The organism is Methanolobus zinderi, from assembly GCF_013388255.1.
GTDB classification, from domain to species: Archaea; Halobacteriota; Methanosarcinia; order Methanosarcinales; family Methanosarcinaceae; genus Methanolobus; species Methanolobus zinderi.
The window spans coordinates 1,325,996-1,441,338 of record NZ_CP058215.1 but is presented as its reverse complement, the minus strand read 5'-3'; the positions used below and the strand labels follow the sequence as shown (position 1 = coordinate 1,441,338).

Below are 115,343 nucleotides of genomic sequence, written 5' to 3'. Positions count from 1 at the left end.
AAAACTTTAAGTTTTCCCGGTTTTAACTTTTACCGGGTGAATTTATGCCGACTATAGTACACTTTGATGTCCCTGCAGATGATCTTGAGCGCGCCAAGGAATTCTATTCCGGACTTTTTGGCTGGAACTTCGAACACCCTCCCGGAATGGAGGACTACTATCTCATTGAAACCACAGGTCTTGATGGTGAAGAGGGTGTAAGGGGCGGTATGGGTCACAGAGGATCTCCTGAACAGAGAATGGCCGGCTACATCGGAGTACCTTCTGTGGACGAATATGCAGAAAAGGTCACTGATGCGGGAGGAAAGATCTTGAACAGGATGCCTGTGCCGGGCTGGGGATATCTTGCGATCTGTCTTGATACGGAAAACAATATTTTCGGGCTGTGGGAGGAGAACAGCGACGCAAAATAAGAAATCAAGGATATTTGCGAATACTTCTTCCTTATATTTTTTTTTCAATATGAATTTTAGTTATATTTTCGGTAGGAATGGCGCATTTATAAGTTATTCCAAATTGTTTTGAAATTATATAGACTTCCGGGAGATAAAAGTATATACTAGGACATTTGAATAACAGCGCAAGTATTACGACAAGGGATTCAAACCAATATGTTTAAAACGGTGACATTATGATTGATATCGATCCATCTTCTATCCTGGTCAGATACAACGTCAAGCTTGAAAGTGAAAGATCTCCTGATGATGTTGCCAGAGAGATGTTTCCCGAAGATGAGCTGATCCGCAATATCGTGGAAGCTGTTTTTGAAGGTGACGAGGACGAGGTGATTATGACACTGCAGAAGGCCGTGGATCAGGGGAAGGATGCAATTGACCTGATAGATGATGCGCTCATAGTCGGAATGGATATAGTTTCCCAGTTATATGAAGAGGGGATGCTTTTCCTGCCCGATGTTATGATATCTTCACAAGCAATGACAGACGGGATAGAGTATTGTAAGAAAATATCCGGCCGAAACCATGAGTATAAAGGAAAGGTTGTCTCCTTTGTTGTCGAAGGTGATGTGCATGACATCGGCAAGAAGATACTCACGGTCTTTTTGAGATCCAATGGCTATGAAGTGATAGATCTCGGGAGTGATGTTCCTGTAGATGAGGTAGTAGGCTCTGTTATTGAAAATAAACCCATAATGCTTACCGGTACTGCACTGATGACCACAACAATGTACTCTTTCAAGGAGATCAGGGACCGGCTTTTCGATAATGGGGTCAATATCCCTTTTATCTGTGGCGGAGGTGCTGTCACCCAGGACTTTGTAGATCGCTATGACCTTGGCATTTACTGTGATGATGCGGCGATTGTTCCGAAAATAGCCGATGAAGTGTTAAAAAATGCTACAATTGATGATCTGCGGACAAAATTCCACAGCAAATGAAGCTTAAAAAAGACGTGGTGTGTTGCTCCTGCTATGTTTCTGGTTGCTCACACCCAAGACAGATCCTTTTGTGTAGATTGGATTGAAGGAAGCGTCTGATCGGTGTGAGCAAATAGTATCTGTTTAACTTGTATTTAACCTCTTTTTTTCTTTTAAAAAGGAGTATAAATATTATATAAAACCAAATTCAAGGTGTAAAAGCATGGAAACTGATGTATCCTGTAAAGATCCGACATATGCTCTGGATGGATTAGGAGTATCCAGCGACGATCCTGTTCTCAGGGAATGCGATCGTTTCAGAACGATACTGGATTCCATTGATGAGTCCTTTGTTGTGCTGGACAGGGAATTCAGGATCATCTATGCTAATCACTCGTTTTGTAGCAATTTTGCAGTCAGCTCTGATGAAGTAAGGGGAACTTTGCTCTTTGACCTTAAGAACATCCAGTGGGATGAAGATAAATTAGAGCATCTTCTTTCCCGTATTTTCAGTCGGGGTAGTTCAATAGATAAGTTCAGAGCTACACATATCACCAGTAACAGCAGGACAGAGCTACGCGTGCGGGCCCGTGGGCTGGATACAGGCACAGGATACAATACACATATTCTGCTGACATTCAAAGAACTCGATGGTCCGCAGAAAGAAGAAGAAATCTTCAGTATGCCGGATGACAGTTATTTTACGCTTGTCGAAAACATTAATGACGGGATAGTCATCCTGCAGAATGGTAAGCTGAGATTTGCCAATAAGAAGTTCTCGGAACTTACCGGCTATTCTAGAAAGGAATTGATGAACACTGACTTTTCAAACTACGTTCCTGAAACCTATCGACGTATGATGTCCAAGAGGTTCAAAAAGGTTCTCAAGGACATGCGTGGCCCACACCGCAACAATGAGCTGGAGCTTCTGACCTCATCCGGGGCGCTTATACCCACGGAAGTAAGTTTTTCCTATATAGTACACAATTCCAGACCCTCGATAATGCTCAACATCAGGGATATTACCGAGCGCAAAGAAGCAGAGTTGCAGCTTGAGGCATCAAAGGAGAAATATTCCACACTGGTTGAAAAGAGCAACGACGGAATTGTGATCATACAGGACGGGATACTGAATTTTATTAACTCGAAATTCACAGAACTAACCGGCTACTCAAAGGATGATCTGCTGGGCAGTGAAGTTCTGGACTATGTCCCCGAGGAATACAGGCGGATGGTGTCCAAGAGGTTCAAGAAAGTACTCAAGGACAGGCGAAGTCTTCGACGCAGCAATGAAATCGAGTTCCATACCAAAAAGGGAGATCTTCTGCCGGCGGAGATCGGGCTTTCTTTCATCCATCATGAGGACAGACCTTCAATTATGATGAATGTCAGGGATATCTCTGAGCGAAAGCAGGCAGAGAAGGAATTGCGAGATTCCGAAAAGAAATATTCAACCCTTGTCGAGAAAAGTAATGACGGTATCATTATAGTTCGCAACGGAATCCTTGTCTTCGCAAATATGAAGTTCTGCGAGATAACCGGTTTTTCCAAGGATGAAATACTCAGAAGGCCGTTCGAGAATTTCCTGCCACTGGAATACAGACAGGTCATCCTGAGGCGTTTCAGGAGAAGCCTGGAAAAGAACCGCGAGACTCCGTTGAAGTATGAGATCGAACTGCTTTCAAAAGAAGGGGTCAATACCCCGGCGGAAATAAACTCCTCGATAATCGAACACGAAGGCGAACCTGCCATAATGGCAATTCTCAGGGATATCACAGACCAGAAGAATAAGGAGAAAAAACTTCTTGAACTCATTGAGGTTCAGAAGGTAATGGAAACTGTGATCAAAAGCAGCCCTGCGGTTGTATTCTTCTGGAGACCTGAAGAGGACTGGAGGGTGGATTTTGTTTCCGAGAATATCTCACAGTTCGGATACGATGCCGATGATCTGATCTCCGGAAATATCCTCTACGGGGATATAGTGCATCCTTCTGACCTGGAACGTTTTACCACCGAACCTGAAGTGTGGGCAAAGGGAGAAGAGAATCTTTCCTTCGAGTATCGTATTCTTACAAAATCCGGTGAGATCAGATGGGTGGATGAGAGGTCTGTGGTAAAGCGAGATGCTGAAGGTCATATTCTGTATATCCAGGGTATCATAGTCGATATTACCGAACGTAAGAACGTGCAAAACTTCATGCACCTTGTTTCCGATCCAGGCACCTTCTTCAGTCCGGTCGGAGATCCCGGTGATATTTTCTACCAGTTACTTGAATTCACCACGGGAATGGAAAACCTGGATTGCGGGGCATTGTATCTGATAGACGAGTCCACGGGAGACATGAACATTGTAGCTCACAGGGGCTTTTCCTCACGATTTGTGAAGAGCACTCGTCATTATGCTGCCAATTCTGTCAATGCAAGGGTCCTGATGACGGATTATCCGCTATATACGCGATATTATGAGCTCAATTCCATGATACCTGGAAACAACCTGAGCTATGAGGGACTTGAGGCTACAGCCATCATCCCGATAAAGCACAGTGAGGAAACTGTGGCCGTACTGATGCTTGCTTCTCACAGTGCATATGAAATACCCTTTGGTATACGCAATTCCCTTGAAACGGTGACTGCACAGATAGGTCCGGTTATAGGTCGTATGAGAGAGCAGGCGGATTCTGTAAAGGATCTTCATGGATTGCAGGTGATTTTTGATTCCATCGAGGACCTTGTATTCATGGTCGATGATGACGGCTGTATTCTCTACGTTAATCCATTTGCCTGCGATCTCCTGGGCTATTCCGTTGATGAGCTAAAGGGTATGAATATACTGAACCTGCATCCGCAGAAAAAATTACTTGAAGCAGCTTCCGTACTTGGCGATGTAATTGCGGGTCAGATGCCATTTTATGATATTCCCTTTGAGGCCCGGGACAAGACAATTGTCCCTGTGGGAACAAAATGTACCAGGGGACAACTTGACGGGATGGAAGTTGTTATACTCCTGTCCAGGACATCACAATAAAAATAATTTATCGGATCCTGTTGTAGCATACTCGAATCCTTTATTTCTTCTATTGTTTTTATTCAGCCTTCCTATTAAGATCTTTACCTAGTCTTAAAATCAGGATTGAATATACTATATAAAACTATCTCCTTAAAACAGATGTTGCTGGATATGCTATTTGTGTAATTATTATAAGCTTGCTACTGAAGCTGTTTTATTTGATAAGTATTTTATAGTATATATTTTGTCAACTATATCTATTTATATTGTTTTAGAAAATACACATGCCAGCTGATGATATATAAGTTTTTATGCAAACTACAATATGTATTTCTTGGATTAAACATAAAAAGTTATAAAAATAAAAAGCAATAGGCTTTATTTTATATGTAACTGTAAATCTTATTTTTGATGTATTTGACAGATATACTTATATATGAGTATACTATATCCGCCATACTTATATATGATTACTATCTCTTCCTGATAGAGGTTCACAAGAACCTTTTGTGTAGATTGGATTGAGCCTTCCAGGCTCAACTGATAGATAAAACCTATTGAAGGAGGTTTAGAATGCTTATAGTAGACAAAGAAGGCATACTAATAAGGTATAACGTAAAAATGGAACAATCAATGACCCCTGAGGACGCAGCAGCTGAACTCTACCCAGAGGATGAGCTCATCCGTCCGATCGCAGAAGCGATTTTCGAGGGTGAAGAAGACGACGTTGTTGAAGGTCTTGAGGCAGCGATCGAAGCAGGAAAGGACCCAATCACTCTTATCGACGATGCTCTTATGGTCGGTATGAAAGTTGTAACAGACTTATACGACCAGGGTGTCATCTTCCTTCCAAACGTTATGATGTCCGCAGATGCAATGCTCGACGGTATCGAGTACTGTAAGGACCAGGGTGCAGCACCAAAGGTAAAAGGAAAGGTCGTTGTCCACGTCGCAGAAGGTGACGTACACGACATCGGAAAGTCAATCGTTGCAGCACTTCTCAGAGCAAACGGCTATGAAGTAGTAGACCTTGGCCGTGACGTACCAGCTGATGAAGTTATCGCAGCTGTCAAAGAAGAGAAGCCAATGATGCTTACCGGAACAGCACTGATGACAACCACAATGTACGCATTCAAGGAAGTAAACGACAGGCTCATTGAAGCAGGACTCGAACTTCCATTCCAGTGCGGTGGCGGAGCTGTAAACCAGGATTTCGTATCAACCTATGCACTTGGTGTATACGGTGAAGAGGCAGCAGACGCACCAAAGATGGCTGATGCAATCCTCGCAGGAAAGGATCTGGAAGCACTGAAAGCAGAATTCCACAAACACTAAGAAGGTGATAATAATGGCAGTAAACAGATTCACAGAAATGGCATATGCAGATGCTGATGAGATGGTCTTCGGTAACGCAAAGAAACCTGTAAAAGCAGGTCTCGGTCTTGAGATCGGTGCAGGTTACACAACCGCAGAAGTCAACTACGCACCAAGGCCAGAAGCAGGAGAGACAAAGGAGAAGCTCGTAAACGAGTACCAGAGGATCACAAAAGACATCATGTCAAGAATGGTCCAGGTCGGTTTCCCGTCCGTAGTACTCGAGACAGAGCACGTCCAGCAGATGACCAACCATCCTGAGTGGGGAGCAGCTGTCGCACACGCACAGAAGACCATCATGGAAGAATACTATGAAGAATATGGTATCAAATGTGCACTCAGACACACTCCTGGTGACATCAGGGAAAACAAGGAGTTCATGGAACTCAGAGGCGACAAGCTTAACGTCGTTGTAGAGTCCTTCGAGCAGGTCGCAGAAAGCGGCGCAGACCTCCTGTCCATCGAATCAATGGGCGGAAAGGAGATCTTCGACTATGCAGTACTCAGGAACGATATTGCAGGTATGCTCTACGCAATCGGCTGTCTCGGTACCATGGACATGGAGTTCCTCTGGCAGGAGATCGCAGGTATCGCACAGAAGAAGGGAGTAACCGCTGCTGGTGACACAGACTGTGCACAGGCAAACACTGCAATGTTCATTGCAGGGGGTCTCCTTGACAAGAACCTCGCACACACCCTCGCAATCATCGCAAGGGCAATCTCCGCTCCAAGATCACTCGCAGCATACGAAGCTGGCGCAGTAGGTCCAGGTAAGGACTGTGGTTACGAGAACATCATCGTAAAGGCAATCTCAGGTATGCCAATGTCCTTCGAAGGTAAGACATCCACCTGTGCTCACTCAGATGTCATGGGTAACCTTATCATGCAGTGCTGTGACCTTTGGTCAAACGAGTCCGTTGAATACCACGGTGAATTCGGTGGTACAACCGTACAGTGCTGGGCAGAGTCCCTCAACTACGACTGTGCACTCATGAACACTGCACTTAAGTCAGGAAACGAGAAGATGCTCAGAGACCTCCTCATGGCTTCCGACAGGTTCAGAGATCCACAGTCATACATCCTTGCATACGACAACGCATACAAGGTAGGAGAGGCAATCGTAAAGGACGGAGACGACATCTACCTCCGTGCAAAGAACGCTGCTGTAGAATGCTGCAACCTCCTGAACGACTCCGAGGGTCTTGATATGACCAAGTTCGAGATCGCTGCACTCGAGAAGGCAACATCCGAACTCAATGCACTCACATCAGAGTCCGAAACCTTCATGAGCGACAACCTCGAGAAGTTCAAGGCAGAAGTTCCAGTCTTCAAGCCAGAAAACTACGCACTCTAAGTGTAAAACACAGGACAGAAGTTTTCCCTGGAAAACTTCTTCCTTTTAATTTAATTGAAGCAAATCCATATCAAAACCATTTCCACTTCCAATTCACATTCACGGGCCTGGTAAAAGAAAGGGTCACATGGCCATCATTCTACCTCCAACTCCACACTTATTTTTATGGCATGTGAGATTGCAGATCTTTTGCCAGGCTCTGAACTTTACTTAATGTGCAGGACGATATATCCTGAATTCAAGATCTTCTTTTACTCTCATTCCGTGTTCGTGAATGCATAGGCTATGACATCGTCTATGTTTTCCACATATTCTACATCGATGCCAACTTCTTCTTCGATATAGCTCTCTGCTTCAAAGGTTTCCGAGTTCTGGTTACTGATGACTATATCACCTATTCTCTGTTCATTAATATCATCAATAGTGAGCATCCGGTTCTCTTCAGGTATCAGGAACAGTTCCTTACCACTATTACTTGCAGCCTGTGCCTTCTCGACAAGTCCGCCAACAGATCCGATATTGCCTTCATCATCAATGGTACCTGTTACAGTGATGTCAGGATTGAGCGGTTCACCCTCAATTGCTGATATTGTTATAAGTGTCATCAGTGCACCGGCACTGGGGCCGTCAACACCGGGTATTTCCTGCTCGGCTGTGATGCTGAAAATTGTATCACTTCCAGCAAGGCTCGTACCTGTTACGTCCTGGGCAACAAAGGAGGCCGTGTTGGCAGCATCCTGGAACACAACTCCCATCAGGGGGACGGTCTGGACCAGAACTCTGCCCTTTCCAGAATTGATTTCAACTGAAACATCTATCATGGTTCCTTCTTCTGTAACAACCCTCCTGAAGAAAGGTCCCTCATCGACCACCTCTATCTGCTGGATAACAGCAGGGGCCTGCAGAGTAGCAGCGCCTTCTATGCCGGTCATATTGCCGGATTCCGATTCAAGTTCGAATATACGTTCCCTGTAAAAATCAAGCTGTGCTGTGCAGGACTGCAGAGACTGGTTATTTGTCATTGCCTGCATCCTCAGTTCATCGTTTCGTTCCTGCAGTGATTCGATTTCTGCTTCCATCTGTCTGAACTCAGAATCTTCCGCAGGCTGGGCATATACCCAGAGATATCCGTTGAGTGCAAGCGAAGCTATCAATAATAAAACAATTACCCGATTCCCCATTAAACAAAGTATGTATATTCTCGTATATACCGTTTCTTAATTGTGCCGAAGAAAACCCAATATATCAGTTCAGATTGAAAAAAACTTATCCAATAATTTTTTTCCTACCCCGACATAAAAACCATTCCCGAAACCGAAAAAGTAATCGAGTCCACAGGCTACAGGGTAATCTCCAGCTTCAAACTACCTGCATCCGCTTGGTGGGACGATTATTACAACTACTTTGACAGAATGCTCGCATCAGCCGAAGCAAAGTTCAAAGGCAATAAAGACGCCGAAATGATAATAGAGTTCTCCAGAAAGGAAAAGGAAGTTTTCAGAGAACATTCGGATGAGTACGGGTATACGTTCTTCGTGTTGCAGAAAGTGGTGAAATGATTCTTTCTTTCTATTTTCCCTGGCATACGCTCTCATACTGGTCTTAACCGGGGAATGAATTTATAGTATACTGAACTATACTATGGTATATGTCTGCAGTTACCACTATAAAGATAGATCCTGAATTGAAAGATAGCCTGGACAAACTGAAATTATTTCCACGGGAAACCTATAATGAAGTAGTTTCCCGTCTGGTGAATATGGCATATGATCAGGAGCCATTGAGCGATGAGACCATATCCCGGATTGAAGAGGCTCTGGCAGATCTAAAGCGTGGAAAGTATTATACACAGGAAGAGGTGGAGGCTGAACTGGGGCTTCTGTAATGTACTCAATACTTTATTCATCCGCTGCACTCAAAGACCTTAAAAAGCTCCCCTCTGATGTTGCAAAGCGAGTAGTTACTTCTATCAAAGATATCAGTGATGATCCGAAGACACATCTTAAAAAACTCAAAGGATTTCCTGATACTCCACTTTATTCACTGAGGGTGGGAGAATATCGTGTTATTATGAGCATTGAAGGTGAAAAACTTGTAATTTTCGTAATTGAAGTGGGACATAGAAGTAAAGTTTACAGAAAATACTGACCTCAAAACTGAATATGTTGAACTAAATAAAATCAAAACAGTAGTAACGCCTGTAGCGTTACTGATCCGGTTTAAAACCTGACATCAACATCGGCTATCATCTGCTGACTGTTAACATCCAGAATCCTGAGCTGAAGTGTATCACCGCTTCCGGCTATGTCTGTGTGGTCTGCATTTGGAAGGGTGTTGTTAGCGATACAGATATTCCCACCTGACATATACAGGTAGATCGAATCCCCAGTTATGAATCTTCGATCATCTTCAGTATTCAGATTTGTGAAAGATACTTCACCATTATTACCCGAAGTTCCGGAAATCAATATCTTTGTCCGTGACTCGCTAAGCAGTAATTCCTCACCACCCTGATGTATCATTTTGATTACAGAATCCGTACCAATACTGTCACTGACAGCCCTTATGTCTGCCTGCGGGGCTTTTTTTATCGTATCCAGGCCAAATGCCGAAACTGCAATAGATGCAAAGATGACTGCAACGGCAATCATTACAATGGTACCAACCACAGGAGCAACAGCTTTTGAATTTTTAATAATGCGGCTCATTGTTCACCTCAAATTTGGTATGGGAGGGATAGCAGGGTCCAATCACTCCAGTATTTATTTATATATTTTTAGAATATAAATATATTCCAATAAATACCTGCCTATATATTTTGCTTCAGAAATAATTATGTCAGCACCTGGTCTGATAATAAGTTCCGGTATGTCCGTAAACAGAATAAACTAAAAGAACAGATTCCTATTGTGAACATTTACCTGATATTTGCATGGATATGGGGTGCAATGATAGCCACGGCATTCTGGGAGGCATATGTCGAGGGCAGGAATGCAGGTAACCGGGGAAAATTCGGCTGGAAGATACAGTTCAGCAAGAGCATAACTCTCACTGCCTATCATTTTTATTTATTCTTCGTCATGTGGCCTCTCCTGATAACCCTGCCTCTGGTTGTTCATGGCTGGGATAGCCGTCTTTTTGGAATACTTATGAGTGCCTACTTCACAGGACTTGTCATCGAGGACTTCACATGGTTCATAGTCAATCCTGTGGTCAAATTTTCCGAATGGAATCCCGGATTCGTTAATTACTATCCCTGGGTCAGGATTGGTAAGGGTTACTTTCCTCTTATTTATCTCACCCATCTGGCCGCTGCAGTGCTCTCGTGGATGTTTTTCTGGGCAGACTGAACTGCTTTGAAAGAATATTAATGATTTCTGACCTTCAGATAAGTATCTCTATTTTCCCATCATTTTCCTTTGTTTCAAAGGTCTCGACCCGTGGATCTTCCATGTCCACGTATTCCCCCGTATCAACGTTCTCGCCTGTCCTGATATCAAAACCCCAGTTGTGGCAGGCGCATTTTAGCACATAACCATCAAGTGTTCCGCTTTTGAGCGGACAACCCTCATGGGGACATTCATTCAAAAGTGCATAAACCCGATCGGCTTTTCTGATCAATGCTATCTGTTTGTCCTGTCCTTTGTATACCTTTATTTTATCTTCGCTTAGCGTATCCTTTTCAAATGCTGTGACCCATTCTGACATATCTGTTACCCCCGCTGCAAATTTTGATCAGGATCCTTTTGGATTTTTCTGATCTTGCAGGCCCATTTATTTATCGACCTCATTTGTTTAAATATGATGCGCTGATATGCATACTTTATACCGGTTATTTAATTTCAAGGTCTGTCTGGATGCGCTATGTTTTTCTATACTTACCGATAGGCTTAACTGACTTGTTGTACTAGAAGGAGGAGCATTGATCTTTTTTGCTTTGATAACAGGGCAAGCTGGAACATTGTAAGCTGATATTTGAATTTTCATCGAAACTCGGGGATAGACACCGAATCATATCTTTCGTTCATGATTTTCAAACTAATCAATCTATATTTAAAGGAATTTATAACATGGAATCAATAACTTTTAAGGATCTTCAACTCTCAGGCAATATGGAAAAAGGAATAGAGGAAATTGGATTTGAAGAACCCACACCCATCCAGTCTCAGGCAATACCATTTATAATGGAAGGCAGAGACGTTATCGGCCAGGCCCAGACAGGTACTGGCAAGACGGCAGCTTTTGGTATACCTGCCCTTGAAATGATCGAGCCGGATGTCAGGAGGGTACAGGTCCTTGTGCTTTGTCCCACTAGAGAACTTGCGAACCAGGTTGCTGACGAGCTGAACAAGCTTTCCAAATATAAGGATATCAAGATCCTTCCGGTATATGGCGGACAGAGCATAAACAGGCAGATCAGGGCTCTGAAAAAAGGTGTCCAGATAGTAATAGGTACTCCTGGCAGGATACTCGACCACATCGAACGCAAAACACTGAGGATTGATAATGTGTCCATGGTCGTACTGGACGAAGCGGATGAGATGCTGGACATGGGTTTCAGGGAGGATATTGAAATAATCCTCAATAATGTTCCTACCACAAGGCAGACCATACTCTTCTCGGCTACAATGCCTCGTGCCATAATGAAACTGACCAAGCGCTATCAGAAAGATCCGCAGGTCGTAAAGACCATCCACAAAAAACTTACAGTACCCAATGTGGAACAGGCCTATTTTGAAGTAAAGCCTCATGCAAGACCCGAAGTTCTCTGCAGACTCATAGATATCTATGATGCAAAATCCTCATTAGTATTCTGTAACACAAAAAAGGGTGTGGATCAACTTGTTGAGACACTCAAATCAAGAGGCTATCTGGCTGACGGTCTCCATGGGGATATGAAGCAACAGCAACGGGAACGGGTAATGGCCAATTTCAGGAAGGGGGATATAGAGACACTTGTTGCAACAGATGTGGCTGCCAGGGGAATAGATGTGGAGAATATAGAACTTGTATTCAATTACAATGTGCCCCAGGACGAAGAGTCATATGTACATCGCATAGGAAGAACCGGAAGAGCAGGAAGACAGGGAGTTGCCTTTACTTTTGTATCAGGCAAGGAGATGTACAAGTTAAAGAATATCCAGAAATATACCAAGGTAAAGATCTCCCGTAAGAAAGTGCCTTCAAGAAGCGATGCTGAGGACATCAGGGCCAATCTGCTCTCACAAAAGGTAAAGGATACCATTGATGAGGGTCATCTCGGAAAATATGTGCATTGGGTGGAAACTTTACTTGAAGAAGACTATACATCTCTTGATGTAGCGGCAGGTCTTGTAAAACTTATGCTTGCCGAGGATAACAAGTAAGTTTCCTGAAAAAGGAATGACTTTTGATGCTTTACCGGAAAAATTTCCGGTATTTACTCACTTTTTCAATTCAACTTATATAGGGTGAGTATTATAGGTATGCACATAGGTGATCTGCATACGGTAGTAGAATTCAGTCCGGTTTTTAATAATTGCAGATATCAACTTTAATTAATAACGGATATTTTTATGGTTTGAACCTGGTTCCATATCAGTTCTCCAGGCCCATGAAATATTCTTTTGATAATAATAGACTAAATAATCTGATATAAATAGAGGTATTAATCTGGCGAACTATAACAGCAGGAAAAGGAAAAGTAACGCAGGCAGTAAATCCGATGGTGCACCCCAGGTAGTACGTGTAAGGATTCCACGTAAGGAAAAGAACGAAGTTCTTGCAACAGTCTCAAGGCTTCTTGGAGCAAACAGGGTAAGACTGCAGTGTATGGACGGAAATGTCCGTATGGGCAGGATCCCCGGGTCAAAAAAGAAGAGAATGTGGGTTCATGAAGGGGACATCGTAATTGCTACTCCGTGGTCATTCCAGGATGAAAAAGCAGACGTCATTTGGAAGTATACAAGGCCGCAGGCAAACTGGCTCGAAAACAGGGGATACCTGAAATAATGAGCTTTAAGCTCATTTTATCTTCTTCTTAATTTTGCATCAAATAGATGCTAAAAATGTTTTTCGTTTTATCCGGAAACTATTGCTGAATTCCGGGTTAGGGTTTTACTAAGAAAAGAAAAAGATTGAAGGAAAGATCCTTCAAATTGATATTAAAAAGGTCAGTGCAGTTATTCTGCAATCTGTCCGAAAGCGAACTTGCGCATTACTTTTGTTACTTCGATTGTAACTTCATCGCCGACTTGGGTTTCAGGTACGAAGATGACAAAGCCGCTTACTCTTGCGATTCCGTCGCCTTCTCTTGCGATATCTTCAATTGTTACGTCGTACTTCTCACCGGCTTCGACCGGAGCTGTAGATTCATTTCTGTTAAACAAATATTTCACATCCATTTTAGTGGAGCTTAAAAAAATCTAACCAAGCGCTTGAAAACATAACGGTAAAGGAAATGTACTTAATGAATACAATCTAATGCCATACGTTTAACAAAATAGTTCAGTTATTATCTTAAGCAGCTCTACTAGGTCTTTCCAGTATATATTCTTATTCCTGCTTGATATCTGGTATTTTTGAATTTATTCTATAATAAATTTATATAGGTTATGAATAACCTACACAAAATAGCAACAATAATATATATTAGCTGAACAATTATGCCCATCTGCGATTATCATCTTACTCTCGTATAAAAAGTGTTGTTCCAATGCTGAAAATATCTGATACTGAAGATGATCCTTCATTAGTTCCTCCGGAAGGAATAAACTACAGGGATATGATATATGAGCTACCTGTAGGTGTAATACATCTTGATATCAACGGTGATATACTCTTTGTGAACCGGACAATACTGGAATTGCTTGGTTCCAGGTCCGAAGAGGTTACAAAATCTTTCAATATCTTCACTTTCAAACCCCTTCAGGATGCAGGTATAGCGGATATCGTTGAAAATAGTATCAGAAATAATAAGAACCTGACAGCTGAAGTTCCCTACACGACGATATGGGGAAAAGAGCTCTATTTGCGAATAAAAGTTAAACCCTTCAGGGATAAAAACGGAAATATCACAGGCTGTGTATGTACCGCAGAGGATATCTCCAGGCGGAAACAGGCTGAACTTCTCCTGGAGCATCGTGTTAGAATGGAATCCCTTATAGCCGATGTTTCTGCAGCTTTTATAGGCAGCAAATCCGTTGATATGGACCGGACAATAAGCATGGCTCTCCAATCCATATCAGAAGCAATTGAAGCTGAAAGTGCCTGCCTGCTGGAGTTACATGGAGAGCACTTTATTGTAACACATGAATGGCATGAGATCAATTCGCAACATCAGGGTTTTGGATTTCAGGAATTACCTGTAAAGGAAATTGAATGGCTGATCAACAGCCTGAAAAAGCAAAGCACCATTTTTCTGTCAGATAGCCCTGATGCGGCTGAAGGAAAAGAAGAAAGAAAACTTCTAAAGCAGCTTGGCATCAATTCATTTCTGGCCATACCAATGCTGAACAAAGGTAAACTGCTGGGCTTCATAGCTTTTACTCCCCTGAAAAAAGAAAACAAATGGATCCTTGAATATCTGCAGTTGTTCGGAATGTTGGGTGAGATCTTTGTAAACAGTATTGAGCGAAAGCGAGCTTCCTGGAAGCTAAGGCAGAGTGAAGAAAAGTATCGCCGGATATTCCATGAATTCCATGACATATATTTTGAAGTTGACCTTGAGGGCAGGATACTGACCACCAGTCCTTCTGTATACAGGCATCTTGGTTATGAACCCTGGGAGCTTATCGGATGTCATGTGGATACTGTATATAAGTATCCGGAAGATCGTGATTTTTTGCGTTCGATACTCGACGCCAATGGTTATGTTAATGATTTTGAGATGGATATGCTGAAAAAGGACGGTGAAACGATAAATGTTTCCACCAGTGCCCATTATGTATGTGATGATGTCTATCAGCCTATTGTTGCAGGTGTTATACGTAATATCACTGGACGGAAAAGTATTATCTCAGAAATACAGCAACAAAAAAAGCTTCTTGCAAGTACGTTCGATTCAATACCAGATTTCCTTGCGGTAATAGATAAAGACCTGCGTGTCATGCTGAGTAACTGGAAGGATCGCGGATACATAAGTGAAGAAGAAAAGCTCAGCAACCCCTTATGTTATAATTGTTTCATGCATCGCGATAAACCGTGTGAGCCATGTCATGCTGTGGAAGTATTCCGGACAGGAGAGGTCAAAACAGTTGAAAGGACAAATCCTATCGACGGTAAGACACGTGAGATCCGCGTAATACCGATCTTTGATGAAAATGGTGATGTTTCCCTTGTGATCGAACATATAAGGGATATGACCGAGCGGAAAAAAGCCGAACAGCTTGTCATTGATGCAAAGAATTCCGCGGAAGAAGCAAACCGGACAAAGAGTGAATTCCTAGCCAGCATGAGCCATGAGCTGCGTACTCCCCTGAATTCAGTAATAGGATTTTCGGAAATACTGCTTGCAGAAAGTTATGGTAACTTGAATGAAAGGCAGACAAGGCACGTTCAGAATATATCCACAAGCGGGAAGCATTTACTTAACCTTATAAACGATATCCTTGATCTTTCAAAAGTTGAAGCAGGCAAAATGGAACTGGATCCGGAAGTGTTCTGTCTGTCAGAAACTATGGGAGATGTTCTCAATATTTTAAGTCCTCTGGCACAAAAAAAGCAGATAACTCTTAATAATGAGGTCCCTGTCCCTTCAATGGTCAATTCTGATAAGGGAAAGATCAGACAGATACTCTTCAATCTTATCAGCAATGCCATAAAGTTCACACCTGAAGAAGGCTGTATTACTGTGGGAGCAGAAAATTGTGATGGTATGTTCCTGGTTTTTGTGGAGGATACAGGCGTAGGAATTTCAGAGGAAGACATGGGCAAGTTGTTCCAGCCATTCAAACAGATCGACTCATCCTACACACGTAAGTACGATGGAACGGGTCTGGGTCTTGCACTTGTTAAAAAACTGGTTGAGATGCAGGGCGGTACTATCAGTGTTGAAAGTGAACCTGGAAAGGGAAGTAAGTTCTTCTTTACCATACCTGATGCAACTGAGCCAGAGAACAATAATTGAAGAATGGAAACTGTTTCTGTTTTGTTTACTGTATTCTGCTTTTTAACTATTTTATTTCATCATGATGATTAGAATGATATATTTCAGTATAGAAATATTTATATTATAGATAGTCATGAATTTGTTTGCAGTTAAAAAAACTATACTTTTCAGTATGGTTAAAACAAGCGTAAAGTAGAATGTGGAACAGACAATGTCACCCCCCCCACATAATTTTAGACATAAATCGTCCCAAATCCCACAAAGTTTCCACATTCTACTTAAAGATTTAGTGGTGGTACACTATGAGTAATAACTCCGGATTCGGAACCAAGATCCTTTATGTAATATTCCTGTATCTTGTGCTTCTTTTACTTGCTGGAACGCTTACATTTTCTTACAACGGTTTTTAAAGCCGATAGAACTAACATTTCAATTTCATATCGGATCAATTAGGTAAAACTTATCATATAGAGAATCTTACTGCTTTTATTGTATAATAACAAGGTGATGGTTTGTTAAAGAAAATACTGATCTTAATGTTGATATGTACGCTGGTTACAGTTACAGTCCTGTCTTCCGGATGCACCGATACTGAAGAAACTCCTGAAGCGGAGCAAGAGAATCCTGCTGAAGTCTCTGCAGAAACTGAGGCCGAAGATACTGAAAGTGTTGATGACAGTACCTATACAAACTCTATTGGCATGGAATTTGTTAAGGTCCCAGCCGGTGAATTTGTGATGGGTTCCCCTGATGATGAGGCTTACCGTGACCGTGATGAAGAACCTCAGCATCTGGTAACCATCTCTGATGAGTTCTACATGGGTAGCTATGAGGTTACACAGGAACAATGGAAGGCGATTATGGATTCTGAACCCTTCTATTTCGAAGGTGACGACCTTCCTGCCGAGAAGATCTCATGGACCAATGCTAACAAGTTCATAGAAGAGCTCAACAGGATCGAGGATACGGATAAATACAGATTGCCAACAGAAGCCGAATGGGAGTATGCTGCCCGTGCCGGGACAACTACAGCCTATTTCTTCGGCGATGACCCGGAAGAGCTGCCAGACTATGCATGGTACGATGAGAATTCAGAGGACAGGACACGTGCCGTAGGTCTCAAGGAACCCAGTCCCTGGGGACTTTACGATATATACGGTAATGTCGCAGAATGGGTCCAGGACGAATATCACAGCAACTACAACAAAGCTCCCACCGATGGCAGTGAATGGACCGGTGGTGTGGACAGGCGTGTGTTCAGAGGTGGAAGCTGGGCAAGCGATGATGTGAACTGCCGTTCCGCAGACAGGGATGAGATCAGTCCAGGCAGCAGAAAGGAAGAGATCGGTTTCCGTATTGTGATGGAAGTCTGATCTTCTTTTACCTACTTTTTCTTTTTTGAATTATTCTGATATATATCACTGTTTTTCAGCGGGTATCGGAGAGACAAATCCATTCCTTAAAAATCCTGATGCAATACGTTTAAATTAAATATTGCAGTAGGAGTATCCAGACTGAAATTGAGCAAGGAGAACCCTTACAATGATAGAGGAGATTACCAATAAGTATGACCCGGTGAAACTGGAGAGTAAGATCCACGATCTCTGGGAAAAAACTGATGCGTACTCAAAGGTACGCGAGCGCAGAAAAGGTGGCAAAAGGTTCTTTTTCGTAGACGGGCCACCATATACCACAGGACACATTCACCTTGGTACCGCATGGAACAAGATCATCAAGGATTCCATACTGCGTTATCGTTCAATGAATGGTTACGATATACTTGATCGTGCAGGATGGGACATGCACGGTCTGCCAATCGAGGTAAAAGTGGAAGGAGTACTTGGTTTTACCTCAAAGAAAGACATCGAGAAGTATGGTGTCGGCAATTTCATCGAGAAATGCAAGGAATTCGCCCTCACTCAGAAGGATGATATGACAGACCAGTTCCGCATGCTGGGTGCATGGCTTGACTGGAAGGATCCCTACATGACACTCCGTGATGAATATATCGAGGCTGCATGGTGGACACTCAAGCAGGCACAGGAAAAGAAGCTGCTTGAGCAGGGTAAACGTGTTGTCAACTGGTGTCCGAGATGTGAAACAGCAATCGCCGACTCAGAAGTGGAGTACGAGGACCGGACGGACCCTTCGATCTTTGTGAAATTCAAGGTAAAGGGTGAGGAGAATACATCCGTTGTTATATGGACCACTACTCCGTGGACCATTCCTTCAAATGTTGCAGTGGCGGTACATCCATCCTTTGAGTATTCTAAGGTCAAAGCTATATCCTCTGATGGAAAAGAAGAGATCCTTATTATGGCTTCCCAGCTTGTGGAGGATGTTCTCAGGAAGGGAAGATATGCAGATTATGAGGTACTTGACACAATGCTTGGCGAGGACCTGACCTCCCTTTCATATGAAAGCCCTCTCATAGACCTGGTACCCGAGCAGGCAGCTATGGAACATGGCATCTACCTGGCTGACTTTGTGACCGCTGAGAACACGGGCTGTGTGCACATCGCTCCTGGTCACGGTATGGATGACTTTGAAGTAGGCAAGAAGCATGGGCTTCCAATTTTCTGTCCGGTAGGTCCGGATGGACGCTACACGGAAGCTGCAGGTGAGTACACCGGAATGCACATCCGTGAGGCTAACAAGGTGGTTGTGGAAGATCTGCTTGAGCGTGAAAGACTGCTCGCTGAGGATTCAATTACTCACAGGTACGGACACTGCTGGCGCTGTAAGACACCTATAATCTACCTTGCAACCGAACAATGGTTCATCAAGATTGGAGAGCTCAAGGATCAGATGCTCTCGGAGATCGAGAAGGTTGACTGGTATCCTGACTGGGCGGGTTCTGCAAGGTTTAAGGACTGGGTCGAGGGTGCACGTGACTGGTGTGTATCCCGTCAGAGATACTGGGGCATCCCGATACCCGTATGGAAGTGTGATAGCTGCGACAGGATGCATGTTGTCGGAACCAAGGAAGAGCTCTTTGAGATGTCTGGCAATGCAGAGGACGTTGAACTGCACAGGCCATACGTGGATGAGATCCTGCTGGACTGTGAATGCGGTGGCAAGATGAAGCGTGTGGAAGACGTATTTGACGTCTGGTTCGATTCAGCCGTGGCTTCCTGGGCAACCCTGCGTTTCCCGCAACAAAAGGAAGAGTTTGATAAATGGTGGCCAGCTGACTTTATCACCGAAGGACAGGACCAGACACGCGGATGGTTCTATTCGCAGCTTGGTGCCAGTATGGTTGCCTTCGGAAAAGCGCCTTACAAGAGTGTGCTAATGCACGGTTTCACCCTTGACAGTGAGAGCAAGAAAATGTCAAAGAGTCTCGGGAACGTCGTGGCACCCGGAGATGTTATCGAACAGTTTGGTGCCGATACCCTGAGAAGCTTTGTTCTTTCATCAAGTGCCCCATGGGAAGACCTGAAGTTTGTGAGCGGTGAGCTTGGCAACATCAACAGGACACTGAACATTCTCTGGAATGTATATCGCTTCCCGCTACCATATATGGTACTTGATGAGTTCGACCCCTCAAAGGTATCCCTTGAATCTGTCAAAGCTGACATGCGTAAAGAGGACAGGTGGATACTCTCAAGGTCACAGTCGCTTATCAGCGACGTGGATAAGGCAATGGACAGATATACCCTTCACAGGGCCATCCGTGCCATTAACGAGTTCGTACTCGAGGACCTGTCAAGGTGGTATATCCAGCTAATCAGACCAAGGACATGGGTAGAGGCAGATGATCCTGATAAGATCGCAGTATACAGGGTACTGTATGAGGTATTCATCACACTTTCAAAGGTGATTGCACCGTTCATGCCACACCTGGCTGAGGAGATGTACCAGAACCTTGTGAGAAATGTTGATGCTGATGCACCTGAGTCAGTACACATGAACGACTGGCCGACTGTTGACGAATCCCTTGTGGACAAGGAACTTGAAGTACACATGGACCTTGCAAGGTCCATTGTGGAATCTTCATCCAACGCACGCCAGAAGGTCAAAAGGAAGCTCAGATGGCCTGTATCCCGCATAATAGTATCCCCTAACAAGGAATCAGCTGCCGATGCGGTTGTGAACCTCAAATCCGTACTCATGGATCAGACCAACTCCAAGGACATCGTTATCACAGGCGTTGATGAATCATGGGATGAGCTTGGTTTTGAAGCAAATCCTGACCCGAGTGCCATTGGTCCTGCGTTCAAGGGAGATGCAGGTAAGGTCATAGCTGCCATCAAGCAGACCGATGCGATGGCACTGAAAAAAGCCCTGGCGACTTCAGGGGAATTCGAACTTGAGATTGCCGGGGGTACGAAAGTAACTGTGACACCGGATATGGTCAATTTCGAGGAGAGCCTTCCGGAAATGACCGCCAGTGCCGAATTTGATGCCGGTACAATCTATGTGGATGCAAAACTGACACGTGAGATCGAATCCGAAGGTTTTGCCAGGGAAGTCATACGCAGGGTACAGGATATGCGTAAGGAACTTGACCTTGCGGTCGATGAACCCATCAAAGCCCATATCAGGGTAGAGGACGAAAGGGTTGTGGACCTCATACTCGATTTTGAGCAGTACATTGCAAAAGAGATCAGGGCTGATGTGCAGGTCATAGGACTTGATGTGGACTCCGCAGGTGAGCTTTCCAAGGACTGGGAAGTTGAAGGCATATCCATAAGTATCGGAATCTCCCCATCCAACGGAGATTAAAAAGACAATGGAATTTAAGCAATGGGAACCCATTTATCTTGATATACTCGAGGATATGGGTTTTAGCAGGGAAGAGGATGAGCAAGCAGCTATCATCCTCTCCCGGATGCTTGATAAGGATAACACTGCGGATCTATCCGTACTTAGAAAACTGATAGCCGGAAAAAGTGTTATTGTATGCGGTAATGCTCCTTGCCTCAAAGACCAGCTTGAAGTCACGGATATTTCAGGAAAAACTATAATTGCCGCCGACGGTGCTACTGCAGTTCTTGTTGACAGAGGTATAATACCTGATATAATCGTAACCGATCTTGACGGAGATTTGGAAAAGGAGATCCTTGCAAATAAACGCGGGTCTGTTGTTGTGGTGCATGCACATGGGGATAATATTGACAAATTAGAGAGATATGTACCGTTGATGAAAGACATAATAGGAAGTACCCAGTCAGTTCCCCTCGTAAACGTCTATAATTTCGGAGGATTCAGTGACGGGGACAGGTGTGTTTTTCTGGCAGATGAGTTCCATGCGTCTGAAATAAAACTACTGGGTTTTGATCTTGATGATGTTAATGTCACTGACATAAAGAAAAAGAAACTGATATGGGCAAAAAAGCTGATTGGAGATTTACTCTGAAAACTTTATTTTTATATTACCTGTCTATTTTATTAAGTCTTTCAGAGTTACGATTTTATGAGAATCTATTTATATTTCCCTACTAAATAGGAAATGGAATTATATGCAAACACTGATTCTTTGTATAGACAGAGATAACGATCTGGGTGAAAAAGCCGATATAAGGGGGCCTCTGATTGGCAGGGAGGCGAATATCGAGGCTGCAGTAAAGCTCGGTACCGCAGACCCCGAGGATTCTGATACGAATACCATATTTGGCGGTATCAGGGTACTTGACGATATGCTTGCAAAGGGTATTGATGCTGAAATTGTGACCCTTGCAGGTGATCGGAACATCGGCATAATCTCGGATCAGAAAATAGCGAACCAACTTGATCTCATACTTAAGAAATTCAATGCCGAATCCGCAATTTTCATATCAGACGGTGCAGAGGATGAGACACTGCTACCGATCGTGCAGTCCAGGATAAAGATTGACTCTGTCAGACGTATAGTTGTTATGCAGAGTGCCAATCTCGAAAGTACTTACTACATCATAAAACACGCATTCAATGACCCGAAGATATCCCAGACCTTCTTTGTACCGCTGGGTCTGGCTTCATTGATATATGCGTTCTTCCTTATGATCGACTATCCCCAGGGAGCTGTTATAGGAATACTTGCAGCGATAGGTCTTTACATGCTCTACCGTGGTTTCGGTGATTCGATATCCATACTCTGGGGACATATGAACGATTCCTTTTACTCAGGCAGGATGACGTTTGTAACTTATGCCATAGCAGGTGTGATATTCGCACTTGCAACAATTGTGGGTCTGGTAAATGTATGGAACCTCTATACTAGCGAAGGTGTCTGGTATTACGGAATAGTGCCTCTGGTGACGGTATTTATAAACTCCACTGTGTGGTTCTACACAGGATCGATTCTGTTTGCTGATCTGGGTAAGATAATAGATTGTAAGAAAAGCGGAAGGTCCGTTTTCCGGTACATCATACCTGCCTTCTTTGCGATCTCGATGGGTTTGCTATTCTGGGGTGCAAGTACCTACCTGATGTCCATAAACCCGGTAATAGGCAGTGAATCCCTTGATTCTCAGGCCGGAGTGCAGTACTTTGTATATTCCATAGTGGCTGCGATCATCATAGCATTGCTCGGGATCAAGATATCCACGAATATCAAAATGGAAGAAAAAAAAGGTCTGGTGGGATCAGCCGATGCAGATACCTGAGGCACGAGCTCTTCACGGAAAATCACCGGATCTGGCAATAATAGGAGGTGTTAATGCTTTTCTGCCTGAAAAGGTTGAAAGCTGCCCCCTTGAAACACCTTTTGGCAATATTAATGTTCATTTCTTAAACACAGCTAAAGGAAGAGTTGTGATAATCCCGAGACATGCTGACGGAACAAAACACGTTCCGCCTCACAGGATCAATTACAGGGCAATCGTGATGGGCATCAAGCAGCTTGGGGTTGAGAGGATCATTTCCCTGAATTCCGTGGGTACGATGAAAGAACATCCCATAGGCAGCATTGTCCTGGCCGAGGATTTCATTGACTTTACCAGGAACAGGGTTTCCACTTTTCATGATGACAGGACAGTGCACGTTGATGTGACCGAGCCCTACTGTCCGGAAATAAGGGACAGTATCAAAAAAGTGCTGAAAAGCAAAAACGCAGGCTTCTCGGAAGGAGTCTATGCCTGTACCGAGGGTCCGAGATTTGAAACAAGGGCAGAGATAAGGATGATGAGCCAGTTTGCTGATGTTGTGGGTATGACGGGTGTACCCGAGGTCGTACTTGCTAAGGAGCTGAATCTCTGCTATGCCTCTGTGTGTACGGTCACAAATAACGCCTGTGGACTGGATGATACGAAGATCACGGCATCCGAGGTCGTGGATATACTGCAGGAGAAAAAGGAAACTCTTTTCGATATAGTCATCGAGGCTATCGAAGGGATACCGAAAAAGAGAAACTGCAGTTGCAGGCATGCTATGATAGATGCCTGCCTCTAACTGGAATTAAAAAATTAAAATAAAAAAGTTTGAGCCTGAATAAACTTAAACTTCGATTTTACCGATTCAGGCTATGTCCTTTGAAGTGTCGATCTGGACTCCTTCTCCGATCTTGAACTTAATGATATCATTATTTGGTATGAGTCCTCGTATCTTCGGAATGGAGAGTTTGCTCACAAGTTTATCAGATTCCTTATCAAGGGAGGAGTCGAATATAACATCAACTGCTGCAAAGGTCTCATTGTCCATTTTTACAGGAGTACTTCCCTTCTGACCGTAAAGATATGTGAGACACTGTATCTCCTTTGTTATCTCGTATATTACATTTGTAAGCTGGCGTATAATTCCCGGACTTACCTGGAGGTTCATGAAGAACGAGAACGAATCTATGATAATGTTGATTATCTCATCGCCTGCGTCGTTTGCAATGTTCTGGAGATTATATTCAGCAAACTCTATTATTCGTGAGTCCATGTACTCATTACCCACACTTTCGACCATTTCCCCGCAGGAACTGAAGTAGTATTCACTGTAGATATCAACAAAGATGATATTTCCCGGATCGAAACCAAGATTGATGATATCATTGAGAACATATTTCGGTTTTCGTCCTGTGGTGAAATAGAAAGTCTTGCGCGACTGGGTGAACTGATAGAGAAACACTTCTGACATGGACCTCGGATCGGCTGAGAAATAAGACAGCGAACCAGCGGGTAAACCTCCACCAAGGCTTCTGTCAAGTACGCTGATGCCTGATGGAAGCAGTATCATTCCATCCTGCGATATTGCGTCAGAAGCCGGTTTTTTAAGGCTGTCATAAAGTGACGGTGTTTCTCCGTATTCTTCAGTCTGTTCTTCTGAAGTGACGGTGTCTGCTGTGATAGAATTATTTATCAAGATATTCCAAGCCCCTATAAGCAAGAATAATATATACTTAATTATATTTTTAGCTTATGGCTTTTATAAATCCAATACTATTTATAGCCACTGTACAATGAAAGAACACCAATGACTCTCTGGATATTATTTATAGCCGAAAGATCAAAAATAACAGTCCTTGCAATAAGGGACAAGAAGAAAAAACCTCTTTTTGTCGGAGAGGTGGTGCTAAGGAACACTTCCGGTGGTCCGAGGCCTCACAAGTTCAAAGTAAAAACCGATAAAGGTGAAGAGCTGCATCCGCCATCGGAGATCACGGACCTGCTGCGAAAGGCCAATCGTATCATGATAGCAAAGGATGGGGATCAGGAGCAGACCTCAGATCTTGTTGCTATGCTGCAGGGCTTTCAGTTAAGTGCAGATGTCGTAAATGTCTGCAGGTTCTGTGTCCTGAAAGACATGTTCAATTTCCTGAACAGAAGGTCAATCAAATACCACAGGGAAAAGATATGCGAAGATTGTGCAAGGGAAGAACTATACAGGGTCCTGGCAAGCTCGCAGACCTTCTACAGTGACGAAGCATGTGAGAGGCTGGAATCGATTCTCCTGAAAACCCGGGATCTTGACCGAACCCTGCTGATGCTGAGTCCCGAAGACCTTGATCACGAACTCACGCGGTTTGATTCAATAGCCGCAAGCAAGGAGATTTCCGGAACCAGGATTAAAGAGCTCCCGATCCGCCGCAAATTCAAGGATCTTCTTCTGAAGAAGTCCGATACCCTGCTGCCGGTACAGTCACTTTCGGTCGAAAGCGGCCTGCTCAAGGGACAGAACCAGCTTGTGACTTCCGTTACCGCAACCGGTAAGACGCTTATCGGAGAGCTTGCAGGTGTCGAGAACATCCTGAGAAATAAGGGAAAACTGCTCTATCTGGTCCCCCTTGTGGCACTTGCGAACCAGAAATATGACCAGTTCACAAAGAGATACTCAAATCTTGGCATACAGACATCCATCAGGGTTGGTAGTGCCCGTATCAAGGCATCGAAAAACGATAAATCAAAAAGGACACTTGATTCGGATATCATTATCGGTACATACGAAGGTATAGATTATATACTTCGGACCGGGGGTGCCGATATGCTTGGTCAGGTCGGTACGATCGTTGTGGATGAGGTCCACACCATAGAGGATGAGGAGCGTGGCCACAGGCTGGATGGTGTTATCGGGAGGCTAAAGTATGTGGCACCCAGTGCACAGTTCATATATCTCTCAGCCACCGTTGCAAAACCGCAGCTTATGGCAAAACAGCTCGGTGCAAAGCTTATAGAGTACGAGTACCGTCCTGTGCCCATAGAGAGACATCTGGTGCTCTGTCCGGAACATTCAAAGATCAAAATTATGACCCGGCTTGTCAGGGACGAGTTCAACAAGGTCTCATCAAAGGGGCACAAGGGTCAGACCATTGTTTTCACAAACTCAAGACGTAATTGCCATCGTATAGCCGAAGCACTGCCAATGTATGCAGCTCCGTATCATGCGGGTCTTACAAGTGAGGAACGCAAGAAGGTTGAGGTGAGTTTTGGTAAGGGCAAGCTTCCGGTGGTAGTGACAACGGCAGCCCTGGCAGCAGGAGTGGATTTCCCTGCCTCGCAGGTAATATTTGAGTCCCTTGCCATGGGAATTGAATGGCTCAATATGCAGGAGTTTTTGCAGATGCTGGGACGTGCGGGCAGGCCTGATTACCATGACAGGGGTGAGGTTGTGCTGCTTGCGGTGCCGAATAAGAAATATACCAGTAACCAGGGTGATACCGAGGATGCTGTTGCCATAAAGCTGCTTAAGGGAGAGATGCAGCATATAGGTGTGGACTACGGGGAAGAGGAGAAGACAGAGGAGATCCTTGCTACGGCTGCTGTGACGCATTCTGTGAAAGACCTGAAGAGAATACATGCGAACATGCTTGCCGATTATAGTGTGGATTTCCTGATCAAAAGACTTGAGAGGTCAAAGTTCCTTCATAGAAAAGGTGACAGTATAAAGCTGACCCGTTTTGGTAAGATCGCTTCAGGCCATTTCCTGTCGGTCTCAAAGGCGTTTCTGATACGTGATGCCGTGATGATGGAGCAGAGTCCCCTGACAACCGTTTCCAATCTGGAGTTCTTTGATTCCGTGTATTTCAAATACGCTGCCAGAATATCTGCTGCCCTGAACATAAACCTGCCATCCAGGGTTTTCCAGGGTGCATCTCTTGATATACTCTTTGAGGGAGAGAACATGCAGAAACTGGATATCAGTCTACGGGACCAGGTGTTCGAGTTCGCTTCGGACTTTTTGACCTGCAGTTGCAAGGATTCTCCCTATTGCGGATGCGCTGAGCACAAGTTCTCTGAGAAGATCATATCCATACGTGCTGAAGGATATGATCCCGTGGGAATTGTCAGGAAACTGGAGAATCTCTATGGTGTTACTGCCTATCCTGGCGATGTGCTGGGTTATCTGGACAATGTTGTACGTAATCTGGAGGCCGTGGAGATGATTGCCAGGGCATATTCCAAAAAGGATATAGCCTCAGAGGCACGCAGGCTGAGAAAACAGGTCGAAGGATAATTTTTGCGGGAATTATCACAAGCCTTTAAAGTGATGCTTGCTCTTATTAGGTAAATAGTTTACAAAGGAAACGTTAACATGAGTGAACAAGCGGATGAGAAGAAGGCAAAAAGGAAAGTCAGGATCGAGCTGTATAAACCTGAGGATTTCAAACAGGTATACTCCATAGGCGCCATAGGAGGTCACAGCCCGTATGACTTCAGGATCGGTTTTTACAATGACATGCCTTTGCCTGCTGCCAAGGCAGGGGAAGAGCAGGTAATACAGAGAAGGCTTGAAAGCGAGGTTATCCTGTCTCCACTGGCCGCTCTTGAACTCTCAAAATGGCTGAACCAGCACCTCAAGGATTATGAGGCCAAGTTCGGTCCTATCAGAAGACCGGTGAAGCCGAAAAAAGAATCCGAGACTCCGGTACAGGACAGCACGGAACTCCAGGGTTATACATAAATCCTGTATTTTTCCCTATGTATTTCAAAGACTGATGAAAAATTGCTTTCCATGAAAAATTGGAATGGATAAAGGTTATATCGCTAGTGATAAATATTAGGTTGTATTATTGTTAGAGCCTATACTTTGAATTTTAAATCCAGATTTTAGAAATGATGTGAGGATTAATTTTGTTCCCTAATAAGAAAGTCCAGAAATTGATTGGATCAAAAGTCCAGGTTGAGATGAAAGGCGACCTTCACCTTCTCGAAGGAACTCTTAACAGTGCAGACGATTACATGAACCTCCATCTCCTTGATACTGTTGAGATTGCAGACGGTGAAAAGTTAAGATCACTTGGTTCTGTGGTCCTGCGTGGAAATAATATTATTCTTGTCATCCCGATGGAAGATTAATTTCGACGCGTAGTGGGAAGATATGAGTATTGAAGAAACTGCTCTGAAAGTTATTAGTGATCAGGAAGAAGGCGTCTACCAGAACCAGCTCTGGAAATTGCTCGAGATCGACAGCCGTAAGTGCTCCAGGATCGTTTCAAAGCTCCTGGATGAGGATCTGATCACCCGTGAGCCTGCGGTATCCAACGGTGCCAGGACGTACCTGTTAAAGGTCAAGGAAGAGGAGAAGCCCGCCTTTGAGTTACTCATGGCAGGGGAAGTTTTCTCTCCGTGTGCAGGATGCAGGGATGCATGCCAGCCCGAGATGTGCGATAAACTCACTTATTGGGTCATGCACCTGAGGGATGGGGAAGAGGAATCGGCTGAAATGCAGTGATCAGGCGAAACCTTTAATAATGATATCTACTATGTTGGAGTCGCTTGTCTAAAGCGAAATCGACGTGCTCCGATAGTGTAGTCCGGCCAATCATTCCGGCCTTTCGAGCCGAAGACTCGGGTTCGAATCCCGGTCGGAGCACCATTCTACTATTTTCTAACTGTTTTAATAATAAATTTTTACAACTAGATTGCTGTATTGTAATTTTATTTAGAAATATTGATTTTTCTTGGAAACTTATAAAATAAATAGCCAACAGTTTTATGTACCATCTGAAAAACGGTAGCTGGCATACGAGAGGCTCCCTTACTTTGTGGAGTTAGTTAGGCTTCCATGCAGCAAGTTCTTTAATGGCCTTCCTGGCTTCGGGATCCTTTGCACAGCATCAAGCATGTTATCGAAGATCTCCGGCTTGATTACACCTTACGGTCTACGATGCTGCTTACATTGACTTTAGGACCGTATTTCACAACCTCGCCGGGAGCCTTAATGTCAAAAGAGTCTCCAATAAAAACAACTGTCTTTACTTATTTTTCTTTCATGATGTTACTCTCCTTCGGATAAACAGCATTATGAAAAATTTAGTATATATAGTAAATAAAATATAGAGAATAGTTATACACACAAAAGATGTGCAGTCAGTTCACAACCCTCCGATCTATTACTGGATGAGAAAGGGGATGTTGTTCTGTTTTTAGATAAATCCATCTAACATGTCGTGCAGTCACTGGCTTTACTGCCCCCACTCATTGTATGGATAGAAAGATTCTATTTTTTTTCCAAATAGTCATCATAATCGGAAGTTTTATTCCAAAGTTTTTCCTTTATTCATCAAATTTTGATTCGATGGATTTTAGAACTATATTCATGAGTGATATCATTGTCCTGTATGAATCAGCCGATGCCTCATGTGTTTTTTTACATTTAAGACACCATAATTTTTTATCTGGTGTTGGTATCATCAATTTTTTGCAATCAGGACATTCAATGCAGATGGATACTGTTTTCATTCTCAACCCTTCTTTTATTGACGATTTCGGATTATGCCAGTGAATAATCAATCACATTTTTCTCTGCACATCACTTTAATACATACATTGCTTCAATTACTTTATATCAGATCGATAGGATGGATTAGCTTTATACTATTGTAATTCCTCTTTTTAGGTTGTAGAATTCTAGTGATACTAATACCCAAATGCTTTTCATAATCATCTTTTTTGGCAGCGTAACTAATTTTCTGTAAAATATAACAGTCCCGTACCTCTTAGAATTAGTGAACACAACTAAGAAGGTACAGGACCATGAATCTATATGACCTGTTAGAAGATTACTTTGTCGATAGAGAAGATGCTATAAGAGCCCTTATAACCTGGTTCTTGAACCAGGTTATGGAAGTTGAGGCCTTTCAGCAATCAGGCGCAGAGAAGTATGAACGTAACGAGAACAGAAAAGCTCAGCGTAATGGTTACAAAAAGCGATCCTTTACAACCAGGCATGGCAAACTGGAATTACTGAAACCTCAGTTACGTGATGTTCCGTTTACGACACAAGTCTTTGACAGATACTCCAGAACAGAGAAAGCATTGGAAAATGCGATTGTTGAATCATATCTCCAGGGAGTATCGACACGAAAAATAAAGCACATCATCTCTGAGCTTGGAGTTGAGAACGTTTCTGCATCGAAGGTATCCAGGATATCCCAGGAACTGGATGAGAAGGTGAACGAATTCCTATGTAGACCTATTGAGCAGGAGATCAAGTACCTGTTCGTTGATGCTACTTACTTCAAGATAAGGGATAGTACCCAGTACAGTAACAAAGCTTTGTTTGTTGTCGCTGGTGTGAGGAAAGATGGATATAGAGAGATCCTGGGAGCAAGGATTGCAGATGGAGAAGATGCAATGTTCTGGGAAGATCTCTTTAGTGATCTTAAGGAAAGAGGACTAAGAGGAGTTGAACTGATCATCTCAGATGGTCATAAAGGAATCCAGAAAGCAGTAACAACTTCATTTCCAGGATCAAGCTGGCAGATGTGTCAGGTTCATTTGATCCGAGCTGTATTGAAAACTATACCCAAAAAGCACCAGAAAGAAGTGGCGGAGAAAGTAAAAAAGTCTATAGAGGATCCAGAACAGGTAGCTGAAGTGATTGAATTCCTTGAGGAAAGAAGGTTTCACAAGGCCATTGATACACTTGAAAGATTCTACTTTGATATTCATAATTATCAAGCATTCCCAAAAGAACATTGGAGAAAGATAAGAAATACGAATATCTTAGAAAGAATCAACAAGGAACTCAAAAGAAGAAGTAAGGTTGTTGGGGCATTCCCCAATGAAGAGTCTCTATTGAGACTTGCAGTCTCAATATTGATAGACATCAATGAAGAGTGGATCACAGGAAACAAATATTTATCTATGGAAGACTAAGAACAAATAGAGGTACAGGGAATTTACAGCAAATGTGGGACACTGCCTCTTTTTTTCCTCATCCGATACATTTGCGGAATCAAATTTATAGAAATCTTCCTTTTTAGAGAAAGATTCCAGCATACTTCCATCAGGAACTTTTTTTATTTCATTTAAACCAATTTCAATTCTTTTTTTATCATCATTTGAAATTAATTTAAGTAAAAACAAATATCCATTTTCTCTTCCATGAAGAACAAATCCAGCTCCATTAAGTCTCGCACTTCTATTTTTAAGACTACTAATTAAAGCATCTATTCCAGTTATTTTTGTCTCCAAGTTTCCACTTAAAAGATTCATCTCAAAAAGATCTTTTGTGTTGCCGTCATCTGCCTTTTTTCTTGAAAAGTTTGTAATTCCAATTACTTCAAAAAGAGGATTAATTTTGGAAATAGATTCTTTAAAAAAAGCATGAATTTTATCTGTATTTCCAAGTACAGGCAGATTTTCTTCAATTATCCTAAAACGAATATTACTATCAGTATTGATAATTTCATTAATCACCCCATAAACAATACTATAGTCGATTGCTTGTTCTAAAAAGGTGAAAATAATGCAAACATTTCCTTCATTAATAATTTCAAATCTGATATTTCGGGTAACAACCTCAAAAAGGGAATATGTCTTAGAAGAAGTGGTGCTGTATTCAATTTCACCAACTAATACACCATGCTTTACTCCCACATAAAGAAGCTTACTGTCACTTATGTTTTCAAAAGTCCTTAATACATTTGCATTAAAATATCGGTTTAGCTCTTCAAAAGTAATACTAGTTTCAGGTTCTAGAATAAAGCCCGATACAGTTGGAAAAGCTTTGGTCCCAATATACCTTTTTATTTTTTCTTGAGAATCAACACCATATATGAATTTGGACACAACTGTTGCCAAGGGTCTTCTAGTATTTGAAAATAGAAATACACCTCTCGATTTAAAATATTCTTCTAAATTATGAACTCTAATATCATTACCATTAAAAAAAAGCATCAATTCATCTTGACGTTTGTATGTTTTTTCCTTATTAAGAGTCATTTAAACACCGTTTTTAAATTAATACTACAATTCATGTCAAAACCCAAATATATAGGAGAGATATTTTCAAAGCCCTCTATTTCAGATTTGTATTGATTGTAAATCGGTTCATCATTATAATTACAGTTTGCAAATATAATAGTGGACAAATTCATATTATAATACGATTCAAAATCTTTAATAAATAGAAATGATTCAACGGATGGCTTGTCAAAAGTAAGAATGCCATCTCCATCTTTGCTTTTAAAGGGTACGATGTCGGAAAATAAATGGAATAGAGGCAATTTATCTGACTCTTGTAATGTGTTTGTTGATCTTAATTGACGAGAATAAAACTTCAAATCTTTGGTGTAATTTTTCAATTCTACAAAAGCTTTAAGCCTGTCATTTGAAAGAATAAAAATAGTTGGAAAATTCATATCACGTATAGTTTCCTCAAGTTTACACATTTCAAGTGTTTGTAGGTATTTATCATAATCAAAACTCGAAAACCGATAACATAATATGGCATACCTAAATGATTTGACATTACATGCTTTTATTTTCGTATCCTCATATAACTCTTGATAGTTCATTACTTGCTTCACTTTATGTTTGAGTATCCCAATATGTTTTGCTAACATTGAAGGAGTAAAGTTTGAAATGTCAGATATTTTTTTAGATTCAATAATTACTCCTTGGTTAATATTCTCAAGTGGTTCAAAAAGTTCATATATAAAATCATAACCTCTATTTTCAGATTTCTCTTCATCAGAGACTTTTGGTACTGCAATATCAACATTATAATAAATTGAATTCCATCCAGCAAAATTTGAAAAAAATGCCTCGATTTCATCTTCTGCAAATTCTCCAGTTATGTTTTTGCCCTCTGGTCCTCGCAAATTAATAATTGGCGTATTCATAAAAATACCTCATAATAAATTAGACAACACATATGTTAAAATTTTAGAATTGTTTTCAGAATAAGATCTAAATAAAAAAGAACTGTCTTTGCCAATAGTAAGAGTGATTGTATCACCCTGGTAACTTTCAAACGACAATGTAACTTTTAACAAGTTATTGCAATATTTTTCAATTATATCTTTGAATAATTCGTAATCATAGACATTAGGTATATATCTTCCTACCAATGAACTGTTACATTGAAAGTTTTTAAGTTCAACTTGCTCCATTCTACTAATAAATGTAGATTTTTTCATGATTTCTAGAATTTTAGCAAATTCTATTTCAACCGAGATGAAAGAGTTACCGCAAATATTCTCTAGTTTTCTAACTAAAAAATCGCTTTGTGATTTTCCAGCATATATAATTAACAACATACTGTCTAAATTAATTTCGAAAATATGGTCTTTAATAGTTTCTCCTTTCCTCTGTATAAGCTCTCCTTGAAAATCCCCATACGTATAGTTAATTTTTCTAAGGTACTGAAAAAGAAAAACATCATTTGAAGATTCTAGAAGAACAAAACCATCTTTGCTATCTGATGGAGAAAAAGAGTGTTTTTTAATTTCATCTATAAGTTCTGAACTAAATGATTTTGTCAATTTCCTGATACATGCAGAACGGAACTTATAATCCATTTATTTACACCTTAACAGCAGTCATTGTACTAATAAATAAATGAATCGTTTTTATAAATAATTTTTTCACAACGTTATATGTAACAATAGATATAAATCCAAAACTATGAAGTTTACTTCACTATAATGATTCACATATTTCTTTACTTAAGGTTATTAGAAGTACGTCTATTCTGACCACTGGTAAAATGAAACAGAGTAAGTTCATTCGCAGGTTTTAACGTATCCCAAGGTTTACGATCCTCAGAACACATTAAGTTTAAGCGATTAATTGAACTCATTAAATCACCTAAGTTTTACACCAAGTACAGCAAGATATTTTTCATAGCATAGGTCACATCTGTAAACTTTCTTACCAAATGTTTCACTTACATTCCTGGCAACATTGCCACATTCACAAATCTTCTGTTTTTCTTTCATATGCCAACCTCACACGTCTAAATTCGTGATCTTGAAACTATCAGGCGGATCCTGGAGATCTACAAGGAAAAGCCGCGTAGTTTTTGCGGTACCGTATCATCTTTCAAAATTAGAGAGTATTCACTAAGCAGTTATTCAACATAGACACGGTTGTCTTGATCTCTTATAGAGCTTAACCTATAGGCACATTCACCCAGGTATTCATCATCTGCAATAAAGTCACGAACCTTACGATATCCCCTTTCGTGATAGGTAATTTCGGGAATCCATTCACCTCAGAATAAGATAAACAGAGTAGACTATAAGAAGTACGAAAAGACCTATCAGTACTATAGCAAAAGTGTAATTGTCAGTTACGGCTGCGTACAGGGCACCCCATCCTAAAAGTGCAATTAAAATCCTTATGGTTTTGAAATCCATCTCTATTTACTTTTCACCTTCAATACATTAAATTAGTTATGAATATTGAGTATGAAGTATTTTTTCAAAACACGTTCAACAGGCGATAGTTATCCACTGATTTTTATAACACAGCTAAATATTCTCCCTCTTTAATATGGCATCTTAAAATTTAACGGCGTTAAAAGATAATTCCTGATAACAAGGAAATACCATGAATAATATTAATATCCGTTTTAGTTATATGTGAAAAAGAACTATTAGGGTTTGTTGTGCAACGGTGCACAATAAACTATTGAGAGTGGAGTTAAAGAGAGATATTGGGGAATATCTCGGACACGCAAGGAAAGAAGCACCATAAGCGTGGTGGTTTATCAGGTGCTTCATTTACCTTCCCAACCAGCGGGTTGGGGAGTGGGGTTTAAGAGATGTTGGGGAACATCTCGGATTCACAAGGAAAGAGGCACCTTAAAGCGTGGTGGTTTTATCAGGTGTCTCATTCTACCTTCTTTTAATTTACAACTGCGTTTCTGATATAAACCATTCTCGTAAGTTAATAATTTTTCAGAGCAGCAATATTTTAACTGAAGTTTTGTGTGTTATTTAATCACGATGAGACTTAGATTACAACGTTTGTATGGTGGTTTAAAATGATAATGAAATAGGTTGTTTATGTTCTTCTTTTTGAAGTGTGCCGGCTTCGCCGGGACCCTACGGGATAATCTACGAAATTCTTTCACTATTATTTGTGAGTTAGAAAAGGACAGGCAACAAACCAGAAACGATCTGATGCACTTTCATTTATTGCCCGCTCCTGAAAAAAAATTAAAACCCAAACAGGGATGAAACCTGCATCACTACATTTGCGACTGTGTATTTGACAGTGTTTATAAGGCCCACGGGTTCAATTACGATCTCACCGTTGTCTTTTGCTGCGATGAATTCATTCAATGGGTCTGAAGAGCTGAGAATGGTTCTTGCTGTGGCTTCATTCAGTCCTACGACCATGCTAGCATCGAATTCCGTGTCCTCATCGACCTCTTCAAATGTGGTGATGTATGAATCTTCGGTAACTGCCTTAATGTATCGTTCATCTCCCTCATCAGTGACAATTACCAGTTTGATCACTTCGTTTCCCAGAAGGGATTGCAGGTAGGAAGGTACATATTCGGCGTTCTCGTTGTATTCATCTACCCTGTTGTCAAGATCACTGACAATATCAGCACTTGCCATGGGCATGGAAATCATCAGGAATAAAGCTAGAATTGTGATTATCTTTTTCATAGTATCCTCCTTTTGAGTATCTTTTAGTTACACTGTTATGCAAGAATTTTACAGTGTAGGTATATAGTATCCGGTACACCCCTTACACTGAGATATATGTCTGATTCTTATTAAATTTTTTGTTAGCTAAATAAAAAATTAATCTATGTGGACTTGGTGATATCAAAAAGTCAAATATTTATTTATATATTTACTTAGTTCTGATATTTATGAAATCCTCATTGCGATTTACATATCTTTTACTTTGTATAGCTCTCACAGCTGCTATGGTCATAACCGCAGGGTGTCTCTCCGATGGAGAAAAGGCTACCGAAACTGCAGATCCAGGCAGTGACATGGAAATAAGTGATCTGACCTTCTACACCGAAGAACTCCCTCCTTATAACTATGAGGAAGACAGAATGTTGAAAGGCCTGTCTGTTGACCTGCTGGAAGCAACTACAGAAAAGATGGGAACTGAAGTATCCCGGGAAGAAGTAAACCTTGTGCCCTGGACCGAAGGCTATCAGGCTGTTCTGAACGAGAATGCCACAGTGCTTTTCAGCATGGCAAGAACTCCCGAGCGTGAGGATCTGTTCAAGTGGGCCGGACCTATCTATACCAACCGCAAGGTCTTGTTTGCTAAACCAGATCAGGGAATCAGTATTGAGAATTCGGAAGACCTGCAGGATTATGCAATAGGTGTGATCACCGATGATGTTGCGATCCAGTATCTCCGGGACATTGGTGTTAACCAGAGCCAGATCGTGACCAGAGATAACGTATCTGCACTCATTGGTGCACTGGACAGCGGTGAGATCGATCTCTGGGCATATCCTGAAGCCTCTGGAAGATATTTCGCCGAACAGGTGACAGGGAACTCTGACAGCTACAAGGCCGTGTACGAACTGCATACACAGGATACGTATTATGCTTTTAGCAAAGACGTTCCGGACTCGGTTGTTCAGTCCTTCCAGCAGGCTCTTGATAAAGTACGTGATCAGAAGGATGAGCAGGGGGTCAGCGAATACGAGCGTATCGTATATCGGAATCTCGGCGTAAGCCATGCGCAGCAGACGATCACAGATGAAGAAATTATTGCACTGGTGGATACCACTGCCGCTGCCATAGAGAACAACGCCAGCGATACCTTCCGGCGTATTAATGCCGGAGAAGCGTCGTATCTGGACAGTGAGAACCCGGCCCTCTATACCTTTGTTTATAATGCGAATGTGACACTCGTCGCCCATGCAGACAATAATCAGCTTGTAGGCACTAATTTCAAAGGAAAGACAGATGTCACAGGCAAGGCCTTCAGGGATGAGATCGTTGCCGGTGCCTTTGAGAATGGAACAGGGGGGGTTGAATATGTATACACGAATCCCACACATGCAAACCTGTACTACAAGACCACATACTACCGTCTGACCAACGGAAGCGACGGGAACTCCTATATCGTATGCAGTGGCAATTTTAAGAATTAAAACAAATTGACAAGATGAATTGAAGTGTTCAATAAGTTAAAAAATTGACAGGATTCCCATTCTCTTTTGAGGATGGGTGATTCATTCTTTTATTAGAGAAACAGGGAAAGATATCAGACTATTGTAACTAGCTTTTAACAAGATCAACGAAGCTGCAATTCACTGGCGATTTCCTTGTACTCCCGTCCTTTGTCAGTTGTCCTGAAAATTCTGTCTCTTTGTTCAATTAATTCCTTTTCTTTTAACATGGAAATATATCCGTTCGCAATTGTGCTGTTTATGTTTGCTCCGTAGACGATTTGTGTCTTCTTTGCACCATGCATGGCTATATTCAGTATCTCAATTGTGATATCCAATCGACTGCGTCTAATGATAATGCCCCCAATTCAATCAAACTGCATTGTATGATAGTGATAATTTTAAAATTATATATTAGATATAACTAATGCAGCATTCATCTGTATTTTTACTCCGAATCAATAATATAGATTAAAACTTAATTTAATCTAATTTTGTATTCAGAGTATTCAGAAAATTGGAAAAAAGGAGTTGGTGTAGCCTTTAACTACTCTTATTAATCAGGTTGAAAGGTACCATAAGAGTCCAACTGTAATTCCGATCAGTATCCACAAACCTATTCCGAAGTTGCTGCCAAAAGCACCGCAGCAGCATTTGCTACTGGAGCTACAATGGCCAGCATTATCGTTGTGTTGTGTTTTAGTGGAATTTTTCTTAACTTCACTATATTTTTCATGATCTTCCATTTTAGTCCCCTGATAGCATGGATTTCTTCTGTTATTCTCAGATTACCGTCTGTTCCATTGGTTCGTGTTTTTCAGAATAGATTTTTATGGTACCTGACTTCAGTTCTGCTATCTCATTCATCCTGTTGTCGTCAATACTGATCTCAGGTATGTTATGCAGTCCATAGAGGCTCTGCCTGGCATCCTTGAAGTAAAATCTCTCCTGCAGAAAACCCTCATCCTTTAGTCTGCCAAGTGCATATCGGATGGTTCGTGGAGGAAGATAACTCTCTTCGGCAATTTCCTTCTGTGTAAGAAGACCGCCGTACTCGAGAACTTTAAAAACAAGCTTGGCTGAAGGTGGCAGTCCTTCGATTACTTTTCTGAAATTTTCGTCTGTCAATTCTGTACTGTTTTCAGTTGTTTCTGATTCTTTGCTATAAGCGCCAACAAAAACGATCCCTCATTTTCATTTCTCCTTTTAGTATATTATTTATAGTTATACCCTCACAGGTATATGTGAGTTCACGATTGTGAAATCACAATTGTGAACACGATATTATTGTATATAAATGTGTTGGATATGCCGCCCTTATTTGCCTGTATCTCTGTTCTTATATGTCCATGGGTAGAGATGCTTTTGTTCCTATAATAAAGATCAAAGGTTAAATCATGACAGAAAAATCAGTTGAATTGGATCTAAGAGGGGAAGTCTGTCCCTATACTTTCGTAAAGACCAAACTACAACTCGAAGAGCTGGAAAGTGGTGAGCACCTGACAGTCATCTTCGATCATGCTCTGGCGGTGTCAAATGTCCCAAAAAGTGTTAAGAACGAAGGTCATGCAGTACTTGGTATAGTACAAAAAGACAATATATGGAAGGTTCGGATTAAAAAGGCCTGATACTCCAGATTTCAAGTTTTGATCACAACGACATAAAAAGACGATTGATTTAAACCGAATAAGAATCCATGTTAAAACATGGACAAAATCGAAATGCTAAAAGATAAAGGATTCTCAAAGGACCTTAATGAACTCATGCAATTCCCTTCAGAGGGAATATTCAGTACCGTACTTGCAAAGTCTGATACCTACAACTATACTCTGATGTGCCTTGCAAAAGGAACCGATATAGACACCCATACATCTGCAAAGAACGGAGTTGTCCAGGTACTCCAGGGAAAGGGCACCTTTAAACTGTTTGACCGTGACATTGAGATGAAGCCCGGCATGTTCATATTCATGCCTGCGGACGCACCTCATTCACTCCAGGCTGAGGAAGACACGGCAATACTCCTGTGCCTGACTCTCTGAAAAAGGCTTTAAAAGCCGGAACCATGTATTATCCTGATTCCCTTGTTTCTGAAAACTTTTCTTATCTCTATACTTCCCTTTCAGGATAATGCCGGACTCTTATCAGGCAACAGTCATGGCAGCATACGCAATTGCACCTGCCAGAAGTGGTGACATTACCCACATGATTACAATGCGTCGCACGGTTTTGTTCTTCATCGTGGCAGAAGTGTTCTCGGCACAGCCGATACCGATAACAGCCGCAGGTATGATCTGGCCCAATGCCACTGGTATGCCTGATATGGAAGCACCGTGGACAATGATCGCAGCGATAGCCTCGATGAAGACTGCACGGATAGTACAGAGTTCCACGATCTCAGTTCCAACTGTCTGGAGTATTCTTCCTCCAATGAGTAACGCCCCCAGTCCGAGTGTCAGTCCACCGACAATAGCTCCGGTTGAGGTGTCTATGAACCCTGTTCCTACCAGAGGTCCGACGGCGTTGGCCGCATTGTTGGCACCTGCGGAAAAAGCCACATAACAGCCTGTAACTGTCAGAAGCTTTCCGATGGTACTTCTTATCTGTGCCTCCGATTCATGTTCAACAAGCCACACCACAAGTCTGGGATGAATATACTTGCCGGAAAGGTAAGCAAGTACGAATGCAAGTATCGGGGTTGTTATCCACCAGCCTGCGATCTGTGTGAGCAGTTCTGTATCAAGTACGCCATAGAAAATACCTATGCCTACGATTGCTCCAACTGCTGACTGGCTGGCTGATATGGGAACCCTGAGTACGTTGCCTATAAAAAGGCTCAGTGCAGCTGAACTTATTGCAATAATGGCTGCTGAAAGTGTTATTATATTACCGGGGATTATTCCCTCACCCAGTGTATTGATCACATCCTCACCGCTGAGCACCGCACCAAGGAACGAGAACACGGCTATCAGGATCACTGCCTGCTCTTTAGTACGGGCCTTTGCACCGTAAGCTGCTCCCATGGAGGCTGCGGCATTGTTTCCGCCTATGTTTATTCCCATGAAGACTGCAGATGCAATCGCAGCCAGTGTTATGATCATCGTTGCTGTTTCCTTTATCAGATATTGTTCTTCGGTTCAGGTGAGAATTATACGAGACCTGAAAGTTAAGCAGTTATATAGTGATGGAGAATGAGGCCAAATTTACCACCGAAAAAGTTGCAACATTTGCCTTCTTGTTCACTTATATATCTTAAACTGCTGAACTCTGGATGATAATACATGGGTGAAAAGACGATCAACTATGACAGACTCAAACAGGGAGGTTTCCTCCGGCAGAGACAAAAAGAGGACCTATTCTCAATGCGTCTTCGCGTTGTAGGAGGCCAGCTTACTGCCGATCAGCTTCGTGCACTTGCCTATGCTTCTGAAAAGTACGGCAGGGGCGAGGTTCACATAACCTCACGACAGGGCCTGGAGATCTCGTATATCCCCTTTGAGCAAACAGAAGAGTTGCTTGATGAACTTGAAAAAAGTGATGTTCATCAGGGTACATGTGGTCCCAGGGTCCGCGGGGTAGTGGCATGTCAGGGAAACCTTATCTGCCCGCGTGGCCTGATTGATGCGGAAGACATTGCACAGAAGATTGATAAAAACTACTTTGCTATGGAGCTGCCAGGCAAGTTCAAATTTGCTGTCACGGGCTGTCCGTCATCATGTATGAAAGTACAGGAGAATGACCTTGGTGTGATGGGAGGACTTGAACCCGCGTGGGAAGAGGATAAGTGTACCCATTGTGGTCTCTGTGAGACAGTCTGTCCCGTGGAGGCTATTAAGGTCAAGGACAAAGAACTGTACTTTGACAGGGATAAATGTAATCTCTGTGGCCAGTGTACCGAAATATGCCCGACAGATGCCTGGACCAAGGCACGTGAAGGTTATACGATATATGTCGGTGGCAAGGTAGGCAAACACCCCAGATTCGGTGTCAAGCTGACCGAACTTGTGGACGAGGCTACATCGTTTAAGATAATTGATAAGTCTCTGGAGTTCTTCAGGACAGAAGCAAGCTCCGGAGAGCGCTTTGGAGATACCATTCAGCGCGTGGGTCTTGACAATTTCAAGACCTTTGTGATGGAATAATTAAAGTTGCCGGGTAAACAGATCAGTAGCAATCACCCGGAACTTTATGTCTTCCGGGCACTTATTTTTTATTTCATACGATCAAGTTTACCGATGACCAGGTCATTACTATGCCAGAAAAGAATCAGAAACTAATTGAAGAAACAGAAAAGTTGGCCGAGGAGTACAGGGACAGATCTCCACAGGAGATACTTGAGTATGCTCTTAACAGGTTTGGAGAAGAAATAGCCATTGCATTCAGTGGTGCCGAGGATGTAGTACTGGTTGATATGGCAAAAAAGATCAGGCCTGACATTAGTATCTTCTCCCTGGATACGGGCCGACTGCATCCTGAAACCTATAGATTCTTCGATGTAGTACGGGACCATTATAGTGTTAACCTGGAAGTCTTCTTTGCCAACAGGGACAGGACCGAGGAGCTTGTGCGCAAGAAAGGTATGTTCTCCTTTTACAGGGACGGACATCAGGAATGCTGTGGCGTCAGAAAGATCGATCCCCTGAGACGTGCTCTCAGTATAAGGGCTGCATGGATCACAGGTCAGCGTAAGGACCAGAGTCCAAATACACGTGCAACAATTCCCGTAATAGAAGTAGATCCCTCTTTCGGTGACGGCAGCCTTATAAAGTTCAATCCGCTGGCAAACTGGACCTCGAAACAGGTTTGGGACTACATCAGGGAAAATGACGTCCCGTACAATGAGCTTCATGAAAAAGGATATGTCAGTATCGGATGCGAACCGTGTACCAGGCCAGTATTGCCTGGACAGCACGAGCGTGAAGGACGCTGGTGGTGGGAAGAAGCGACCAGGAAGGAATGTGGTCTGCACTCGGGAAATGCAAGATCCGAATTATGAATATCAAAATTCAAGACTAGAAATTAAGGACAAATTAAATGTTATCAATTTTCAGAAAAACTGCAGGAGGGACAACATGGCCGTAAAGGAAGAATCCTACAGACTTTCGAACTTAAAGACACTTGAAGCCGAAAGCATAGGGATAATCAGGGAAGTTGCTGCGGAATTCGAAAACCCGGTCATGCTTTATTCCGTAGGAAAGGATTCATCGGTGATGGCACATCTTGCTATCAAGGCTTTCTATCCGAAAAAAGTGCCTTTCCCTCTACTGCATGTTGATACCGGATACAAGTTCCCTGAAATGTATGAATTCAGGGACTACTATACAAAAAAGCACAATCTTGACCTGAAGGTCCATAGGAATGAGGACGCTCTCAAAAGAGGAGTCAATCCACTGTCTGTGGGTACGGTCAAATGCTGTGCCGAGCTTAAGACAAAAGCACTGCTTGATGCTCTGAATGAAGGCGGCTATGATGCAGCTTTCGGAGGTGCCCGCAGGGATGAGGAGAAATCGAGGGCAAAGGAGAGGATCTTCTCGTTCCGTGACAGGCACGGACAGTGGAATCCCAAGGATCAGAAACCTGAGCTGTGGAACCTTTTCAATTCAAAGATCGATCCCGGCGAATCCATCAGGGTTTTCCCGCTCTCGAACTGGACAGAACTTGATGTCTGGTCGTATATCTACCATGAGAACATCGAGATCGTGCCTCTTTATTTTGCAAAGAAAAGACCTGTCATAGAGAAGAACGGCCAGTTGATCCCTGTTTATACGGATGAGCATAAGGAAGAGACAAAAGAGGTCATGAGCCGCTTCAGAACCCTCGGATGCCATTATTGTACAGGTGCGGTACGTTCGGAGGCAGACACCCTGCCAAAGATCATCGAGGAGATGATGGTAGCCAGACATTCCGAGCGTATAACAAGGGTGATCGATCACGATCAGGACAGTTCCATGGAACAAAAGAAAAGGGAGGGATACTTCTGAAAGGCCCTGATTCTTTAATAGAGCAGAACCAGAATATTGACCTGTTAAGGTTTGCCACCGCAGGAAGCGTGGATGATGGCAAATCAACCCTTATCGGCAGATTACTCTACGATTCAAAATCAATATTCGAGGATCAACTGAATTCAATTAAGACATTCTCGAAAACCCACAGGAACCAGGAGATTGATTATTCCCTGGTGACCGATGGTCTGAAATCGGAAAGAGAGCAGGGAATCACAATCGATGTCGCATACAGGTTCTTTTCGACCCCGAAAAGGCGCTTTATTATCGCCGATACCCCCGGGCATGAGCAATATACAAAGAATATGGCTACAGGTGCATCAAATGCATCTCTCGCCCTGATCCTCATTGATGCCAGGAACGGAGTTGTAACACAGACAAAAAGGCATTCATTCATCTCGTCCCTGCTGGGTATCCGCAACTTTGTAGTTGCAGTCAACAAGATGGATCTGGTAGACTATTCAGAAGAAGTTTTCGAGAATATTGTGAGCGAGTTCAATGCCTTTGCTGACAAGTTGTCGGAAGAATCGATCTACTACATACCCATAAGCGCTCTCAAAGGTGACAATGTCATCGAGAGAAGTGAGAATATGCCCTGGTATAAGGGATCCACACTACTTGATTACCTGGAGAATGTAAATGTATCCGGTGGCCGCAACCTGACTGATTTCAGGTTCCCGGTCCAGTATGTCAACTGGGGTGGAGGCGATGATTTCAGGGGCTATTGTGGCACAATAGCTTCAGGCGTGGTCCACAAAGGAGACAAGGTAAGAGTTCTTCCTTCCGGGAAAACGAGTCATATCTCAAGGATCGTCACTTATGACGGGGACCTCGATTATGCCTTTGCTCCCATGGCAGTGACCCTTTGCCTTGAGGATGATATTGACATTAGCCGTGGTGACCTGATCGCAAAGGTTGATGACCTTCCTGCGATTGCCGGAAGCCTTGAAGCAAATATAGTATGGATGGATAGCGCCCCCATGGAGATCGGGAAAGATTATCTGATCAAGCATACTACCAGCATGGTGAAAGGAAACTTTGGAGAAGTACTTCATGAATTCGATCCTGACGATATCAGCATGAGATCTTCGAAATTCTTGAGCTTGAATGAGATCGGAAAAGTTAAGGTCGAACTAAAAAAACCGATATTTCCCGACATTTATTCCGAGAACAAGTTCACGGGTTCATTCATCGTGATAGATCCCCTCACCAACCAGACTGCTGCCGCCGGTATGATCTCGAAATACCATCAGGTATCCCCTGACAAAGCATGCAAAGCTGTAAAGGCAAGAGTTATCAGATATCCTGGAGACAAAAAGGAAGAGGCACAGGCCGATTATGACCGCCTTTCCATGCACGGCACACATTGCATCTACGTGGATGATGATCTCCTACAGGAAACCCTTTGTAAGGGAATCCCTGCTGACAGCGAACAATATTCCGAAGCAATTGAGGATCTGTGTAAGATCGTTACGAGATCAGGCGTGTCGGTTGTTGTGTGCTCTGATCACCTGAACAGTTGAATTAAATTTCCTGTCTTCTGTCAAAGCTGGCAGGTTTTTCATCTTTTTCAAAATAAAAGATTTACTCATTCTTTTTTGTATTGCTCATACATTTCAAATTAAGTATTGTAAACTAAAAATTTGCTAGCAGATGCTGTAAACCAGAACGGTTAAATAATTGTAAACAATATTCTTTGGCAAGAGTTTACAATCATTAAAGGTTTACAATTGGGCGACTTGTACCATTTTCATCAAAACTTGGCAATTTTCACAAAAGTGGCCCATGCCCCGGAGAGGATTCAATTTCATGAGCAAGAATAGCGATTACCCAAAAGTAATGTGCACTCAGCACCCGGACGCTGCATCAAAGTATATCTCTACGCAGGAAGAGCCCGAAGAAGCTCTGGAAGCTGCGACTACATTCGGCTGTGATGAATACATGCCGGATTATGAAGGGAAGGCAACACCTTATCACCAGAATGTCCAGATAGTATCAAAATTCATAGAAGAAACGGATCTTGTTCCGGGTAAGGACTTTTTTATCACTCCCAGAGCACCGAGTGCAGTTCAGGAAAACCGATTCAGACAGCTTATGGTCATGATGTCCATTGCCGAGGCCAACCAGGTGGCGCTCGAATATTCGGATGTTCAGGCGATCAATGAATTCGTACATCCAATGACAGGAACCGTCAGGGAGATCATTGAAGCTCAGCAGCACATGGTCGACGTAAGTGAGCTTGCAAAAAAAGAGTTCGGATTCTCAATGGATGTTCCGCGCATTGTTCCTCTCATAGAGGATGCTCCTGCACTCCTGCACGCAAAGGAACTTGCAGAAAATACAATCCTTTCCTGGAAAGAACATTTTGGCATAGCTCCCGAAAAGTTCAGGGTCTTTCTGGGAAAATCCGACTCAGCTTTATCTTTCGGCCATGTTGTAAGTGCGCTTTCATGCAAATATGCTATAAACGGAATTACGGAGCTGAACGCCGAGCTCGATATAAAGACAGGCGTTATCTTAGGAGCAGGGTCCCTTCCTTTCAGAGGACACCTGGATCTGAAAAACGCAGAAAATTTCTTTACGGAATATAAGGGCATAGGAACTATCACTCTTCAGTCAGCCGTCAGATTCGATCATGAAAAAGGGGATGCCAAAGCCCTGGTAAAGCTTGCAAAAGCCAGGCTTCCGGAAACACCCGATATCTATTCAGTTGAAGAGAAAGAAGAGCTGGTCAATATCATGGGAATTTTCGGGGCCAGATACAGCAGGATCCTCAAAGAACTTGGTCCAGCGATAAACGGGATAGCTGAACTTCTTCCACAGCAGCGAGATCGCTTGATGAACAAAGGCAGAAATGGTTATTCAAGAACTGCTCCGGATATTTCTGGCTTGACGTCTCTCTGTTGCAGCGACATTGGAAAAGAGCTTGAGAATAGCATGCCTGCTGAAGACCTGCGCCTGCCAAGGGCTATCAAATTTACAGGCGCCCTTTATTCCATTGGCCTGCCACCGGAATTCATAGGTACAGGCCTTGCTCTAGAAGATACCAGAAAGAGACTCGGAGAAACAGCCTGCGAAAACTTACTTACAAAATACTATCCCTCTCTAAAAAGTGATCTTGATTTCGCATCAAAGTATCTGAACCTTAATGTTGCATCCCGCTTCCTTTCAGGAACCTGCCTAAAAGAAGTCAGTAAGGATATCGGAATTCTGTGTGATATCCTGAACCTTGAAACAAGGCCAGAGCCTTCATATAACATCTTGCTGGAAATGATGCAGCCTGAGCTTCTCCAGACAGGGAACATGGATGAAGAGGTATCGCAACTGGTATGCTCGACCATTACTAAAATGGGGAAAATAAGAAAAGCTCTGGGATAATCGGAAAAAAGAAGTTCAGGGTAAGATCAAGAAAGAAGATAAGAAAGCTGCAGGCTTTCCCTTTTTAGATAAAAAGATCTAAAGCTGCAGCTCCTTCACAAAATAAAGGTCGAAGATATCCTCCTGACGGAGTTTACCTGAAACGTACCCAAGTTCATGCAACACGTCCACAAAGCGCATGGTGGATGCTATATAATTCTCCGAGATACCCGCCGAGTATTTGGGTGATACTTCATACACGTCACGTACGAAATCCGCGTCAACAACTCCTACCGTATCGGCAACCAGCCTTGAGGCTTCTTCGATGTTTTCAGAAATATAGTCACAGGCTTTTGCGTGCAGTTTTATGAAATTCGGGAGAGTGCCGGATGAATTCTCTATCAAGTCCACGGTTGCAATTATCCCGTAGCTTGGATTATCCGGCCATAGTTTTTCAGGCTGGATGACCAGTTTCGTATTACAACATCTCTTTGCTACGATTGCCAGCGGTGGTGTTCCCACAGCGATTTTAATTTCCCCGTCCGCGATCGCTTCAGGTATCATGTCAGCCCATTCGTAGTTGATGACATCGATATCGTTCTCAAATCCAGCTTCTTTGATAAAGTTCCTGATGATCACATCATGGATGGAGCCAGCCGGCGGACAGGCAATTTTGAGTCCTTTGAACTGGTTTAAAAAAAGTGTGGCATCGTTCTTCGATTCCTCAAGTGTCAGGAATTCAGGGGTGGCTATCATCACCGTCCCTTCGACATGACCGCCTGCTACACATTTTATCTGCATGCCACGGTCAATTCCTATCATTGTGGGAGGAAGTCCTATATATCCGATATCAAGTTCACCGCTCTCAAGTGCACGGACAATTGCAGGCCCTCCACCGAAGAGTCTCCATTCGGGCTCTATTCCCGCTTTTTCAAGCCAATCCGTCCCCATCAGAATAAATGAGGTATGGTACATGGTGGAAAGGTGTCCGATCCTTAATTTCATTTTTTCACCCTTTAAAGAAGAGTCGGTCTCTCTGAAGTGTTCAACTTCCGGAACCGGCTCTTCCTCATCAGTTCCAGGATCAACCTCCGCTTACCGCAGGTAATATTGAGATCTCATCACTGTCGGTTATCCTGGTGCCAAGACCTGAAAGATGTCTTATATCCTCACCATTGACATAGACATTGACGAACCTTCGCACCTGACCGTCCTGAAAAAGGCGCTTTTCGAACTCTTCGCCGTATTCCTCGATAAGCCTGTCAAAAAGGGTCTTGACTTCAGTTTCGCCCAGTTCGATGTTTGTTGATCTTGTTCCCGTTACATTGTTCAAAGCCGATGAAAATCTTACTGATACCATTCATGTTCACCTCGTTACATACTGATTCTTGATTTCAGTTAGCGATATTGTTAAATCTCTTTGTGAATTCCGAATATACAGGCTTTATCGGTTCGGGTATTCCGGTCACCTTCGCGATAGTATCCTGTGTTTTTAAACCATTACCGGTTACATATACAACTGTCCTCTCATCAGGGTCAATATGGCCGCTTTCCACAAGGTTTTTAAGACCTGCTATCGTCGTCCCGCCTGCGGGTTCCGTGAAGATGCCCTCATTCCTTGCAAGCAGGAGTATGGCTTCAAGTATCTCTTCGTCCGTTACGGATGCCGCATGGCCGCCTGAACTTCGGACGATCTCCTTTGCATAATAACCGTCAGCAGGATTACCTATGGCAAGACTGTGAGCTATTGTGTCGATCTCCCTTATCGGAACGACTTCAGTATTGTTTCTGACAGCGGTTGAAATGGGAGAGCAACCTGCCGGTTGTGAACCCGATATACTGATGTCACTGCCGGAGTCCACGAAACCTATGTTTTCCAGTTCCCTGTAACCCCTGGTAAGGGCACACAGTAATGCTCCGCTTCCGAGTGGCACTACAATGTGGTCCGGCGTGTTCCACCCAAGCTGTTCGGCTGTCTCAAATGCCAAAGTCCTGGAGCCTTCCGTGTAGTACGGCCGGATGTTTATGTTTACAAACGCCCAATTCTCTTTCTGGTCCGCTACCTCACTTGCCAGACGGTTCGCATCGTCATAGGTTCCGTCAACTGAGATGATGTTGGGGTCGTATGCAAGCATCTGTGTTATCTTTCCGGCTTCTATGGAAGAAGGGATGAATATGTAAGCCGGTATTCCTGCCTTTGCCGCGTGAGCTCCCACAGACGATGCAAGATTTCCGGTGGAGGCACAGCCAACGGCAGTGGCCCCCAGTTCCAGAGCCTTGCTTACTGCAACCGATGTTACCCTGTCCTTGAAAGAGTTGGTCGGATTGACAGAATCATCCAGTATATACAATTCCTGAAGTCCCAGCTCTTTTCCGAGGTTCTTTGCATGATGCAGCCTGTTATAGCCTGCACCAAGATCCACATAGTTAGTACCATCCAACGGAAGCAGGTCAGCATACCTCCAGATAGACGATGGTCCGGAAGCGATTTTTTCCTTGCTGGCAATGTCCTGTACCTTATCCCAGTCGTAGTGCACTTCAAGCGGTCCGAAACATTCATAACATGTATTCTGTATCCCGGCAGGATATTCTGTACCACATTCCCTGCATTTTAAACCAATTACTTTACTCATATTACTGTTTTCCTGTAGCTTAAATTATTATTAAAGCTACATAATTTGTATTAATATTATTACTATTGGTTATTGGCAATACTTGCCTGTATTACAGCTTATAATTTGAGCAAACACATTTCAGACATCGATTCTTGCTGTGTAAATTTGCCGCTTTCTATACCTATTTATCAAAACATTGCACTTTTTTCAAAATGCAGACAGGAAAATGAATCCGGTAATCGCAGAGATTGTTTTTCCTGTAAACGACAGATAATTACAGCTTTTATATTCATGGAGATCAAGATGTTAGGCGATTTTACTGAAGAACAGATAAGGCGTTATTCGAGACATATCATACTGCAGGAAGTAGGTGGAAAGGGACAGAAGGAACTGCTGGATTCAAGGGTACTCTGTATAGGTGCCGGAGGACTTGGCTCTCCTATTATCCAGTACCTTGCAGCGGCCGGGGTCGGGACCATAGGAATTGTTGACGATGATGTTGTGGATCTCAGCAACCTTCAGCGGCAGGTCATACACGGTGGAAATGTCGGTATGTCAAAGGTAGAATCCGCAAAACAGTTTGTTGAAAAACTCAACCCGGATGTGAATGTGGTTACGTATGAGCAAAGGATAGGCCCGGAGAACATACTGGATATCATAAGTGATTACGATATTGTTGTAGACGGCTCCGACAACTTCGCTACCCGCTACCTGGTAAATGATGCCTGCGTACTTGCAAAGATTCCTCTCTCACATGGCAGTATTTTCAGGTTCGAGGGACAGGCAACGACCATCATTCCGGGTGAGAGTCCGTGTTACAGGTGTCTTTTCGAGCACGCACCACCAGCTGGCATGGTCCCAAGCTGCCAGGAGGCCGGGGTAATCGGAGTATTGCCCGGGATAATCGGTGTGATACAGGCAACAGAAGTAATCAAATACCTGCTGGGACTGGGTGATCTGCTGACAGGTCGACTTATTTTCTACGATGCTTTCAACATGTCCTTTGATGAGATCAAGATCCGCAAGAACCCTGAATGTCCTGTTTGCGGTGAAAAGTCATCGATTGTATCAATTGAGAATGAGAATTACGAGGAAGCAGGTGGAGTCTGCAGTATCGGATAAAACGTGTATCAGGCTTTACGGATGTATATGTTGAAGATACCTCCGTTTTCTTCAACTGCAATCATCATGTTTCCTGTTTTTTTTGCCCAGGTTGTAATATTCTGAGGCGTCATGTTCTCATTCGCTATAACTAACAATATCTCTTCAGATTCCATGTCATCCATGGCCTCTTTCGTCCTGATAAGAGGATAAGGGCAGCACTGGCCTCTTACATCAAGTTCAAAATCTGCTATTATTCCCATTTCGGATCATCACGACTATGATCTGGTTTATATTGTAAGTATCCAATGAGGCAATATTTACTATCCCTTGAACGAAATTTATCTTTTCTTTTTATGTTTGAGAGCAGTTCTTACCGCAAAGCATGCTATTAAATACACAGAAACAAATTCAAATGAAATAATAACTGCCGGAATTTTTGGGAGGATATAATACATGAAAATGCTGATGTTTGACACGGAGCACTTCTGGTTTGATACTTTCGACAAAGGCCTTGAAAATGTAGATGATATCCAAAAGGAGGAAGAAATAGAAAATACGGCAGTTGCTTTCATTCATGTTGAAAAGGAAGACGAGGAAAAGGAGCGCAAAGTAGCCAAAAGTGCCGTGGCAAACCTGAAATGGTATTTGAATAAAGTAAACAAGGAAAAAATAGTCCTGCACTCATTTGCCCATCTGTCCTCAAGTAAATCCTCACCTGAATTCGCTGCAGATATTATCTCGGCTGTTGGTGAAAAGCTGGAGAACAAGGGAATCACAGTCCATACAACTCCTTTCGGGTATTTCTCTGAGTTCTCTATCCATGTGCGGGGTGAATCCCTGGCAAAAGTTTTCAAGGAGATCTGAGTTTTCAGTTTTTTTATTTGTACCCAGACTGAAAACTATAGTTAAGAGTTGCAGGTTGAGTCACTGACATTTATATGATTGCAGTATATATTATTATAATAACATGCCTGGAAAACTGCAACGATATCTGACTATAATAAGGGTATTCTTGAAATACAATCTTTTTTCCCTTATCTACAAGGATATACATCGGGACTATATCTCCTATAAAAAATGTACATGCTTCACAGATAACAGAGGTAGTGACAATGCCACAAAGCTCAGGCTTGCTTTTGAAGAACTCGGCCCTTCATTCATAAAACTCGGGCAGACACTGAGCAAACGCTCAGACCTGCTCCCTCCGGTTTATGTGGCGGAACTTGAGAAGTTGCAGGACAGGGTCAAAGCCCTTGATTTTGATGAGATGCGTGCTTCTTTCAGCACAGAATGTATCTGTGAGATGTCAGCATGCAAACACGAACATAATCCATCATGTTATCACTGCAATGATATACTGGATATTTTTGATAAATTCGATACCAGGCCAATTGCGAGTGCATCCATAGGGCAGGTCTACAGAGCGGTTCTGGACGGAAGGGATGTTGCAGTTAAAATAGCCCGTCCAGGTTTGACAGATACCATTGAAACCGACCTCTCGATCCTGGATGATATGAAACCTCTTATGGCCAGGTTTCTTGGACTAGGGAAAAATTTCAATATCGATGCTTTTATGCATGAATTCAGGGAAATGCTAAGCCGGGAGCTCGATTACAGGTATGAGGCTGTAAATATCAAACGTCTGCGGGATAATTTCAAAGATGTGGATAATGTGATAATTCCTGATGTCTACATGAGTTACTGCCGCGAAAGTATCCTTGTAATGGACTATATAGAAGGAGTTCCTGTAAGCAATCTGGCTGAGGCTGACCAGCCCCTGAAATCTCATTATGCAAGACTTATATCATCAAGTTATCTCAAACAGGTATATCTTGACGGTTTCTATCATGCCGACCCTCATAGCGGTAATATCATAGTTAATGACGGCACTATCGCTTTTATCGACCTTGGAGCCATGGGCACGGTAAATGAAGAGCTGAAGCGGAACATGATGAACTTCTTCTATGCCATATACAAGAAGAGAACAGATATGGCGACTGAGATGTTCCTCAGGATAGCAGGTCTTGAAGAAGAGGATGTTGATGTACACGGTCTCGAAAAAGATATGGATGATCTCATAGCTGACCAGCACTACGGACCCGGAGGAAGGAAAAGTGACAGCTATGCGGTTCTTGCCCTGAAATATGATTTCTCTCTTCCCGCTGAGTTCTCAACCCTGGAGCGTGCGGTCCTGCTCATAGAAGGTGTATGCCTGCAGCTTGATCCTGACTACAATATAATGTCCGAAGCCGAGGAGCTAATCGGCAAAGTTTTAAGGGAACGTTACTCTCCTCGTAAAGCGGTTGAAGGCATCCAGTTCGAAGCGGATGAATATCTGGAAATCCTGAAAGATATACCCAAAGGCTTTGCCGATGTGGTAAAGACCGTTCGTGGCTACAGGATCGAGAAACTGGAAGGTAAAACAAGTATTGTGAAAAAATACGGCCTTGCAAGAGAGCTTCTTAGGTCTCTTTTTTTAATAGTGCTGATAACAGTTTCTGCATATTTAATCCTGAACGGAAATGGCAATGCTTTTCTGATAGGGATTGTAGGTTTTTTAGCTGGAGCCATAACAGGAGTTTATTTCATTCTACGCTTGTAGAATTGAAAAAATTGATCAAAGGATGATGTAAAAATTCAATTGATTATTGGTCAAGTTTGAGAGAAAGAAAAACAAAAAAACATTTACTTGCTGCAATACCTTTCCCATCCTCCTTGCGGAAGGAGTAGTTCTCAACTGTGAACTCTATTTTCAACTACAATTGGGACAATACTTAAGGGCTTTAACAAAATAATATTTCTATTAATGGGAGACCATTAAAAAGGGCACTTAAAAGGGGGTAATTTAATGGTTACTATTGATCCGAAGGCAACGGCAGTCGAAGACCCTGTATGTCACATGAAACTTGACGAACGTACTGTAAACTTCAAAAGTGAATACAAAGGTGAGACATATAATTTTTGTTCTCTCGCATGTAAGAAAAAGTTCGACGAGAATCCGGAGAAATATCTTGAGTTCTATACTTGAGAAGGTAGACATATGAAGATAGTTGTTGCTGATTCCATATACTTACCTGAGGAATACAGGAAGAAACTGGAGTCTCTCGGTGAACTAAATGTCTTTGATACAATGCCGGACTCAATGGACAAATTTATAGAAAGGATACGTGATGCAGAAATTGTAATCGTTGGAAGATTTGGATTTCCAAAAGAAGCCTTTCAGGCAGCTTCCAATCTCAAGATGATATCTGTCTGGCAAACAGGATATGATCACATCGATATCGAAGCCGCAAATGAGGCGGGCGTGATTGTAAGCAATGTGCCTGGCTATGCATTTGATGCTGTGGCAGAGCTAGTATTTGCATTTGTCTTGAGTCTACTTAGAAAAGTACATGTGGCGGACAGGAAGATACGCGAGGGGAAGTTCGACTGGAAAGACTATGTAGGAAACGAGTTGATGGGTAAAACAATAGGAGTTCTCGGTACAGGAAACATAGGTATACGAGTGATACAGATCGCTCATGGTTTCAACATGAATATCCTATCTGTTACAAGACATCCGAACTCATCAAAGGAAACAAGGCTAGGAATTAAATTTGTGGATATGGACACTCTGCTTAAAGAATCTGATATTGTAACTCTTCACGTACCTCTTACTCCGGAAACTGAAAAGATGATAGGTGAAGCAGAACTTGAAAAAATGAAATCGTCTGCTATCCTGATAAATACAGCAAGAGGTAAAGTAGTTGATGAAGATGCATTGATCGAGGCCCTCAGGGAAAGAAAAATTAGAGGAGCCGGGCTGGATGTATTTGAAAAAGAACCTCTTCCAATGGACAGCCCGCTGATGGAACTGGAGAATGTGATGTTGACCCCGCATATTGCATTCCTTTCTGAGGAGTCACTTGAAGAATGCACATACATATGTGTTGAGAATGTGAAGATGTTTGTTAAAGGAAAAGTCCAGAACGTTGTGAATCCGGGGATACTGCAAAGCAAATAAAGATGTTTTACAAAACAGACCTTGTTAAATAATTGAATAGAATGTAGGTCAGGTCAAAGCTGTCAGAAGTTCCTTGATAAGGTAAGTGACTGTGAATATTATCAGTCCCATAGCCGCATACAGCATTATATTCCTGTACACTACATCTTTTTCCGAACCGGCTTTAATTCCAAAGCCACCGCAACATCCACCTTTTCCACATTGTCCGCAGTCGGAATCGTTATTATTGGAACTATCTGATCTGTTGTTCAGAACCGGGATTGTAATTGTTTCTGACATCTTCTGATCGTCCTCATGATTCATTTCTTTACTGTCTGATCTGTTATGTTCATTCAAGTTTCTGAAGTATCTTGTTGAGCGTTTCTCTGTTCTCTTCCTGGGATCTTTCAATCCTTGAAATTCGTGCATCATAGTCATCTCTGCTATTGTTCTTATTGATACCTGAAGAAACAAGCCAGATTATTGCTATGACTAGAAGTATGATAAATATCATGCCAAATCCTCCGAAAAGTCCTAGGCTTCCGTACATCATGGTTTTACCTCAATTCTGGAAAAAGGATTCAAATGTATGGTTCAGTATCCATACATCATACCGTGACCCATTCCACCTCTGTAAGTACCTGGCTGGTAGTTGTCAGAGTCATAGTTGCCCTGATTGTAGTATTCATTGCAGGCCTCAGGTCCGTACCCATAGCTTCCCATGTGACCATAACCATAATCTCCCATATGGTCGTATCCGTAGCCCCTCATATGTTCATCCATCCAGTTGTACATTTGTCCGTACCATGCGTCATTTCTTTCTTCCGTCTGTGCGCTAACAGCACTGATTCCACCAACAAGCAGGACAAGTGCCCCGATTGACAGCAGCATTATTGTTCTTTTCATATTCTCTGCCTCCAGTTTATGCCTACACATGGGTTATTAAAAACACATATGTAGTCTAATTGCTACATATGCAGTCCTGGTTTAAAAATGTTACGCATATACCTTTAGAGAAGAAATCTTGATAAAAATAATAAGTCAGCAAAAGTTCTGATTTTTCGCAATCGTCACAATGTCCTTTCATTTTATTATTGAAAAATATCTCTATTCTGCAATAAATAGGAGTTAATACTGACATTTCTTGCCGCGTAAATTCATTATAAGTAATCTGGTGCTGAAAGGTTCTTGCTCCAATATTACTTCCAGCGAATCAGATAAACCGGTCATGCTTAACTTTGAATGGCCGTTTACTGGTCAAAATCCATGTAATCAACAGATCAGGTGCATTTATGCAATCCGAGTTAAGTTCTGATATCAAAGCATATCTTTTAAGCAGAGGGAGTGTGAAAGTCGAAGATCCTTCTATCCTTTCCGATTCCCTTAAGACTACAGCCACAGCAGGTCCCGGTGCAGGTGGCTCTTCTCTCTTTTTCAGATCAGGTGATAGAAGGGTACGTTTATCTATTAATGACAGATCCCCTCTTAGCGTTGTACGGGAAGATGAAGACACAATTGTCATCAAAAAAAATCATGAGATAATTGTAAGTGGAGATCTTGAAAGTCCACTGTGTCACTGTCCGAGACAGGCATATATTACCGTATCTGAAAAATGCATATATGACTGTAAGTTCTGTCCTGTTCCAAAAATCAAAGGTGAAATAAAGGACAATGAACAGATTAGCAGGATGGTGTCCGACGCCTATGCAACCGGTTCTCTTGATGCTATATCCCTCACCAGCGGAGTTTCAGAAACTCCTGAAGCAGAGGTAGAGCGTATGGTGGGAATTATCAAGAAGCTGACACGGGAATATGATGTTCCCATAGGGGTTTCCGTATATCCCACAGATGATTCTTCCGCAAGGCTGTATGCTGCCGGTGCCTCAGAAATAAAGTACAATGTCGAGACCATGGATGAGAGGATATTCAGCCAGGTCTGTCCCGAACTTTCGCTGCAGGGTGTACTTGATTCACTGGAAAATGCGGTGGATGTCTTCGGCAGGAACAATGTCTGCTCCAACATCATGCTTGGTCTCGGAGAAAGTGATGAGGTTGTGGCAAAAGGTGCCGGGAAGCTCACCGGGATTGGTGTGATACCGATACTTCGTCCCATATCACCGCATCCGCTTAGAAGAGGCGAGGTAGAGGTCCGTCGTCCTGATGCCGAAAGGCTGGTCCGGTTAGGGAAAACTGTGAGGGACCTGCTTGACAGCAATTCTCTCCGGGCGGACAGAGCACGTACAATGTGCCTTCCATGTACGGGTTGTGACCTTACACCTCACAGGGACATCTGATACTTATCTTAAGTATCAGTCCAATTACATTTTCTTTTTTCCTGAACACTATAACTTCAGGCATATTTTACCTTTAAAACCGAATTTAAGTATCAATAATGAGTTTAGTACTCTGCCAGGCTGCATAAGTAGAATACAAATTGCTAAGATGGCGGAACGGCTACGCAATCGCCTGCAGAGCGATTTTATCCCGGTTCGAATCCGGGTCTTAGCTTTTACTTATTTTTACTTTCTTTATAAATCAAGAATTGTCAGATTACCACAACTATTTTATTGCATTTGCTACTTTAAGAGAGAAAACTTGGTTTCAAGTGTTTCTTACGATTCTGATTCTTGAAAATCCCACTTACCAACAGAGGTTTTACGTGTTATTTGATGATCTTAGTTTAATAGACCCGCTTCAGCGGGCACTATCCGAGGAAGGGTATACCACTCCGACTCCGATACAGGAACGATCCATCCCTCATCTTTTGAAGGGAAAGGACATGATAGGTATTGCCCAGACAGGCACGGGCAAGACCGCTGCATTCATATTGCCGATATTACAGGATATGTCTGCAGTCAATAAAGGCCCACGCCCGGGAAAACCCCGTGTGCTTGTGCTTGCACCAACCAGGGAGCTGGCAGCACAGATAGGCGATAGTTTTGCCACGTATGGCAAATATACACGGTTCAAGCACACAGTCATTTTTGGTGGTGTCAGCCAGAGACCACAGGTAAAAGCTCTCTCAAAGGGCGTGGATATCCTCGTGGCAACGCCAGGCAGGCTGCTGGACCTCATCGACCAGGGACATGTTCAACTTTCAGGTGTCGAATATTTTGTCCTTGATGAAGCAGACAGGATGCTTGACATGGGTTTTGTCAATGATGTCAACAGGGTCGTTGCCATGCTGCCAAAGAAACGCCAGTCACTTTTCTTTTCAGCTACAATGTCCCCGGATATAGACAAACTTGCAAGGACCATGCTCAAGAGTCCTGCACATGTCGAGGTAACACCCCAGGCGACAACGGTGGAGCTAATAGAGCAGTTTGTCTTCTTTGTGGACCATGAGAATAAGAATAATCTTTTACTTAATCTGCTAAGGGGCAGGCATCTGGAATGTGTACTGGTGTTCACCCGTACAAAACGCCGTGCCAACAAAGTGACTGAGATGCTCAATAAGAATAAGATCCCCGCAGGTGCCATACACGGAAATAAATCACAGAACCAGCGCACTAAGGCATTGCAGGATTTCAAGACCGGTGGTCTACGCGTTCTGGTTGCTACAGATATCGCAGCACGTGGAATTGATGTTGAAGATATATCTCACGTGATCAATTATGACCTGCCCAATGAATCCGAAAGCTATGTACACAGAATAGGTCGAACGGCAAGAGCAGGTGCTGAAGGTACAGCGTATTCATTCTGTGCAGCAGACGAAAGGGATTTCCTGAGAGACATTGAGAAACTGACACGAACAAGTATTGAGGCTGCTGACCATAATTATCATTCGGATAAAGCTAAATACGCTACAGGCGATTCAGCAAAGCCTGCTCCAAAGGTACAAAAGGGGCAGAAAAGGAAAAACGGGAAGAAAAAAGGTCGTGCTACCAGGTCAAAAGCTAATAAAGGTTCACGCAAAACCTTAAATAAATCCATTTGAATCCAAAGATCAGATACCCTTTTATACTTTGGTTGCTGATATATTGTTGCACAGGTAGGGTATAGGAACGGATACAAAGATTGTTACAAATTCAAAATTACAATTACAGGAAAATGCACATCTCAAAACCACCACGCTTTTGATGTTTCTTTCCTTGCGAAAAATGGATTCTAAAACAGAATATTTGTCCGAAATGAAGGTAAGATGAGGCACCTTTCAAACCACCACGCTTCTGGTGCCTCTCTCCTTGCTGTTGCGAGATATCCCCGTATCTCTTAAGTTGCTTTTAACCCGCGGTCACTCCGACGACCCACATATTAATATGTAAACCTCATTATATTTAACTTAATTTCGGCTTAATTAAGTCTAAGCCTGAAAATTATAGTCTCATTATAATTTCAGCTCTTATCATAAACTAAGTTTATTTTTACAATATGTGTTGATTTAAAAAAATGTGTACGTGAAACTATTATAGCACGAAGTTCAAAATACACTGGTCATGATCTATACGTTGTATATATCTCACAGTGAAGAGGATGAGTTTCTTGCAGGTGAAATTTCACAGACTTTGTGGGCCGTGAATCTGGAAAGTCTTAGCTCTTACAACAAAGGGGGCTATATCACAGCCGGGCAAAAGATACATTTCGGAATCAACCGGTGTGACTGCATGGTGGTTCTGCTAACTAAAAAAGGTGCATCCTCCGCGCAGGTAAATCAGGAGATAGGTCTTGCATCCGGACATAACTGTCTGCTTATACCGCTGGCTGAGGAAGGCGTTGAGTTGCCTGTACTTATACGTCATATGAATCCTATCAGGTTCTCGCAGGGAAACATTGACGATGCTATCGGAAAAATGGTCTATACTATAAGGGAATTAACAAAACTGGAATGGCTTAAGATAAAGTGTCCTCATTGCAGAGAAGAGATGACCCAGTATATGACACCTCAGGAACAGATAGATACTGCAATACTGGCTAACGCTGATCTGGAAACCATGTGTAGTTATTGCGAAAGCAAGATCTTCCTGAATCCAAGAACATTAAAACCCGAAAAATAATTATATATTCCACTTATCTAAATATGTCTCTCATTGCTGTGACGGAAAGAATATGACTGAAGATTCGATAGATGAAGTACCGAAATGGATCGTAAGTGTGGACCGCCGACTTATATTAGTTGAATATCTGAAGACTAATAAGATTGCAAAGGCTTCTGATATTGCCCAGAAGACAAACAGGTCTGTACAGAATATCAGCAGGGCGCTTAAGGAGTTTGAAAGCAGAGGCCTGCTTGAATGTCTTACTCCTGAAAAAAGCACATGGAAGAGGTATGTACTAACTGATTCCGGCAGGCAGGTTCTCAAAAAAATGGATGGTAAGTATTTTTGATTACTTACCCATCCCTGAAATCTCAGTTATCTTTTGAAAGTTTAGTGTATCCATCAACCAGATGCAGGTTTGCTTTAATAACCGACTTTTTGAAATCAAGCTGTTCCGAATCTATGTCCTTAAGCTGAATTACCTCTTCCTGCTCCGTTACAGTCGCACCATCGGGTATCACTTTTCCTTCTGGGATATTCACCTTGCGTACGGTTGAGTTGTGCAGTATCAGGTTGTTATCACCTATAGTACAATCAAATACCACTGCTCCGAAACCCACAAATGATTTTTCCCCTATGACACAGGGCCCGTGTATGATACAGGCATGTGCAAGGGATGTATTCTTTCCTATTGTGACCCTGGAATTTGAAAGACCATGGATTATTACGTTATCCTGTACATTGCAATTGTCTTCTATCACAATCGATGAACCCGGTTCATCAGCCCGGATTACCGCGTTGTGTGCAACGTAAACATTGTCACCTATTGTCACATCCCCGATAATTATCGCGGTCTCGGATATCCATGCACTGTCACTTATTTTTGGTTCTTGTTCATCTGGATTTTGAAGTATCATACAGATCACCGGTTATTCAGAGACTTATTCAGAAAAGTATGTTGCATTGATCCACAATAGCAGATCTTGATTTTTATTCCTGATGAATATGAAAGAATATGACAATTTATTTAAGCTTATTGATGTCGTTCCTGACTACATGTATAGAAAACCCCATAGAAACCAATCGAAGAACCATAAGCATGGTTTAAGTAGAAGGAATATAGATTATTGATAAAGGGGGCATCCGTAGTTTACAATAAATACATGAAATACGACCGGCCAGATCTTGCTGATGGTCATCCCAATGCAGGTATCAGCAAAGAGGGTTATGATTCCGGGGGTCATATCATCGACAGCTCCCGTCCCGGGGACAGGGATACCGGAAATCACCATGGGTCAGCTTATGATATCTCCGATATTAAAGAAAAGATGCTTGAAAGCGGATATGAAATAGCAACCTTTGCAGCAGGCAGTTTCTGGAGAGCAGAGGCAATATTCAGGAAAGTGCAGGGTGTAATTGCCACTGCTGTAGGATTTATGGGAGGATCGGTGAAGTTTCCCACGTATGAGCAGGTAAGTGAAGGAAATACCGGACATGTTGAAGCCGTTCAGGTGGTGTTTGATCCTCAAAAGGTAAGATATGAAAAACTCCTGGAACTTTTCTGGGTACTACACAATCCCACAGTCTCCGGTGAAGAGGGGCCGGAGGTACAGAGTCAGTACAGGTCCGTTATTTTCTACCATAATGAAAGACAGCGGGATCTCGCTGTAAGTTCAAAGAAAAAGCAGGAAAGTTCGGGAAAATTCAAACGGAGCATAGCCACCGAGATAGTTCCTGCAACACGATTCTATAAAGCAAGGGAGTATCATCAGCAGTACTATGAGAAGATGGACGGTGGCAAGAAACTGCGTTGATATTAGCTTAGCTCAGGCCCGGCTTAAGGTTTGTTTGATTATATGTGTTCATTCAAGCAGCAATATCCCCACACATTTGACGTGTTTTGGATCACAGAACCTGATGTCTAATCCAAGCTTTTCAGTTAGTTTAATCAGGTTAATTCCCACAGCCTCCGGTGGAAAACGTCTGACTTCGGGCTTTATACACTTATCCGCACAGGTATCACACTCATTGCATGCACCAGGCCGCAGCAGTTGTGCATAGGTGAAACCCTTTCTGAAAGCCTCATATTCCAGTTCAAGCATTTTATGGAAACTCGGTTTTCTTAGCCTTGACCAGGCTTTGAGAATATCTTCTTCATCAGACATATCGAATTCTTCGATCAGTAAAATAGCAGTGCTGTATTCTTGTAATATGCGTCTGAACTCATTAATAGAAATAGTATGGGGAGGGCAACTGAGTCGTTTGCCATATCCCCTGCATCCGTAGGCGCATTTCAGTCTGCCCCTGTCCTCGACAGGGATATCAGAAGCATCCAGAATGTAAGTTTCAAGGCCGAGCTTTTCGGCCCTGTCAATTATTTCCTGCGAACTACGGATCTTTTTCGCTTCCTGTATGGAAATATCCTGTTTCACTCTGTAAAGACTACCTTTACTTCTTTAACATCCCACAGTGATTCGATCTTTTCAAGGATATCCTCTTTGATGGCCGCAGCAAACTGATGGTTTGAAGGCAGATCAAGGAGGATGCGGACATTACCGTCCTCAACATCGATCTTGGTCACCAGTTCGGTCCGGACAATATCAAGTCCGGCCATGGGGTTCATAACATGCTTGAGGCGGCTTCGGACAACATTTTCCGTTGTCGGTTCCTTGGCACTTACAAGACCGTGCTTTTCCTCATAATCCCTTATGGCGGCCCTTAAGCCTTCGACAGCAAGCACTGAACAGTGGGCTTTTACAGGTGGAAGGCCACCAAGCTCTTCTGTGGCCTGTTTCCATGATATGTTCTTGGCTTCTTCCAGAGTCTTGCCCTTGGCAAGTTCTGTTATTATCGAAGCGGTTGCAATGTTGGAAGCACATCCATAGGATTCGAATTTCACATCCTCGATGACCTTTGTATCTTCATTTACTTTCAGGTACACTGCCACCATGTCACCACAGGCCGGGCTGCCTTCCAGCCCTTTTCCATCTGCATCTTCCATTTTTCCTACGTTTCTCGGATTCTGGAAATGTTCAAGAACCTTTTTGCTGTATGGAAACTTCATTTTATCATCTCGATGTTTATATTATTACAATTTTATTTCTTTTCATATAACGGGCTGATTGCCCTGAGCTGTTCCACGATTTCACCGACAGCATCGATTATCGCATCGACGTCCTCTTTAGTGTTGTACCTTCCAAAGGTAAAGCGCAGTGATCCATGTGCCCTTTCGTGATCTCCTCCGATACCGAGTATCACATGGCTTGCTTCAAGGGAGCGGCTAAAACATGCAGAACCGGTACTTACAGCAAATCCACGCATATCAAGGTGGAGTGTCATGGATTCCCCTTCCACGTAATGGAATGTTATATTGGCATTGTGCGGTACTCTCTGGCTACGACTGCCGTTCAGTGTAACATCAGGGATCTCTTCCTCGGCTCTCTTTATGATATGATCTCTGAGGGATTTCAGGAACTCATTTTCCTCAGGTGTAACAAGTTCGACCGCTTTGGCAAAACCTACCGCACCCGGGATATTCTCAAGACCCGCACGACGGTTGGATTCCTGGAAACCACCATCCATCCATTTGTTTATGGGTGTGCCCTCTCTGATATATAGTGCTCCGACCCCTCTGGGACCGTGTATGGTGTGAGCTGACATGGTCAGAAGATCAACAGGAACTTTACTGACGTCTATGGGAACCCTTGTGTAACTATGGGTGGCATCCGAATGCAGAAGTACTCCTTTTTCCTTGCAGATATTTGCTATGGCCTCAATATCTTGCAAGGTGCCTATCTCCTGGTTAGCATGTTGTATGGATACCAGGGCCGTGTTCTCTGTAATAGCATTTTTGAGCTCTTCAAGATCAAGGATACCCTCGGAATCAACACTGATATAATCTACTTTATACCCGTTTTTCTCGAAAGCCTTGGCGGTGTTGAGTACCGGAAAATCCTCGAGCTTTGAAACAATTATATGCTTATCCTTCTTGTTCAGGAGTGCTGCAGCAACACCTTTGATGGCCATATTACTGGATTCCGTATCACCTGATGTGAAAACTATCTCTTCGGCGGAAGCTCCGATGGAAGAAGCTATTGTCTGCCTGGATTCCTGGAGGGCTTCTTTGGCATCGATTCCCATAGAGTATCCGAATTCGGAAGTTGCTACTGCATATATATCAAAATAATAGGGCTTCATGGCTTCAAGCACTTTCTCGTCAAGACGTGTGCTTGCTGCATTGTCCAGATAAATCATCTTGTCTAACATATTACCTCCTATGTTGAATATTAAAAAATTTATATGAAAAGCGTGATACTGGCATCTTTTGCCTCATTTACGTACGTACCTACCGCACCGTATTCATCGATCCAGTCCTGGCGCAGCTCTTCTTTTTTAACGCCCATGATCTCCATTGTCATCTCACAGGCCAGTATTCTGCCACCAAGTTCCTTGTAGTCCTCCATAAGCCTATCAAGGGAGGCTACATTGGCTTTTTTCATTCTGCTGTTAATCATCCATTTGCCAAGACCGAACATATTCATCTTTGACAGAGGACCTTTATCGAGTCCGTTCTTTTTCAGTCGCTGCAGGCCCCAGAACGTAAAGTACATGGATGCTTCCATTCCCATGGCAAGAGCACCGTTTCCAATGATCAGAGCGCTGTATATCTTGTCAAGATCACCGCTATGTACTATAATTACTGCCTTTTCGGGCATTTGATCACCGTTCATCGTTTAATCCTTATCTTCCACTCATCGCCTTTGTCTTCGATGTCGAGCACTTCAAGACCCATTGACTTACATGCCATGGGGATTTCCTTTTTTGAGGCCGGATGTGTACCCGTTACAATAACCTCATCCCCTGGTGAGGCTTTTCTCAGTGCTTTGCGACATTCTACCAGAGGGACAGGACAAGTCTGTCCCCGAACGTCAACTTCTACTTCTGTCATATGTTCCTCCCGATAAAACCGGTCATTCCGGTTGGTTAACAGCGTTAACAACGGTCTTCTGCTACATTTGTTCCGTTGTTAACGACTTACAAATATTATATAAATTGCAAATACTGCTGTTTAATACTATGATCTTACACTATTTAATAATGTTACCATTCCGGTAATTCATTCAAATTTGATAGCAGGGAGTATTGCTCGTTATAAGTGGAAGGGCCGAACGTATGAATGTCTATCTCATCTTTCCTTAAAGTTGCAAATGCACCTTTGTTGTGATACCCACAATACTTCGGCGTGGAGAAAAGAGACAGCAGATCCTTTCCAAACCACCATTTGTATCCTTGTTTAAGGGCACTGTGGCCTCTGATCATAAGAGAAAGTCCGTTCTTTTGCAAAAATCCCGAAAGGATATCCCTGCCAAAACACCTTGGCCGGATTCCCCTGATAGATTGTGACATTCCGGCTTTCATTGACGGATCATTCCAGAGGTATTCAAAAGAATCCTTCTTACTGATCTCATTTATAGCTACAGTCCCCGGTATTCCTCCATGGACGCAGAAGATGTTTTTATTCACAATCGCAGCTACCGGTAATTGCTCAAAGACGATGTTTACGGCTTCAAGAAGCTCGTCACTGAGATCAAGCTCCTGATAGAATCCGTACCTGAGATTCATCTCCTGTGATTCGTGGTTTCCTCTCAGCAAGACAATGTTCTCAGGCTCTACAATCTTGAGCTCAAACAGAGTTGAGAGAACAGCGATTGAATTACGTCCCCTGTCTACATAATCTCCAAGAAGAACAACGGTCTCGAACCCGGAACTTTCTTTGAATTCAAGCAGGAGATCGAGTGCTTTCAGATTACCGTGAATATCTCCGATGAACATCACATCAGGATCATTCAGATATACTACTGCCTCTTCCCGGTTAAATAACTCATATGCTGTATCCAGGAGTTCTGTGAACCGTCTGAGATCAGGCATCTGCTACCCCTATTCTTTCAGTATTCTCCTTATAATAGCAAGCCCTGTGATATTGACTATACCTATTAAGGCACCCCCTATCAAATGACGTGGGTTCTGAAGGGATATATCAGTTTCGGGAACATCTGCAGCAGGTACGAGATCGATGGTCTCACTTTTTATCAGACTTACATCTTTTTCAAGTGATTGGCCATTATTGTCTGCCGGAATAAAGCTGATAGTATAATCATCACCAATCTCAAGACCTCTGAAAATACAGTCACCGGTATGATCAAGTTCAGCAAGTACCGAATCTTCATTTTTCAGTATAACAGTTCCCTCATCTGGAGTTATAACCCGGATATTGGCATGCTCTTTGAGTCTTATGGCTTCCCCATCGGATAATCTCAGCTCCCCGGGAAGATCAAGTATTTCCAGGATTGTGGGTGCGATGTCTTCCTGGCCGTATTCCTCTTTAATTAAAGAGGGTGCAACATTAACCGCAGATATAACAAAAGGCACTCTTTGAGCTTCATCGGTGCGTGCGTATTTATCTGACTGGTGTCCTCCTCTGGCATCGGTGCCTGCAAAGGCCATGCCATGGTCTGCGGTGAAGATGAATGCTATATTGTTCTCCGTGCATTTTTCGTATAGGGACATGCAGGCAGCATCGATTCCTTCTATTGTGGCAATATAGCCGCTGTCTTTTTTATAATGGCCGGCCGTGTCAACAGCACCGACATTGATTGTGAGAATATAGGGCTGATCCGGATACTCACTTTCCATCAGATCCATCACATCGATCCCGGATTCAATTGCCCAGTTATCATAGCTGTCATATCGCTGCTGTGATCCTTCGTCGTATTTCTCCAGTTCTGGCTGCAATGACAGTATATTTTCCTGCATAAGGGCTGCAACGTCGATTGATGCGCTTTTAGCGTCTGCAACAGCTATGTTTGTCTCGATGACCATTTCCGGCTCGTTCACAGAGTTTGATGCATCATGCACTATTACATCCTGTTTATCGCACAGTGACCAGAAATCACCTTTCTGCATGATGCCGAAAGTGAGGTAATCATATTCATGAGCTACATCATAGATGGTCGTACCACTCAGTTGCACCGAGTCTGAAAGGGCTTTTGAATAACCTGTAACAAGAACAGAGTGTCCGGCTTCGGTATAGGTCTGGGGGGCACGCACATCAAGTACTCTGCAGTTTTCATTGAACAAAAGGGACATGTTGGATGCATTGACTTTGCCAATTACGCTTCCGTCAAGCGCATATGGAGTGAATTCCGGGTAGGCATATGATGACCCCAGCCCATCCACAATAAGGATAACTGCTCCGTGTGGAGTGTCCACAGGGTTCACTTCGACGACAGAGTACGCTGTCGCAGGTTGCATTACAAAACCTGACAAAAACAGGAATACAAGCATGTTTGAAAAGAGCCTGTAAATATTCGTTTTTGTAAGATGCATGGATTCACAGATGCAAAATCTACATAATAATCTTTCGATTTGAGATCATTTTCCATAAAATGAATCGGAACCAAAATCAATTTTCGGGATTAATGCCTGTCTAATCCTCACTTTTCAGGCTATCCCGCAGGAAGAATGACATGAACAGGAGTATTGCACTGACAACGAATATTGCTTCAAATCCCAGAATTCCAAGGAATGTTCCTGCAAACAGCGGCATCAGACCCAGACCTGCATATGTATAGGTGTTGAAGATTCCCATTGCAAGTCCTCTCTCGATATTCATATGTGATACTGCCACAGGAAGACCTATTATGCCTGTACCGGAACCAATGCCGATCAGTGTAAAACCAAGTACCGGATGGTGAATGGCTACCAGTGTACCTGCAACAGCAATCAATATACCTGCCCGGATCATATAATTATAGTTCAGGTTCATGCGTCCTACAACAATATTGCTTACCATTGCACTCAGATAAAGCGCAGCTATGGATAGTCCCAATGCGGTTTTACTCAGGAAGTCCTGACTGTAATCCGGATAGAAGGCAATGATAACTCCTGTCAGACCAAGCAGAAGGAAAGTGATTATCCATATGCGAAGGTAGTTCAGGTTTGTGAAATGACTGGCTATCCTGTTCAGATCCGGTTTGCTGATTGTATCATTAACTCTCACTTTTTCGGACCTGCTGCGTCCTGCAAGCAGGGATATCCCTGCAACAGATAGTATGGATGCAATGCCGGTGAATAGTATAATCCCACCTTTGATGTACCATCCTGCCAGATAGCCTGCCAGGGCCACTCCCACTGCAAGGCCAGCATTCAGAAGAAAGTTGAACTCGCCGATGTATCTGGTCCTGGCCTCATACTCTGACAGCAATGCATAGGCTACAGGAAAAAATGCTCCGCATGCACTTCCTTCAACAAGTCTGGCGATTACAAGGATATACAGGTTCTCTGTTAACAAAAGTGTAATTCCGGAGATTAGCGTCAGGAAGATGGCCAGGACTACGAATTTAAGCCGGTCATATCTGTCAGATAAAAAACCGAAGGGCAGCATAGTGATCAGTGCCCCAATAAAGTAACCTGAGAACAAAAGGCTTGATGCAAAGGCTCCATATGTACTATGGTTGCCTGCTACAATTTCCGGCAGTACCGGAATAACTGCATTGGATAGGCCCATTATCAGAAAGACGGTGGAGTAAAGCAAAAACCTGTTTTTGTCCATTTCTTCTCCCCTTTGTTTTAGATTTTAATGGTCCTAAAGTTAATAGTTTTATCGTGGTTTTAAGCAGGTCTATGAATTTTTATCTCTCATTTTTTGAGGGATTCTGACCATACATAATCAAAAATTTATATCTTTATACATAATTAATAATTTTACAAATAACTATATTTTTACTATACTTTCGACCCTATATATAATATTGTTCAGTAATATAGTATTGTTACTTTGTTAATTTAAGTATACAGATATTTTAGTATATATTTAACAATGAAATAAATTAACATTGAAATTAATCCAGTAAACTTTATTGATTTAACTGTTATTTCTGACCTGTATTTCAATTTGAAAGTACCATATTAAGAAGATTAACGTGACTATATGTCTTCAATATCGAGTTTGATATTACATTGTTAATATAAGATTTATAAATTAGAAACATTACTTTATTTAATTTACTATCTGTAATTTTATAGAATAATGCAAAGTATCTATTTGGCGCGACATAGTAAAAAATTAAAGTATTCACTAAAGTATGTATATATGGCTCTTGCTCAAAAAAGTTTGTACAGTATATTATATTAGATTATTTTTATAATAATAATTTATGGGCATATAGCCTATCAGTTCCCAACAAGAAATATTTTTATAAAAATACTATTATTTAGTATATACAGTCATAAAAAATATACTTTTCCTCCATTGTTTTGGATGAGGTTCTGAATATTTTTTTGAATCAGGTTATATGTAGAAATAAATTATACATTCCAAACAAAATTCAGGATCTATTTTTCATTATACATAGGAGTAATTATATGAGGAAACAAAGGTTCAAAAATGATATATGCATTCTGTGAAAGATAATATAATGGTGCCCTTATCAATGACAGCTCTTAAAGAACCCAACCAACAATAAAAATGTGGTTTAATCCACCAGTAGTCAGACGCTAGCTACTGTTTTATCTAAGTATGGAACAAGGGCACCTTGAAAAAATTTACTCTTCTATTATGTTGGCGAAAATTGGATTAAAATCAGATATTCCACTATAATTTAGAGTAATTTAGGTAATAATATATACTACTTAAGTAAATTACTGTAAATAGGCGCCCTAAATTCTAAGGCACTTTTTTAAAACAAGTCTTTAAATCATATTTAAAGACCCGCTCCCCCACTTATAAAAGGGCGCCATGAACACTTTATTTTCAGAACTGTAACTCTAGTTTTTCTGTTACTGATATCGTGAAATTAAACTACTTTTCAAAAAACCGGCTTAGTTTTTAGGTATACATAATATATCTTTTGCTGCATACTGCTATATATCAGTGGCACACAAGTTATATTTGTGAGCAATCATTTTTAAAATAAGCCAACCCATAACCCCACTCTCCATTCCTCACAGGAAGGCATCAATAGATCCTATCGATGCCCTTTTTCTCTAATATCTGCTATTTGTTTAGAGAAGAATAAATATCTCCTTCCTGAAAACTTTTATTTCACCACACACATGAGCGATCGTGCGGATTGAGTGGTAGAATAATCTTGCGTCGCCAGTAACGAATTTGTTCGTAAATAAATAGCTGTAAATAGAAGCCCTGCCTGACCATATCGATGAGCTGAACTACTTTAACAGCATATCAGGTTAGCTACCGGGTACGTTCCCTGGATGCCAACACAGCTTAATATTGGTTTAGTAACGCTTGCGCATTATCTTATATTCTTCAGACTCACTGGCCAAAATGATTATCGCACATGGAATCTATCAGCGGGCTTAGGAGCTGCAGTCAGAGCGCTTGAAGATTATCATTATGTTCTGGTAGATCAAAAGAGGTACTTTAAAACCTGTTCCACTGGTGCGGATATAGGCAAACTCTGTTATTATAATATGATAGTTCAAATACGTATTTATGGTAAGAAACTAAATTACTATTTAGCGCCCTTTCAAACTCTTTTATTTAATCTTTAGAACCCCCCGTTTTAAAGACCCCCCACTCCCCATTGAAAGGGCGCTATTTTCAGTTTTTGTTATGAACTAACTTTAATTTCTGTATAATAACATTTTCTAACTCTTTATCCTAAAAAAACACAGAGAATTTTCACATGAGTAATGCTTTTAAGCTACCTAAAAAATGTATTCGGGCAGCTCTAGCGATCTCCTTAACAGGTGCGAGTATTGCTTTTACTGCCCTGCAAATTCCATCATCGGAGATCCTAACACTTACCGGATCAGTGGTAGCTTACTACTTCGCAACAGGAGAGGAGGATAATGCAGGAAATTGAAACAGCTATTTTATCCATTGGGATAGTTGTAAACACTGCTATTAATGCTTCTGTCTGGTATAAGTTAGGAAGTATTCAGGGTAGAGTAGAAGAATGCGAGAATTACAAAGTGTCTCCAAAATAAGCGAGTGTAACAAATTAACGTTACACTCAAAAGTTTATCAAAGCATACACTCTAGTATATAGAAAATTTGCAGATTTAACAATAATAAATTATTGCATATAGTTTGTAAAAAAACATAAATAATTCAATAAGTATGTAAAATCAATAATTGTTTAGTAAGTATATTTAGAAATTTTGTTACGAAGTAGTATTAATTAAGACTATTTTTATAATATTATTTTTAGTTCATTTAGTCTATAGGTTGTGAGTCAAAAATACAATTATAACATTAGTGCAATAATTATATTGTTATGCCTTGGAAAATCCATGTGAAATTTACCTAAAATCTGTGATCTTTAGATTTTCCTGACAAAACGAGGGATTTTGTAATATTATTGATGCTCAGCATAACTTAAAGTAATAATGACTATTTTTTGTTCAGATCTTGACTGAAACCAGTACAAATAAAATTTTAACTGTTTTTCTTGCATTCATTTTTGAAAAATAGGCTATTTTTCGGCAAAAATCGGCATTTCAAAAATAGCTTATTCCTATAGTATATAGTATGAATTTACAAAGTTAAGTGAAAGGGTATGTTTTTCTGAACTCGATCGTTACAAAGACTATAAGAATTGATATGTTGTCACCTTCAACCCCGTGATTATCTGCAAAAAAATAGTGAGATTCGTATATTCATAGTTTTATCGCATTTCATGCATATAGTCTTTTGAATAAGTAAAAACCTGTTATAATTTTCATCCAAATCATAGGAAGGCAGATCAAAAAATACAATTAACTATGTAAAATAATATTAACTCTTGGGATATATCAACTTATAGGTTTATAGTTTGTTTAGGCTATACTATGCATGCCAAGTTTGTATATATAAAAATAGTATTAATAAAATGTCGCAGATGTATAGAATTTTAGTAAGAGCACACATGTAATAACCAATAGTAATTATATATGACGCATTTATTACACAGCTCTCATTTTCTGAACATAGCTGAAAATGCATCTTTGTTTGGTTGATAACGAACAAATAAAATTATTTTAAATTATATTATAATATTAACTTAATATTTTAGTTATTATAATTACAGTATTATTGATTGTAACTGTTTTTTGTTACACTCCAACCAATTGTTTAACATATACATTAGACTATTATAGTAATTACTTATGGTGCTTTTTTTGTAAGTTCTCTGGCTATGATATATTATATTTTCAGGTAAATATCAAATAATTCATTGAAATCATCAAACTTTTTTCTGGCCCTGTATAGATATTGTCGGACGTGTTTCTTGCCAGCTGCTTTGGCAAACAGAGTATCAATTTCTGCAGGAGTGAAAACTGTTTCAAGTTTCTTTTTAGGAATTGACTGTAAAGTCTTTAGCTCTTCATTTGTGCACTCATAATATTCGTTTTCAGTAGCATGTGAGCTTTCTTTCTCTGGGTTAGCAGAATTGGGACAATTATACCTGATCATGTGTTCACCGGTCCAGTTCCACAACGCATCATATAAAATAGCATACATCTGGCCGCAGTTTGTACATTTTGCGGCAACTGCATTCTGATCATGATATGTGTGATAACTTATGCTAAAGACATCGGCATTACACTTACTGCATGCGCCGATGAAGTTCTTTTCAAGGCCGTCCAGGGGTAGTTCCGTTTTTTTATGGAACAGCGTGTTGTTTTTTGGATCATATGTGTAAGACATAGAATCACCGGGAAAACTGAGGAATTGGTCTTATGTCAATATCCTATAAGTTTTTTAGGATATCATGGTATAAAAATTTAAAAACCTATTTATAGATAGAAGTTCATATAAAAAATGCTATATGCAAATAGCATGAGGTGTGACTGTGGATTCAATTCGATCAAAAATAAAACGGAGACTACAACGGTTTATCGAACTTGATGTAAATGGTCTTCGCAGCTATATTCTATCAAAATTCCTTGATGTAAAAGAAACCACTGTGGATGAGCTACATACGTCCATTACTCAGAAGTATGACATATCACGCAGCGCGGTTGCATCAATGGTAGGATACATTTACTCTAAACTCGGTGTTTTGAGGTCCCACAAGGAATCGTATAAGACTCCGATAGTCTATTCTCTAAAAGAGGAATACGTTGACCTTATTAAAAGTACTCTCGAATCAAAAGAATCGACTCCTGCTACCTGATTTTATTAGATTACTATGTCAATAGTCAAAAACGCACCAAGAACTTCCACGACAATAGTGATACGCTCCGATGCAAATGCCCGCATCACTCACTCAAGGGATCCTTACTACAACCTTATGCGGCGCCTTTTCCAGGAAGAAGAAACTGCTGTAAGAGGGCAGAAATTTCTGATAATGGTAGAGGAGCGTCAGAAAAGTGGCAATCCTATCAAAACGAATGAATGGCAGAAACTGCTTGAGGAGCTTGATATCGGCCGAGCGTCATTCTATTCCATGCGCAATAAATTACTTGGAGCGGGCCTGATATCCAACCGTAACGGTGAGTACAGGCTTTCAGGTCAGTTCAGCAAAGACCTTATAGACATGGCCAGATGGTGGTGGACTGCAGTACTCGATGAGGGACCAGAGAGTCTATAACAATTCCGACCGATATCTTAATATGTGACTATTGCAATGTAGGAGTGCTTTCAGAGAAGCCCGGTAGTGTAGTGGTCAATCATGCAGGACTCTGGATCCCGCAACTTCGGTTCGAATCCGTGCCGGGCTACTAAACTTTTTTAATTAACAATTATTTGTTTTTCCCGATGCATATCCATCCTTCTCTCCAGGAGATTCGAAGCATTACAAGTGTAAGTACCATGTAGCTTAGCATCCAGGCATATCCAAAGCCAACGACCCCATATTCTCCAAGCAGTACATATGAAAGACCCAGCAATAGTGAAAAACGGATGAAATTTACTTTCATCAGCTCTTTTACCTTCATTTGTATATTCAATACAGGAACGAAAAAATTATGCAGTACTACAAAGAAGCTTGACAGCACAAGAATGTGAAGCAAAGATAGAGCCTCTACATAATCTTCTCCAAATATCTGCAATATAGTGCTGCCAAAAATGTACACTATTAATATACTCGGTATAAGCAGAATAAAAACCACAACCCCTGATCTTATCAGGTTCCTCTTGATCCCTTCCCCGTAGCTACCCTCCACAAAAAGAGAGGTGCTTATTGCCATGGGTGCTATCCATATCAGGTTACTTACCGAATATGCAATGTAATACAGAGCCGCTTCCTCTTCTCCGAGAAGGCTCAGTATTATTGTAGGCATCATTAGTGCGGGACTTTCATACAGCAGGTTTGAAACGTAGTTTCCAGAAGAGAAAGTGAATGATTCTTTCAGATATTCTTTGTCAATTTTGGGGATTATATTGGCCCTTTTGAGCAATAGATGTAAACTAAAAACAGTTGAAATCATGTAAGTCACACCTATTGCTCCGAATATCCCAAAGTTTCCCATGAAGACAAATGGAAGGAGTAGCGGGACCCTGATAGCAAGAGCAAGGTTCTGCAGGAAGAAATCCCTTGTATCCCTCAGAGCCTTAAAAGCCTCTCCACTCATAAAAAAGACAGAATTTACTACCACTGTTATAAAAAAGAACAGGGCATATCCTGTTTTCTGGAGAATGGATATACTGTGTAATACGTTATTGACGATCACCAGATATGCTATCGCTACAATAGCAGCTGCTACAGTAGTAATTATAATAGAAGTGCTCAGCACATTCTCTTTAACATTTATATTGATATAACGAATGAGAGAGAAATTGAATCCCAGACTGGAAATAAACACTATTAATCCAAGGGATGTGATCAGCGCAGTTGCAATACCAACCTCCCCTGTAGGATAGAGCCTGGCGGCTATCAACCAGAATAGAAATCCCATCCCGACATTCAGTAACCTTCCAAGCAGAAGAAAGAGGGAGTTCCTATAAAGCGGGTCCTTAAGACTCAAAAATAATCGATCAATACTGATTTTACGTTTCTCCTTCACGAAGCCTGGAATAAACGATTCTTTCATATATGTATCACACAACAGACAGACCCGATCCACAAATACCTGACAAATCGTTTTTACATACTAAACAGTTCTACGATGTACTTATAGCCCACCACTATTTACCAACCCGATATTTACACTATATAGGATGTAACTTTACAATAATAAATGCTATTGTTAATGAGCCATAATTTTGTATTTATTTAAAAGCAATAGATATTTATTCGTTTATTCCAGATTTAAATTACATGAAGCATAAATTACTCTATCGTGCATCAACACTGGTTTTAGGTTTAAGTTTGGGAGTAATAGGTGTTCACGGTTTGCTCACACAGGGTTTTAGCATCAGTTTAGCATTATTTGCTCTTGCTGGTGTGGGTTATCTGCTTCACGCCGGTTATTTCACATTGCATTCTGATGCATCCGAAGTAAAAACAGAGAGTTTATGGGTCATTGTCATTGCCGCTGTGCTGGGACTTTCAGGAGTAATATTGCTTCTTCTTGAACTTTGATGCTCTTTTACATTTTACTCTCATATTGACAATGAAAAGTGAGGGTTAAAATCAGCAGATTTATATTGAAGAGAACTACTATCTTAAGTGGGGAGATATATTTGACATCAGTTAAAGGTGTAAAGTTCTGCGAGTCTGCAGTGGATGTGAACAGGTGGATTAGTGAAAATACTGATAAAAAGGTTATAGATGTAAAATTTTCCAGTGCGTATGATTCCCGCTATGAGGAAATACGTTACTCCTGCCTGATCCTGTACAAAAATAAATAATTCACTCTTATTTTCTCTATTATGGAACTGATATCAATATGAAAAACTCCAGTTGCTTCGTTCTTTCCATATTCCTGATCGTAATCATTTCACTTGTAACTTTAATGGGTTCCGGGTGTCTTGATTCACAGGATCAAACGGAACTTCCTGAAGCCGGTAATCTCTCATCAGATTCCGGCAACAGTAGTGAACAGCCTGTTGCCGTAGTGTTAGCCGAAGAGCTTGAAGTTCCCTGGAGTCTTGATTTCTTACCTGATGGCAGTATTATTTTTACAGAAAGACCCGGAAATGTTCGCCTGATAGATGCAGGACAGGGTCTATCTGAAGAACCTTTGCTAAGCATAGATGAAGTAAGTGCTACAGGAGAAGGTGGACTGCTTGGGATAGCGGTCCATCCTGATTATGAAAATAACAGCTTCATCTATCTGTATTATACCTACAGTGAAGAAGGAGCTCTGTCTAATAAAGTGGTCAGGTATACGCATCGGAGCAACGAGCTAACAGAGGATCAGCTTATTATTGATGGCATACCTGCAAGCGGAATACACAACGGAGGCAGAATCAAGTTCGGACCTGATGGTATGCTCTACATCACAACAGGAGATGCTGGACAGTCCTCCCTTGCCCAGGACCCGGATTCCCTTGCCGGAAAGATATTGAGACTGAATGATAATGGGGATGTACCGGAAGATAATCCCTTCGGGAATTCTCCTGTCTACACCCTTGGACATCGAAATCCCCAGGGACTTGCATGGGATGAGCAGGGAAGACTGTGGGCCACAGAACATGGTTCCAGTGCCCATGACGAACTGAACCTGATAGGAGCCGGGAATAACTACGGATGGCCGCAGATTATAGGAGATGAGACTGCAGAAGACATGGTATCACCTGTAATCCATAGTGGTGAAGATACCTGGGCTCCCTCGGGTGCTGCCTATCTAAACGGTTCTGTATTTTTTGCCGGCCTCAGGGGAGAGAGTCTGTATGAGGCTTCCATTGATCAAGATGCAGAAGCCGTATCTGTCGGTCTGCAGAGCCATTTTACCGGAGAATTCGGCAGGTTAAGAGATGTTGTGGCAGGACCTGAAGGAAACCTCTATCTGCTTACAAGCAACCGTGACGGAAGAGGAGATCCTGTCAGTACTGATGATAGAATAATACGGATCAATGTCAGTAAATTGTAAGATCGATTGTGTTTCCTCTCAATCATTTAGAATGATTCTGGCTTCACCGATCACTGGAACCACCAGTACTTCTACCGGATGATCGACCGCCTGTGGAATCCCTATCATAGTAACCCGGGAAAAAGGCTTCAGGGGCTTTGATACCATGTTCTGAAAAGGCCTTCCAGCTTCGTCGGGTTATATCAGACCTGAACTTGAACTCGTATCTGAGATCGTTTACATATGCTTTTACACGTACCCTGAGATGAGACGGGAACTCGTTCAACAGTACTGTTATCCGGTGATCCTCATCAAGTAAAATGTACTTGGATGTAAAGGCAGCTTCTTCTGCTATCCTCATGGCAAGGTATGCATCGGACTTAGGGTCCATGAACATGTCAGTAACGATCATCATCTCGGCACTTCCGTAGTTGCCACTGGCCACACTTTCCGTAAATATGAGACTATTGGGGGCGGAAACCATATTGTCGTCAGGTGTCTGGAGTACGGTTGACCTGAGACCAATATCAACCACCTCTCCGTAATAATCTCCCATCTCAATCTGGTCGCCTACATGATAGGGGTGTTCCAGTATGATCACTATGCCTCCCACAAGATCCGAGAACAGGTCCTTAAGTCCAAAACCGATGATCGCACCGGCAACAGCACTAAAAGCCACCAGCTGACTGGTTGAAATAGCCAGTATAGAAGAAGCTATGAGGTACAGAACAAGCACATATACTGTAATCTTGATGATCGGTGAGATCATACGTATCTGTACCCTGTATTTATCAAATCTTTCAGACAGGCGCAGGATAAAGAAGATCATTATCCTTACAAACACATAAGAGAACACCAACAGAAAAATGATCTGCAGAATGACTTCAATGTTGAATAGAGAAAGCAGTGTTTCAGCAGCATTGGATGACGGGTTTGCCATCAGAGCAACCTCCTGTTTCTGGCCAGAGATCCGATGTGGTGCATTGCTTCAGGTCTTATAGAGCAAATCCCGTCTTTGATCCTTATTATTTTGTGCTCAAGCAGTAATGATAATGATCTCGTAATGTCTATTTCATCGCCTATAGTGGATCCGAGTCTTTTTTTGGATATATTACCCATTGAAAGTATCAAAAATCCAATAAACAAGGTATCATATTCGAGTTTTACCTCATAAGAAGGAGAATATATATCAGTTACTCTGATAGTGGAACCCTGCAGGCTCTTCTCCCATATTATTTTCGACAGCAGTATGTTCCCTGAGGAGTTCTCCTTTATTTTAGTAAATGCCACTTCATCCGGTGTTGCCTTCTTTTTAAAACTGAGTTTCTCTTTTAACAGATTATAATGAAAATTCGGATAAGGTATATTGATCTTCTTATCCATCCGCTTTAAATTCAGGGTATAGCTCTTAAATTCAAGAACATGTTCTATGCCGTTTTTCTCTCCTGACTCAAACAGAATGTCTCCTGATATGTATGGAGCCAGAAGGACAGATCTTATTTGTTCCACTTCAAATTCCGGAAGTTCTATCCGGCAGGGAAAGTGTTTTTCGATATGATGTGTCTTATTCAGGTAGTTCCATGAGAATATGTTCCAGCTCGTGATGAAGATCTTTTCAGTACTTTCCCCGATGAAATCCAGAAGGTCTTTAAGTTCTTCAAAACCGTCCACTTTTCTGTCATATAACAGGTGACAATCATCAATGAAAAGAATGTTCTCCCGGATACCCTTTAAATGCTCTTTCAGGTAGCTGATATCATCTGAATGTGAAATACTGATTCTTGCGGCCCTGCCTCTGAATCTGGCATATATGTGATTTAAGAAAGTTGTTTTACCTGCAAAGGGCTCGGAAAATATAGCTATATTAACCGGCTCGATGCCAGATTTACGGATAGCATCCACTACTTTTTCAGTCTCTTCAGTATACCCCGCTACGAAGTCCCCGGGCATTTTGTATACACCTATCCCACTAAACCCTTTTACTTTATTGGTGAATGAACATAAGTAATCATCTGTCACATGTATTCATTAGTAACATTTCCTGCTGAAAAGTGAGATTTTTTCTGAAATAAATATTGAATTAGTGTCTACAATCACAAAATGAATTTCAATATCTGCAAAATAAATCTCTGGCTAATAGATTCAATTAGAATTAGATTAAGTAGTGTAACACCATAGTATGACTGGATTTAGGGGGTAAGTGTTCGTGAGGATTATTTTACGAACCCTTAGCAGAGAGATATCACAGCTGATTATACTTACAAGTATCCGGATCTTTGAATAATCGTCCGGGACTGAAACGTGGTTTTGTATATGCCTGTAATTTCCATAGTTATGCCTTCAATGAATGAAGAAAAAACTATCAGGACCTGTATAGAAAAATCAAAGAAAATATTTGGTCACTACGGAGTCGAGGGTGAGGTTATAGTTGTTGACAACTCAAGTGACTCCACCGCAGAAATTGCCCGGTCAATGGGATCAAGGGTCATTGAATCGGTGACAGGCTACGGTAATGCCTACATAACCGGTCTTGCGAACGCACAGGGGGACTATATAGCAATAGCTGATGCAGATAACACATATGACCTCGAGGAGTTGCCACGCTTTCTGGATTACCTGATGAAAGGGGAAGCCGATTTTGTTATAGGTACAAGGCTTAAAGGCGATATTCAGGAAGGATCTATGCCCTGGCTCCATCAGTATATAGGTAATCCGTTTCTTACCTGGCTGCTGGACAGGCTCTTTACTATGAATATATCGGATGCACATTGCGGGATGAGGGCCTTCACAAGAGACGCACTTGACAGGCTTGCCCTCAAGGCCCGGGGCATGGAATTTGCTTCAGAGATGGTAATCGAAGCAGCCTATAAGGGACTGAGGATAAAAGAGGTTCCAATCACATATTACAGAAGGGATGCACCCTCAAAACTGAGATCTTTTCATGATGGCTGGCGACACGTTCGTTTCATGATGCTTTACCGTCCCGTTCCTTTCCTTTTTGTACCGGGTGCCATTGTCATGCTGATCGGCACGCTGATGACAACCGCACTGCTGCTCAGGGGTTCGGTTATCAGCCTTGGTTTGCATTCATTCATACTTGGCAGTATGCTGCTGATCATAGGAGCGCAGATCCTTTCCACTGGCAGTTATGTGAAGACATACGGGTCCATTCACGGCCTGTATGAAAAAAAGAATGATAATAACAAACTCCTGTCGTATCGTTCATTGGAGAGGGAGTTGCTGCTTGGTTCCGTTATTCTCGTGGCAGGTATATCTTTCGGGCTGTATATCGTATACCAGTGGATATCTGCAGGTTATGGCACTATTTCCGAGATACAGTATGCTATTATCTCAATGGTATTCGTTGCCGTAGGTATCCAGGTGATCTTCGGTGCTATTTTCACAAGTATGATGCTCCTTGATACGGATGCGGAAGAATGATCCGTACAGGAATAGCTGGAATTAAGTGATGATGAATGAAGATCGCCTTTGTCTATGATGCCGTGTACCCCTGGGTGAAGGGGGGTGCTGAAAAACGGATCTATGAGCTTGGCAGACGTCTGGTCTGTGAAGGTGATGAGGTCCATCTCTTTGGGGTCAAGTGGTGGAAGGGAGAGAATGTGATCGAAAACGAAGGTATGGTATTACATGGTGTTTGTAAGGCAAGGGATCTTTATAACGGTGACAAGAGATCCATCCGGGAAGCACTTGTATTTGCAGTGAGTCTGTATCCGCATCTGAAAAGTGAGAGTTTTGACCTTATTGATGTGAGTGTGTTCCCGTATTTTTCATGCTTTACGGTAAAGGCTGTATCCGGACTTAGAAAAACAAAAACCCCTGTACGCTATACATGGCATGAGGTATGGGATGATTACTGGTATGATTATATGGGAAGAGCTGGCTTTTTCGGCAAAGTGGTTGAAAGAGTTGTTTCAAAAATAGCTGATAACAATATCGCTGTTTCGAAACTTACAGAAAAGAGACTTGAAGATCTGGGCGTGCCGGAGACAGATGTTTGTGTCATACCGAATGGTATCGACATAAGCAGTATTGCAGAGCCAGATAAAAGGGCAGAATTTACTCCACATGACCCTGAAAAAAAGAGATACGATATTGTATTTGCAGGAAGGCTCATCCGTGAGAAAAATGTGGATATGCTCATCAGGGCGGCATCCCTGCTTAAAAGGGATATTCCGGATATCAGATGTTGCATAATAGGCGAAGGTCCCCGGAAGGAGGAGCTAACGGATCTGGCATTTAGACTGGATCTAAGTGACAACGTAGAATTCACGGATTTTCTTGATTATGGCTCATTAATAGAAAAACTGAGAGTTTCAAAGATATTCATTCTTCCGTCAAGTCGGGAAGGTTTTGGCATAAGTGTCATAGAAGCCCATGCATGCGGACTTCCGGTAATCACTGTAAAAGCAGAGTATAATGCCTCTCAATACCTGGTAAGTGACGGAATTGACGGCTTTGTTGTAAAACCGGATGAGAAGGAGATGGCTGAAAAGACTAAAAAACTACTTATCGGGGATAACTACAGGAATTTTTCAGATGCAGCAAGAAAAAAGGCTGAAAACTATGATTGGGATATAGTGCTCCGGCAATTCAGGGAAAATATAACTTCCTGAGCATGATCTGAAAATATGAAAAAGTTACATCTTATGAAAAAAGATGTGGCAGGTAGAACCTTGTTCTGTTGTTTTCCGAAAATGTTTTGAACCTGTGATGTATCAGGTCGAGGAAAAAATGGAACAGTATCCCCAGACCCAGCCATCTGTAGCGGGTAAATACAATGGCCAGGGAGACAATGGAAAGAGCTAACCAATTCCGATGGATTATATGTGTCCCGAAGGAGTTTCTGGACGGATCGTTTACAGGAAAGGTCAGCAGGTGATCGAGATCTATCAGGTTTGCATAGACAAAGAAACGTGTATCCCTGATTCCAAGGTTTTTAAGAATACTGATGGACATGGACAGAAATATATGATGCAAAAGATCCAAACATTTCACCAATGAACTATTGGATTCTGCCGGCATAAATATTCATGACATTTTAGTGAACATTTAATGACAAATTCCTGTGAAGATTATTTTATAAATTCTGATTTCACACCAATTCCCTGTAAACCTTGCAGGTTTTATCGGCCATATTCTCTATGGAGAAGACATCTTCCACTGATTTTCTTCCCTGCATACCCATTCTGCTTCTGAGTTCATGGTCCTCGAGTGAAATTATACGCTCGGCAAGCTCGCTGGCATTTTCCGGGGTAATGACAAAACCTGTCTGCCCGTCCTCGATCACTTCGGGGATGCCTCCTGCGTTACAACCGATGACAGGTTTTCCCCATGCCATTGCCTCAATATATATCTGGCCAAATGACTCATAGATCGAGGGTGCAATGAAAATATCGCAGTTCCTGTAATGCTCCTGCAGTTTTTCCGAGCTTACAAAGTCAGTGAAAGAAATGAATTTATGATACTTTTTATCAGTGTTCTTCAACAGATACTTCCTGAAAGAGCCACCATCCGGAGCCATGTCTGTGTCCCTTCCTACGATTGTGAATCTGGCATCGGGTATTTTTTCCACTACCTCCGGAATGGCTTTGAACAGGGTGTGGATTCCCTTTCTTTTTTCCAGCCTGCCGACGTAGAGTATATTTAGTTCATCACCGTTAGATTCGTTTTTGAGCAATCCTCTGTCAGGAGCTTCTATGCCAAGGGGCCCGTAGTCTATTTTACCATTTCCAACTCCGTGGTGCTCGCTTATGAGTGCGCCGATATTGTTACTGATGGCAATAAGTCTGTCAGCCCGTCGGAGGGTTTCGCCTTCAAGCCAGTTTGCAAGACGCAGGTCCTTTGTACTGTCCATTTCCTGTATTTCCATGAATTTACATAATGGAGTCACCAATCTGATTACAAGAGGCACCGGGGATATCAAGGCAGGTACGAAACCCTGTGCATCCCATAAAGGTGCTTCTGCAATCTGTACACCAAACCTGTTTTTAAGTTCCATGAGTTTCAGTGCTGCAGCATAGCTGAAAGCGATATTCTTTTTCGAAACTGGCATATCATCCGTAAGGTCCAAGTTAAGATATTTTACAGGATATGGCTTTATTTTATGCACATTGACATTGCCGTCCATATAACTGTGATTACGGCCATTATCTGAGAGTGCGATAACATGCACTTCATGACCCATTTCCGTAAATCCACGGGCAAGATTGCGGGTATGGAAACAATTCCCACCACCACAGTCCCTGGAATATTCCTGGCTGATATATGCGATATTAAGTTTATCGGAAACAGGATCAGTTGGTTTACTATCCTGCCTGACATGATATACGGATGCATTCTCAAGTGCTTCTCTTATCTCGAACATTTCCGCCGGAATCTCACTTATATAATCACGACCTTGCTCCTCCTTTGCAGAAGCAAAATTGAAGTTCAGGCCGTCCCTGTAACCCTTCAGAGTGCCTCCAAGTATTTTTTTGTAAATACCCATGAGCTCCCCGAAGGACATCTGTCTGGCAAAGTAATCATCTTTAAAATGACTGAGCCACCAGTAACATGAATATGCAGGACGTGCTGAATAGGAAAGTGGCTCGTTGCCAAAATTCTTCATCGTATAATAGATCACATTCTTCACTATCTCGGACCAGTTCTGATCATAGGGAGACCTGCGGTTATGCCCTTCCACCATATAGTGCACGACAATGGCAGCCCTCTGATAGACTATTCTGTAACCTGCTTTTGTTATTCTCACACAGAGCTCACTTTCGTCGTGATAGTAGCGAAAATAGGGATCAAAACCTCCAACCTCCAGTAACGCGGACCTGCGGAACGAACAATTGGTTCCCATGAGTATGGTAAACTCACCTTTTTTTGCAACAGCTTCAGGCTCCCTGATGGGCTCGGGTATTCCGCATTTACCTATGATACCGTTGTCAAAATGATAGTGAGTTCTTTTAGGGCCGTAAACAAGACCACCCACACCACCTATATCAGAATCTGTATAACCGACAGCCAGCCTCTCCAGCCATTTTGCATCGGCTACGGCATCGTCGTCAATGAAGGCAACTATCTCACCTTTTGCAGCACGGATTCCCAGATTCCGTGCAAAGGAGAGGCCATCTAGTTCCTTCTGCAGGATTACCTTTATGCCGGGATATTTTTTCAGGACCCTGGCCGTTCCGTCGGTGGAAGGACCGTTCACAACGATTATCTCGTAATCCGCAAAGGATTGCCTTTGCAGTGAAAGCAGGCATACATCAAGATATTCTGCCCTGTTATAGGTGCAGACCACAACCGATATTTCAGGGCTGTCCTTCATTCAGACCTCCGAAGATACCGGCTTTGATAGATCTGAGTTTTCCTGAGAGTTTGCAATCGTTTCAATAATCCGGTTTATCTTCTCCCTTACATGGGCCCTGTCAAAGTCCTCCAGGCGTCGGTCCTGCTTTGTTATTATTCTTTGTTTAAACTTCTGATCCTGTAGCAGGACATTGATCAGCTCTGCTATTTTTACGTAATTCTTTTCAGCCACAAGCAGACCTGAATCGCCCAGTGTATAGGGAACACCTGTTGCCCTGTAGGCTACTATTGGAACATGGAAATGCATGGCTTCAAGTAAAGGTACACAGAATCCCTCATGTTCGCTCATGCACAGGAAGACATCGGCATTCCGGTAATGTTCCGCCAGTTCTTCATCCTTTACCTTTCCTGTAAAAATTATCGAATCTTCTATTTCGAGTCCTTTAATAAGGTTCTCAAGATGAGAGACATAAGCCTTTATGTGTGTACTTCCGACGAGATAGAGTCTTGAATTTGTGTTTATGTATCTGTTATAGCAGTAGAATGATTTTATGATATCCTCATAACATTTATTGGGTGCAACTCGCCCTACGAACAGAAAGTTCACAACACCGTTATCCTCTGCTGAATCCACTTTCAACTTTTTTCCCGCAGAATTGAACTTCCCGAAATCAGAGAATATCGGAAGAACCCCGGTATTCCTGAAACCAAAATTCACAAGATCCTGCCGGTTAAATTCCGAAACGCCCAGCGCCAGTTCAAAATCATCTGTCAGACCCTTAACCTCTTTCAGACCATCCGAACACTGAAGTGCACTAAGCTTATCGTACTTAAAATAGAACTCAGGCGGAGTGATGTTATGATACATCAGGATCTTTCTGTCAGGCAGGTCTTTCACAAAGTCGGTAATCTCACCACCTGCAAGGGGAAAATGATAGAACAGGATATTGGACTCATCGCCTTTGTACTTGTTCAGGGGTTTGGCGTGATCCGATACCTCCGGATCGATCCATTTGGAGTATATCTGGGATTTATATCCCATGCTTCTGAATGTATCCCTGAGGGCAATGACATTGTTACTTACAGCGTCCCCGTATATCAAAGCCGGAGCAACCTGATTAATTTCCATCGAAATCACTCACTTTTTGGCTATCACACAGTAGTCACGAAAACCGAAAAGAAGATTGTTCAGCCTGTCTGTATTGGAATTGAATACATCAACCAGTTCTTCACACCCGTTGCCAGATCTTTTCTCGGATGACATCTCACCGGTTTCGATTCTCCTGAGTTTGATATTTTCAGCAACAGGCTGATAGTACCGTTCCCTTATCTCCCGGAAACCACATGAGCGAAGCATGAATGTAAGGACATCCGGATGAACATGGGACCTGTGTGTCGGGTCCATGTAAAAGAGATTTGTTGACACCAGCATACTCCTGATATTGGGTGTGCTTATAACAATGTGGGATTCGTACTGCATCCTTTCATAGCACAACCCCAGTATCTCCAGTAGCTGTTCACTTGAAAGGTGTTCAACAAGCTGGCTTATGAAAACACCGTCAAGAGACTTTAGTTCAAGTGACTTTAGATGAGAGATCGCATCATCACGTACAACATCGAGACCAAGCCTCTCACAAAGCATCACATAGTCCTCGTTGAGGTCTATACCATAACCCCCGATCCCGGCTTCCTTCAGTACTTTGAGGAATGTACCTGTGCCACAGCCAATATCGAGTACATTTTTGCTGTCTTTGAAAAGTACCTTTGAATCCTCGAAAACATTGGGTTCGTTAACACACGGACCTCCCCCTTTTATCCATGCTTTGCCCATCTCTTCACTGAAAAGAAAATAGTTCATAGGAGCCTGACTTTTTACAGTATCAGCGCGGTTCTCATCGCCTGATAAAGAAATATTCCCTGTTTCTAGCTCAGATTCTCCAACTGCTTCACCACTAATAACAGTCAAATCCTTTTTTGAATATTTATCAGAATGGTCCTGAAGGATATCTGTAAGCATTTTCGACATTTTGTCGAACTTTGTTTTTAACGTGGTCAGCTCCGACCTCAGAGTTTCATTCTCTGATTCAAGGTCCGAACATTTCTGATAGATAGCGGTGTTAAAGTCAGCCACATGTTCGTTAAACTCTGACTGCAGGTAGTTCACAGGTTCAACATATCGCTTTACCTCGCCGTGAACCATTTCCCTGCCTTTAACGAGTAGTTTTCCGGTTATAGGACGATGTGAAGTAATGGAATAGGTATCATTCCTGACATCCCAGTTGTTGAGTATATATTCAAGATCAAGCTGAGGATCAAGTTCTCCGTTGCCGGAATAGTAAACTGCGGACAAACTGTTCAGTTTTGAGATCTCTTCCTCATCATATTTCCCGTTCTCTTTTCTCTTTGTTATATTCTCATGTATCCTCTGCATGAGCTCTTCGACATCTATTTCATCATCACGTATATCAAGGAAACTGCTCATGCAATCATATATGAAACCATGTAAAATTTATATCGATAGGTAACAGGCATATGGAATATTCATCCGAAACAAATATCATATGAACTGATCACCGATTTTGCACATATAAACAGACCCAAGTACCTTCACAATCCCCAGGTGCAGGGAATATGGAAAAGTCCCGAATCCCTGCATGTGGGATAGACATCGAAACGGTATAGTTTGTCATGCCAGTCGTATATCTTACCTTCATGTGAGTGAACAGCTACGGTCAGCTGGAACCTGCCTGTGAGCATTGGGATCTTTTCAATCCTGAGGTCTATACGGCCCTCTCCTTCCACATGGTCTATTATTATTTCCTTAATCTCGGTATTGGTACCAAAAAGATGCTCTCCTTTCTCTGAATAGAGCTGTATGCCGAAAACAGGATCATTGACCTTTTCAAGGGCATTGAAGTGTATTCGTATATCCATGGGATCAAATGAATTAAAACGGCTACTTTTGTTACCGAATTTATCGTACATTTCCACATCTGTGATCTCTACTTTCCGGTTACCCCACCTCTTATCACTCCCGGAGTTCTGCAGGCTGTCAGAATTACCGGAAGCCGAATCTTCTTCGTTCCTGCTATACATGTAGCTGTCAATGACTTCCTGGGTGTTCCCGAGAGTCATCTGCTCTCCTTTGTGCAGAAGCAGGGTCCGGTCACAGAAACGCCTGACAGATCCCAGGTCGTGTGACACGAAAACGATAGTCACACCTTCATTCCGATACTGGTTCAGCACATCGATGCACTTCTGCTGGAAATCCATATCACCAACAGCCAAAACCTCATCCATGAGAAGTATCTCGGGGTTGGTCTGGATTGCGGTGGAGAAGGCAAGTCTTACCTGCATACCCGATGAAAAGTTCTTCAGTTTTGTGTCCCGGAACTTTTCAAGACCTGCGAAACTGATTATATCATCCAGCTTTGATTCGATCTCCCTTTTTGATATGCCCATGATAGTTGCATATGTCCGTATGTTCTCCGCGGCTGTGAAATCCTGCTGGAAACCCACACCAAGTTCCAGGAAAGGAGTAATTCTTCCGTTTACCTTAACATGCCCGTCTGTCGGGCGGAGAATATGAGCGATCGTTTTCAACAGAGTACTCTTTCCGCTTCCGTTCTCTCCTATTATGCCAAGAGCCTCACCTTTGTCCACAGTGAAGTTTATATTGTTCAGTGCGTGAAAGGTCTCATAGCCGGAAGGTTTCATAAAACCGGTCAGTGTCTCGAACACTGTATTCCTTTTCTCATGCGGGATGCGGAATACCTTATGGAGATTACTGACTTCTATTACCGTCATCAGATCTCCTCCGCAAAACCGGGCTCCAGTTTCATGAACACTACATAACCGAGTACAAGGAAAAAGAATGCAGACGCAGCAATATATATCATATTCTCGGTACTTGCGGGTGTTGAATAGATGATGGTATCACGTGCAGATATGATTATTCTTGCCATGGGATTGAGCAGGGCTATGGTTTTGAGATTCTCGGGAAACATGTCGAGAGTATAGAGAATGGGAGTACCGAAGAATGCGGCCTGCATGAACACATCCCATATGAACTGCATGTCCCTGAAATAGACATTAAGGGCGGACAATCCCATGGATGCACCAAGTGAGAATACAAAGAGCATTACCAGTATAAACGGAACGTAGACCAGGTTTGAGGATATTGGCACCCGGAATATCATCATGAAGATCACGAACACAACCGATTCGAACAGGCTCATGAGAAGGGCGGTAACGCATGATGATATCACAAAGATGTCCCTTGGAAAATAGATCTTCTTCACCATACCGGGTTTTCCGACTATCGAGAACATACCGATACTGGTGGATCTGCTGAAAAAGTTCCAGAGTATGATACCAAGCAACAGGAATAACTGGTAATATTCTACCTGTACCCTCATCAGGTTGGAGAATACAAGGTACAATACAGTAAGCATCAGGAGTGGTTCAAGCAGGGACCAGAAATACCCCAGAATGGAGTTCTTGTAACGCAGTTTGAATTCTCCCACAGACAGGTTCCATATAAGGTGCCTGTATTGATACAATTCTCTAATATGTTCGATTGCCATCATTTATCACGTTTCTGACCTTCTTTTCAAAAAGATCTATATCAAACGTTTTCGCCCGTGCAATACAGGCATCCCTGAAAGCCACGGGATTGTTGGAGACAAATTTTACACCCGCAATAACACCTTCAGGACCAGCATCTACCAGTATGCCGGTCTCCCCGTCCACAACGGTTTCCCTGAAACCTCCCTCGTTTACCGCAACCACAGGTTTTCCGCATGCCATGGCTTCCACAGGTGTCATTCCAAAATCCTCGTCAAGTGCCGTACAGATAAGACCCCTGCATTCGGAATACAGTTCAAGCAATTTCTCCTCTGAAACCTCTCCCAGTAAAGTCACATTCGGAGGGAGGTCATGGATTATTCTTCTTGCGTAGGATTCTGCATGGTCCCCCTTTGAGTAACCTCCGACGATCAGCAGTTTTTCCTCCGGCATCTTCCTGAAGGCGTCTATCTGCATCTCCACCCTTTTTTCCGGGTAAAGACGATTTACAGAAAGCCAGAAATCACCGGATTGTCCGCTTTTGAATCGTGACAGATCTGTCGGAGGATGGATCACTTCTGCCTCCCTGCCAAAATATCTGGTGATCCTTGAGCGTGTGTTCTCGGAGTTTGTGACTATCCTGTCCACATGGGAAAGATAGTGTTCTGAAAACCTTTTGTGGGATTTAGCCCAGAGCATGAAGGGTATTGTAGTAAAAGCCGACTGTCTTTCAAGGAAGGTATCGTATAGGTCGTAGAAAGCCCGTGTGGGTGTGTGGCAGTAATAGAGGTTGGGTTTATGCTTTCCGGCAGCAAAATAGGCCCAGTTGCCTGAGAAGATAAAATAATCGTAATCCTCTGAAAAGTCACAGGTGGCAAACAAATAGGATGCATGGATCTGTTTAAGAGGAGGCGTCATATGTGTACCGCCAAGGCTGATCATGTTTGATGGGTCGAATCCCATCTTTTCCACGGATGCCGGATCCATGTCAGTTGATATCACATCCGCATTCAGCCTCTCGGCAAGCATCAGCACCAGCTTTTCCCCGCCCCCTATAGCACCGAAATAATCGTGAAAAATCGCGATTCTCATAATATCAGTACTATATTCTGATATGCTTCTACTACTTAAGAGAAGTAGAAACTTTGCTAAGCTACAGTAGTATTTTTGTTTAGTCTATTTATTTAAGCGTTAAGATTCATTCCTACTCTGTAAATATAAGAATGATAACCATGGTGGATCGAAATAAGCTATTCAGCAAAACGATCTTACTGCCTTTGTTAGTGCTATTCTCATTTCTTCTCAGATCGGTTTCCCTGTCCGGGATAGTCACGGAAGGAAGATTCATGTTCGTGGGAACTGATGCCTTTTACCATATGAGAAGGGTGCTTTATATAACCGAGAACTTCCCGTCGTCTTTTACGTTTGACTCCTATCTTAATTACCCTTCAGGATTCGAGCTTGGATGGCCACCTTTATATGATCAGGCCATTGCTCTGCTTGCCTTGGTACTGGGACTGGGAAATCCCGATACCGGCACCATTGAATTTGCAGGTGCTATTTTCCCGGCACTTCTGGGAGCTTTGACCCTGATTCCACTGTACTATGCAGCCTCTGCGGTTTTTGACAAAAGGACGGCTCTTATCAGCGCTGCAATCCTTTCCCTGATCCCGATAAACCTGTCAGTTACAATGGCAGGCGCTACGGACCATCATGTGGCAGAGATATTCCTTTCCACAACCGCCTATGCATTCTTCTTACAGGCTCTGAAATATGGCGGAAAAGCGAACCTTTCCATATCCGATATCAGAACAAAGGGTAAAGAACTGCTGAACCGGTCAGATCCTTCAGGCAAAGCCATGCTTCTTTCAGCTGGCAGTGGATTTGTGCTTGCAATTGCGGTTTTTACATGGCTTGGTTCTCCGATATTTATCGGACTTATTGGTCTGTTCGTCTTTGCCCAGCTTACAGCATCACTCAAACAGGAGCGGTTTTCGGAACACGCCCTGATAATATCGGTCACAGCTCTGCTGACAGCTCTTGTAATCGTTATTCCCTTTATTGCAACGGTCGTCCGCCCTGGAATGGAATTCAGCGGAATGTTCCTTTCCTGGTTCCATGCTGCATACATTGCAGCGATCATCATTGGCATCCTTGTGCTGGGAATTTTAGCAGGATATGTGGTTTCGAAAAAGCTGAACTGGTATTACTATCCTTTGATAGTTGCCGTGCTAACGGGTGTTGGGATTGTGATACTACGTTTCCTGTCCCCGCAGTTCTATGATAATACCATGGGAGGGGTTCTCTACCTGCTTGGCGATGCTACGGCAGTTCTTGGAACCATATCAGAAGCAATGCCGCTTTTCTATGATAATGGTTTCACACTGGAACCTCTGTGGAAAACATTGTTCATATTCAGCATCACAGGAATAATAGGCCTGGTGCTGAGTATCTTGAAACTGCACCGTGACAGGTACATGCCTGAGATGGTATTTTTCATGATCTGGTCGCTTGTGGTCATTGTGCTGACCATTTCCCAGAGACGGTTTGCATACCTGCTTGCGGTGAATGTTGCCATGCTTTCCGGATTTTTCATTAACATGGCCTATGTGAGCCTTGCCGGAAGCAGGACAGGATACAGGACCACGAAACCGGCATCCGGAAAAAAGAAATCAAAATCAGGGAAATCCGCATCCAGGGCAGCTAATACTTCGGCTTCTGTGAAAGAGCCCACAGGAGCCATGCTGGAAGGAACCACAACTCCAGTACTTTTAGCCATTCTTGTGCTGATACTGTCATTTGTACTGTTCACACCTGTGTACAGTCTCGTCTCACATCCGGGAGTTCCTGACTATGACTGGCAGGAGTCTCTTATATGGCTTGGTGCGAACAGTCCTGAAACATCGCATTATCTTGATCCATCCTCAGAGCCTGAGTACGGTGTTATGAGCTGGTGGGATTACGGTAACTGGATACTCTATATTTCCAAAAGACCTGTTGTTGCCAATAATTTCCAGACGGGACTTGAGGCTTCGTCGCGTTTTTTTGCGACTGCCGATGAGTCGGAATCCAACTCCATCCTTGATGGTAATAATGTAAAGTATGTTGTTACCGATAACAAGATGTATGCCACCAAGTCCAGTGCAATCTTTTCCATCGCAGGAGAAGAATACATGATGGGGCAGAATTTCGATTCCTTCTATAACAGTCTGGATATGCGGAAAACTACTATTGCAAAACTGCACATACTTGACGGTTCACACCTTGGAAGGCTGCGTCTTGTGCATGAATCCCCCAACAGCCAGATGAGCCTTGTCTTTAATGAGGATGAGGAGGAAGGCACACCTATTAAGAATGTGAAGGTATTCGAATATGTGGCCGGAGCGAAGATATATGGCTCGGCAGAGCCTGGAGACCCGGTATACGCCAGGGTAAGGGTGACTTCCAACCAGAACAGGCAGTTCATCTACGAAAATATGGCTATTGCTGATGAGTCCGGATACTACGAGATGCGTGTGCCTTATTCCACAAACGGCGACATTCCGGAGATAAGCACAGACCCTAACTTCGTGGTATTCCTTGAGAATGCGACCGTTGTACGGGAAACTGCCGTCAGTGAAGAGGATGTTATGCAGGGTAATGAGATACAGGTGGATCTGGTGTAGTTTTATCCTTGCATTTTCTTTTTTCATCTTTACTGACCTCTCTGTTAATTACAGGCACCTGCGGTCATGTTTCTGAAATACGGTAAGTCAGAACTTCGCTCTGTTTATCCAAACGCGTTACGTATAAGTAGCAGAAAATAAATGTATTCCTTGAGCACAAATGATGGCGACTGATGTATAAAGTGGAGGCGGGGTCAAAAACATTAAATGTTTATTTGATAACGAGTGATAATATGAGTCCAGGCGAGTTAGAGGATAAAAAGGTCCTAATGGTTATTGCACAGAAAAATTTCAGGGACGAGGAGTTCCTTGAGCCAAGAGAGATCTTTGAGGATATGGATATGGATGTTACCGTTGCAAGCAACAGCACAAAAGAAGCTGAAGGTATGCTTGGCAGGAAGATACAACCTGATCTGAGTATTGATGATGCGATAGTAGCTGACTATGATGCCATTGTGATAGTAGGAGGTGGCGGTTCAAGGGAGTATCTCTGGCCAAATGAGAAGCTTCATGAACTTGTAAAGGACGCCATTGAACACGAGAAAGTTGTCGCAGCAATCTGTGTATCTCCTGTTATCCTTGCCAGGGCCGGAGCACTTGAAGGTAAGAAGGCCACTGTTTTCAAGGATGATGCCTGCATCAAGGAACTCAAAAAATCAAAGGCTACCTATGAGGATGAGGACGTCATAATCTCGGATAACGTTGTAACAGGCCGTGATCCGAAATGTGCTGAAAAGTTCGGTGAGGCCGTACTGGAAGCTCTTTCAAAGATATAAACGCCGGCCTATGCCGGCATTTTCCCACATGATGATTGAAAATACTTCAAAGACTGCCTTTTAAGAAAAACTTTTGTATTAATCTAAATCCTTTTTAAGATATGCAATCCGACTACCACGATAAAATCAACATTTTTCTGTACAACAGCAACGGACTGCGCCGCCTGCGGCGGATGGCTATATTGCTCTTTGTTTTCCGTTGGCTTTTTTTGTCTGATGATTTAAAGCCGGAAATTAATTAGGTCTTTGTCAGAACAGTTAAACTTCGACCTCCATCAGATCTGATGCTATTATGACCTCTCCGTCAAAGTGCTGCTTTACATGATCGACTGCTTCCTGTTCGTGTCCCTGCATATGGGGATAGAGGTGTATAAAATACAGTTTGCTTACGTCCAGTGTGACACGGCTCAGTACATCTGTGAACATGTCAGGTGTGGTGTGCATTGTCATCTCAAAGCCAAGAGGGAATGAACATTCGTGTATCATGACATCAGCCCCGCCTGCGAACCTGAATACCGGTTCCGATGGTTCGGTATCACCTGTGTAGATCACGGCCTTGTTTTCGCATTCCACGCGATATGCCAGTGATGGAGTACTGTGAACCGTGGGTGTGCATGTGATACTGAAATCGGTGCCATGGGGTGTGAATCTCTCGCCTCCGGTGAGTTCGGTGATCTCGACCTCGAATCTGTCCTTGAGGTAGTCGTATGTCTCCATGACCTTACCAAACCATTCCTGTGTTCCCTTCGGACCGAAGATACGCATATCTGTCTTACCCACGAGCCAGTTGGCCTTGAGCAGTGCCAGCACATCCCCCACATGGTCAAGATGGAGGTGTGTCAGCACGATATTATCGATATCCGTATGATTATAACCCGCTTCCACTATCCGCCCGAGAACACCGCAGCCGCAATCGAACAGCACCGGTTTTCCATCCGTCTCCATGATAAGCCCGGACTGCACCCGTCCGACCTGGGGTATCCCGACACCAGTTCCAAGAAATCTCATCTTCATAATTGCTATAATAAGGCTTAAGTAACTTAATTGTATTTATCAGGTGTTTACAACTACGGACAACATATACTATTCTAAAAGCGAGGGTTGCCCAGCTGGTCAAAGGCGCTGGACTTAAGATCCAGTATCGAAGGATTTCGTGGGTTCAAATCCCACCCCTCGCACCTGGTTTTTGGGTTATAGGTATCCTGAATAATAGATACTCAGAATTTTAGGAAGTACTAATTTTTTCAACTAAATTTATGCATTTTATAATTATCATGCATGTAGATATAAAAACAACATTTTTAAAGTTGGAACTACGATACTGTATACAGTCAATAACGATTTAATGTGATTTAAGTGGAAAAATGTTCTAATTTTCAAAATAATATTATTGTATTTTCAGTTATTTTGCTTATCCTTAGTAATAGTGGATGTCTTGCTGAGTTAAATTCACAAGAAATGAATCGAAATGATCCTTCAAGCGATATCGTAATTATTTCAAGTATTTCTGATTTGAGAACTGTCATTGAATCGGATTCAAGTGGAACTTTTAATCAAGAATTAATTAATTTGTTATCCATCATTGAAAATCATGATTCTACTTATGAAAAGGAAATGGCTTCACAAACTGCATATTCTATTTCATTAGAAATGGAAAATTATGGTTTACAACCTTTGGATGTTAAACTTTTAGAAGAGTATAACAATTATGAATCTGAGATGAAGCGGGTCAATAGAGTTATTGATGTACTTAACGAAAATATGGATTATGATTTTGAACAGATCCCACTGGATAAAGCTTCACACACTAAGTTCATCCAACTTATAAACAAAGGTGAAAGATATTTACCAGTAGTTGATTCATATAATGAGTTGCTGGAAAGCTCTGATTTAGTTCTTGAAGATAGAAACAACGCTGAATATGTAAAAAAATTTTATATTTGTGCTTTTCTACTAAGTGTAGATGTATTATTGATTGAGACTGGTGGTATTCACAAAAGCGTATTCAAATCAGTTGGATCTTTAAATACAGAATTAAAATTAATGAAATCTGTTCCATATTTAGGTTATAGTGGATATGGCTTATTGCTTAGCACAATTTATTGGTCTATTAGGGGATATGTAGAGGGATTTAAAAACGATATCTTTGAAGTTATTCGAGATGGGTCATCCGAAGACATTCTTAAACAATATTCGATTACACTTTCCCAAGAGTCATTGACTAATAAAGTAAATGACACAGAGACAAAATTGGAAAAATGGTTTTGAACTTATTTTAATTCAGATAATAAACAGTTAATTGTATCTTTCGCCTCATTAAACAGTTTGAGAGCATTGTTCTTCTTATTTGAGTTTAATTGCATTAAATCGTTAAGGTTATCGAAAATAACTCGATTCTGATTAGAAGGATGAGTTATAGATATTATTTTTACATTTTTGTGTGCTGATGCTTTATCTTTTTTCCAGTATTCTATTTGATGGAATCTGCGATCCTTTGAAGGTGTATCAAGAAAAATAATTAATTTTAAATTGTCGTTTAATCTAAAATGCTTAAAAAGACATCCAATTTCGTCTTTTACATTTCTGAAGACTTTTTCAGGAGGTTCGGCACTTCCTTTAACTGGATGGATTATTGCACAATTAAATGCTTGAGTTAATTGAATTCCAGAAGTTAAACTATCATCCAAATTATCAAACATAGCATTCCAGCTTGTTTTTGGGTCATTTGTTTCCCAATATGGAACAATTTTACTTAAGTAATCAAATAAACCTATAGCAAGCAAATACTTGAAGAGATTATCTCGCATGTCATTTGCGTAAATAGATGATAGACAAGCTTCATGCAATGATTTACCATTTTTCAATGCTTTTACAAAATCCTTATGACTTTCTTTAGATGTAGTTTTTCCACAAATAATCACATAAGGATTATCAGGATAATTTCCTACGGGAGAATAGTTAATAAAGTATTCACCAATTTCTAATGGAATTCGTATTTCTGCTGTCGAATTATTTGTGATTTTTTTAAATTCATCATGGAATATTTTTTTGTCATTAAAACAGGAAAGAGGGCAAATATCTGTTACTTGAAGCATATAATGACTCCTTTAAATAAACTTAAGATATATCATTATTAACTTATTTGTAGATATAAATGTAATATGGCTTGAAGTTCACTCTATTCATATTAATATGAGACTCAATGCATGACAATGGGAAGAACAATTTCAATTTACCTGCCAGATGCCAACCCACAACGCATTAAAATATGATTTCTTAGATTATGTTGTCTGTAGTTCTAGCTTAACAGTGGGAATAAAAGTTCTTCTGCTTTTTGGCTGACATCCTCATCCGCATCAGTAACTAATCTATCAATAAAATTGAAATAGATTTCATTCAATGAAATTATTTTGTTTTCAATAAATGCCTTTATCAAGAAAATAATTGGTAGTTTGACTCTATAATCACAATGATTTAGGGACCAATCAATAAAATCAATTATTATCTTTTCTGGAATTATTTTCTGTTTGTCTTCTATTAATTTGGCTAATTGTACATGATCAATTTTTACATCTTCAATAAGTTTATTTAAGCAAAATGTCAAATTTTGTTTGTCTAACAAATCTATATTTATAGATAGTGATTCTAAGATGTTGAACCTGATTATACGATCCTCTTCTTTTATCAAATTGATTATAGCAGATTCATAAATATTAGGTGGAAGCCTTGTTTCGGATAAAAGTAGTTGTGACATTTTTCTTTTAGTATTAATGAAATTACAATCTGAAAAATATATAATTAGACTTTGAATTTCAGAAGGTAACCGATTATAGTAGTCCAACACAAAGCTAATTGGAGTTTGTAAAAATTCATTGCTTCCTTTCGTAGCTAAAATACATAAAATATTTCTTTGGAAAGTTACATCGAAAAATTCATAATTTTGTTTAAAAATATCATAGACTCCTTTATTTATTTCAACATTATTATCATCTGCGAGTTTTTGCAATGAGTTCTCAATCCCTCCCACACTCTTCAATTTCCTAATTACTGTTATTGCTTCCTGCCTTAAATTCTTGTCCTGATATTCTGAAAGTATCTCTATCATTCTAACATAAACTTTCTGAGAATCTCCATTTTCCTCAGTATCTTCTAATAACAAAATAATATATTCTGTTGCACCCATTAAGTTTCTGAAATCAGAAATAGTTTCTACAACTTGTTTAAATTGAGTAAGCAAATCCTCATCATTAAGAGTACCATACTTTTTCAAAAAATACCGTGCTATGACATATTCAAAAAAAGCCTCATAAGTAAATCCTATTTTGTTTTCTTTTGTCCTACTATCAAATTCTTTGTAGAGAATTATATTTTCACTAAGCACCTTGCTAAAAGTGGTTTGCGGTTCATCGGTTGTTTGGTCCGTTACCTCTTCAACTTCGGTTTCGATTAACTCAGCTTTTTTCTGAGTTACCATAGCATCAGCAATACTAAATAAGAAATTCTGAGCTGCTCTTTTTTCGCCTGTGCCATCAAGTTTTTTGTCCCAATAATTATTAAAAATCTCTATTCGCTTAATATCTTGTTCGGGGACTTTACCACCTTGATAAGCTTCACTAAAAAACCTCAACATTATTGGTTGCCTACAAATACTAACAATTTCCTCTGAAATATCTCCATCAAGTTTAAAGTACTCTTTATAACGTGCCCAAGCTTCCTTAAATTCTTCATCGCTAAGAAGAGAGAGATTAGGCTTTTCAACATCAAAAATACAATTCTTGATTTCGTTTTCAGTTTCAAAAAAACGCCAGTCTATATCACGACAACTTACTATAAAAGCAATATTTTTGTCCTTATTGTAGCTTAAAATATTTCCTAAACAAACTCTCATTAAATCTAAATTCAAGCATTCATTGATGGCATCTATAAAGAATAGAGCAGTTATATTTTTAGCCGAGCATGTTTTTTCTAAACTATCTAAAACGTTTTTTGAATTTATACTTAAGATTTTAGTGAAACTATCTGTAACGCATTGTTCAATGTCTTTATCGGTTAGCAACATTCTGCTACCATTAAGAAATAATACAGGGTATATTTCTTCATATTTTTTGCTGAGATAGCATAATTGATTTGTTTTTCCTATGCCTGCCTCACCCATTACAAAAAAACAATTTTTAATAGGAATTGGTTTTAAATATGGAGTTTCTTTTATTAGTTTCCTCTCATCAAGTAATTGTTTTTTACTTATATGAGGATACTTTTTCATTGTTTCTTGATTTTGAGATCTTATTATTTTGTTATGCTCTTCAATTTCTCTGTTTTTTACTGGAAGGTTTTTGTTGTATTCTCTGTTATTGTTAAGCTCTTTAAGGAATTGCTGAAAATCATCGTCATATTTTTTCCTGGGTACAAAAAGTTCTTCAATATATTTTGCACTTATAAACTCAACTTCTTTTTTGTGTTGTAGCTTACAAACCCTTTTAAAAAAATCATATTGGTCTTCTATTTGCTCATTTCCCATTGCTTGAGCTATCCAATCATTATCTTTTTTAATTTCTACGACGGCTTTATCTATTTTTTTTAGATAGCTTATTTCAAGATAATTCCTTAAAGTCGGATTCGCTTCTATTTTAGATTCAATAATTTGAAACAAATCAATCAATATAGATTCAACATCTTCTGATAAAAAATCATCATCAAACATTATTGAAAATTGATTTTTAAGATCACTAAGAAACTTCTCAGCATCGGGATTTCTTAGATAATCAGTAATAGCTTTTTTAACCCCCTCATCTTCAAGGAAATTTTGGATATGGTCTATTTCTAATTCGGGATATTTATTAGATAGTTGCTCAATAGACTCCAAATAAATGCCAAGGGCTTCAGGGTGACTTTTTGTTATTTTTTTTGCCGTGTCATACAACACAGCACTCACTAAATTAAGACATAAAACCTCAAAAATAACCATTTTTTATCTCACATATGTTGGTTACATGTATTAACTATTTACTAATTTATAAGGCTGTGGTAAATCTAAAAAAGTATATACAATTATTTTTAGGTTGAATAACTTTACAGAATTAGATAATAATTAAATCTAATGTTTGATTAATTACACAGTTAGAGATTTATCATTCCATCATTTACATTTTTCACTAAACACCAAAGTAAAAGAAAAATATTCAAAATAAACTATAATCAGCCATGGGCAACAAGTTTTTCCCACTTATCCAGACGTTCTTTATTATGAGCATTAAGAGTAAAAGGCGTATCTGCTTTCGCATTTTTCTTCATGAATGCAATGTTCCTTTTGAAAAGCCTAATTTCTTCCAATCAGAATATGAAATACTGAGTATTTTCTGTCTAATGTCGCTTGTATCCTGTCTCTTTGTCTCATATTGAGGCTCTACAAAATTTGTCTCCTGTCTCTTACCAACTAGATACTGAGCTAATTCCCTAGTTTTTAGGAACATGACATAACTCCACATTGACATATTCCCTTTGTAGATAACTCTCTTGTTGAACCATAGATTGATTTCTTCAGTTAGTTTCTTAGCCCCAGTGGGCCTCAGGCGCAAGGAATAATTTTCGGTTCTAATGAAATCCTTGTTTTCCATGCAATCTCGTTCTATGAGACTTAAAACTGCAAAATCCACTAAGAACCTGAAAGGTTCTTGCAGGTCGTAGGCCAGACTATTCTTTCCAGTGTTCATTTCATGCAAAAAACCTACGTGAGCATTCAAGCTGAACTATTATTGCGGCATTCACTACAAATACACAGAATAAACCTTTCATTCTCTCCAATGCTCCGGCTTATTCAAAGCATCAGCACAAATAACCTTGCCTTTAACTTTATCACTAGATTCTGGGTTTAAAGGATATACCATCCATGCACCTGCGTGTTCTTTCGGAATCGGATAAGGTGCATCAAAACCCATACTTCCGGCATCCTGCTTAAATCCGTACTTTGGATAATAACTTTCATGTCCGAGAACAAATACCATTTCAGCGCCAATTTTTCTCAATTTCTCCAAACCTTCATTGATCAACATTCCACCTATTCCTTTTTTTTGATGTTGTGGTTTTACTGCAAGAGGTGCAAGAAGGTAAATTAACGGAGATGTTTTTCCATTTAAAGTTGCTTTTGTAAATAAAATATGTCCAACTGCTTCATCGTTCTTAAAAGCCAACAACGATAAAACTGGTGCTGCGCTTTTGTCTTCAAGAAGTTCCGATACTAAGATTGCCTCCTTCTCATAACCAAATGCTTCTTTTTCTACATGCATTACATCATCAAAATCAGATTCTTTTGCTTCCCTGATATGAATATCATCTTTCATTTTTATCATTAGTAATAATGTATGATTCATTTAAAGGCTTTCCAGCCTTTCCCTAACATGAGCATTCAAACTAAAAGGCTTATCAGCTTCGGAATTCTTCTTCTTCTTCTTCTTCTTCTTCTTCTTCTTCTTCTTCTTATAGTGTGAAGTACCTTTTGTGAACCCTATTTTCTTCCATTCTGTATAACTGATGATAAGAATCTTCTTCCTCAATAGATCGGTATCGTCTCTCTTCCCAATGTAAGCAGGTTTGCTGAATTCAACAGATTTCCTCTTGCCTACTAAGCATTGAGCTAATTCCTAGCCTTCAACAAAAGAACACTTCCACAAGTAGTATTCTTTTTCCTGTACTCAACTTTGGAATTCATCTAGCATTGAACTCATCTGTGAGCTTCATCTCATGCAAGAAACCAACATGAGAATCAAGACAAACTGTGTTAATGGCTCTCAGACATTCAGCCTCAAGCAGCGAGTAACCATAATTGAGCATAACATTAGTTTTATCACCTGCTCCTGTTCCTTTTGAGTCTCTGGATCATTTAATTGTTCATCAGTAACAGATCACTTATTTGCATTCTTCTGAAAAATGTAGAACGCATAACCATATTCATCCGGGCGTTCTCTGAAGAGTTTTATCTCTCTTCTATTAAACTCAAGTATCATTTCTGCCTCAGTGTTTCCTTTATAGCTATCACTGATTTCATCAACTCTTTTTTCCAGATTGTCATAAAACTCGTACCAGACAGAAACTGGCAGTTTAAAATGATCAATGACATCATATCCTGCTGCCGTGATAACTTTTTCAGTGTCAGGTATGTTCATGATACCAGGATATATTTCCTGCCAGAATTCAACAGCTTCCGGAGAAGGTTCGTCCGTGAACCATGTATTCTCTGTCACTGCCATATAGCCACCACTTTTCAGGAACTGTTTCCAGTAGCTGATTCCCTTTTCAAAACCAAGGATAAAGATGGAGCCTTCTGCCCAGATTACGTCGAATTCTCCTGCTTTAAAGGGAAGTTCATCCATGGAAGCACAAACTGTGGTGATCCTGTCATCAAGGCCTTCTTTAGCTGCATTTTCCATCAGTTTATCCAGAAAAGGCTGGTAAATATCAGTTGCAGTGACATGACAGTCCTTGCAGATACTGGCAAGGTGTATCGTCTGCATACCTACACCACATCCAATATCAAGGATCTTAGTACCTGCAGGAAGGGAAGAAAGCATATTAAAGGCTCTTTCAGTACATTCGTTACTACCCGGACCCTGTCTGGGTAACCCATCAAATATCTCAAAAATCGGTGATTCCATTTTCGCACCTATACTCATCATTTATGTTGCTTGATATGGATATGTAATAAAGTCAATATGACTTTTTGGCAATTACATTGATACTTACAATTTTATATGTTCAAGCAGTGATTCTTAATATCACGCAGAATAAATAACGATTTTACTTTACAATAAACTCAGAAGTAGTGAAAAAAATGGATGAAAAGTTACTTGCAAATATCGGTTTAAACAAATATGAGAGCTCCGTTTACTGGACGCTTTTGAAAAAAGGAGATCTGGAAGCAAGTAAATTATCACAGCTATCACGAGTTCCCATTGGAAGAATCTATGAGATCTTAAGGAATCTGAACAAGTATGGCCTTGTGGAGATAAAACCTTCAAGGCCACGAAAATACAGGACCGTTGATCCGAAAATTGCTTTTGAGCTAATGTACAAAAGAAGAGAAGAAGAAGCACTCAATGAGCTCAAATTGCTCAGGGAGGCATTTGCTGAAATTGAACGGCAACTTTCCAGTGACGATTCACCAAAGCAAGTTGAAACAATATTCTGGCCCGACAAGTTCCATGATGATGAACTAGAAGAGACAGTTAATTCATTTTTTGAGGACATTGAGCATGAAATATGTGTTGTTACTCCCAGTAAGTATAAGCCAGGAGTATCAGAACAATATGATGATTCAATGTCAGTATTCAGCAAGGCTTACTTAAATTTGGCACAGCGTGGTATTCATGTTAAAATTCTGGATTCTTACTCTCAACTGTTGCCGGCAATAAAAGAACTTATTAATTCAATTGAAGATGAATCTGTGAAGAATCGTTCTAAGGAGTTCCTGGAAATAAGAATCCTGGAAACAAAGCATGATTTCGTGATCTTTGATTCAAAGATCCTCTTCCTTGATATTGAAGATCAGATTGACGCAGGTACTAGTCTCGGTATGACTCAAATTCATGATGAGTCATATACAAAGCGTTTCAAGGCTAAATTCGACGACCTCTGGACTAAGGGGAAGCAATTCAATTTTACATGAACTTGTCCGGGTTATGAGCTTCTTATTGATGCCTGCTGGTTTGTAACCACATTAATTGTTGCATAATACTTTTAGAATGAACTGCAATTTGATTGATAACAAAATAATTTTAAAGATTCCAATTTTTTCTTGTTAACTACATACTCATAATAGTGTGAGCGTTTGCATAAAAATATCTATTCGTTCTCTACATGTTTCCAGTACTTGCCACAATGCTCTTGTGCTTCTGATTCGTGGTTGCATGTGTGTTCGTCTTTTGCCAGTGTACACTTTGAATAAAAATCGCACCGCGTCAAGCGATTGAGTAACCCCATATGTTCATCTCCCGTGTGTTATCTACTCAGCGTTTAAACCAATTAATAAGTTACTAAAAAAAGTATATATAAAAATTGAATTTTTCTTACTTACCTGAGATTCTAAAAAGTTATTCTAAGAAGTATGATTTTCTGAGATACATAACGTGAAATCTTCAGATAATATACCAGCACTCTAAATCTCATCCAGTTTTTCCTTTATATCTTCAACTGTTCTCCTTATATCTTCGAAATCTTTCTCTAGTCTTGCAAAGCGCTCGTTGTTTCCTGAATCCACCAAATAAGATCTGTTGATAAGAAAGAATGCCAGCCCGACAATTATAAGAATAACAAGTATGTTCAAAAGCAAGCTCCAAAAAGAGTCATAAGTCCCATATACACTGCAGCCCATCATTATGCTTCACCTTCTGTCAAACTGTTCCTAAACAGAATATAGGAACAACTGTCTATTTATACTTAACACACTCCTTAAGATCAAAACATGATAGCAAAGAAGTTATCATTGCCTTCATAGGGATTATAGGCTTTATCAGTAGAATCGAAAGGAATTTATACCATTCTACGGTCTGGATGATTTGAGTTTTGACGGTTCTAATTTATCTGGAGCAGATCACATACCTCAGTAATCTATTGAAAAACACGTGTGTAAAATCATATATTAGAATTAAATGAAAAGGGTACACGAATCAAAATTATTGTCTGTAGGATTTGCGCTATAAGGAGAGTAGCAAAAGTCTTTCTTAAAGCTTATATCACATAAGAAATAAAAATTGAGATATGGCACGTATAATGAATATTTTTTTGCTGATGGCACTTATAACAGTATTAACAATTGCATATATATCCCCTGCCTCAGCACAAAATGAAATGGAATGCCCTCCGACTATTGAGGGGCTCAACGAGTGTATAAATCATCATTACTCTCAAGGTGATATATCTAACCAAGGAACCTATAATAGCCTCTTGGCTAAAGTAGATGCAGCTCAGGCGGCGAGAGATAGGGGACAAGTTGATACCGCGAGCAACATCCTTAATGCATTGATCAAACAGGTGAGTGCACAGAGCTCTAAAAATATAACACCTGAGGTTGCCAGCCATATAATACAACATACACAGATAGTAATCGAGAATTTGTAAAAACGCTTTGTTAAGTCTTTATTTGTCCTGATATGAGAACTCAGGATGAATCTGACTATTCAGCTTGCTACTGTCTGTCCATGAACGTTAATTCCATCGAGATGGAGATGTCTGCTCATTAACACAACCTAAGAGCAAAAAATAAGAGGAATATCGTTCATTATCTCATTTTTATTGATGAATTCTTGAGCCCTCTTCACATCAAAAACCTGTTTATCAATATTGTTTGCTCACTTACCAATGTAGACAACCCCACCTTCTTCCATTCAGAATAAAAAACTCAATATCTATACACTTTCTCACCGGAAAATTCTCTCAAACATCGCTAAAACATTTCAAAAAAGCTATATCCTATCATTGATAAACGCCCATTCAAATCAATCCAAACACGATGGAATATTATGTTATTGAAAATTGCTGCAACAATTATCCTGCTGCATGGGTTAATTCATCTGTTCGGTGTCATCACTTTCTGGAAGATCGGTTTGCATGAGCACTATTCCACTAAAGTTCTGGGTGGTGCGATGGATATCGGAGAAAAAGGGGTCTATGTGCTGGGCTTTGTCTGGCTGGTGGCAACAATCGCTTTTACCATTGCAGCTTACGGTATGTTCACGGATCAGGATTGGTGGCAAACCGGGTTATTCGCTGCAGCCACGTACTCCCTGGTTTTGACCGTGCTCGCATGGAAAGATGCCATTTTCGGCACCCTCATAAACCTCTCTATTTTGGTTGCACTGCTTCTTACGTGATGCTTTACTTTTTTGTCTGCATCAGGTCAAAATTTCGATTGATAACTTCCATTGTTTCCGTGTACTCGGCCATTGGACTAAATTCCATAAGTTCAGTACCTGCCTCCATAAACGGTACGTGACCGGGCTCCATGTAATATACCTCTCCTGCATTGACGATTTCCTCGTGGTCTTTATATTTTACCTTCATGCGGCCTTTGAGCAAATATCCCCAGTGAGGACACTGGCACAGATCATCAGGCAGGCCTTTATGCAATGGTTCCCACTCAGAATCCTTATCATAGGTCTCATATCCCACATGCATATCTCCCCATTCTGCTTCTCTGGTAATCAGTTCCTTTGATTCCATGGTCTTCGGTAAATCATTCTTTGATGCTTTCATTATTTTATCCCCCTTTCACAATTCAAGAATAAATCATTGGCATGATTTTGCCAGATTTCACCACTTAAAAAAACAAAATAAAAAGTTGAATATAGATGACTATTATTTCACAGTCAACAACTCTACTTATATACTTATTTACGGTGTACGCTTAATCAATATCATCGGCAGATACTGAATCTTTCATATAATATTCAAATACTTCCTTTCCCCATTCAAGCGCACTAGCACCAGAACAGGTCATTCTTTTATTGTCGTAATCACCTTCAAGTGTTAATAATCTCAACATTAGCTTTTCGTCAGTCAGTATGAAGGACCCTAGCTCGATTTCATCCGGGTATAGATAAACCTGAATCTCTTTGATCTCTATTATATCTGCGAGATCTAAATATTGTTCCTGCACAATTTTCTCGTAAAGCTTTTCTGAAACGATAAGAGATATCTGCGTATCCTCTTTCACAAGCTCTGTAAGAACCGGTTTGAAATCAGAAGATAGGAAATTTGTAATTATTAACAGATTTTTTGATTTCTTTGCTTCAGCCAGGAAATAATCGTCCTGATCGGATACCTGTGATTCGGATACTTCCGTTTGTGTACAGTTTTCAAGTTCGGATATCCTTTCAGAAAGTTGAGATGGAATGAACTCAAGCTTATGGCCACTCCAGTAATCATTGTCTTTTTCCATGTCTTCACATCCTTTTTAGTAACACATTTTCTTATTGATATTTACAATAACTTCTGCAGGCTTTGCTTTTTGGTAAATCTGACCTGCTAAACTACTCCCATACCATTTTTTGTGGTGGTTCATATATAAGTATTATTGAGATCTATGGGAATAGTAGGTTATAATATGAATAAAGTCAAAATTCTCGGGGTCGGATCAAGCCCCCGGAAAAACGGGAACACCGATATCCTTCTTGATAGTTTTTTAAAGGGGGCAGCGTCGAAAGGAGCCGAAACAAAAAAGGTATTGCTGCGGGATTATTCAATTGAATCCTGTATCGGTTGTGAATCCTGCAGAAAGGATGGAAACTGTACAAATTTCTATGATGGTATGCAGCTTCTTTATCCTGAAATCGAAGACTGTAAAGGTCTCATACTCGGTTCTCCTACTTATAACTATAATGTAACGTCTGCAATGAAAGCCTTTATTGACCGCCTTTACCCTTTCTACGTGTTTTCTGAGGAACGTCCCGGGCCTTACTCAAGCAAACTTGCAGATCAGGGTCGAAAAGCGCTTGTCTTTTCTGTCTGTGAGCAATTAAAGGCTGAGGAAATGGGATTTACGCTTGAAGCCCTTGCAATGCCGCTTGAGGCACTTGGTTATGAGATATTTGACAAGTTCCAGGCTACCGGCTGCTTCAGTAAAGGTGAGGTTCTTAATAACGATGATATTATTAAAAAAGCATTTTCTGCCGGCAAAGAATTTGCTGCCAGTATCCGTTGAAATATAAGCCGGTATAAAATTTTTATTCTATTCTTATTCTGAGTCTTATATCTCAATAATTGGGGTGGAATCCTTCAGGTAGAATTCAAAGAATTCGTTTCCCCACTCAAGAGCCTCCGGATTGCAGAAAAAAAGTAGCATATTGTCATAGAGACCTTCTTTTGACAGCAACCTGAAAAAATTACAATAAGCATTTTGTGTAAAGGCAATGAAACCGATTTTATCAGGATAAAGTAAAATTCTGATCTTCTCATTTTCCAGCAACAGCTTAAACTCGTCGTAATTTTCAACTCTTAATTTCTCATAGAGTTCTCTGGTTATGATTATAGTTATTTCTACACCGCTTGCGATGAAAGCTTCAATTTTATTAAAAGAATCAGGATGTATGAAAGACGAAATGATACGCATTGATTTTGATTTCATCGTAGTTTCAACAATCTTCGTATTGACTTCGTAGAAATCTGCAATGGACGGCTTTATAACTCTACCCTGGCCTAATTCATATACTCTTTCTAAAAGATGCGGCGGTATGAAGTCAATGTCATGGCTTCCCCAGTAATCGATATCAGTATCAAAAACATTTACAGTGTTCAGTAAAGGGGAAATTTTGTCGACTATCATCTCACCAATAACAGTTAACTCGTATTCATCACCATGATGATAAACGAGATGATTATCTGTCAATACCTTCAACTGCGGAAGCAAAGCCTGGCGCTTTGTTTCCATCGAACTGAGAAGCGAATCCATTTTCAGGGGGCCGTCTTTCAATAGTAGAAGAGCACACTTTCTCTTTTCAGAAGTAAATATGATGTCAATTAATGATTTACTCATCCAGGCACATCCATATAAAAATATCGAGCTACACACTGCTCTCTATAATGGAATATATGTTTGAATGTATATAAGTTAAATCTGATACAATCTTCCGTACCAGCAACATGATTGTGTTCTTTATTCAAATGGTCTGAAACCCTACGGATATAACTTAAAGTTTCAACCTGTCTCCCGGATGCGCTATTTATCTGACCAAAGTAGCAATACAAATAGTTAAATATAATAACATAAGTAATTGCCTTCCGTGTACATGTCTTTTTCTTAAAGACATAGCTCAGAACAGCTCAAGGAGGCTTATCATGCAAAAACCAGAAAATCATATCTTTATTTGTGGAAGCACAAGACTAAATGGAAAGGTACAGGGCGCGTGCCAGAACAAGGACTCACATGATTTGGTACAGATGTTTACCGAGGAAGTAATGGACAGGGATCTGGAAGGTGAAATAATGGTTACCTGGACCGGGTGTGTTGGTATTTGTGAGAAGGGACCGATAGTAATGATCTACCCACAACAGACATGGTATGGCGAGGTAACTGAAGATGATATCGATGAGATACTTGATGCAGTGGAGGAAGGTTCAGTCGTAGAAAGATTAGTAATATCCTAAATTAAATATGATACTATAAAGCGAATCGTTCAATTATCCTGAATGACTCGCTTCTTATTTACCCGACAAAAATCATTTTTTGTTCATTTTTCAAACATTAAATTATTCTAATTTCAAATATAAAATCAACCCTATTAATCTAAATAAGGACTTGATATTTTGTTTTTCTGTTGTTTCAATCAACGGGATTGATAGGATGACATGAGTAATGTTATATCCGTTTCTAAATAAGCAGAAGGTAATGACATATTCGCCTGTCTGATGAATTTGCAACAAACAGGTAATCAATAATTCAGGGATTGAGCATAATGGTAAGATTAAAATGGGAAATTAAATTAAACGGTACACAACTTGGAAAAACAAATGATTTCGTAATGATTGATGGAACCAAGTATTTCAACCGTGATTATCTGAATATGCAATATTTAAAAGAAAACGACCATCATACTAAAGATGAAAAAGGACAGATCAACTATTATGATATTGTAATTGGTGATAAAGTCTGTAAAAATGGGGCATGGTATTATACTGATTACAAAACCCATGCAAGAGATTTTAGCAACTTTGTCGCTTTTAGGAAAGATGTGGAATTATCTGTTTGATCAGTTAACATTCCAATGAAGCAGCATTAGATCGACCACCTTTAATCTTATCTTACACATCCATTTGAGCCTTCAATCTTACACAAGAACCTTTTTAGCCTTCCGGATCCAAAATATAAACTATATCATGCCGGTGGGATAATTTGTCAGTATTAAGTCCAAAAGAGGTTGCAGATCTTTACAGGAAAAGAGCTGAAAACTACGATATCAGTGCCAGCCTGTATTATTTGATCGGTTTTAGATTTCATCATTACAGAGCCCTTACGATTGACTCACTTGACCCGGTAAAGGTGATACTGTCGTGGAACTGGGTTGTGGTACGGGTCTGAACTTTCCATTGCTTCAGGAAAAGATCGGGAACGAGGGAAAGATCATAGGAGTGGACATAACTGACAAAATGCTGAAAAAAGCCCGGGAGCGTGTCAGGAAGAATAACTGGAACAATGTTGAGTTCTTTCACGGTGATGTTGCCCGATACAATATACCGGATGGTGTCGATGCGGTCTTCTCAACATTTGCATTGACACTGTCTCCTGACTATGACATGGTGATCAGAAATTGCAGTGAATCTCTGAAAAAGGGTGGCAGAATTGCAATTCTTGATTTCAGAATGCCGGGGGGTTATGTGAGATATCTCGCACCCCTGATGATATTGCTAACAAAGCCTTTTGGTGTCAGGAAAGACCTCAGACACAGACATCCGTGGGAATCTGTTGAGATGTATTTCCAGAGATCGTCTCTGAGTGAAATGTACTGGGGATTTGTTTACTTATCAGTTGGAATAAAAGACTGAAAAAACATAGTAAGCACTGTCACGTTTAATCAAGCAGGTATAGTAACGAGAATGACTTAATTTAATCTTACAAACTAATATTAGCCATACCTATAAATTTAAATACTTACAAGTCAATATAGGATCTGCTATCAGGCAGTAACCGATCTGCCTAAGAAAAACCACTCCTGTTGTCATTTTAAAGTATGGTCTCTCAACTATGCTGCCTGATAGCCTCCAAACACTTCGAAAAGGTGTCATATAATGGGTATACACCAAATCCTTATTTTTACCCGATTTTTGAAATCGTTATATAAACAAGGGGTTTCACCGCTGCTAAAAATATTAGCCTACCCAACAGGCTTATATTTTATGAATAATATAGCCTTACAAAAAACATGTAGTCATACCTACAAGTGAATGATTAAGAAGCTATAAAAAAGCAAATCGCACAAACCAGGAAGTTCAGAGATTTAACTTATTCGGAGGATTCAATCGTGGAATGCAAGCTTTCAAGAAGGACACATCAGAGATTCAGACGCTTCAGGATCTGGACAAGAACAGATTATTCTGAGGTTTTAGTTCATGATAATCTATCAGACCATGAATAAGCTGATAAAACGGAGGGGATGTGATTGAACAATATTAATGAAGAGATATTGCGGACACATCATCATGGCAATATGAAGGTGTTACGACACCACGTTTACGAATACCAGAAAGGTATAAGGCATCTTGTCCTGCATACATCCAGTGTTAATTTTGAAAAAGAGATAGTAAAGTTGCTTGAAAAAAAGAATGTGGATTATTTCATTCAGCGATTTTCAGATCAAAAGATAAACGTATTCTTTGGGGACAGGAAGTGCATAAGCGTTCTCAAAAGAATCGGCCAGAAAAACCTTTCTGAATTTACAGATGAAGAAGATTTCATGCTGGGAATAATGCTTGGTTATGATACGTTGAAACAATGTGAACGATATCTCAAAAGAAAGAATACCAATCTGGCTGCCGAAGCAGTTGCATAATTTTTAAAAAATATCAGATAGCCTGGTTGAAAGACATGCTCGCTCTAACTGGACAGCAACAGACCCGGATTATAAGGAGGATAAGTGAAATGGCTCCTGACTTCGGTGCACTTACCTGAATCTAAACTTTTTACCAATGCAAAACTTGTAAAGCTATTCAGACCAATTATCATATTAGATTATAAATTGGGTGATAAATATGACCAATTCGCATGATTCAGCAGATGAGATTCATCTGGAGCCTGAGGAAGCAAATGATGTGATTTTGAGCTGGGGATTTAATGAAGTTGCCGAATATCTTGTCTATTCAAGAAGAATGGAAATGGAAAACCCGCAGTATATCGTTGAGAATATAAATCTTACAGGGATCGTACACAGTCATTCAGGATGGAGATGGACTAAAACACTCCAGTACAATGGTTTTGAATATAAGGTCGATATTTTTGAGAATTGTAAATTTGTCAAAGAAGGTCAGGAAATAGCTGTCCTGTGGAATGATGACAAGCCTGATCATAAGGAATACAGAGTACAAATGAAACCTGTGGGAATGACGAAAGGAATCATCAGTTCATTATACTCCATAGACAGCCATTATTATAAATACGACTTTTTCAGTAAGTTCGCTAATGATATTTTCAGTTACAGGAATGATATAATTAAAGATATCAGTGAATTACACAAGGTCATCAATAGCGATTGCAAAGTACATGCCGTTGCTTCTTATAATCACATAAGGGCAGATGACCTGAAGCAAATTGAGGATTTTGTAAATAGGCTCTTAGAAATCAAGGAAGACTCATAGATTAAGTTCTGAGCCTTCTTCTTTTCATGATTTCCTGCATATCAAATCCTAATCCCATAAATTTACGGGGTCAGTTTAGTCTATTCCTGTCTGTAAGCCAGCAAAAGGCAGAACAATTTACATTATTCGGAATTAGCTTTCTTCCTGATTCACAGATGTAAAGGCTAAGTATAATCCGGTAAGTCATTATGACAGGAAAGTTTTCAAAGCAAAGCTCAACTATGGTCGATAGAATAATGGATGACTCAGAGGAAAAACAGCACAAGCCTGCTGCATCTGTAAAGAATTCCCTTGGCATGGAATTTGTACTTGTACCTGCAGGTGAGATTCAGGTGGGTTTGAAGGGATATGAAGACAGAAAAATGGTTCATAAGGTGATAGTCTCAAAACCATTCTATCTGGGAAAATATTTAGTAACACAGAAAGAGTGGAAAAATTTGATGGGTACCGATCCCTCGTGTTTTGAAGGAGATGACAGACCCGTAGAATGTGTTTCCTGGTATGATGTGCAGGAGTTTATAGCGAAACTGAACAAAAAAGAAGGAAACGATAAGTACCGTCTCCCATCCGCTGCTGAATGGGAATATGCCTGTAGGGCTGGTACTACAACACAATATTATTTTGGAGATAATGAATCACAATTAAGCAAATATGCCTGGTACTATGAGAATGCAGGACATAAGACGCATGCTGTGGGTCTGAAGGAACCGAATGCCTGGGGACTGTACGATATGCATGGCAATGTATGGGAATGGTGTCGTGACAGGTATCATAGAAGATACAAAGCTTCTCAGGCTGCTATTTCTCTGGGAACGGGATTTGGCTCGGGGCTGGTACTGCATGGAGGAAGCTGGGTCAATTATCCCGGTAAATGCAAGTCGTCCTATCGCAGCAGTTTCCACCCGAACTATGGATATTATTCCCTTGGTTTTCGTCTTTTCAGATCAGTGTAAATGCAAGACATTGTTATAGAAAACATCTGAGCTTCATGCTTGCTGAATTTCAGTAATAGGCATGGATTCCTTCAGATAATAATCAAACACTTCTTTTCCCCAGTTGACAGCACCCTGTCCTTCCAGTATCAAATATCGATTATCATATTGGCCTTCAGTAGCAAGCAATCGGAGGATCAGGGAATGATTATTCACTGAAAAACTGGCAAGTTTTATCGGCTTATTGTAAACAAAGATATCTACCGATTTTTGATTCATGATTTGTTTGAGGTCACTGTACTTTTCTGCTTTAGTCTTCCGGAACAGCTCATCTGAAATGATCAGTGAGATCTTTACCCCTGAGTCAACTAATTTCAAATATATATCCCTGAACTGTGGATGGAATAGCGTAGTAACTGTACATAGATGACTTGAATTGTATGTTTCTTCCATGAATCTTCTATTAAGCTCGAATAATTCAGTCAGTGACGGCTGTAGTATAGTACAGTTTTTCACCTGTCTCATTTCCTTAAGTAAAACTGCTGGAACGAAATCAAGCCTGTGTGTACCCCAGTAATCAATATCACTTTCAAAAAGCTCGATATTGTCTACCAGAGGACTCATTTTATCGACAACAACTTTACCGATACTGGTTAGCTCATAAGTATCTTTATAGTGGAAAACAAGGTTATTATCTTCCAGAACCTTAATCTGCGGAAGCAAAGATTTTCTTTTTGTATCCAGTGATCTGAGCAGGGTATTTGTTTCCTTTGGTCCGTCCTGCAATAATAAGAGGACACGCTTTCTCTTCTCTGAGGAAAAAATAATATCCAGCAATTGTTTTCCCATCCAGCCACATCCAAATGGATTCACAGATAAATTCTTTTCATCACAGAAGTATATGCTGTAATGACTTAAATAAAATATAGTGGAACTTAATGAACAAATGAACATATTTCTGACTTCAAAAATTATGGATTCCTGTATTATCTTTCACTGAAAAGTCATTTTATTACTGTATTTGTCAAAAAAAGCTTTATTAGAACTCTGTTCTAAGACTTAAATCGAACAACTTAAATAAAATGAGATTGCACTAAATAGCGGTTTAAACATAATCAATAGCCGTAACCATATAAATATTGAAAGCAAAAAACGCAGAAAGTATTTTTCCCCTGTATATGGAAAACAGGAACTACACAAGGTTTGACTATTTCACTTTATAGCGGTTAGCGCCGCATAATAACTATCTGACTCAAAAACAAAAAACAACGGAGGTAAGTAGTTGAAAAATAAATACGTAAAATTGTTAGCTTGCTTTATGGTTATACTTGCCATAGCAGTTTCTGGTTGTACAGATACTCAGGATGATACCGGAGAAGCAGAAGCAGCAGAAACATCAACAACAACTGAAAAAGTGAAGATCGGAGTTGTCCAGTGGGACGACTCACGGGCAGCTTCTGCTGTTTTCACACAGATCCTCGATGAAGGAGGATACGAATATGAGATCGTAAGTGCAGATCTTGGTGGTCTCTACCAGGCTACTGCACAGGGTGACCTCGATGTGCTTATCCACGCATGGCTCCCTGCGACCCAGGCACCTTACTGGGAGAAATACGGAGATGATCTGAACAAGGCACAGGTCGTGGCATCAGGTGCAAAATGCGGACTCGTGGTCCCTGAATACGTACCCATCGACACCATCGATGAGCTTAAAGGCAATGCCAGCAAGTTCGACAACCAGATCGGCGGTATCGAGCCAGGAGCAGGTATAATGCAGAATACGGAAAGCTGCATTGCAGACTATGACCTTGAAGAATACGAACTCTATTCCAGCAGTACCGTAGGAATGACCACAGAACTTCAGGACAAGATCGACAACGAAGAATGGGTAGTAGTAACCCTCTGGAGACCACACTGGAGTTTTGCACGTATCGATGGTCTGAAATTCCTTGAAGACTCTCAGGGTGTTTACGGAGAAAGTGACGATCTGATCATTCTTACAAGGACCGGTTTTGAAGAGGATAACCCTGAATTCTACCAGCTTATCCAGAACTTCGAGATGGATCTTTCCGACATCGAATCACTGATGATCGCCATCGATGAAGGTAAGACACCGGATGAAGCTGCAGCTGAATGGCTTGCAGAAAACCCTGAAAAGGCAGATGAGGTACTTGGTACCCAGTGAGGATATCTTCCTCACACATACTTTTTTTTATTGTTTAAGGTAAACGATCACTGAAAAAGGAATAATTTTACATTTCTGAGATTGGTGTCGAATCCTTCAGATAGTATTCAAAAATATCTTTCCCCCACCTGAAACTGTCTTTCCCTTTACATAAAAGATATTTTGTATCAACTTCACTGTTATTCTTGAACAAAGCCAGCATTGTCTGGTATTCGTTAATGGAAACAAACTGGAAATCCATCTTTTCCGGGTAAACAAAAATGTTTACCAGTTCATTCTGAATAAAGTCTGATAGAACTGCATTATGGTTTTTTAATAAGTTGTGCCACAGATCTTGAGCTAGTATAAAGTTCAAAGCAACACCGTTATTGATCAATTCAATGGCCAGTTCCGCAAAATTCGGATGAAGAAATGTTGTGACAACATAGTGAGACTGAGATTTCCTGGTCGCATCATAAAACTCCCTGTTGATATCATATAGTTCTGTAACATGAGGTTTGATCACTTCACACGGACCAAGTTCATCTATCCTTTTCATAAGATGAGAGGGGATAAAATCAATAAAATGGGTTCCCCAGTAATCAATATCAGTATCAAAAACATTTATAGTCGTTTGCAGAGGAAATATCTGATTGACAAGCAGACGGCCTATGGTAGTCAACTTATATAGACCGTCAGAAACAGTCACAAGATGGTGCTCTTCCAGAATCCTGATTTGTGGAAGTAGTGCTGTTCTTTTTGTATCCAGCAGCCTGAGAAGAGTGTCCATATTTTCAGGTCTGTCCCTTAATACGAGAAGAATATTCTTCCTTTTTTCCGATGTAAATATAACATCAAGCATCTGTTTCTTCATTGAGTTACTTCCTCTACAGTAAAAATATCCGATCGAGATTCATGATCAACATCTTACAGAAAATATAATGTTTCTATAAGATAAATCATTCCTGTTACACCAGGTACATTTTCTTCCAAAACTATCTGAATCCCAAAACAAATATATACCGTTGTTTTTCAATATGATATACAGCTATTAATCTTAAAAATGAATTCAAGGGGGATTCTATGTGGTTGTAAAGAATGATGATTCCGGTGAAGTAATGCTTATTTTGACCAGAGATGCAGACTTACTCGTCCCTATGATCAGGCTATGTGATCAGACAAGACATGAGGGGCTCAATGGTCAGACACAACTGGAAAAATGGACATACAGTCAGATGTTACAAAATCTGGGAATGGAAATTGAAAAAAAGGAAGCCTTTGAACCTGAAATAGGTCAATTGATGCTGGAAAATTCCCGAAAGATGGGGCTCTATCAGAAAATACTGGAAATACCTCCTCAGGCTAAAAGACTGGCCAATGAAAAGAATTTGAAGTTAGTCGAGTGGGAACTGACCGGCCTGTTGAATTCATTGGGTCAGGAGATCGAAAAAATAACAGGAAGCAAATATCCTGTCAAAAAAGATGAACAGTACTATGCTGACCTGTATGGATAAATATTATAAATATTACTTTGGTTCTATCTTGATGGCCCTAAAATGAATCAATATTCATTTTAAACCTGGGGCTGAAACCATATTTATTAGTCCTCCGTTACTAATATCAGTGATTGCAAAGTGCTATCACAAAAACTCTTTCTG

Annotated in this window: 120 protein-coding genes and 4 tRNA genes; 67 read left to right on the top strand and 57 right to left on the bottom strand. The window is 41.1% G+C overall.

What is annotated here, in order from left to right; all coding sequences use genetic code 11:
• Positions 1 to 44: 44 nt before the first annotated feature.
• The 5 genes from HWN40_RS07095 (at position 45) to mtaB (ending at position 7,110) form a co-directional block, all read left to right on the top strand.
• Entirely contained in the window at positions 45 to 413 is a 369-nt protein-coding gene (locus tag HWN40_RS07095) for a VOC family protein (RefSeq protein ID WP_176965078.1), read from the top strand.
• A gap of 218 nt (positions 414 to 631) precedes the next feature.
• Positions 632 to 1,396: a methanol--corrinoid protein MtaC gene (gene mtaC, locus HWN40_RS07090; RefSeq protein ID WP_176965077.1), complete on the top strand. Its 765-nt coding sequence runs from the start codon at positions 632 to 634 to the stop codon at positions 1,394 to 1,396.
• Positions 1,397 to 1,598: 202 nt separating this feature from the next.
• On the top strand, positions 1,599 to 4,400 hold the full coding sequence (locus tag HWN40_RS07085) for a PAS domain S-box protein (RefSeq protein ID WP_176965076.1): 2,802 nt from the start codon (positions 1,599 to 1,601) through the stop codon (positions 4,398 to 4,400).
• A gap of 555 nt (positions 4,401 to 4,955) precedes the next feature.
• Positions 4,956 to 5,717 (top strand): methanol--corrinoid protein MtaC, encoded by a 762-nt coding sequence (gene mtaC / locus HWN40_RS07080; RefSeq protein WP_176965075.1) that lies wholly within the window; start codon positions 4,956 to 4,958, stop codon positions 5,715 to 5,717.
• 13 nt (positions 5,718 to 5,730) lie between these two features.
• Positions 5,731 to 7,110 (top strand): methanol--corrinoid protein co-methyltransferase MtaB, encoded by a 1,380-nt coding sequence (gene mtaB, locus HWN40_RS07075; protein ID WP_176965074.1) that lies wholly within the window; start codon positions 5,731 to 5,733, stop codon positions 7,108 to 7,110.
• Between the two features lie 257 nt (positions 7,111 to 7,367).
• Here mtaB and HWN40_RS07070 read toward each other — a convergent pair whose 3' ends face one another.
• Positions 7,368 to 8,291: a S16 family serine protease gene (locus HWN40_RS07070; protein ID WP_176965073.1), complete on the bottom strand. Its 924-nt coding sequence runs from the start codon at positions 8,289 to 8,291 to the stop codon at positions 7,368 to 7,370.
• A gap of 231 nt (positions 8,292 to 8,522) precedes the next feature.
• On the opposite strand from HWN40_RS07070, the gene HWN40_RS07065 reads away from it, so the two are divergent.
• The 3 genes from HWN40_RS07065 (at position 8,523) to HWN40_RS07055 (ending at position 9,258) form a co-directional block, all read left to right on the top strand.
• Positions 8,523 to 8,669 (top strand): hypothetical protein, encoded by a 147-nt coding sequence (locus HWN40_RS07065; RefSeq protein WP_176965072.1) that lies wholly within the window; start codon positions 8,523 to 8,525, stop codon positions 8,667 to 8,669.
• An 89-nt stretch (positions 8,670 to 8,758) separates the two neighbouring features.
• Entirely contained in the window at positions 8,759 to 8,995 is a 237-nt protein-coding gene (locus HWN40_RS07060; RefSeq protein WP_176965071.1) for a DUF7557 family protein, read from the top strand.
• On the top strand, positions 8,995 to 9,258 hold the full coding sequence (locus HWN40_RS07055) for a type II toxin-antitoxin system RelE family toxin (RefSeq protein WP_176965070.1): 264 nt from the start codon (positions 8,995 to 8,997) through the stop codon (positions 9,256 to 9,258). The genes HWN40_RS07060 and HWN40_RS07055 overlap by 1 nt, the downstream gene beginning before the upstream one ends.
• Before the next feature lie 71 nt (positions 9,259 to 9,329).
• Here the strand turns inward: HWN40_RS07055 and HWN40_RS07050 are convergent, their stop codons facing one another.
• Complete coding sequence (locus HWN40_RS07050) at positions 9,330 to 9,818, bottom strand: type IV pilin domain-containing protein (RefSeq protein WP_176965069.1); 489 nt, start codon at positions 9,816 to 9,818, stop codon at positions 9,330 to 9,332.
• 201 nt (positions 9,819 to 10,019) lie between these two features.
• On the opposite strand from HWN40_RS07050, the gene HWN40_RS07045 reads away from it, so the two are divergent.
• Positions 10,020 to 10,460 (top strand): hypothetical protein, encoded by a 441-nt coding sequence (locus HWN40_RS07045; RefSeq protein ID WP_176965068.1) that lies wholly within the window; start codon positions 10,020 to 10,022, stop codon positions 10,458 to 10,460.
• A gap of 34 nt (positions 10,461 to 10,494) precedes the next feature.
• On the opposite strand, the gene HWN40_RS07040 is transcribed toward HWN40_RS07045, so the two are convergent.
• Positions 10,495 to 10,818, bottom strand: coding sequence for a Rieske (2Fe-2S) protein (locus tag HWN40_RS07040; RefSeq protein ID WP_176965067.1), 324 nt, complete (start codon positions 10,816 to 10,818; stop codon positions 10,495 to 10,497).
• Positions 10,819 to 11,180: 362 nt separating this feature from the next.
• On the opposite strand from HWN40_RS07040, the gene HWN40_RS07035 reads away from it, so the two are divergent.
• Together HWN40_RS07035 and eif1A are read left to right on the top strand one after the other, a co-directional pair.
• Complete coding sequence (locus tag HWN40_RS07035; protein ID WP_176965066.1) at positions 11,181 to 12,476, top strand: DEAD/DEAH box helicase; 1,296 nt, start codon at positions 11,181 to 11,183, stop codon at positions 12,474 to 12,476.
• 286 nt (positions 12,477 to 12,762) lie between these two features.
• A complete protein-coding gene (gene eif1A, locus HWN40_RS07030) occupies positions 12,763 to 13,101 on the top strand; it encodes a translation initiation factor eIF-1A (RefSeq protein ID WP_176966326.1) in 339 nt (112 codons plus the stop codon).
• A 170-nt stretch (positions 13,102 to 13,271) separates the two neighbouring features.
• Here the strand turns inward: eif1A and HWN40_RS07025 are convergent, their stop codons facing one another.
• Positions 13,272 to 13,478, bottom strand: a complete 207-nt coding sequence (locus HWN40_RS07025) for a TRAM domain-containing RNA chaperone (protein WP_176965065.1) — start codon at positions 13,476 to 13,478, stop codon at positions 13,272 to 13,274.
• Positions 13,479 to 13,804: 326 nt separating this feature from the next.
• Here HWN40_RS07025 and HWN40_RS07020 point away from each other — a divergent pair, with 326 nt between their 5' ends.
• From HWN40_RS07020 to HWN40_RS06995, 6 genes are all read left to right on the top strand, one after another.
• Positions 13,805 to 16,216: a PAS domain S-box protein gene (locus HWN40_RS07020; RefSeq protein WP_176965064.1), complete on the top strand. Its 2,412-nt coding sequence runs from the start codon at positions 13,805 to 13,807 to the stop codon at positions 16,214 to 16,216.
• 494 nt (positions 16,217 to 16,710) lie between these two features.
• Positions 16,711 to 17,571 (top strand): formylglycine-generating enzyme family protein, encoded by an 861-nt coding sequence (locus HWN40_RS07015; RefSeq protein WP_246275859.1) that lies wholly within the window; start codon positions 16,711 to 16,713, stop codon positions 17,569 to 17,571.
• A gap of 169 nt (positions 17,572 to 17,740) precedes the next feature.
• Entirely contained in the window at positions 17,741 to 20,926 is a 3,186-nt protein-coding gene (gene ileS, locus HWN40_RS07010) for an isoleucine--tRNA ligase (protein WP_176965063.1), read from the top strand.
• Positions 20,927 to 20,933: 7 nt separating this feature from the next.
• Positions 20,934 to 21,560, top strand: a complete 627-nt coding sequence (locus HWN40_RS07005; protein WP_176965062.1) for a 6-hydroxymethylpterin diphosphokinase MptE-like protein — start codon at positions 20,934 to 20,936, stop codon at positions 21,558 to 21,560.
• A 103-nt stretch (positions 21,561 to 21,663) separates the two neighbouring features.
• A complete protein-coding gene (locus tag HWN40_RS07000) occupies positions 21,664 to 22,788 on the top strand; it encodes a DUF373 family protein (protein WP_176965061.1) in 1,125 nt (374 codons plus the stop codon).
• Entirely contained in the window at positions 22,775 to 23,572 is a 798-nt protein-coding gene (locus HWN40_RS06995; protein ID WP_176965060.1) for an MTAP family purine nucleoside phosphorylase, read from the top strand. The genes HWN40_RS07000 and HWN40_RS06995 overlap by 14 nt, the downstream gene beginning before the upstream one ends.
• A gap of 66 nt (positions 23,573 to 23,638) precedes the next feature.
• Here HWN40_RS06995 and HWN40_RS06990 read toward each other — a convergent pair whose 3' ends face one another.
• Complete coding sequence (locus tag HWN40_RS06990) at positions 23,639 to 24,469, bottom strand: RAD55 family ATPase (RefSeq protein WP_246275858.1); 831 nt, start codon at positions 24,467 to 24,469, stop codon at positions 23,639 to 23,641.
• Positions 24,470 to 24,580: 111 nt separating this feature from the next.
• On the opposite strand from HWN40_RS06990, the gene HWN40_RS06985 reads away from it, so the two are divergent.
• The 6 genes from HWN40_RS06985 to HWN40_RS06960 all read left to right on the top strand — a co-directional run bounded on the left by HWN40_RS06985 (position 24,581) and on the right by HWN40_RS06960 (position 30,705).
• Positions 24,581 to 27,058 (top strand): DUF5814 domain-containing protein, encoded by a 2,478-nt coding sequence (locus HWN40_RS06985; RefSeq protein WP_176965059.1) that lies wholly within the window; start codon positions 24,581 to 24,583, stop codon positions 27,056 to 27,058.
• Between the two features lie 78 nt (positions 27,059 to 27,136).
• Positions 27,137 to 27,505: a DUF3467 domain-containing protein gene (locus tag HWN40_RS06980; RefSeq protein WP_176965058.1), complete on the top strand. Its 369-nt coding sequence runs from the start codon at positions 27,137 to 27,139 to the stop codon at positions 27,503 to 27,505.
• Positions 27,506 to 27,675: 170 nt separating this feature from the next.
• Complete coding sequence (locus HWN40_RS06975; RefSeq protein WP_176965057.1) at positions 27,676 to 27,900, top strand: LSM domain-containing protein; 225 nt, start codon at positions 27,676 to 27,678, stop codon at positions 27,898 to 27,900.
• Positions 27,901 to 27,922: 22 nt separating this feature from the next.
• Complete coding sequence (locus HWN40_RS06970) at positions 27,923 to 28,276, top strand: helix-turn-helix domain-containing protein (protein WP_176965056.1); 354 nt, start codon at positions 27,923 to 27,925, stop codon at positions 28,274 to 28,276.
• A 66-nt stretch (positions 28,277 to 28,342) separates the two neighbouring features.
• Positions 28,343 to 28,420, top strand: a tRNA-Glu gene (locus HWN40_RS06965).
• Positions 28,421 to 29,580: 1,160 nt separating this feature from the next.
• Positions 29,581 to 30,705 (top strand): IS256 family transposase, encoded by a 1,125-nt coding sequence (locus tag HWN40_RS06960; protein WP_176965055.1) that lies wholly within the window; start codon positions 29,581 to 29,583, stop codon positions 30,703 to 30,705.
• Here the strand turns inward: HWN40_RS06960 and HWN40_RS06955 are convergent.
• The 6 genes from HWN40_RS06955 to HWN40_RS06935 all read right to left on the bottom strand — a co-directional run bounded on the left by HWN40_RS06955 (position 30,688) and on the right by HWN40_RS06935 (position 35,456).
• Positions 30,688 to 31,773, bottom strand: coding sequence for a hypothetical protein (locus tag HWN40_RS06955; protein ID WP_176965054.1), 1,086 nt, complete (start codon positions 31,771 to 31,773; stop codon positions 30,688 to 30,690). The two genes, HWN40_RS06960 and HWN40_RS06955, sit on opposite strands and share 18 nt — an antisense overlap.
• Entirely contained in the window at positions 31,770 to 32,675 is a 906-nt protein-coding gene (locus HWN40_RS06950) for a PD-(D/E)XK nuclease domain-containing protein (RefSeq protein ID WP_176965053.1), read from the bottom strand. The genes HWN40_RS06955 and HWN40_RS06950 overlap by 4 nt, the downstream gene beginning before the upstream one ends.
• Positions 32,676 to 32,684: 9 nt before the next feature.
• Positions 32,685 to 33,353, bottom strand: a complete 669-nt coding sequence (locus HWN40_RS06945; protein ID WP_176965052.1) for a hypothetical protein — start codon at positions 33,351 to 33,353, stop codon at positions 32,685 to 32,687.
• Between the two features lie 285 nt (positions 33,354 to 33,638).
• Positions 33,639 to 33,773: a hypothetical protein gene (locus HWN40_RS13650; protein ID WP_281361295.1), complete on the bottom strand. Its 135-nt coding sequence runs from the start codon at positions 33,771 to 33,773 to the stop codon at positions 33,639 to 33,641.
• 270 nt (positions 33,774 to 34,043) lie between these two features.
• The gene (locus tag HWN40_RS06940; RefSeq protein WP_176965051.1) at positions 34,044 to 34,193 is read right to left on the bottom strand and encodes a hypothetical protein; all 150 of its coding nucleotides are present in this window, start codon (positions 34,191 to 34,193) and stop codon (positions 34,044 to 34,046) included.
• A gap of 804 nt (positions 34,194 to 34,997) precedes the next feature.
• Entirely contained in the window at positions 34,998 to 35,456 is a 459-nt protein-coding gene (locus HWN40_RS06935; protein ID WP_176965050.1) for a hypothetical protein, read from the bottom strand.
• A gap of 266 nt (positions 35,457 to 35,722) precedes the next feature.
• Here HWN40_RS06935 and HWN40_RS06930 point away from each other — a divergent pair, with 266 nt between their 5' ends.
• The gene (locus HWN40_RS06930; RefSeq protein WP_246275857.1) at positions 35,723 to 36,919 is read left to right on the top strand and encodes a transporter substrate-binding domain-containing protein; all 1,197 of its coding nucleotides are present in this window, start codon (positions 35,723 to 35,725) and stop codon (positions 36,917 to 36,919) included.
• Positions 36,920 to 37,062: 143 nt separating this feature from the next.
• On the opposite strand, the gene HWN40_RS06925 is transcribed toward HWN40_RS06930, so the two are convergent.
• The 3 genes from HWN40_RS06925 to HWN40_RS06915 all read right to left on the bottom strand — a co-directional run bounded on the left by HWN40_RS06925 (position 37,063) and on the right by HWN40_RS06915 (position 38,065).
• Positions 37,063 to 37,275, bottom strand: coding sequence for a winged helix-turn-helix domain-containing protein (locus HWN40_RS06925; RefSeq protein ID WP_246275856.1), 213 nt, complete (start codon positions 37,273 to 37,275; stop codon positions 37,063 to 37,065).
• A 222-nt stretch (positions 37,276 to 37,497) separates the two neighbouring features.
• A complete protein-coding gene (locus HWN40_RS06920; RefSeq protein ID WP_176965048.1) occupies positions 37,498 to 37,683 on the bottom strand; it encodes a hypothetical protein in 186 nt (61 codons plus the stop codon).
• A gap of 37 nt (positions 37,684 to 37,720) precedes the next feature.
• Positions 37,721 to 38,065, bottom strand: a complete 345-nt coding sequence (locus tag HWN40_RS06915; protein ID WP_218165457.1) for a MarR family transcriptional regulator — start codon at positions 38,063 to 38,065, stop codon at positions 37,721 to 37,723.
• A gap of 269 nt (positions 38,066 to 38,334) precedes the next feature.
• Between HWN40_RS06915 and HWN40_RS06910 the strand changes: the two genes are divergently transcribed.
• A complete protein-coding gene (locus HWN40_RS06910; RefSeq protein WP_176965047.1) occupies positions 38,335 to 38,565 on the top strand; it encodes a sulfurtransferase TusA family protein in 231 nt (76 codons plus the stop codon).
• A 78-nt stretch (positions 38,566 to 38,643) separates the two neighbouring features.
• Entirely contained in the window at positions 38,644 to 38,976 is a 333-nt protein-coding gene (locus HWN40_RS06905) for a cupin domain-containing protein (protein WP_246275855.1), read from the top strand.
• Positions 38,977 to 39,078: 102 nt separating this feature from the next.
• On the opposite strand, the gene HWN40_RS06900 is transcribed toward HWN40_RS06905, so the two are convergent.
• A complete protein-coding gene (locus tag HWN40_RS06900) occupies positions 39,079 to 40,035 on the bottom strand; it encodes an inorganic phosphate transporter (RefSeq protein WP_176965046.1) in 957 nt (318 codons plus the stop codon).
• A gap of 180 nt (positions 40,036 to 40,215) precedes the next feature.
• On the opposite strand from HWN40_RS06900, the gene HWN40_RS06895 reads away from it, so the two are divergent.
• The 5 genes from HWN40_RS06895 to ppcA all read left to right on the top strand — a co-directional run bounded on the left by HWN40_RS06895 (position 40,216) and on the right by ppcA (position 46,314).
• Positions 40,216 to 41,076: a 4Fe-4S binding protein gene (locus HWN40_RS06895; RefSeq protein ID WP_176965045.1), complete on the top strand. Its 861-nt coding sequence runs from the start codon at positions 40,216 to 40,218 to the stop codon at positions 41,074 to 41,076.
• Between the two features lie 110 nt (positions 41,077 to 41,186).
• Positions 41,187 to 41,930 carry a phosphoadenylyl-sulfate reductase gene (locus tag HWN40_RS06890; RefSeq protein WP_176965044.1) on the top strand — a complete coding sequence of 248 codons (744 nt, stop codon included), beginning with the start codon at positions 41,187 to 41,189 and terminating at the stop codon, positions 41,928 to 41,930.
• 76 nt (positions 41,931 to 42,006) lie between these two features.
• A complete protein-coding gene (gene cysD / locus HWN40_RS13535) occupies positions 42,007 to 42,915 on the top strand; it encodes a sulfate adenylyltransferase subunit CysD (protein ID WP_176965043.1) in 909 nt (302 codons plus the stop codon).
• A complete protein-coding gene (gene cysN / locus HWN40_RS06880; protein ID WP_176966320.1) occupies positions 42,906 to 44,459 on the top strand; it encodes a sulfate adenylyltransferase subunit CysN in 1,554 nt (517 codons plus the stop codon). Before cysD ends, cysN begins: the two co-directional genes overlap by 10 nt.
• Positions 44,460 to 44,745: 286 nt before the next feature.
• Positions 44,746 to 46,314 carry a phosphoenolpyruvate carboxylase gene (ppcA, locus tag HWN40_RS06875; protein ID WP_176965042.1) on the top strand — a complete coding sequence of 523 codons (1,569 nt, stop codon included), beginning with the start codon at positions 44,746 to 44,748 and terminating at the stop codon, positions 46,312 to 46,314.
• Between the two features lie 78 nt (positions 46,315 to 46,392).
• Here the strand turns inward: ppcA and HWN40_RS06870 are convergent, their stop codons facing one another.
• The 3 genes from HWN40_RS06870 to thrC all read right to left on the bottom strand — a co-directional run bounded on the left by HWN40_RS06870 (position 46,393) and on the right by thrC (position 48,926).
• On the bottom strand, positions 46,393 to 47,298 hold the full coding sequence (locus HWN40_RS06870) for an ABC transporter substrate-binding protein (RefSeq protein WP_176965041.1): 906 nt from the start codon (positions 47,296 to 47,298) through the stop codon (positions 46,393 to 46,395).
• 79 nt (positions 47,299 to 47,377) lie between these two features.
• On the bottom strand, positions 47,378 to 47,653 hold the full coding sequence (locus HWN40_RS06865) for a ubiquitin-like small modifier protein 1 (protein ID WP_176965040.1): 276 nt from the start codon (positions 47,651 to 47,653) through the stop codon (positions 47,378 to 47,380).
• A gap of 34 nt (positions 47,654 to 47,687) precedes the next feature.
• On the bottom strand, positions 47,688 to 48,926 hold the full coding sequence (gene thrC, locus HWN40_RS06860) for a threonine synthase (RefSeq protein WP_176965039.1): 1,239 nt from the start codon (positions 48,924 to 48,926) through the stop codon (positions 47,688 to 47,690).
• Positions 48,927 to 49,211: 285 nt separating this feature from the next.
• Between thrC and HWN40_RS06855 the strand changes: the two genes are divergently transcribed.
• The gene (locus tag HWN40_RS06855; protein WP_176965038.1) at positions 49,212 to 50,030 is read left to right on the top strand and encodes a HesA/MoeB/ThiF family protein; all 819 of its coding nucleotides are present in this window, start codon (positions 49,212 to 49,214) and stop codon (positions 50,028 to 50,030) included.
• Positions 50,031 to 50,038: 8 nt separating this feature from the next.
• Here the strand turns inward: HWN40_RS06855 and HWN40_RS06850 are convergent, their stop codons facing one another.
• Positions 50,039 to 50,272, bottom strand: a complete 234-nt coding sequence (locus HWN40_RS06850) for a sulfurtransferase TusA family protein (protein WP_176965037.1) — start codon at positions 50,270 to 50,272, stop codon at positions 50,039 to 50,041.
• Positions 50,273 to 50,465: 193 nt separating this feature from the next.
• On the opposite strand from HWN40_RS06850, the gene HWN40_RS06845 reads away from it, so the two are divergent.
• The 4 genes from HWN40_RS06845 (at position 50,466) to HWN40_RS06830 (ending at position 54,015) form a co-directional block, all read left to right on the top strand.
• A complete protein-coding gene (locus HWN40_RS06845; RefSeq protein ID WP_176965036.1) occupies positions 50,466 to 50,876 on the top strand; it encodes a threonyl-tRNA synthetase editing domain-containing protein in 411 nt (136 codons plus the stop codon).
• A 103-nt stretch (positions 50,877 to 50,979) separates the two neighbouring features.
• Positions 50,980 to 52,614, top strand: coding sequence for an ABC1 kinase family protein (locus HWN40_RS06840; RefSeq protein ID WP_176965035.1), 1,635 nt, complete (start codon positions 50,980 to 50,982; stop codon positions 52,612 to 52,614).
• A 246-nt stretch (positions 52,615 to 52,860) separates the two neighbouring features.
• Positions 52,861 to 53,040, top strand: a complete 180-nt coding sequence (locus HWN40_RS06835) for a YHS domain-containing protein (RefSeq protein WP_176965034.1) — start codon at positions 52,861 to 52,863, stop codon at positions 53,038 to 53,040.
• Positions 53,041 to 53,052: 12 nt separating this feature from the next.
• Entirely contained in the window at positions 53,053 to 54,015 is a 963-nt protein-coding gene (locus tag HWN40_RS06830) for a 2-hydroxyacid dehydrogenase (RefSeq protein WP_176965033.1), read from the top strand.
• Positions 54,016 to 54,063: 48 nt separating this feature from the next.
• Here the strand turns inward: HWN40_RS06830 and HWN40_RS06825 are convergent, their stop codons facing one another.
• The 3 genes from HWN40_RS06825 to HWN40_RS06815 are packed head-to-tail and all read right to left on the bottom strand — an operon-like array spanning position 54,064 to position 54,900.
• Positions 54,064 to 54,294 (bottom strand): hypothetical protein, encoded by a 231-nt coding sequence (locus tag HWN40_RS06825; RefSeq protein ID WP_176965032.1) that lies wholly within the window; start codon positions 54,292 to 54,294, stop codon positions 54,064 to 54,066.
• A gap of 49 nt (positions 54,295 to 54,343) precedes the next feature.
• Positions 54,344 to 54,547 carry a hypothetical protein gene (locus HWN40_RS06820; protein WP_176965031.1) on the bottom strand — a complete coding sequence of 68 codons (204 nt, stop codon included), beginning with the start codon at positions 54,545 to 54,547 and terminating at the stop codon, positions 54,344 to 54,346.
• 41 nt (positions 54,548 to 54,588) lie between these two features.
• Complete coding sequence (locus tag HWN40_RS06815) at positions 54,589 to 54,900, bottom strand: hypothetical protein (protein ID WP_176965030.1); 312 nt, start codon at positions 54,898 to 54,900, stop codon at positions 54,589 to 54,591.
• Positions 54,901 to 55,286: 386 nt separating this feature from the next.
• Here HWN40_RS06815 and HWN40_RS06810 point away from each other — a divergent pair, with 386 nt between their 5' ends.
• The 5 genes from HWN40_RS06810 (at position 55,287) to HWN40_RS06790 (ending at position 59,319) form a co-directional block, all read left to right on the top strand.
• Positions 55,287 to 56,288 (top strand): radical SAM protein, encoded by a 1,002-nt coding sequence (locus HWN40_RS06810; protein ID WP_176965029.1) that lies wholly within the window; start codon positions 55,287 to 55,289, stop codon positions 56,286 to 56,288.
• A gap of 142 nt (positions 56,289 to 56,430) precedes the next feature.
• Positions 56,431 to 56,502 (top strand) — tRNA-Cys (locus tag HWN40_RS06805).
• 151 nt (positions 56,503 to 56,653) lie between these two features.
• On the top strand, positions 56,654 to 57,931 hold the full coding sequence (locus tag HWN40_RS06800) for a DEAD/DEAH box helicase (protein WP_176965028.1): 1,278 nt from the start codon (positions 56,654 to 56,656) through the stop codon (positions 57,929 to 57,931).
• 499 nt (positions 57,932 to 58,430) lie between these two features.
• A complete protein-coding gene (locus HWN40_RS06795; RefSeq protein WP_176965027.1) occupies positions 58,431 to 58,988 on the top strand; it encodes a toll/interleukin-1 receptor domain-containing protein in 558 nt (185 codons plus the stop codon).
• 52 nt (positions 58,989 to 59,040) lie between these two features.
• Complete coding sequence (locus tag HWN40_RS06790) at positions 59,041 to 59,319, top strand: winged helix-turn-helix transcriptional regulator (RefSeq protein WP_176965026.1); 279 nt, start codon at positions 59,041 to 59,043, stop codon at positions 59,317 to 59,319.
• Positions 59,320 to 59,341: 22 nt separating this feature from the next.
• Here HWN40_RS06790 and HWN40_RS06785 read toward each other — a convergent pair whose 3' ends face one another.
• Entirely contained in the window at positions 59,342 to 59,887 is a 546-nt protein-coding gene (locus HWN40_RS06785; protein WP_176965025.1) for an LbetaH domain-containing protein, read from the bottom strand.
• Positions 59,888 to 60,133: 246 nt separating this feature from the next.
• Between HWN40_RS06785 and msrA the strand changes: the two genes are divergently transcribed.
• Complete coding sequence (gene msrA, locus HWN40_RS06780) at positions 60,134 to 60,784, top strand: peptide-methionine (S)-S-oxide reductase MsrA (RefSeq protein WP_343044072.1); 651 nt, start codon at positions 60,134 to 60,136, stop codon at positions 60,782 to 60,784.
• A gap of 48 nt (positions 60,785 to 60,832) precedes the next feature.
• Here msrA and HWN40_RS06775 read toward each other — a convergent pair whose 3' ends face one another.
• From HWN40_RS06775 to HWN40_RS06740, 8 genes are all read right to left on the bottom strand, one after another.
• Positions 60,833 to 61,402: a DUF2284 domain-containing protein gene (locus HWN40_RS06775; protein ID WP_246275854.1), complete on the bottom strand. Its 570-nt coding sequence runs from the start codon at positions 61,400 to 61,402 to the stop codon at positions 60,833 to 60,835.
• Entirely contained in the window at positions 61,399 to 62,034 is a 636-nt protein-coding gene (locus HWN40_RS06770) for an iron-sulfur cluster assembly scaffold protein (protein ID WP_176965024.1), read from the bottom strand. Before HWN40_RS06770 ends, HWN40_RS06775 begins: the two co-directional genes overlap by 4 nt.
• A gap of 32 nt (positions 62,035 to 62,066) precedes the next feature.
• Positions 62,067 to 63,236 (bottom strand): cysteine desulfurase family protein, encoded by a 1,170-nt coding sequence (locus HWN40_RS06765; protein ID WP_176965023.1) that lies wholly within the window; start codon positions 63,234 to 63,236, stop codon positions 62,067 to 62,069.
• A 29-nt stretch (positions 63,237 to 63,265) separates the two neighbouring features.
• Complete coding sequence (locus tag HWN40_RS06760) at positions 63,266 to 63,685, bottom strand: DsrE/DsrF/DrsH-like family protein (RefSeq protein ID WP_176966317.1); 420 nt, start codon at positions 63,683 to 63,685, stop codon at positions 63,266 to 63,268.
• An 11-nt stretch (positions 63,686 to 63,696) separates the two neighbouring features.
• Entirely contained in the window at positions 63,697 to 63,918 is a 222-nt protein-coding gene (locus HWN40_RS06755; protein ID WP_176965022.1) for a sulfurtransferase TusA family protein, read from the bottom strand.
• A 152-nt stretch (positions 63,919 to 64,070) separates the two neighbouring features.
• Positions 64,071 to 64,898, bottom strand: coding sequence for a metallophosphoesterase (locus HWN40_RS06750; protein WP_176965021.1), 828 nt, complete (start codon positions 64,896 to 64,898; stop codon positions 64,071 to 64,073).
• Positions 64,899 to 64,907: 9 nt separating this feature from the next.
• Positions 64,908 to 66,281 carry a sulfatase-like hydrolase/transferase gene (locus HWN40_RS06745; protein WP_176965020.1) on the bottom strand — a complete coding sequence of 458 codons (1,374 nt, stop codon included), beginning with the start codon at positions 66,279 to 66,281 and terminating at the stop codon, positions 64,908 to 64,910.
• A 175-nt stretch (positions 66,282 to 66,456) separates the two neighbouring features.
• Entirely contained in the window at positions 66,457 to 67,581 is a 1,125-nt protein-coding gene (locus HWN40_RS06740; RefSeq protein WP_176965019.1) for an MFS transporter, read from the bottom strand.
• Positions 67,582 to 69,842: 2,261 nt separating this feature from the next.
• On the opposite strand from HWN40_RS06740, the gene HWN40_RS06735 reads away from it, so the two are divergent.
• A complete protein-coding gene (locus HWN40_RS06735) occupies positions 69,843 to 69,980 on the top strand; it encodes a hypothetical protein (RefSeq protein ID WP_176965018.1) in 138 nt (45 codons plus the stop codon).
• A gap of 1,198 nt (positions 69,981 to 71,178) precedes the next feature.
• Here the strand turns inward: HWN40_RS06735 and HWN40_RS06730 are convergent.
• Positions 71,179 to 71,682: a hypothetical protein gene (locus HWN40_RS06730; protein ID WP_176965017.1), complete on the bottom strand. Its 504-nt coding sequence runs from the start codon at positions 71,680 to 71,682 to the stop codon at positions 71,179 to 71,181.
• Between the two features lie 145 nt (positions 71,683 to 71,827).
• On the opposite strand from HWN40_RS06730, the gene HWN40_RS06725 reads away from it, so the two are divergent.
• The 3 genes from HWN40_RS06725 (at position 71,828) to HWN40_RS06715 (ending at position 72,698) form a co-directional block, all read left to right on the top strand.
• The gene (locus tag HWN40_RS06725; RefSeq protein WP_176965016.1) at positions 71,828 to 72,151 is read left to right on the top strand and encodes a DUF2551 domain-containing protein; all 324 of its coding nucleotides are present in this window, start codon (positions 71,828 to 71,830) and stop codon (positions 72,149 to 72,151) included.
• A gap of 15 nt (positions 72,152 to 72,166) precedes the next feature.
• Complete coding sequence (locus HWN40_RS06720; protein WP_176965015.1) at positions 72,167 to 72,568, top strand: hypothetical protein; 402 nt, start codon at positions 72,167 to 72,169, stop codon at positions 72,566 to 72,568.
• Between the two features lie 57 nt (positions 72,569 to 72,625).
• Positions 72,626 to 72,698, top strand: a tRNA-Gln gene (locus HWN40_RS06715).
• Between the two features lie 21 nt (positions 72,699 to 72,719).
• Here HWN40_RS06715 and HWN40_RS06710 read toward each other — a convergent pair.
• Positions 72,720 to 73,982 (bottom strand): lipopolysaccharide biosynthesis protein, encoded by a 1,263-nt coding sequence (locus HWN40_RS06710; RefSeq protein ID WP_246275853.1) that lies wholly within the window; start codon positions 73,980 to 73,982, stop codon positions 72,720 to 72,722.
• Positions 73,983 to 74,236: 254 nt separating this feature from the next.
• Here HWN40_RS06710 and HWN40_RS06705 point away from each other — a divergent pair, with 254 nt between their 5' ends.
• The gene (locus tag HWN40_RS06705) at positions 74,237 to 74,500 is read left to right on the top strand and encodes a hypothetical protein (protein WP_176965013.1); all 264 of its coding nucleotides are present in this window, start codon (positions 74,237 to 74,239) and stop codon (positions 74,498 to 74,500) included.
• 307 nt (positions 74,501 to 74,807) lie between these two features.
• Positions 74,808 to 75,953: a PQQ-dependent sugar dehydrogenase gene (locus tag HWN40_RS06700; protein WP_176965012.1), complete on the top strand. Its 1,146-nt coding sequence runs from the start codon at positions 74,808 to 74,810 to the stop codon at positions 75,951 to 75,953.
• A gap of 43 nt (positions 75,954 to 75,996) precedes the next feature.
• Here the strand turns inward: HWN40_RS06700 and HWN40_RS06695 are convergent, their stop codons facing one another.
• Together HWN40_RS06695 and HWN40_RS06690 are read right to left on the bottom strand one after the other, a co-directional pair.
• The gene (locus HWN40_RS06695) at positions 75,997 to 76,872 is read right to left on the bottom strand and encodes a mechanosensitive ion channel family protein (RefSeq protein WP_176965011.1); all 876 of its coding nucleotides are present in this window, start codon (positions 76,870 to 76,872) and stop codon (positions 75,997 to 75,999) included.
• Complete coding sequence (locus HWN40_RS06690) at positions 76,872 to 77,882, bottom strand: hypothetical protein (RefSeq protein WP_176965010.1); 1,011 nt, start codon at positions 77,880 to 77,882, stop codon at positions 76,872 to 76,874. The genes HWN40_RS06695 and HWN40_RS06690 overlap by 1 nt, the downstream gene beginning before the upstream one ends.
• A gap of 363 nt (positions 77,883 to 78,245) precedes the next feature.
• Between HWN40_RS06690 and HWN40_RS06685 the strand changes: the two genes are divergently transcribed.
• Together HWN40_RS06685 and HWN40_RS06680 are read left to right on the top strand one after the other, a co-directional pair.
• The gene (locus HWN40_RS06685; protein ID WP_176965009.1) at positions 78,246 to 79,373 is read left to right on the top strand and encodes a glycosyltransferase family 2 protein; all 1,128 of its coding nucleotides are present in this window, start codon (positions 78,246 to 78,248) and stop codon (positions 79,371 to 79,373) included.
• A gap of 35 nt (positions 79,374 to 79,408) precedes the next feature.
• Entirely contained in the window at positions 79,409 to 80,566 is a 1,158-nt protein-coding gene (locus HWN40_RS06680) for a glycosyltransferase family 4 protein (RefSeq protein WP_176965008.1), read from the top strand.
• 31 nt (positions 80,567 to 80,597) lie between these two features.
• On the opposite strand, the gene HWN40_RS06675 is transcribed toward HWN40_RS06680, so the two are convergent.
• From HWN40_RS06675 to HWN40_RS06645, 7 genes are all read right to left on the bottom strand, one after another.
• Positions 80,598 to 80,909, bottom strand: a complete 312-nt coding sequence (locus HWN40_RS06675; protein ID WP_176965007.1) for a DUF6122 family protein — start codon at positions 80,907 to 80,909, stop codon at positions 80,598 to 80,600.
• A 136-nt stretch (positions 80,910 to 81,045) separates the two neighbouring features.
• Positions 81,046 to 83,268 (bottom strand): glycosyltransferase, encoded by a 2,223-nt coding sequence (locus tag HWN40_RS06670; protein ID WP_176965006.1) that lies wholly within the window; start codon positions 83,266 to 83,268, stop codon positions 81,046 to 81,048.
• Positions 83,269 to 84,378, bottom strand: coding sequence for a glycosyltransferase family 4 protein (locus HWN40_RS06665; protein WP_176965005.1), 1,110 nt, complete (start codon positions 84,376 to 84,378; stop codon positions 83,269 to 83,271).
• Between the two features lie 9 nt (positions 84,379 to 84,387).
• Positions 84,388 to 85,731 (bottom strand): class I SAM-dependent methyltransferase, encoded by a 1,344-nt coding sequence (locus HWN40_RS06660; RefSeq protein WP_176965004.1) that lies wholly within the window; start codon positions 85,729 to 85,731, stop codon positions 84,388 to 84,390.
• 125 nt (positions 85,732 to 85,856) lie between these two features.
• Positions 85,857 to 87,056, bottom strand: a complete 1,200-nt coding sequence (locus HWN40_RS06655; RefSeq protein ID WP_176965003.1) for an ABC transporter ATP-binding protein — start codon at positions 87,054 to 87,056, stop codon at positions 85,857 to 85,859.
• Positions 87,056 to 87,835, bottom strand: a complete 780-nt coding sequence (locus HWN40_RS06650; protein ID WP_281361434.1) for an ABC transporter permease — start codon at positions 87,833 to 87,835, stop codon at positions 87,056 to 87,058. The genes HWN40_RS06655 and HWN40_RS06650 overlap by 1 nt, the downstream gene beginning before the upstream one ends.
• Positions 87,816 to 88,907 carry a glycosyltransferase gene (locus HWN40_RS06645; RefSeq protein ID WP_176965001.1) on the bottom strand — a complete coding sequence of 364 codons (1,092 nt, stop codon included), beginning with the start codon at positions 88,905 to 88,907 and terminating at the stop codon, positions 87,816 to 87,818. The genes HWN40_RS06650 and HWN40_RS06645 overlap by 20 nt, the downstream gene beginning before the upstream one ends.
• 131 nt (positions 88,908 to 89,038) lie before the next feature.
• Here HWN40_RS06645 and HWN40_RS06640 point away from each other — a divergent pair, with 131 nt between their 5' ends.
• Both HWN40_RS06640 and HWN40_RS06635 read left to right on the top strand, forming a co-directional pair.
• Positions 89,039 to 91,480, top strand: coding sequence for an oligosaccharyl transferase, archaeosortase A system-associated (locus HWN40_RS06640; RefSeq protein ID WP_343044100.1), 2,442 nt, complete (start codon positions 89,039 to 89,041; stop codon positions 91,478 to 91,480).
• A gap of 233 nt (positions 91,481 to 91,713) precedes the next feature.
• Positions 91,714 to 92,256, top strand: a complete 543-nt coding sequence (locus tag HWN40_RS06635; RefSeq protein WP_176964999.1) for a DJ-1/PfpI family protein — start codon at positions 91,714 to 91,716, stop codon at positions 92,254 to 92,256.
• 258 nt (positions 92,257 to 92,514) lie between these two features.
• On the opposite strand, the gene HWN40_RS06630 is transcribed toward HWN40_RS06635, so the two are convergent.
• Complete coding sequence (locus HWN40_RS06630; RefSeq protein ID WP_176964998.1) at positions 92,515 to 93,270, bottom strand: MBL fold metallo-hydrolase; 756 nt, start codon at positions 93,268 to 93,270, stop codon at positions 92,515 to 92,517.
• A gap of 80 nt (positions 93,271 to 93,350) precedes the next feature.
• On the opposite strand from HWN40_RS06630, the gene HWN40_RS06625 reads away from it, so the two are divergent.
• A tRNA-Leu gene (locus HWN40_RS06625) sits at positions 93,351 to 93,434 on the top strand.
• A gap of 178 nt (positions 93,435 to 93,612) precedes the next feature.
• Positions 93,613 to 94,524, top strand: a complete 912-nt coding sequence (locus HWN40_RS06620) for a hypothetical protein (RefSeq protein WP_176964997.1) — start codon at positions 93,613 to 93,615, stop codon at positions 94,522 to 94,524.
• A gap of 2 nt (positions 94,525 to 94,526) precedes the next feature.
• On the opposite strand, the gene HWN40_RS06615 is transcribed toward HWN40_RS06620, so the two are convergent.
• The 7 genes from HWN40_RS06615 to HWN40_RS06590 form a co-directional block, all read right to left on the bottom strand.
• Positions 94,527 to 95,351, bottom strand: a complete 825-nt coding sequence (locus HWN40_RS06615) for a hypothetical protein (protein ID WP_176964996.1) — start codon at positions 95,349 to 95,351, stop codon at positions 94,527 to 94,529.
• 203 nt (positions 95,352 to 95,554) lie between these two features.
• Positions 95,555 to 98,221, bottom strand: coding sequence for an NACHT domain-containing protein (locus HWN40_RS06610; RefSeq protein WP_176964995.1), 2,667 nt, complete (start codon positions 98,219 to 98,221; stop codon positions 95,555 to 95,557).
• A 322-nt stretch (positions 98,222 to 98,543) separates the two neighbouring features.
• Positions 98,544 to 98,966 (bottom strand): CRISPR-associated endonuclease Cas1, encoded by a 423-nt coding sequence (locus tag HWN40_RS06605; protein ID WP_246276008.1) that lies wholly within the window; start codon positions 98,964 to 98,966, stop codon positions 98,544 to 98,546.
• Between the two features lie 78 nt (positions 98,967 to 99,044).
• Positions 99,045 to 99,623: a GNAT family N-acetyltransferase gene (locus HWN40_RS06600; RefSeq protein ID WP_246276007.1), complete on the bottom strand. Its 579-nt coding sequence runs from the start codon at positions 99,621 to 99,623 to the stop codon at positions 99,045 to 99,047.
• On the bottom strand, positions 99,624 to 99,806 hold the full coding sequence (locus tag HWN40_RS13530) for a hypothetical protein (protein WP_246276006.1): 183 nt from the start codon (positions 99,804 to 99,806) through the stop codon (positions 99,624 to 99,626).
• 151 nt (positions 99,807 to 99,957) lie between these two features.
• Entirely contained in the window at positions 99,958 to 100,083 is a 126-nt protein-coding gene (locus HWN40_RS13525; RefSeq protein ID WP_246276005.1) for a CRISPR-associated endonuclease Cas1, read from the bottom strand.
• A 71-nt stretch (positions 100,084 to 100,154) separates the two neighbouring features.
• Entirely contained in the window at positions 100,155 to 100,904 is a 750-nt protein-coding gene (locus HWN40_RS06590) for a class I SAM-dependent methyltransferase (RefSeq protein WP_176964993.1), read from the bottom strand.
• A gap of 176 nt (positions 100,905 to 101,080) precedes the next feature.
• Between HWN40_RS06590 and HWN40_RS06585 the strand changes: the two genes are divergently transcribed.
• Entirely contained in the window at positions 101,081 to 101,914 is an 834-nt protein-coding gene (locus HWN40_RS06585; RefSeq protein ID WP_176964992.1) for a TrmB family transcriptional regulator, read from the top strand.
• A 176-nt stretch (positions 101,915 to 102,090) separates the two neighbouring features.
• Here HWN40_RS06585 and HWN40_RS06580 read toward each other — a convergent pair whose 3' ends face one another.
• Both HWN40_RS06580 and HWN40_RS06575 read right to left on the bottom strand, forming a co-directional pair.
• Entirely contained in the window at positions 102,091 to 102,228 is a 138-nt protein-coding gene (locus tag HWN40_RS06580) for a hypothetical protein (protein WP_176964991.1), read from the bottom strand.
• 175 nt (positions 102,229 to 102,403) lie between these two features.
• Positions 102,404 to 102,622 carry a hypothetical protein gene (locus HWN40_RS06575; protein ID WP_176964990.1) on the bottom strand — a complete coding sequence of 73 codons (219 nt, stop codon included), beginning with the start codon at positions 102,620 to 102,622 and terminating at the stop codon, positions 102,404 to 102,406.
• Positions 102,623 to 103,005: 383 nt separating this feature from the next.
• Here HWN40_RS06575 and HWN40_RS06570 point away from each other — a divergent pair, with 383 nt between their 5' ends.
• Positions 103,006 to 103,365, top strand: a complete 360-nt coding sequence (locus HWN40_RS06570; protein WP_176964989.1) for an FIMAH domain-containing protein — start codon at positions 103,006 to 103,008, stop codon at positions 103,363 to 103,365.
• Between the two features lie 401 nt (positions 103,366 to 103,766).
• Positions 103,767 to 104,117, top strand: a complete 351-nt coding sequence (locus tag HWN40_RS06565; protein ID WP_218165497.1) for a hypothetical protein — start codon at positions 103,767 to 103,769, stop codon at positions 104,115 to 104,117.
• A 4-nt stretch (positions 104,118 to 104,121) separates the two neighbouring features.
• Here HWN40_RS06565 and HWN40_RS06560 read toward each other — a convergent pair whose 3' ends face one another.
• Positions 104,122 to 104,499 (bottom strand): cupin domain-containing protein, encoded by a 378-nt coding sequence (locus tag HWN40_RS06560; protein ID WP_218165496.1) that lies wholly within the window; start codon positions 104,497 to 104,499, stop codon positions 104,122 to 104,124.
• A gap of 151 nt (positions 104,500 to 104,650) precedes the next feature.
• Positions 104,651 to 105,184: a helix-turn-helix transcriptional regulator gene (locus HWN40_RS06555; protein WP_176964987.1), complete on the bottom strand. Its 534-nt coding sequence runs from the start codon at positions 105,182 to 105,184 to the stop codon at positions 104,651 to 104,653.
• A gap of 165 nt (positions 105,185 to 105,349) precedes the next feature.
• On the opposite strand from HWN40_RS06555, the gene HWN40_RS06550 reads away from it, so the two are divergent.
• Positions 105,350 to 105,946 carry a flavodoxin family protein gene (locus tag HWN40_RS06550; protein WP_176964986.1) on the top strand — a complete coding sequence of 199 codons (597 nt, stop codon included), beginning with the start codon at positions 105,350 to 105,352 and terminating at the stop codon, positions 105,944 to 105,946.
• Between the two features lie 45 nt (positions 105,947 to 105,991).
• Here the strand turns inward: HWN40_RS06550 and HWN40_RS06545 are convergent, their stop codons facing one another.
• A complete protein-coding gene (locus tag HWN40_RS06545) occupies positions 105,992 to 106,777 on the bottom strand; it encodes a helix-turn-helix transcriptional regulator (protein WP_176964985.1) in 786 nt (261 codons plus the stop codon).
• A gap of 302 nt (positions 106,778 to 107,079) precedes the next feature.
• Between HWN40_RS06545 and HWN40_RS06540 the strand changes: the two genes are divergently transcribed.
• The 7 genes from HWN40_RS06540 (at position 107,080) to HWN40_RS06515 (ending at position 111,542) form a co-directional block, all read left to right on the top strand.
• The gene (locus HWN40_RS06540) at positions 107,080 to 107,388 is read left to right on the top strand and encodes a (2Fe-2S) ferredoxin domain-containing protein (protein WP_176964984.1); all 309 of its coding nucleotides are present in this window, start codon (positions 107,080 to 107,082) and stop codon (positions 107,386 to 107,388) included.
• Between the two features lie 308 nt (positions 107,389 to 107,696).
• A complete protein-coding gene (locus HWN40_RS06535; RefSeq protein ID WP_176964983.1) occupies positions 107,697 to 107,990 on the top strand; it encodes a DUF427 domain-containing protein in 294 nt (97 codons plus the stop codon).
• 143 nt (positions 107,991 to 108,133) lie between these two features.
• Positions 108,134 to 108,319: a hypothetical protein gene (locus HWN40_RS13475; protein ID WP_218165495.1), complete on the top strand. Its 186-nt coding sequence runs from the start codon at positions 108,134 to 108,136 to the stop codon at positions 108,317 to 108,319.
• Positions 108,292 to 108,783, top strand: coding sequence for a class I SAM-dependent methyltransferase (locus tag HWN40_RS06530; protein WP_218165494.1), 492 nt, complete (start codon positions 108,292 to 108,294; stop codon positions 108,781 to 108,783). The genes HWN40_RS13475 and HWN40_RS06530 overlap by 28 nt, the downstream gene beginning before the upstream one ends.
• 614 nt (positions 108,784 to 109,397) lie before the next feature.
• Positions 109,398 to 109,787, top strand: coding sequence for a DUF2023 family protein (locus tag HWN40_RS06525; protein ID WP_218165493.1), 390 nt, complete (start codon positions 109,398 to 109,400; stop codon positions 109,785 to 109,787).
• 199 nt (positions 109,788 to 109,986) lie between these two features.
• Positions 109,987 to 110,589, top strand: coding sequence for a hypothetical protein (locus tag HWN40_RS06520; protein WP_176964982.1), 603 nt, complete (start codon positions 109,987 to 109,989; stop codon positions 110,587 to 110,589).
• Between the two features lie 188 nt (positions 110,590 to 110,777).
• Positions 110,778 to 111,542 (top strand): formylglycine-generating enzyme family protein, encoded by a 765-nt coding sequence (locus HWN40_RS06515; protein ID WP_176964981.1) that lies wholly within the window; start codon positions 110,778 to 110,780, stop codon positions 111,540 to 111,542.
• 33 nt (positions 111,543 to 111,575) lie between these two features.
• Here the strand turns inward: HWN40_RS06515 and HWN40_RS06510 are convergent, their stop codons facing one another.
• The gene (locus tag HWN40_RS06510; protein ID WP_176964980.1) at positions 111,576 to 112,370 is read right to left on the bottom strand and encodes a helix-turn-helix transcriptional regulator; all 795 of its coding nucleotides are present in this window, start codon (positions 112,368 to 112,370) and stop codon (positions 111,576 to 111,578) included.
• Between the two features lie 469 nt (positions 112,371 to 112,839).
• Here HWN40_RS06510 and HWN40_RS06505 point away from each other — a divergent pair, with 469 nt between their 5' ends.
• The gene (locus tag HWN40_RS06505; protein WP_176964979.1) at positions 112,840 to 113,706 is read left to right on the top strand and encodes a glycine betaine ABC transporter substrate-binding protein; all 867 of its coding nucleotides are present in this window, start codon (positions 112,840 to 112,842) and stop codon (positions 113,704 to 113,706) included.
• A gap of 67 nt (positions 113,707 to 113,773) precedes the next feature.
• Here HWN40_RS06505 and HWN40_RS06500 read toward each other — a convergent pair whose 3' ends face one another.
• On the bottom strand, positions 113,774 to 114,559 hold the full coding sequence (locus HWN40_RS06500) for a helix-turn-helix transcriptional regulator (RefSeq protein WP_176964978.1): 786 nt from the start codon (positions 114,557 to 114,559) through the stop codon (positions 113,774 to 113,776).
• A 211-nt stretch (positions 114,560 to 114,770) separates the two neighbouring features.
• Here HWN40_RS06500 and HWN40_RS06495 point away from each other — a divergent pair, with 211 nt between their 5' ends.
• On the top strand, positions 114,771 to 115,199 hold the full coding sequence (locus HWN40_RS06495; protein ID WP_176964977.1) for a hypothetical protein: 429 nt from the start codon (positions 114,771 to 114,773) through the stop codon (positions 115,197 to 115,199).
• Positions 115,200 to 115,343: the final 144 nt, after the last annotated feature.

Excerpts from the sequence above, each read along its gene's own strand:
- HWN40_RS07095 (WP_176965078.1), top strand. The coding sequence starts at position 45 with ATGCCGACTATAGTACACTTTGATGTCCCTGCAGATGATCTTGAGCGC.
- mtaC (WP_176965077.1), top strand. The coding sequence starts at position 632 with ATGATTGATATCGATCCATCTTCTATCCTGGTCAGATACAACGTCAAG.
- HWN40_RS07085 (WP_176965076.1), top strand. The coding sequence starts at position 1,599 with ATGGAAACTGATGTATCCTGTAAAGATCCGACATATGCTCTGGATGGA.
- mtaC (WP_176965075.1), top strand. The coding sequence starts at position 4,956 with ATGCTTATAGTAGACAAAGAAGGCATACTAATAAGGTATAACGTAAAA.
- mtaB (WP_176965074.1), top strand. The coding sequence starts at position 5,731 with ATGGCAGTAAACAGATTCACAGAAATGGCATATGCAGATGCTGATGAG.
- HWN40_RS07070 (WP_176965073.1), bottom strand. The coding sequence starts at position 8,291 with ATGGGGAATCGGGTAATTGTTTTATTATTGATAGCTTCGCTTGCACTC.
- HWN40_RS07065 (WP_176965072.1), top strand. The coding sequence starts at position 8,523 with ATGCTCGCATCAGCCGAAGCAAAGTTCAAAGGCAATAAAGACGCCGAA.
- HWN40_RS07060 (WP_176965071.1), top strand. The coding sequence starts at position 8,759 with ATGTCTGCAGTTACCACTATAAAGATAGATCCTGAATTGAAAGATAGC.
- HWN40_RS07055 (WP_176965070.1), top strand. The coding sequence starts at position 8,995 with ATGTACTCAATACTTTATTCATCCGCTGCACTCAAAGACCTTAAAAAG.
- HWN40_RS07050 (WP_176965069.1), bottom strand. The coding sequence starts at position 9,818 with ATGAGCCGCATTATTAAAAATTCAAAAGCTGTTGCTCCTGTGGTTGGT.
- HWN40_RS07040 (WP_176965067.1), bottom strand. The coding sequence starts at position 10,818 with ATGTCAGAATGGGTCACAGCATTTGAAAAGGATACGCTAAGCGAAGAT.
- HWN40_RS07035 (WP_176965066.1), top strand. The coding sequence starts at position 11,181 with ATGGAATCAATAACTTTTAAGGATCTTCAACTCTCAGGCAATATGGAA.
- HWN40_RS07020 (WP_176965064.1), top strand. The coding sequence starts at position 13,805 with ATGCTGAAAATATCTGATACTGAAGATGATCCTTCATTAGTTCCTCCG.
- ileS (WP_176965063.1), top strand. The coding sequence starts at position 17,741 with ATGATAGAGGAGATTACCAATAAGTATGACCCGGTGAAACTGGAGAGT.
- HWN40_RS07005 (WP_176965062.1), top strand. The coding sequence starts at position 20,934 with ATGGAATTTAAGCAATGGGAACCCATTTATCTTGATATACTCGAGGAT.
- HWN40_RS07000 (WP_176965061.1), top strand. The coding sequence starts at position 21,664 with ATGCAAACACTGATTCTTTGTATAGACAGAGATAACGATCTGGGTGAA.
- HWN40_RS06995 (WP_176965060.1), top strand. The coding sequence starts at position 22,775 with ATGCAGATACCTGAGGCACGAGCTCTTCACGGAAAATCACCGGATCTG.
- HWN40_RS06985 (WP_176965059.1), top strand. The coding sequence starts at position 24,581 with ATGACTCTCTGGATATTATTTATAGCCGAAAGATCAAAAATAACAGTC.
- HWN40_RS06980 (WP_176965058.1), top strand. The coding sequence starts at position 27,137 with ATGAGTGAACAAGCGGATGAGAAGAAGGCAAAAAGGAAAGTCAGGATC.
- HWN40_RS06970 (WP_176965056.1), top strand. The coding sequence starts at position 27,923 with ATGAGTATTGAAGAAACTGCTCTGAAAGTTATTAGTGATCAGGAAGAA.
- HWN40_RS06960 (WP_176965055.1), top strand. The coding sequence starts at position 29,581 with ATGAATCTATATGACCTGTTAGAAGATTACTTTGTCGATAGAGAAGAT.
- HWN40_RS06955 (WP_176965054.1), bottom strand. The coding sequence starts at position 31,773 with ATGACTCTTAATAAGGAAAAAACATACAAACGTCAAGATGAATTGATG.
- HWN40_RS06950 (WP_176965053.1), bottom strand. The coding sequence starts at position 32,675 with ATGAATACGCCAATTATTAATTTGCGAGGACCAGAGGGCAAAAACATA.
- HWN40_RS06945 (WP_176965052.1), bottom strand. The coding sequence starts at position 33,353 with ATGGATTATAAGTTCCGTTCTGCATGTATCAGGAAATTGACAAAATCA.
- HWN40_RS13650 (WP_281361295.1), bottom strand. The coding sequence starts at position 33,773 with ATGAAAGAAAAACAGAAGATTTGTGAATGTGGCAATGTTGCCAGGAAT.
- HWN40_RS06940 (WP_176965051.1), bottom strand. The coding sequence starts at position 34,193 with ATGGATTTCAAAACCATAAGGATTTTAATTGCACTTTTAGGATGGGGT.
- HWN40_RS06935 (WP_176965050.1), bottom strand. The coding sequence starts at position 35,456 with ATGAAAAAGATAATCACAATTCTAGCTTTATTCCTGATGATTTCCATG.
- HWN40_RS06930 (WP_246275857.1), top strand. The coding sequence starts at position 35,723 with ATGGTCATAACCGCAGGGTGTCTCTCCGATGGAGAAAAGGCTACCGAA.
- HWN40_RS06920 (WP_176965048.1), bottom strand. The coding sequence starts at position 37,683 with ATGGAAGATCATGAAAAATATAGTGAAGTTAAGAAAAATTCCACTAAA.
- HWN40_RS06910 (WP_176965047.1), top strand. The coding sequence starts at position 38,335 with ATGACAGAAAAATCAGTTGAATTGGATCTAAGAGGGGAAGTCTGTCCC.
- HWN40_RS06905 (WP_246275855.1), top strand. The coding sequence starts at position 38,644 with ATGGACAAAATCGAAATGCTAAAAGATAAAGGATTCTCAAAGGACCTT.
- HWN40_RS06900 (WP_176965046.1), bottom strand. The coding sequence starts at position 40,035 with ATGATCATAACACTGGCTGCGATTGCATCTGCAGTCTTCATGGGAATA.
- HWN40_RS06895 (WP_176965045.1), top strand. The coding sequence starts at position 40,216 with ATGGGTGAAAAGACGATCAACTATGACAGACTCAAACAGGGAGGTTTC.
- HWN40_RS06890 (WP_176965044.1), top strand. The coding sequence starts at position 41,187 with ATGCCAGAAAAGAATCAGAAACTAATTGAAGAAACAGAAAAGTTGGCC.
- cysD (WP_176965043.1), top strand. The coding sequence starts at position 42,007 with ATGGCCGTAAAGGAAGAATCCTACAGACTTTCGAACTTAAAGACACTT.
- ppcA (WP_176965042.1), top strand. The coding sequence starts at position 44,746 with ATGAGCAAGAATAGCGATTACCCAAAAGTAATGTGCACTCAGCACCCG.
- HWN40_RS06870 (WP_176965041.1), bottom strand. The coding sequence starts at position 47,298 with ATGAAATTAAGGATCGGACACCTTTCCACCATGTACCATACCTCATTT.
- HWN40_RS06865 (WP_176965040.1), bottom strand. The coding sequence starts at position 47,653 with ATGGTATCAGTAAGATTTTCATCGGCTTTGAACAATGTAACGGGAACA.
- thrC (WP_176965039.1), bottom strand. The coding sequence starts at position 48,926 with ATGAGTAAAGTAATTGGTTTAAAATGCAGGGAATGTGGTACAGAATAT.
- HWN40_RS06855 (WP_176965038.1), top strand. The coding sequence starts at position 49,212 with ATGTTAGGCGATTTTACTGAAGAACAGATAAGGCGTTATTCGAGACAT.
- HWN40_RS06850 (WP_176965037.1), bottom strand. The coding sequence starts at position 50,272 with ATGGGAATAATAGCAGATTTTGAACTTGATGTAAGAGGCCAGTGCTGC.
- HWN40_RS06845 (WP_176965036.1), top strand. The coding sequence starts at position 50,466 with ATGAAAATGCTGATGTTTGACACGGAGCACTTCTGGTTTGATACTTTC.
- HWN40_RS06840 (WP_176965035.1), top strand. The coding sequence starts at position 50,980 with ATGCCTGGAAAACTGCAACGATATCTGACTATAATAAGGGTATTCTTG.
- HWN40_RS06835 (WP_176965034.1), top strand. The coding sequence starts at position 52,861 with ATGGTTACTATTGATCCGAAGGCAACGGCAGTCGAAGACCCTGTATGT.
- HWN40_RS06830 (WP_176965033.1), top strand. The coding sequence starts at position 53,053 with ATGAAGATAGTTGTTGCTGATTCCATATACTTACCTGAGGAATACAGG.
- HWN40_RS06825 (WP_176965032.1), bottom strand. The coding sequence starts at position 54,294 with ATGTCAGAAACAATTACAATCCCGGTTCTGAACAACAGATCAGATAGT.
- HWN40_RS06820 (WP_176965031.1), bottom strand. The coding sequence starts at position 54,547 with ATGATGTACGGAAGCCTAGGACTTTTCGGAGGATTTGGCATGATATTT.
- HWN40_RS06815 (WP_176965030.1), bottom strand. The coding sequence starts at position 54,900 with ATGAAAAGAACAATAATGCTGCTGTCAATCGGGGCACTTGTCCTGCTT.
- HWN40_RS06810 (WP_176965029.1), top strand. The coding sequence starts at position 55,287 with ATGCAATCCGAGTTAAGTTCTGATATCAAAGCATATCTTTTAAGCAGA.
- HWN40_RS06795 (WP_176965027.1), top strand. The coding sequence starts at position 58,431 with ATGATCTATACGTTGTATATATCTCACAGTGAAGAGGATGAGTTTCTT.
- HWN40_RS06790 (WP_176965026.1), top strand. The coding sequence starts at position 59,041 with ATGACTGAAGATTCGATAGATGAAGTACCGAAATGGATCGTAAGTGTG.
- HWN40_RS06785 (WP_176965025.1), bottom strand. The coding sequence starts at position 59,887 with ATGATACTTCAAAATCCAGATGAACAAGAACCAAAAATAAGTGACAGT.
- msrA (WP_343044072.1), top strand. The coding sequence starts at position 60,134 with ATGAAATACGACCGGCCAGATCTTGCTGATGGTCATCCCAATGCAGGT.
- HWN40_RS06770 (WP_176965024.1), bottom strand. The coding sequence starts at position 62,034 with ATGAAGTTTCCATACAGCAAAAAGGTTCTTGAACATTTCCAGAATCCG.
- HWN40_RS06765 (WP_176965023.1), bottom strand. The coding sequence starts at position 63,236 with ATGTTAGACAAGATGATTTATCTGGACAATGCAGCAAGCACACGTCTT.
- HWN40_RS06760 (WP_176966317.1), bottom strand. The coding sequence starts at position 63,685 with ATGCCCGAAAAGGCAGTAATTATAGTACATAGCGGTGATCTTGACAAG.
- HWN40_RS06755 (WP_176965022.1), bottom strand. The coding sequence starts at position 63,918 with ATGACAGAAGTAGAAGTTGACGTTCGGGGACAGACTTGTCCTGTCCCT.
- HWN40_RS06750 (WP_176965021.1), bottom strand. The coding sequence starts at position 64,898 with ATGCCTGATCTCAGACGGTTCACAGAACTCCTGGATACAGCATATGAG.
- HWN40_RS06745 (WP_176965020.1), bottom strand. The coding sequence starts at position 66,281 with ATGCAACCTGCGACAGCGTACTCTGTCGTCGAAGTGAACCCTGTGGAC.
- HWN40_RS06740 (WP_176965019.1), bottom strand. The coding sequence starts at position 67,581 with ATGGACAAAAACAGGTTTTTGCTTTACTCCACCGTCTTTCTGATAATG.
- HWN40_RS06735 (WP_176965018.1), top strand. The coding sequence starts at position 69,843 with ATGCAGGAAATTGAAACAGCTATTTTATCCATTGGGATAGTTGTAAAC.
- HWN40_RS06730 (WP_176965017.1), bottom strand. The coding sequence starts at position 71,682 with ATGTCTTACACATATGATCCAAAAAACAACACGCTGTTCCATAAAAAA.
- HWN40_RS06720 (WP_176965015.1), top strand. The coding sequence starts at position 72,167 with ATGTCAATAGTCAAAAACGCACCAAGAACTTCCACGACAATAGTGATA.
- HWN40_RS06705 (WP_176965013.1), top strand. The coding sequence starts at position 74,237 with ATGAAGCATAAATTACTCTATCGTGCATCAACACTGGTTTTAGGTTTA.
- HWN40_RS06700 (WP_176965012.1), top strand. The coding sequence starts at position 74,808 with ATGAAAAACTCCAGTTGCTTCGTTCTTTCCATATTCCTGATCGTAATC.
- HWN40_RS06695 (WP_176965011.1), bottom strand. The coding sequence starts at position 76,872 with ATGGCAAACCCGTCATCCAATGCTGCTGAAACACTGCTTTCTCTATTC.
- HWN40_RS06690 (WP_176965010.1), bottom strand. The coding sequence starts at position 77,882 with ATGCCCGGGGACTTCGTAGCGGGGTATACTGAAGAGACTGAAAAAGTA.
- HWN40_RS06685 (WP_176965009.1), top strand. The coding sequence starts at position 78,246 with ATGCCTGTAATTTCCATAGTTATGCCTTCAATGAATGAAGAAAAAACT.
- HWN40_RS06680 (WP_176965008.1), top strand. The coding sequence starts at position 79,409 with ATGAAGATCGCCTTTGTCTATGATGCCGTGTACCCCTGGGTGAAGGGG.
- HWN40_RS06675 (WP_176965007.1), bottom strand. The coding sequence starts at position 80,909 with ATGTCCATCAGTATTCTTAAAAACCTTGGAATCAGGGATACACGTTTC.
- HWN40_RS06670 (WP_176965006.1), bottom strand. The coding sequence starts at position 83,268 with ATGAAGGACAGCCCTGAAATATCGGTTGTGGTCTGCACCTATAACAGG.
- HWN40_RS06665 (WP_176965005.1), bottom strand. The coding sequence starts at position 84,378 with ATGGAAATTAATCAGGTTGCTCCGGCTTTGATATACGGGGACGCTGTA.
- HWN40_RS06660 (WP_176965004.1), bottom strand. The coding sequence starts at position 85,731 with ATGAGCAGTTTCCTTGATATACGTGATGATGAAATAGATGTCGAAGAG.
- HWN40_RS06655 (WP_176965003.1), bottom strand. The coding sequence starts at position 87,056 with ATGACGGTAATAGAAGTCAGTAATCTCCATAAGGTATTCCGCATCCCG.
- HWN40_RS06650 (WP_281361434.1), bottom strand. The coding sequence starts at position 87,835 with ATGGCAATCGAACATATTAGAGAATTGTATCAATACAGGCACCTTATA.
- HWN40_RS06645 (WP_176965001.1), bottom strand. The coding sequence starts at position 88,907 with ATGAGAATCGCGATTTTTCACGATTATTTCGGTGCTATAGGGGGCGGG.
- HWN40_RS06640 (WP_343044100.1), top strand. The coding sequence starts at position 89,039 with ATGATAACCATGGTGGATCGAAATAAGCTATTCAGCAAAACGATCTTA.
- HWN40_RS06635 (WP_176964999.1), top strand. The coding sequence starts at position 91,714 with ATGAGTCCAGGCGAGTTAGAGGATAAAAAGGTCCTAATGGTTATTGCA.
- HWN40_RS06630 (WP_176964998.1), bottom strand. The coding sequence starts at position 93,270 with ATGAAGATGAGATTTCTTGGAACTGGTGTCGGGATACCCCAGGTCGGA.
- HWN40_RS06615 (WP_176964996.1), bottom strand. The coding sequence starts at position 95,351 with ATGCTTCAAGTAACAGATATTTGCCCTCTTTCCTGTTTTAATGACAAA.
- HWN40_RS06610 (WP_176964995.1), bottom strand. The coding sequence starts at position 98,221 with ATGGTTATTTTTGAGGTTTTATGTCTTAATTTAGTGAGTGCTGTGTTG.
- HWN40_RS06605 (WP_246276008.1), bottom strand. The coding sequence starts at position 98,966 with ATGAACACTGGAAAGAATAGTCTGGCCTACGACCTGCAAGAACCTTTC.
- HWN40_RS06600 (WP_246276007.1), bottom strand. The coding sequence starts at position 99,623 with ATGAATCATACATTATTACTAATGATAAAAATGAAAGATGATATTCAT.
- HWN40_RS13525 (WP_246276005.1), bottom strand. The coding sequence starts at position 100,083 with ATGCTCAATTATGGTTACTCGCTGCTTGAGGCTGAATGTCTGAGAGCC.
- HWN40_RS06590 (WP_176964993.1), bottom strand. The coding sequence starts at position 100,904 with ATGGAATCACCGATTTTTGAGATATTTGATGGGTTACCCAGACAGGGT.
- HWN40_RS06585 (WP_176964992.1), top strand. The coding sequence starts at position 101,081 with ATGGATGAAAAGTTACTTGCAAATATCGGTTTAAACAAATATGAGAGC.
- HWN40_RS06580 (WP_176964991.1), bottom strand. The coding sequence starts at position 102,228 with ATGGGGTTACTCAATCGCTTGACGCGGTGCGATTTTTATTCAAAGTGT.
- HWN40_RS06575 (WP_176964990.1), bottom strand. The coding sequence starts at position 102,622 with ATGATGGGCTGCAGTGTATATGGGACTTATGACTCTTTTTGGAGCTTG.
- HWN40_RS06570 (WP_176964989.1), top strand. The coding sequence starts at position 103,006 with ATGGCACGTATAATGAATATTTTTTTGCTGATGGCACTTATAACAGTA.
- HWN40_RS06565 (WP_218165497.1), top strand. The coding sequence starts at position 103,767 with ATGTTATTGAAAATTGCTGCAACAATTATCCTGCTGCATGGGTTAATT.
- HWN40_RS06560 (WP_218165496.1), bottom strand. The coding sequence starts at position 104,499 with ATGAAAGCATCAAAGAATGATTTACCGAAGACCATGGAATCAAAGGAA.
- HWN40_RS06555 (WP_176964987.1), bottom strand. The coding sequence starts at position 105,184 with ATGGAAAAAGACAATGATTACTGGAGTGGCCATAAGCTTGAGTTCATT.
- HWN40_RS06550 (WP_176964986.1), top strand. The coding sequence starts at position 105,350 with ATGAATAAAGTCAAAATTCTCGGGGTCGGATCAAGCCCCCGGAAAAAC.
- HWN40_RS06545 (WP_176964985.1), bottom strand. The coding sequence starts at position 106,777 with ATGAGTAAATCATTAATTGACATCATATTTACTTCTGAAAAGAGAAAG.
- HWN40_RS06540 (WP_176964984.1), top strand. The coding sequence starts at position 107,080 with ATGCAAAAACCAGAAAATCATATCTTTATTTGTGGAAGCACAAGACTA.
- HWN40_RS06535 (WP_176964983.1), top strand. The coding sequence starts at position 107,697 with ATGGTAAGATTAAAATGGGAAATTAAATTAAACGGTACACAACTTGGA.
- HWN40_RS06520 (WP_176964982.1), top strand. The coding sequence starts at position 109,987 with ATGACCAATTCGCATGATTCAGCAGATGAGATTCATCTGGAGCCTGAG.
- HWN40_RS06515 (WP_176964981.1), top strand. The coding sequence starts at position 110,778 with ATGACAGGAAAGTTTTCAAAGCAAAGCTCAACTATGGTCGATAGAATA.
- HWN40_RS06510 (WP_176964980.1), bottom strand. The coding sequence starts at position 112,370 with ATGGGAAAACAATTGCTGGATATTATTTTTTCCTCAGAGAAGAGAAAG.
- HWN40_RS06505 (WP_176964979.1), top strand. The coding sequence starts at position 112,840 with ATGGTTATACTTGCCATAGCAGTTTCTGGTTGTACAGATACTCAGGAT.
- HWN40_RS06500 (WP_176964978.1), bottom strand. The coding sequence starts at position 114,559 with ATGAAGAAACAGATGCTTGATGTTATATTTACATCGGAAAAAAGGAAG.